The sequence below is a fragment of the Streptomyces sp. NPDC091412 genome (genome assembly GCF_044756885.1).
Classification (GTDB): domain Bacteria; phylum Actinomycetota; class Actinomycetes; order Streptomycetales; family Streptomycetaceae; genus Streptomyces.
On the sequence record NZ_JBIVTV010000004.1, the window covers coordinates 604803 to 719333 of the forward strand.

Sequence of the window (114531 nt, forward strand, 5' to 3'; positions counted from 1 at the left end):
TCAGCGCGTCCCCGAGGACGAGACGGGCGTAGGTGCGGCCGATCGCGCGCGGGCTCGTGGTGTCCGTGAGCCGCCAGGGCTCGGCGGTGTTGAGGTCCGGCTCCCAGCGGTCCAGGCGGGTCACCGGGTCGCCGAGCGAGCGGGCGAAGCGGGTGACGGCGGTGGGGCCGCCGAGCTCGCGCAGGAGCAGGTTGCCGGCGGTGTTGTCGCTGAAGCGGATGGCGACGTCGGCGAGTTCGGCGATGGTCATGCCCGTGGCCAGGTGCGCACGGGTCTGGTCGGAGCCTTCCAGCACCAGGTCGGCCTCGGTGTAGTGGACGCGACGCGAGAGGACCTCGCCGTGGCGGTCCAGGTCCCGCAGGACCGCTGCCGCCGCCAGGGTCTTGAACACCGAGCACATCGGGAAGCGTTCGTCGGCCCGGTACCGGACAGTCCGGCCGGTGGCGGGGTTGTGGGCGAACACGCCCAGCCGGGCGCCGTGCCCCTGCTCCAGGGCGCGCAGGCGCGCGGTGGTGCCGTCGTCCGGCAGGGCGTGCGCGGGCGTGGCCGTGGCGGCGGCCGTCGCCGCGGCGAGAGCGGCGGTGGTCAGCAGGGCACGTCGGGTCGGCGCGGACTTCCTCGGGGCTCGGATGGCGCTCTCCTCCGGTCGGTGCGGACGGAACGATCCGTCGGTGCGGACAGGACGATCTCCACAGTGACCGACGCCGCCGGGGACATCGCGGTTGCGCCGCGCCGGGAGCCCGACGGGGGCGCGGGCGCGGCCACGCCCACATCCGCCGTGAGCGACAATGGACCCCATGAGTCTGTTCCGCGACGACGGCATCGTGCTGCGCACCCAGAAGCTGGGTGAGGCGGACCGGATCATCACGTTGCTCACCCGCGGGCACGGACGGGTGCGGGCCGTGGCACGGGGGGTGCGGCGGACGAAGTCGAAGTTCGGGGCCCGGCTCGAGCCGTTCTCGCACGTGGACGTGCAGTTCTTCGCTCGGGGCAGTGAGCTGGTGGGGCGGGGGCTGCCGCTGTGCACGCAGAGCGAGACCATCGCCCCCTACGGCGGCGGGATCGTGACCGACTACGCCCGCTACACCGCCGGGACGGCCATGCTGGAGACCGCCGAGCGGTTCACCGACCACGAGGGCGAGCCGGCCGTCCAGCAGTACCTGCTGCTGGTGGGCGCCCTGCGCACCCTCGCCCGGGGCGAGCACGCCCCGCACCTCGTGCTCGACGCCTTCCTGCTGCGGTCGCTGGCCGTCAACGGCTACGCGCCCACCTTCGGCGACTGCGCCAGGTGCGGGATGCCCGGTCCGAACCGCTTCTTCTCGGTGGCCTCCGGCGGCTCGGTCTGCGCCGACTGCCGGGTGCCCGGCAGCGTCGTACCCTCGCCGCAGACGCTCGCGCTGCTCGGCGCGCTGCTCACGGGGGACTGGGAGACCGCGGACGCGTGCGAGCCGCGGTACGTCAGGGAGGGCGGCGGGCTGGTCTCCGCCTACCTGCACTGGCACCTGGAGCGCGGGCTGCGCTCACTCCGGTACGTGGAAAAGTAGTACGCCCACCAAGCAGTACGTCAGTACGCCCGAAAACAAGGGAGACGAGAAGCACATGGCCGTACGCGGGATCCTGGGGCGCCGGCGCCCGGAGTACAGGGCGCCCGAGCCGCATCCGTCCGGCGCCCGCGCGCCGAAGCTCCCCGGAGAGCTGGTCCCCGAGCATGTGGCGATCGTCATGGACGGGAACGGGCGCTGGGCCAAGGAGCGCGGGCTGCCCCGCACCGAGGGGCACAAGGTCGGTGCCGAGCGGGTGCTGGACGTGTTGCAGGGCGCGATCGAGATCGGCGTCGGCAACATCTCCCTGTACGCCTTCTCCACCGAGAACTGGAAGCGCTCGCCCGACGAGGTGCGCTTCCTGATGAACTTCAACCGCGACTTCATCCGCAAGACCCGCGACCAGCTCGACGAACTCGGCATCCGGGTGCGCTGGGTGGGCCGTATGCCCAAGCTGTGGAAGTCGGTCGCCAAGGAGCTCCAGGTCGCCCAGGAGCAGACCAAGGACAACGACCGGCTCACGCTGTACTTCTGCATGAACTACGGCGGCCGGGCCGAACTCGCGGACGCGGCCAAGGCGCTCGCGGAGGACGTCAGGGCGGGCCGGCTCGACCCGTCCAAGGTCACCGAGAAGACCATCCAGAAGTACCTGTACTACCCGGACATGCCGGACGTCGACCTGTTCCTGCGCCCGAGCGGTGAGCAGCGCACGTCCAACTACCTGCTCTGGCAGAGCGCGTACGCGGAGATGGTCTTCCAGGACGTCCTGTGGCCCGACTTCGACCGCCGCGACCTGTGGCGGGCCTGCATCGAGTTCGCCTCCCGCGACCGCCGCTTCGGCGGCGCGATCCCGAACGAGGAACTCCTCGCCATGAAGGGCGACGACGAGTAGATCAGCCCCGCTCGGGGTGCCCCCTGCTCGTAGAGCTCGGGGGAGATCGTGGACGAGGCCGTCAGGCCGAAGCGGGGGTCCGGGGGTGGCAGCCCTCCAGGGCCGGCCACCCCGGACCACCCGCACAGAACAGGCTCACCCCGCGGAGCAGTCCGCGCAGGTGCCGAAGATCTCCACCGTGTGGGCGACGTTGACGTAGCCGTGCTCCGCGGCGACCGCCTCCGCCCACTTCTCCACCATCGGTCCCTCCACCTCGACCGCCTTGCCGCAGACGCGGCAGACGAGGTGGTGGTGGTGTTCGCCGGTGGAGCAGCGGCGGTAGACCGACTCGCCGTCGGAGGTGCGCAGGACGTCGACCTCGCCCGCGTCGGCGAGGGACTGAAGGGTGCGGTAGACCGTCGTCAGGCCCACCGAGTCGCCCCTGTGCTTGAGCATGTCGTGGAGCTCCTGCGCGCTGCGGAACTCGTCGACCTCGTCGAGGGCCGCCGCGACAGCGGCACGCTGCCGGGTGGCGCGGCCCTTCACGGGCGGTCCAGCGGTGGTCACCGGTCGGCCTCCTCACGTCTCGCCTGCGGGCCATTGTGCCAGCCCGGGCCGTGCGCGGTCAGGCGCCGGCCCCGTCGCCGGCGGCCCGGGTGGCCGGAATCGCGCACTCCGCGGGGTCCCCGGCGGGCCGCGCGGCGGCGAGTGCCCGCGCGCGTCGCCGGGCCAGCGGCGTGGCCAGTACGGTGAGCGCGATGAACGCGGCGATGGTGAGCAGCACGATCGTCGCGCCGGGCGGCACGTCCTGGTAGTACGACGTGACCGTGCCGCCGATCGTCACGCTCACCCCGATGGCGACGGCGATGGCGAAGGTCGCGGCGAAGCTGCGGCTGAGCTGCTGGGCCGCGGCCACCGGGACCACCATCAGCGCGCTGACCAGCAGCAGCCCGACCACGCGCATCGCGACCGTCACCGTCACCGCCGCCGTGACCGCCGTCAGCAGGTTCAGGGCGCGCACCGGCAGCCCGGTCACCCGGGCGAACTCCTCGTCCTGGCTGACCGCGAACAGCTGGCGGCGCAGGCCCAGGGTGACCAGTACGACGAAGGCGGCCAGCAGGCAGATCGCGGTGACGTCGGACTGCGAGACCGTGGAGAGCGAGCCGAACAGGTACGACGTCAGGTTCGCGTTGGAGCCGCCGGGGGCGAGGTTGATGAACATGACGCCGCCCGCCATGCCGCCGTAGAAGAGCATCGCGAGGGCGATGTCGCCGCGGGTGCGGCCGTACCAGCGGATCAGCTCCATGAGGACCGCGCCCAGGACGGAGACCGCCGTCGCCATCCACACCGGGGAGGTGGACAGCAGGAAGCCCAGGCCGACGCCGGTCATGGCGACGTGGCCGATGCCGTCGCCCATCAGGGCCTGGCGGCGCTGGACGAGGTAGATGCCGACGGCGGGGGCGGTGATGCCGACCAGGACGGCGGCGAGCAGGGCCCGCTGCATGAAGGCGTAGTTCAACAGGTCCATCAGCTCAGCAGTCCCGTGCGGATCGGATCGGCGCCCGAGGCGTCGTGGGGGTGTACGTGGTCGTGGCCGGGCAGGGCATGCTGGCCCACGGCCTTCGGGGGCGGCCCGTCGTGCAGGACGCAGCCGTCGCGCAGCACCACCGCCCGGTCGATCAGGGGCTCCAGGGGGCCCAGCTCGTGCAGCACGAGCAGCACCGTCGCCCCGGCCGCCACCTGCTCCTTCAGCGTGCGGGCCAGCACCTCCTGGCTGGCCAGGTCGACGCCTGCCATCGGCTCGTCCATGATCAGCAGCTCGGGTGCGGCGGCGAGGGCGCGGGCGATCAGCACGCGCTGGTGCTGACCGCCGGAGAGGGCGTCCACTGAGTCCTTCGCGCGGTCCGCCATGCCGACGAGCTCCAGGGCGTGCCGTACGGCCGCGTGGTCGGCCTTGCGGAAGACCCCGAAGCGGGTACGGGAGAGCCGGCCCGAGGAGACGATCTCGGTGACGGTCGCCGGGACGCCGCCCGCGGCGGTCGTGCGCTGCGGTACGTAGCCGACGCGCGCCCAGTCGCGGAAGCGGCGGTGCGGGGTGCCGAACAGTTCGATCTCACCGGCGCTCACCGGCACCTGGCCGATGACGCTGCGCACGGCCGTCGACTTGCCGGAGCCGTTGGCGCCGAGCAGCGCGACGACCTCGCCCCGGCGCACGGTGAGGTCGATGCCGCGCAGGACGGGACGCGAGCCCAGGTCGGCGCGCACACCGCGCAGGGAGATGACGGGTTCGGCGGGTTCGCTCCCGGCGTCCATGACGCCCTCCGTCGCGCTCACTTGGCGCCCAGGGCTTTCTGCAGCGCCTCGAGGTTGGCGTCCATGACCTGGAAGTAGTCGGTGCCCCGGGACTTGTCGGTGATGCCCTCGAGGGGATCGAGGACGTCGGTCTTCAGATGCGCGTCCCTGGCGAGGGTCTTCGCGGTCTTGTCGCTGACCAGCGTCTCGTAGAAGACGGTCGTGACCCCGTCGGACTTCGCGGTCTCCTGGAGGTCCTTCACCCGGGCGGCGCTGGGCTCGGACTCGGGGTCGAGGCCGTTGATGGCCTCCTGGGTCAGGCCGTAGCGCTCGGCGAGGTAGCCGAAGGCGGCGTGGGTGGTGATGAAGACCGTGCTCTTGGTGTCCTTCAGTCCGGTCTCGTACCGGGTGTTGAGCTCGCCGAGCTCCTTGACCAGGGCCGCGGTGTTCTTGCGGTAGTCGGCCGCGTGGTCCGGGTCGCCCTTCTCGAAGGCCTTGCCGACGCCCTCGGCGATCTGCGCGTAGCGCACCGGGTCGAGCCAGACGTGCGGGTCCTTGCCGCCGTGCTCCTCGTCGTGGTGGGCGTCGTGCTGGTCGGCGTGGCCGCCGACGTCGGTGCCGTGCTCCTCCAGCGTGGTCAGGGACGCGGCGTCGACCTTCGTCGCGATCCCGGACTGGGCGACGGCCTTGTCGACGTTGGGCTGGAGGCCCTTGAGGTAGAGCACCGCGTCGGACTTCTCGAGCTGCACGGTCTGCTGGGCGCTGATCTCCAGCTCGTGCGGCTCCTGGCCGGGCTGGGTGAGACTGGTGACGTGCACGTGGCTCCCGCCGATCCGCTCGGCGAGGAAGGCCATCGGGTAGAAGGACGCGACGACGTCGTACTTCCCGCCGCTGCCGCCGGCCGCGCCGGCGGAGGAACAGGCGGAGAGCGCTCCGAGGCCGAGAGCGGTGACCGTCAGGGCCGTGGAACCGGATATGAGGCGTCGTCGTACGTTCATGACAGTCATTTTCAACGAAGATGGAAACCGTTGTCAACAAGGCTCGCGGCAAGCCCGAAAAGGGCCCTTACCCGGCACCGATTTGGTCGAGGGGGAGCCACCGCCGGTACCCTGAAGCATTCGCTCGTGAAGCGTCTCGCTTCGTCGCCCGTCGTCGTAATGAAGAGAGCACCGTGGCCGCCGACAAGATCGACACCATCGTCAGCCTGAGCAAGCGCCGTGGCTTCGTATTCCCCTGCAGTGAGATCTACGGCGGTCAGCGTGCCGCCTGGGACTACGGGCCTCTGGGTGTCGAGCTCAAGGAGAACCTCAAGCGTCAGTGGTGGCGCTACATGGTGACGTCCCGCGAGGACGTGGTCGGCATCGACTCGTCCGTGATCCTGGCGCCCGAGGTCTGGGTCGCCTCCGGTCACGTCGCCACCTTCACGGACCCGCTGACGGAGTGCACCTCCTGCCACAAGCGGTTCCGCGCCGACCACCTGGAAGAGGCCTACGAGGAGAAGAAGGGCCGCGCCCCGGAGAACGGTCTCGCGGACATCAACTGCCCCAACTGCGGCAACAAGGGCCAGTTCACCGAGCCCAAGCAGTTCTCGGGGCTGCTCTCCACCCACCTCGGCCCCACCCAGGACTCCGGCTCCGTCGCCTACCTGCGTCCGGAGACCGCCCAGGGCATCTTCACCAACTTCGCCCAGGTGCAGACCACCTCGCGCCGCAAGCCGCCGTTCGGCATCGCCCAGATGGGCAAGTCGTTCCGCAACGAGATCACGCCGGGCAACTTCATCTTCCGCACCCGCGAGTTCGAGCAGATGGAGATGGAGTTCTTCGTCAAGCCGGGCGAGGACGAGAAGTGGCAGGAGTACTGGATGGAGCAGCGCTGGAACTGGTACACCGGCCTGGGTCTCCGTGAGGAGAACATGCGCTGGTACGAGCACCCGCAGGAGAAGCTCTCCCACTACTCCAAGCGCACCGCCGACATCGAGTACCGCTTCCAGTTCGGCGGCAGCGAGTGGGGCGAGCTGGAGGGTGTCGCCAACCGCACCGACTACGACCTCTCCTCCCACGCCAAGTCCTCCGGCCAGGACCTCTCCTACTTCGACCAGGAGGCCGGCGAGCGCTGGACGCCGTACGTCATCGAGCCGGCGGCCGGTGTCGGCCGGGCGATGCTCGCCTTCCTGCTCGACGCCTACGTCGAGGACGAGGCGCCCAACGCCAAGGGCAAGATGGAGAAGCGCACGGTGCTGCGCCTGGACCACCGCCTGGCCCCGGTGAAGGTCGCGGTGCTGCCCTTGTCGCGCAACCCGGAGCTGTCGCCCAAGGCCAAGGGCCTGGCCCAGGCCCTGCGCCAGAACTGGAACATCGAGTTCGACGACGCCGGCGCCATCGGCCGCCGTTACCGCCGCCAGGACGAGATCGGCACGCCGTACTGCGTCACGGTCGACTTCGACACCCTCGAGGACAACGCGGTCACCGTCCGCGAGCGCGACACCATGAAGCAGGAGCGCGTCTCCCTCGACCAGATCGAGGGCTACCTGGCCGGCCGCCTCGTCGGCTGTTGACCCGGTAACCCGGCAGTCCCTCAGCGCCGGCCGGCCGCCGAGACCTCACTCGGCGGCCGTCCGGCGTTCGCCGTTGCTCAACGGCCTTGCAGGGCCTTCACGTTGTCGCCGAAGGTCCAGTTCTTCGACCCGTCCCAGTTGATCGACCAGGTCATCAGGCCCTTCAGGCTGGTGCCGTAGTGGCGCCAGGCCTCGGAGACCAGCGCGGGCGCCATGTGCCCGCCGCCCGCGCCGGGCTGGGCGGGCAGGCCCGGGACCTGCTTGTCGTAGGGGACCTTGATCGTCGTGCCCTGGATCACCAGGCCCTTGGCGAGGCAGTCGGTCTGGGCGGTGAAGCCGGCCACGGTGCCGGCCTGGTAGGAGTCGCCGGAGCAGCCGTACATGCTGCCGTTGTAGTACTGCATGTTCAGCCACCACAGGCGGCCGTTGTCGGCGTACTTCTTGATGATCGGCAGGTACGCGCCCCAGATCGAGCCGTAGGCGACGCTGCCGCCGGTGACGTAGGCGGTCTCCGGGGCCATCGTCAGGCCGAAGTTCGACGGCATCTGCGCGAGGACTCCGTCGATGATCCGGATCAGGTTGGCCTGGGACGCGGACGGCCGACCGATGTTCCCGCTGCCGGTCAGGCCCGTCTCGATGTCGATGTCGATGCCGTCGAAGTTGTACTTCTTCAGGATCGGGACGATCGTCGCGACGAACCGGTCCGCCACGGCCGTCGAGTTGAGGTCGATACCGGCCGTCGCGCCGCCGATGGACAGCAGGATCGTCTGCCCGGACGCCTTGGCCGCGCACATCTCCGCGGGCGTCGCCACCTTCACGCCCGCGTCCATGCCGTCCTCCCACAGGGTCGTTCCGTCGGAGCGGATGACCGGGAAGGCCGCGTTGATCACGTTGTAACCGTGTGCGGCGATGCGCGAGTCGGTGATCGGTGTCCAGCCGAAGGGCGGATGGACACCGTTGGCGGAGCCGTCCCAGTTCTCCCAGTAACCCTGGAGCACCTTGCCGGCGGGTCGGGACTTGACGGCGCACGTGTCGGCCGCGGATGCGGTGGGGGCCAGGGCGATGGAGAGCTGGGTGAGGCAGGCGGTCGCCAGGGCGGCGGCGAGCAGACGCAGTCTGCGGCGGATCATGCGGAGCCTCCCGGTGGGGGTGCGGTGAGGTGTCGTAGGCATGACAGTGCTCGTGGTCCAGACCTCTCGTCAATAGGTCTGGACCAAATCCGCGGGCCGCTGGGCATCGCTCGTCGTGACAGATGACAGCTGACAGATATTGATATCTGTCAGCTGTCATGTCAGGCTGTTTCGGGGTACCCGTCCCACCCGCACTCCGAGCCCCCAAGGAGCCCTCTCTCATGGACACCCGCCACCTCGGAACCACCGGCCCCCAGGTCTCCGCCCTCGGCCTCGGCTGCATGGGCATGTCCGCGCTCTACGGCGAGGCGGACCGGACCGAGTCCATCGCCACCGTGCACGCCGCTCTCGAAGCGGGCGTGACCCTGCTCGACACCGGCGACTTCTACGCCATGGGCCACAACGAGATGCTGGTCGGCGAGGCACTGCGTACCGCCCCCGCGGCCCGCCGCGAACAGGCCCTGCTCAGCGTGAAGTTCGGCGCCCTGCGCGATCCGGACGGCAACTGGGCCGGCTACGACGGCCGTCCGGCCGCCGTGAAGAACTTCGCCGCCTACTCCCTCCAGCGCCTCGGCGTCGACCACATCGACGTCTACCGGATCGCCCGGGTCGACCCGGACGTGCCGATCGAGGAGACCGTCGGCGCCATCGCGGAGCTCGTCGAGAAGGGACACGTTCGGCACATCGGCCTCAGCGAGGTCGGAGCCGACACGATCCGCCGGGCCGCCGCCACCGCGCCGATCTCGGACGTCCAGATCGAATACTCGCTCGTCTCCCGTGGCGTCGAGGACCGGATCCTGCCCACCACCCGCGAACTCGGCATCGCCATCACGGCGTACGGGGTGCTCTCGCGCGGTCTGATCTCCGGGCACTTCGCCCGCGACCGGAAGCTCGCGGCGAACGACTTCCGGGCCCATTCGCCCCGCTTCCAGGGCGAGAACCTCCAGCACAACCTGGACCTCGTCGAGGCCCTGCGCAAGGTCGCCGAGGGCAAGGGCGTCACGGTCGCGCAGATCGCCATCGCCTGGGCGCTCTCCCGGGGCCCGCGGCACGACACGGTCGTCGTCCCGCTGATCGGCGCCCGCACCCGGGAGCGGCTGGCGGAGGCACTGGGCGCCACGGCCGTCACGCTGGAGGAGGCCGACCTGGCGGCCATCGAGGAGGCCGTCCCGGCGGACGCGGCCGCGGGCGCGCGCTACCCCGAGGCGCAGATGGCCCACCTGGACAGCGAAGGCTGACCCGGCCGCCGGGTACGGTCTAGGGCATGCCACCCACCACCGAGACCCTGACCGCCGAGCGCATCCTCGAGGCGACCGAGGAGGTGCTGCGCCGCCACGGGCCGGCCAAGGCCACCGTGGTGGACGTGGCCCGCGCGCTCGGTGTCAGTCACGGCAGCGTCTACCGGCACTTCCGTACCAAGGCGGCGCTGCGCGAGGCGGTGACCAAGCGGTGGCTGGACCGCACGTCCGACGCCCTCGCCGGCATCGCCGCCGAGCACCGTGACCCGGAGGCGCGGCTTCGTAACTGGCTGCGCGGGCTGTTCGAGGCCAAGCGCCGCAAGGCGGGCGACGACCCCGAGCTGTTCGCCACGTACTCGGTGCTCACCGGGGAGAACGGCGTGGCGGTCGGCGAGCACATCGCCGACCTGACCGGCCAGCTGACCCGGATCGTCCGGGACGGCGTCGCGGCCGGTGTCTTCACGGCCGCCGACCCGGCCGTCGCGGCCCGGGCCCTGTTTCATGCCACCGGCCGCTTCCACGACCCGGGTCATGCCCGGGAGTGGAAGCGGCCGGCGGTCGAGGAGGAGTTCGAGGCGGTGCTCGAACTGGTGCTGGGCGGGCTACGAGCCCGTTAGCACCGTGTCACCTGGGTCAGGTCACGTCGACGGTGATCGTCTTGGAGCGCGTCGGACCGGACACCACACGCAGGTCGTTCTTGCCCTTGGCCAGGAGCTTCGTGGACACCGTGAAGGTGTCGCCCTTCCTGACCACGGTGGTCGCTCGCAGCGTGGTCCACTTGCCGTGGTCCAGGTGCTGGACGGTCAGCCTGGCGCCGGCCGCCATGTTCGCGGTGCGCCCGGTGAGCGTCACGCTCTCCCCGTGCCTGATCGAGGAGTGGTTGACCCTGGCCGTGATCTCCTCGGCCTTTTTGGTCGGCATGGGGCTGTGTGTGCGGGTCGCCATCGGGTTCGGGTCGCTCGCGGCGAAGGCTCCGGCAGAACCGGCCGACACCAGCGCGGCGGACAGGGCGCCCGCGGCGACTCCACAGGCACAGCGGCGGAGGGTGAGATGCATGGTGGTCTCCCGTTGGTGGTTCCCCCCTGTGTCACGCGTGCCCCGCAGGGGGCTCATCGCGCTCATCCAGATTTGCCTCTGATCGCCCGCGCGGCGACTCGGGAGGAGTAACGCGGGGCTGTGAGTGAGCGGAGCTTTGATGAGAATCCGCAGCTCAGCGGCCATGATCGCGCTTACTTCTTTCTTACCAAGCTCTCCTGTCGCGCCCCGCCCCAAACCGGCTCTCACGCCCCGCAAACATCCGTGTGCGATACGTGAGCAGTCCCCGGGGCCCTTTTCGGCGCGACCGCCGGCCTCTCTTTCGCGCGTCCGGGGAGCTCAGGCGCCGACGCCCGCCGCCTGCCGTACCTCGTGCTCCTGGAGCCGTTCGGCCGTGCGCTCGGCGGTCCGCCGGGCCCACCGGCCGCTGGTGACCGCGCCCAGTGCCAGCACCGCGGCGCCGCACACCACCAGCACCCACCATCCGTACCGGGCCGCCGGGACGAACGCGTCCCGGTAGGACGAGGAGCCGACGCCCGCGGCCAGCAGCGCGCCGACCACCGCGACCCCGAGGGTCTGCCCGAGCTGGCGGCTGGTGGAGGCGACCGCGGCGGCGACCCCGGCCTGGGCGCGCGGCATCCCGGAGACGGCCGTGTTGGTGATCGGCGCGTTGACGAAGCCGAAGCCGATGCCGAACAGGACGTACCCGATGACGAGCGTGACGTCGGAGGTCTCGGCCTCGAACGCGGCGAACAGCACCGAACTCACCGTCATGGCCGTTCCGGCGATCAGCAGGGGCAGCCGCGGCCCCCGGGTGCCGACGAGCCGCCCGGACAGCGGCGCGCACAGGAAGGTCGGTGCCGCCATCGGCAGCATCCACAGACCGGCGTGCAGGGCGTCGAGGCCGCGCACGTTCTGCAGGTACAGCGTGGACAGGAACAGGAAGCCGCCGAGCGCCGCGAACGCGCTGATCGCGATGACGGTCGCCCCGCTGAACGGTGCCGAGCGGAAGAAACGCAGGTCGATGAGCGGTTCGGTGCGGCGCGGCTCGTACCACAGCAGGCCGAGCAGGGCCGCGAGCGCGACGACGGCGAAGGGCAGGACCGTGGCGAGGCCGGAGACCGGGGCCTCGATGATCGCGTAGGTCAGGGCGCCGAACAGGGCGATGACCAGGATCTGGCCGACCGGGTCGGGCCGTCGGGCCTTCGGGGCGCGGGACTCGGGGACGAAGCGCGCGGTGAGCACCAGTGCGGCCAGGGCCACCGGCAGGTTGACCCAGAAGATCGAGCGCCAGCCGACCGACTCCACCAGCAGGCCGCCGACGAGCGGGCCGGCGGCCATGGATATGCCGACCACCGCGCCCCAGGCCCCGATGGCGCGGGCGCGTTCGCGCGGGTCGGTGAAGGTGTTGGTGATGATCGACATGGCGACCGGGTTGAGCATCGACCCGCCGACCGCCTGCACCATGCGGAACACGACCAGCAGTTCCAGGTCGGGGGCGAGGGAGCACAGCAGGGAGCCGATGCCGAAGACGACCAGACCCGCCATGAACACGCGTTTGCGGCCGATCCGGTCGGCGGTGGAACCGGCGAGCATCAGCAGCGCGGCGAGCACCAGCGTGTACGCGTCGATTGTCCACTGAAGGCCGGAGGTACTCGCGTGCAGCTCGCGTTGCATCGAGGGCAGAGCGACGTTCAGAACGGTGTTGTCGAGGCTCACGATCAGCAGGCTCATGCAGCAGATCGCGAGAACCAGGAGCCGTCGTCGGTGGCTGAGCTCGGGCATGCGTTCCATGGTACGGGATTTCAATAGTGCGGTTAACTAATGATTGATACATGGTCTGTGCCGATACGCGACAATGAGGGAATGCCCAAGCCCGAGTCCCCCCTCCAGATCGGCCCGCACACCGTCCGGCCGCCCGTGGTGCTGGCCCCCATGGCCGGTATCACCAACGCGCCCTTCCGCACCCTGTGCCGGGAGTTCAGCCAGGGCAAGGGCCTGTACGTCAGCGAGATGATCACGACCCGGGCGCTGGTCGAGCGCAACGACAAGACCATGCAGCTCATCAGGTTCGACGCGAGCGAGCGCCCGCGCTCCATCCAGCTGTACGGCGTGGACCCGGCCACGGTCGGCAAGGCCGTCCGCATGATCGCGGAGGAGGACCTCGCCGACCACATCGACCTCAACTTCGGCTGCCCGGTGCCCAAGGTGACCCGCAAGGGCGGCGGTTCGGCCCTCCCCTACAAGCGCAACCTGCTGCGGGCGATCCTGCGCGAGGCGGTCAGCGGGGCCGGCGACCTGCCGGTCACGATGAAGATGCGCAAGGGTATCGACGACGACCACATCACCTACCTCGACGCCGGAAGGATCGCGGTCGAGGAGGGCGTGACGGCGATCGCGCTGCACGGCCGCACGGCCGCCCAGCACTACGGCGGCACGGCGGACTGGGACGCCATCGCGCGTCTCAAGGAGCACGTGCCCGAGATCCCGGTGCTCGGCAACGGCGACATCTGGTCGGCCGAGGACGCGCTGCGGATGGTGCGGGAGACCGGCTGCGACGGTGTGGTCGTGGGCCGCGGCTGCCTGGGCCGGCCGTGGCTGTTCGCCGACCTGGTGGCGGCGTTCGAGGGGCGGGTCCAGGACCTGGCCCGCCCGTCCCTGCGCGAGGTCGCGGACGTCATGGTCCGGCACGCCACGCTGCTCGGCGAGTGGATCGGCGACGAGTCGCGCGGTGTCGTCGACTTCCGCAAGCACGTCGCCTGGTACCTGAAGGGCTTCGCGGTCGGCTCCGAGATGCGCAGGCGGCTCGCGGTCACCTCCTCGCTGGAGGAGCTGCGCGCCGGCCTGGACGAGCTGGACCTCGACCAGCCCTGGCCCGCCGGCGCCGACGGGCCCCGCGGCCGCACCTCCGGCAACAACCGGGTGGTACTGCCGGACGGCTGGCTGAAGGACCCCTACGACTGCGCGGGCGTCGGCGAGGACGCCGAACTGGACACCTCCGGCGGCTGACGGTCTCGACAGCCGCGACGGTGCGAACGTCGCCGTTGGGGCACCAGGACCGAGCCCGGCCCGCGCCGCCGCGCCTCCCGCCCGCCGTCAGCCCTTCGACGGGTGCGGGGTGGAGCCGTACGCCGTCAGGAAGCGGTCGCGGAAGGCGCTCATCTTCCACACCGGCGCGTCGTGGTCGGGGCGCAGGCCCTCGGTCCAGCCCCAGTCGTCGATCTTGTCCAGGACCTCGGGGTCCTTGGCGAGGATCGCGCAGGGCACGTCACGGCTGGCGTGGTCGCCGCTGACCCGGGCGTTGGGCTGGTGGTCGCCGAGGACCACGAGCACGGTGTCGTCCTTGCCGTAGCGCTCCATCCACTGGGTCAGGGCGGTCACCGAGTACTCGATCGACTTGCCGTACTCCTCGCGGGAGCGGGTGGAACTGGTGAGGATGTCCGCCGGCCTGGTGCCTGCCGCCTCGATGCCCCTGAAGACCGAGCCGTCACCGAGCTGGTCCCAGCCGACCATCTCCGGCACCGGCGCCCAGGGCTGGTGGCTGGAGGTCAGGATGACGAACGAGGTCAGCGGCTTGTCGCGCTTCCTGCCGTGCTCCAGACGCTGGAAGGCCTCCAGCGCGTACTGGTCGGGCATGGTCGACCAGCTGAACTTCGGCCCCTCGTAACCCATCCCGAAGGCGTTGTAGACCTTGTCCAGGCCGTACCACTTCGCCTCCGGCCAGCCCTTCTGCACACCCGGCATGACGCCGACCGTGTCCCAGGCCCCGGTCTTCCTGAACGCCTCGGTCAGGGTGAGGTGGTCGCCGGAGGTCACCGTGCGGTAGCGGTTCTGGTTGTCGACCCACAGGCCAGACATGAACGTGGAGTGGCCGAGCCAGCTGCCGCCGCCGTACGTCGCCGACGTCAGCCAGCCGCTCCTGGCGTGGAAGCCCGCTTCGGCCAGGGCCCGCGTACTGGCGTCGAGGGTCTTGCTGACGCCCGGCGCGGTGATCGGGTCCTCGATCGCGGTGCGGCCGTAGCTCTCGATGAACGTGAAGATCATGTCCTTCCCGCGCAGGTCCGGCACCAGCTCGCTGCCGGGGGTGTCGCGGAACGGGTCGGCCTCCGCCGTCCTCGCGAACTCCCGCTCGTCCCGGATCGTGGAGCGCAGCGCCTCCTCGTGGTACTTGACCATGACGACCGTGTGCTCGGAGGCCACCGGGACACCGGAGACCTGGACGCCCAGAGCCGAGCACGTCATCCACACCACGCTGGCGAGCAGCAGTCCGCGCGTCGAGCGGGCCTTGTCGCGGCCCAGGAAGTCGCCGACGCGCACGACCGCGAGGGCCATCACGGCGAGCACCGCCAGTACGAGGAGAGCGACACCGACGGCGGCGAGCAGCGCCGTCGTTCTGCCGAGGGTGTCCGCGAGGTACGACTGGGCGTCGTCCAGCAGCTCCCAGTCGAGGACCACGTTGAAGCTGCGGCCCAGGTACTGGTTGAACTCGATGTCCGTCAGGTTCAGCACGGTCAGCCCGCCGAGCCCCAGCCCGCCGAGCACCGCCACGGCCACCCGCGGCCGGCGCGGCAGCACCAGCAGCACGGCCGCCAGGAGCAGCCCCTCCACCGGCAGCCGCGTGAACGCCGCGACCTGGAACTGCGCCTCCTTGTTCGGCAGCAGAAGCGCGACGGCGACGAGCAGGAACGCGAGAAGGGTGCCCCCGTGGGACACCCTTCTCGCGGCCACGGGATGCGCCTCCTTCCAGCCACGCCAGACCTGGCCAACGGCCCGGGGCCGTATCGCCCGCAGGACACGGAGGGGGAGGGACGGAGAGGCGGGGGCCCCTGCCGGGGTTGCGCGGGATGCGGCGGCCCCTGCCGGGGGTGCGCCGGATGCGGAGGCCTCGGTGGGTTCGGTGGCGTGGGTCGGTTCGGTGGGTTCGGTGGGTTCGGTGGCGTCGGTCGGCTCGGCGGGTTCTGCGGGTTCGGTGGCCTGGGCGGATTCGGCGGGTTCGGTGGGTTCGGCGCGCTGGGCTGGTCCGGCGGCCTGGGCGGGCTCGGGGGTCTTGGTGGTCCGGGCGGATTCGCGGGCCTGCGCGGACATGGCGGCCGGGGCGGGTTCGTCGGTCCCGGATGCCGCTGGGGATTCGTCGTCCCCGGGAGTCCCGGTGCCGCCGGAGGTGCCCTCGGCCGTCGCCGCCACCGCCTGCGGGGCGTCGTCCACCTCGGGAGTGGTCGGGGCGGGCGTGTCCCCGGCGCGGGAGGTGGTTTTCGCTTCCCTGGACTTGCGCGCGGCGGGGACGGGGAGGGACCTGGCGGTCCGGGCCGGTGCGGCAGCGGGCGCCTCGGACCCCGGCTCGACGCGGGCGTCCACCCCCGAGTCGGTGCCGGCCTCCGCCTCCGTGCCCGTCTCAGTGCCCGCGTCCGCCTGCGCGCCCCCCGCCTCGGCGCCCGCCCCCGCCTCCGCCGGGTGCAGAGCGGCCGCCTCGGTCCCGCCCCCGCGCGACGCCGGTTCTCCGGCCGAGTCCGATGGTGCACCCGATGACTGGCGTGTATCCGTGTGCTGAGGCACCCGAAGGTCCTTCCGTGCGCGGCGTCGCTGAGGAGGTGGGCCACGCTGGGGCCCACCGCACTCCCGTACGGCCGGGCCCTCACCCGTGTTCACCGGTGCCGGGCAAACACCCGGCAAACGGAGCCCCGACCGAGGGGCCGGGAGCCGTCCGCATGGTGAAATCCGAGCGCCTGTGGCAGCGTGATTCTCGCCACCCTTGATAAGGGTTGCGCTCAGATGAGCGGATCATGAGCGGCTGCACTTCTCCAAGGTGTGGCACTCAGTGCCAGACCTTGATCGTTCATCGATCGAAAACAGACGTGCTGAGGGCCGCTCGTTTGAGCGACTGGGCGCGTCTACGGGCGTCGATTCGTTCAAGAAGTGAAAACATCTGCACCCGACGGCTTGCCAAGCCTTGACTTTCAATCCGCTGGCGGACGACTGGTTACGGGCGCATGACCCACAAGTGGACGTACCCATCGGCCTTTGATCTGGGTATGTTCCTCGCCGTCAGGGCAGCCACCGCGTCCTCGAGGAGTCGAGACCCGTGTCGGAAAACAAAGATCTCCAGGTAGCCGATCGCGGCAACAGTGTTGAGGGCGTGAAGTTCGTCTACGACTTCACCGAGGGCAACAAGGACCTCAAGGACCTCCTCGGCGGCAAGGGCGCGAACCTGGCCGAGATGACAAACCTGGGCCTTCCGGTCCCGCCGGGCTTCACGATCACCACCGAGGCCTGCAAGGTCTACCTCGACAGCGGCGAGGAGCCCGCGGCACTCCGTGACGAGGTGAGCGCGCACCTCGACGCGCTCGAGCAGAAGATGGGCAAGAAGCTCGGCCAGCCCGACGACCCCCTGCTGGTCTCCGTCCGCTCCGGCGCGAAGTTCTCCATGCCCGGCATGATGGACACCGTCCTGAACATCGGCCTGTCCGACAAGTCCGTCCAGGGCCTGGCCAAGCAGGCGGGCGACGACCGGTTCGCCTGGGACTCCTACCGCCGCCTCATCCAGATGTTCGGCAAGACCGTCCTCGGCGTCGACGGCGAGCTGTTCGAGGACGCCCTCGACAAGGCCAAGGAGACCAAGAAGGTCACCGTCGACACCGAGCTCGAGGCCGCCGACCTGAAGAAGCTGGTCACCACCTTCAAGAAGATCGTCAAGAAGGAGGCCGGCCGGGACTTCCCGCAGGACCCGCGCGAGCAGATGGACCTCGCCATCAAGGCGGTCTTCGACTCCTGGAACGGCGAGCGCGCCAAGCTCTACCGCCGTCAGGAGCGCATCCCGCACGACCTCGGCACGGCCGTCAACATCTGCTCGATGGTGTTCGGCAACCTCGGCCCCGACTCCGGCACCGGCGTCGCCTTCACCCGCGACCCCGCCTCCGGCCAGCAGGGCGTCTACGGCGACTACCTTCAGAACGCGCAGGGCGAGGACGTGGTCGCGGGCATCCGCAACACCGTCCCGCTGGCGGAGCTGGAGCGGATCGACGGCAAGTCGTACGACCGGCTGATGCAGATCATGGAGACGCTGGAGAACCACTACAAGGATCTCTGCGACATCGAGTTCACCATCGAGCGCGGCCAGCTGTGGATGCTGCAGACCCGGGTCGGCAAGCGGACCGCCGGCGCCGCGTTCCGCATCGCCACCCAGCTCGTCGACCAGGGCCTGATCGACGAGGCCGAGGCCCTGAAGCGGGTCACCGGGGCCCAGCTCGCGCAGCTGATGTTCCCGCGGTTCGACGAGCAGGCCAAGGTCGAGCAGGTCGCCCGCGGCATCGCCGCCTCCCCGGGCGCGGCGGTCGGCAAGGCGGTCTTCGACTCGTACACCGCCGTCAAGTGGTCCCGCTCGGGCGAGAAGGTCATCCTGGTCCGCCGGGAGACCAACCCCGACGACCTGGACGGCATGATCGCGGCCGAGGGCATCCTGACCTCCCGCGGCGGCAAGACCTCCCACGCGGCCGTGGTCGCCCGTGGCATGGGCAAGACGTGCGTCTGCGGCGCGGAGGACCTGGAGGTCGACACCAAGCGCCGCCGGATGACCGTCCCCGGCGGGCACGTCGTCGAGGAGGGCGACGTGATCTCCATCGACGGCTCCTCGGGCAAGGTGTACCTGGGCGAGGTCCCGGTCGTCCCGTCCCCGGTCGTCGAGTACTTCGAGGGCCGGATGCACCCGGGCGCCGACGACGCGGACGAACTCGTCGAGGCGGTCCACCGGATGATGGCCTTCGCCGACCGCAAGCGCCGCCTGCGGGTGCGCGCCAACGCCGACAACGCCGAGGACGCGCTGCGCGCCCGCCGCTTCGGCGCCCAGGGCATCGGCCTGTGCCGTACCGAGCACATGTTCCTCGGTGACCGCCGCGAGCTGGTGGAGCGGCTGATCCTGGCCGACACCCAGGCCGAGCGCGAGGAGTCCCTCAAGCAGCTCCTGCCGCTCCAGAAGAAGGACTTCGTGGAGCTGTTCGAGGCCATGGACGGCCTGCCGGTCACGGTCCGCCTGCTCGACCCGCCGCTGCACGAGTTCCTGCCCGACATCACCGAGCTGTCGGTGCGCGTGGCCCTCGCCGAGTCCCGCCAGGAGCCGCACGAGAACGAGCTGCGCCTGCTCCAGGCCGTGCACCGCCTGCACGAGCAGAACCCGATGCTCGGACTGCGCGGTGTACGCCTCGGACTGGTCGTCCCCGGCCTGTTCACCATGCAGGTGCGCGCCATCGCCGAGGCGGCCGCCGAGCGCAGGGCCGCCAAGGGCGACCCGCGCGCCGAGATCATGATCCCGCTGGTCGGCACCGTCCAGGAGCTGGAGATCGTCCGCGAGGAGGCCGACCAGGTCATCGCCGAGGTCGAGGCGGCGACCGGCACGCAGCTCAAGCTGGCGATCGGCACGATGATCGAGCTGCCGCGCGCCGCGCTGACCGCGGGCCAGATCGCCGAGGCGGCGGAGTTCTTCTCCTTCGGCACGAACGACCTGACCCAGACGGTGTGGGGCTTCAGCCGCGACGACGTCGAGGCGTCGTTCTTCACCGCCTACCTGGAGAAGGGCATCTTCGGGGTGTCGCCGTTCGAGACCATCGACAAGGACGGTGTCGGCTCCCTGGTGAAGTCCGCCGTCCAGGCCGGCCGGGCCACCCGCCCGGACCTCAAGCTCGGCGTCTGCGGCGAGCACGGCGGCGACCCCGAGTCCGTCCACTTCTTCCACGAGGTGGGCCTGGACTACGTCTCCTGCTCCCCCTTCCGTATCCCGGTGGCACGCCTGGAGGCCGGCCGGGCCTCGGTCGAGGCGGAGGGCAGCGACCACCGGTAAAGACCCCGGAGTCCTCGTCGTGGTCCCCGACCCTCACCACCGATTACGACGAGGACTCCGGTCCGCGAAAGAAGAGGGGCGGCACCCCGTGCGGGGGTGCCGCCCCCTCCATGCATCATCTGCGGAGCCTGCCAAGCCAATTCGCTGAGCAGGCAAAACGGCGTTTGGTGGCGTTGGTTGCCGTTGAACTCGCGCGAAGCCGTGTGCCCTCGTTGTGCCCTCCCGTGTCGTCGTTGCCGTCAACGTTGCTGTCATCTCATCGGGTCCTCGTCGCCCCGCGATCGGTACGCTTCCCGCGGAGGTGAGGATGTTCGATGCGGTGATCATCAGCGTCGGTAGTGTCATCTGCATGGCGTTTGGCGTGTGGTTCGTCGGGCGGCAGCACCACCGGCGCGCGGGCACCCGTGCGGGCTGGGGCGCCATAGCGATCGGACTGGGGCAGTTGTTTCACGCAGCCGGCTCCTTGGCCGGAAGTCGCCAGCCCCTCGGCTTCATCCTGGCTGCCTGTTGTGCAGCATTCAGCATTACTGGCTTCATTCTGGTGGTGCGCGACCGCGACATCCTCCGAAACGGCCGCGGCGGCCGGAAGCGCCGGAAGCTGCCTCCACTGCACCCGTGATGGGCAGGACTGGGCCTGCGCCACGCGCATCCACACGATCAGCGTCGTCTTGATCGAGGAGACGCCTGCCTGGCATGTACCGCGCGCTGCCCACGCTCGTCGTCCTGCGAGACATTGAGCCCTGTTCAGATTCAGGACGTCGGCATCGCCCTGTGGTGTCACTCCGCGTGCGTGCCCCCGTGCCCTCCCCGGCCCGGCGTGCCGAGTTCTGAAACCGTGCAGACCGACACTATTGCCTCGGTGCAGCCGCGCCGACTACCTTCTGAACATGTTCACTGAACGCGTTCAGGCAACTCGCGCCGAACGAAAACGGAGGACCACCACCCACATCATCGAAGCCGCCGAAAGACTCTTCCAGGAGCGTGGCTTCCAGGGCACAACGGTGCGGCAGATCGCGGCGGAGGCGGGTGTTTCCGTGGGTGCCGTCATGGCAGTGGGGGACAAGGAGTCTCTGTTGAGCCTTGTCTACGACCAAGCCATCGCCGCCCGCATCCCCGCGCCACCGGCGGCGGAGTCCGCAGTCTCCGCAGTCGACTACCTGGCCCATTACTTCGACCCGTTCCTCGATTTGTTCGCCGAGAACGACGAACTCGCGCGCTCGTACTTCCGGACCCTGGCCCGAGGTCAACCCGAGAACGCGGCCCTCGGCGCGCTGCGCACGCTGACCGAGGACAATCTCACCGCCGCGATGGTGAAGGCGGGAATACCCAACCCCCGCGCCCGGCACGGTGCGCAGGTGATGTTCACCAGCTACCTGGGGGAGCTGATGCTGCTTGCCGCGGGATCCACCGACCGGCAGCAGACGGCAACCGGGATCCGGCGCACCGCCGAATTCGTCACCGCACACGAAGAGGATGACCGATGACCCTCTCTGAACTCCCGTCTCCCGTCTGGCCAATCCTGATCCTGCTCGGGATACAGGCGAGCGACGCCGCAATGATGCTCCGTCCACCGAGATTCATCGTCGACTGCCTGGACGGCGTACGGTTCCCGCGCGACTGGTGGTGGGCGCTGATCACCCTCAAGGCGGCCTCCGTAGTGGGGCTCATCGTCGGGCTCTGGGTGCCCGGCGTCGCCATGACGACCACTGCTGCGATCGTTGTCTACTTCCTGGCGGCCGCCGCATCCCACATTCGCGCGCGAGCCTTGAACTCCGCGTTCTGGGTCAACTGCCTGGGCATGCTGCTGCTGTCCCTGGCTGTGCTCATGGTGAGCTTCGTGCGGCTGTAACGGGCGGCCCTCGCGGACCCAGGAGGTCGCCTTCAGGTCGGCGACGACCTCGGCCAGGACATAGTCAAGGTTTTGCGCATCTGTTCACACTCGAACACATGGGGGCGACTCGGGGCAGCGAGTGGGCTTTATGTCGGATGTGCGGTAAGCGCGATCTCGCCGTACGAGGACGCGGCTTGCCGCGATCGACCGGGTTCGGCCCGGTCAGCGATCCCTCCTTTTGGCGCGAACGGAGGCCGCGTCGACGATCGCCGAGGTCCAGTCCACCTCGCCCCGGGCCCCGAGTTCGTCCAGCACCGCCCGGTGCAGCCGACGCCACAGGCCGGCCTCGGTCCATACCGTGAAGCGGCGATGCGCGGTGGCGGGCGACGTGCCGAACGTCGGCGGCAGATGCCGCCAGGCACAGCCACTGGTCAGCATGTACTCCACTGCCGTGAACACGGCCCGCTCGTCACACGGAGCGGTCCCACCACCTTGCGGACGAGCAGCGAACGACGGCAGCAACGGGGCGGCCAGCTCCCAGAGTTCATCAGGAACCAGACGCTTCGACAGATCAGCACCCACGACCGGCATCATGCTGCACGAACATCAAGTCACGTGAGACAACCTCTATGCCTTGATTGGTGCGGCCGACCTGGCGGCCTGCTCGATCTTCGCGCAGTAGGCTGCACGGGCTTCCTCGTCGATCTGCTTCTCGTGTTCGGCGCGCAACCCGGTCCGGCCGTCGAGGCCCTCGCGCAGGATATCGGCGTGCCCGGCATGCCGGATGGACTCGCCGAGGACATGGACCATGACGGCGAACAGGTTCGTGTCGGCATAAGGCTCCGGCCACCACGGCACGTGGCCGGGGGCGTCGAGGGGAAGCTCGTTGATCGTGGCGTCCGAGTGTTCCCACGTGCGCCGGTAGAACCCGATGATCTGATCGTGGGTCTCGTCCTCGGTCGCCCACAGATCGCTGCCGTTGGAGTCCTGCCACCGGGGCAGCGGTTCCGGGGAAGGGCGGTCGAAGACCTCGCCGAAGTACCTGGCCTCGACGCTGGCCACGTGTTTGACCAGGCCGAGGAGGTTGGTCCCGGTCGCTGTCAAAGGCCGGCGGGCGTCGTATTCGGACAAGCCGTCGAGTTTCCAGAGCAGCGCCTTGCGGTCCCGCCGCAGTCTCCCGTGCAGGTTGCCTTTCGCGAATTCAGCGATCATGCGGCACGAGCTTGCCATGGGCTGCTCGTGGTCTCAAGATCCCGTACATGGTCCGCAACGACTGGCAGAGCCGAGGCCTGGCCATGGCCGCCGCCCTGACCTGCTACAAGAAGCTCGCGAAACGTGCCACGTGAGACAACCTCTGAGCCGTCGATCACGCTGAACGTCCACACGCATTTGTGGGAGGCGGAGGAAGACCGGACTGCCGACATGGTGGAGGCCGCGCTGAGCGATGTGCCCCTGAGAGTGCCCTGTGAGGGACGGCAGACCCCGAATCCCCTGTTCAGGCGATTGGTCTTGCACCCCGTGCGGGGGTGCCACCCCTCTCCTACGTTGGCTCTCAGGTGTCCGCCGTCCCACCGTCACCAGGGAGCCGTCCATGCCGGGCTGGAACACGCACGACATACCTGACCAGAGCCGCCGTACGGCCGTCGTCACCGGGGCCAACAGCGGGCTCGGTCTCGTCACCGCGCGGGAACTGGCGCGCAGGGGCGCCCGGGTGGTGCTGGCGTGCCGGAGCGAGGCGCGGGGGAGTGCGGCGGCCGATCGGCTGACGCGTGAAGTGCCGGGCGCAGAGATCGAGTTCGCGCGACTGGATCTCGGAGACCTGTTATCCGTAAGGGAGTTCGCGGACGCGTACCCGTACGAGCGGCTCGATCTGCTCGTCGACAACGCCGGGGTGATGGCGCCGCCGTACGGGACGACGGCGGACGGGTTCGAGACCCAGTTCGGGGTCAACCACCTGGGGCACTTCGCCCTCACCGGGCTGCTGCTGCCCAGGCTCCTCGACACGCCGGGCGCCCGCGTCGTGACCGTCTCCAGCATGATGCACGTGCTGGCCAACGTCGATCTGCACGACCTCAACAGCGAGCGCCGCTACCGGCGTTGGATCGCCTACGCCCGTTCCAAGACCGCGAACCTGCTCTTCACGCACGAGTTGGCGCGCAGGCTCGCGGCCACCGGGTCCGACGTGGTCGCGGCCGCCGCCCACCCCGGCTACGCCGCCACCAACCTCCAGACCGCGGGACCCCGGGCGGAGGGCCGCCGGACGGCCGAACGGCTCATGGAGGCCGGCAACCGGGTCCTCGCCCAGCGGGCCGAGGCGGGCGCCCTGCCCACGCTGTACGCGGCCACCGCACCCGGAGTGCGTCCCGACTCCTTCCACGGCCCGTCCTTCGCCCTGTGGCGCGGTGCCCCGGCCCCGTCCTGGCGGGCGCCCTGGACCCTCGACGACAGGGGCGGCCGGCTGCTCTGGGAGGCGTCCGAGCGGCTCACCGGGGTGTCGTACGGCGCGCTGAAGGGCTGAGGCGTCCTGAGGGACTGGGACGTCCTGAGGTACTGGGGCGTCCTGAAGGACTGAGGCGTCCCGAGGGGCTGAAGCGCCCTGAAGGACTGACCCGGCCGCACCTCACATGCCCCTCGGACCTCAAAAGTCCCTCAGATACGTGGACCGGGCACGGATCCCTGCCTAGGGTCGCGATCATGCCCGACATATCGCTGACCGTGGTCGTCCTCCTGTGCCTCGCCGCGTTCGCGGCCGGGTGGATCGACGCCGTGGTCGGCGGGGGCGGACTCCTGCTGCTGCCGGCGCTGCTGCTGGGACTGCCCGGCGGCACCTCGGCCGCGGCCGCGCTCGGCACCAACAAGGCGGTCGCCATCGTCGGCACCACCGGCGCGGCCGTGACCTACGTCCGCCGGGCCCCCGTGGACGTCCGCACCGCCGTCCGCATCGGGCTGGCCGCGCTCGCCGGCTCTTCCGCCGGGGCGTTCTTCGCGGCCGGGATGAGCACCGAGGTGCTCAAGCCGGTGATCATGGTGGTGCTGCTCGGGGTGGGAACCTTCGTGATCCTGCGTCCCTCGTTCGGCACCGCCCCGGCGCCCGGCCCGGCCACCCGCCGCCGGATCCTCGCGGCGATCGGCCTCGCGGGCCTCGGCATCGGCTTCTACGACGGCCTCATCGGCCCCGGCACCGGCACGTTCCTCGTCCTGGCGCTGACCGCCGTACTCCACCTGGACCTGGTGACCGCCTCCGCCACCGCCAAGATCGTCAACTGCTGCACCAACGCGGGCGCCCTGGCCACCTTCGCCTGGCAGGGCGCGATCCTGTGGCAACTGGCGGCCGTCCTGGCGGTGTTCAACCTGGGGGGCGGCGCCCTGGGCGCGCACACCGCGCTGAAGAAGGGCAGCGGCTTTGTCCGGATCGTGCTGCTGACGGTGGTGTTCGCGCTGGTGGCGAACATGGCCTACCAGCAGTGGGTGGCCTAGGGTCTGGTCGGCGCCTGGTGCCGGGTTCAGCGGTTGCCGGTCAGGTGGGCGAAGACGACCACGTTGCCCTGGTAGCCGGTGGTCCTCGAGTAGCCGCCGCCGCAGGTGATGACGCGCAGTTCCGGGCGCTTGGCGGCGCCGTAGACCTTCTCGTCGGGGAAGTCCTTGGTCTCGTAGACCTCGATGGCGTCCACGGTGAAGACGGCGACCCCGCCGTCCCGGCGGTCCACCTCGATGGTGCTGCCCTTCTTCAGGGCGCCGAGGTTGTAGAAGACGGCCGGTCCCCGGGCGTTGTCGACATGGCCGGCGACGATCGCGGTGCCCCGCTCGCCGGGGGTGGTGCCGGCCTCGTACCAGCCGGCCAGGTTCTTGTTGTCGGCGGGAGGGGCTTCGAGGCTGCCGGACTTCGTCAGGGCGAGGCCGGTCAGGGGGGCGTCGATCCGGATGGAGGGGATGCGGATGCGCAGGGGCGGGGACGGCGGCAGCGCGGGGGCGGCGCGGGCTTCCTCACCGGGGTCGAGCACGCCCTCCGCCGCACCGGGCTGGGGCGGGGCCTGCGACTCGGCGCCGCTGTGCAGCAGCCAGGCGCCGGAGCAGAAGGCGACCACGGTGACGGTCGCTATCGCGGTGTTGCCTATGCGCATACGGACGACCCCTCTCGGAACCCCGCGGGATTCCTTCCGGCCCCCCTTTCGGCCCCTCAGGACCCCTCCCGGACTCGGTGCCCCGCACCCCCCTCCGGGCCGCGAGGGGCGTCGCACCCGGAAGGGGGCGGGGGTATGCGGTACCGGCGGACGGACAGCGGAGGGTGTCCGTCAGATCCCGTCGCCTCTCGCCCGGCGATGCAGGAGCCAGGTACCGCCCGCGGCGGCGACGGCGAGAGCCGCCACACCGGCCGCGGTCTTCACGGGGTCGCGGTCCTGCGCGCCGCCGACCCCTGTCTTCATGCTTCCCCGGGGTTCCACCTGCTCCTGCGCGGCCATCAGCGTGACGACCAGGTCGCCCCTGACCTCCTGGTCGCCCTCGGCGCACTGCGCGACGATCTCGTACGTCCCCGGCTGCGCGCTGTCCGGAACCCGGAACCGCCCGACCGCCTCGCCCTCGCGCGTGCTGGGCGCCAGCATGAAGGGACCCGCGCCGACCGCGCTGGCGTCACCCGCCGCGGACGCCTTCTTGCCGCACCCCGTGGTGTTCACCGTGACCTGACCGCCCGGCTGGACCGCGTACGGATTCACCTCCAGGCGGCCACCGGCCGCGGCGTACGCGGGCGCGGCCAGACCGCCCACGGCGGCCGCGGTGAGCACGGCCCCGGCCATGGCCCTGGCCGGCCGGCGGGCGATACGTCGCATCGGTGCTCCTCCGGGCTCTGCGGTGGGGCCGCGGCCCGCGACACCCGGGTGTGCCGCCGTCGGCCGTGCCCCTGCCCTGACGAGGTAAGTGGCCCGGCGCCGCTCCCGCTTGCTGAAGGTCCGTCAGAAATACGGCGAACGGGTGGCCGGACCACCCGCCCCGGACCGCCCCGCGGTCAACGTTTCCGCAGGTCAGGGCCGATCTCCTGACGGCATGTCGGAGACCACCCGGAAGGGCGCGGCGCGTGGGGGTGAACGGGTGCCGACCACGGGCGTCGTGACCCCTGGCTCCCAGCGCCACGCGCAGGGTCCCCGAGTCGCCGCGTCGGGCGGTCTACGCTGCCACCGTTGCCCATGACGTTCGACGGCCGAGCGCCCTGGGAGTACGCCTCGAAGCGTTCCCGGGTACCCGGTTCGCTCCGGCCGCCCGAGGAAGGGACGATGCGATGGCTCCTGACATCTGGACCAGGGCCGCGATCGAGGAACACTGGCTGGCGTCGGAACGTGGGGACACCGAAGCCGAGCACGCCATCTACGCCGCGGACGCGATCCTCGACTACCCCCAGTCGGGTGAACGGTTCCGGGGCCGCGCGACGATCTCGGCGCAACGCGGCGGGCACCCCGCCAGTCGGCACTTCACCGTCCAGCGGATCACCGGCGGCGGGGCTCTGTGGGTGAGCGAGTGTGTCATCACCTACGACGGGGTGCCCACCTACTCGGTGAGCATCATGGAGTTCGCCCACGGACAAGTGGTGCACGAGACGCAGTACTTCGCGGACGCCTTCGGCGCACCCGAATGGCGCACGGCACTCGCGGAGCCGATGCCGGGCAGGAACATCACCAGGGCCTGACCCGTTGCCGGACCTGCATGGCAAGGTCCGCCATTGACGTGCTGCCCGGAGGTGCCTCAGCGTTCACGTCGTCGGACGGCAAGCGCGGTCGACGGAATTTTCAGCGCGTTCAACCGGACCAGAAGCTCTTCCTCTTGTTCCCGTGTGACGGTGATCCACAGGGACGTTCCCGAGTCACCGGCGCTGAAGACACTCACACGGCCGGCCGGAAGGCCGTTCAGGCGGTTGTCCGGTGGAGCCGGGCGTACTGCGGCCGCCCCGGCCGGGAAGGCGAGGGCGGCCGTAGTGCTTGGGGACGGGGCGGTCAGTTCACGTTGGTCGCGCTCCAGGCCGCTGCCACCGCGTTGTACTCCGTGCTGCCGGCGCCGTAGAGGTCCTTGGCGGCGTTCAGGGTCGCCGTCCTCGCGCCCGCGTACTTCGTGGAGGACGTCATGTAGACCGTCAGGGCCCGGTACCAGATCTTGCCGAGCTTGTCGCGGCCGATGCCCGTCACCGAGGAGTTGTTGCAGGTGGGGGAGTCGTAGGCGACGCCGTTGACGGTCCTGACGCCGCTGCCCTCGGCGAGCAGGTAGGCGAAGTGGTTGGCGACGCCGGAGGAGTAGTGGACGTCGAGGTTGCCCACCGAACTGCTCCAGCAGTCGGCCGAACTGCCGTCCTTGGACGGCTTGTCCATGTAGCGCAGGGCCGACTTGCCGAAGCCGGAGCGGACGATCTTCTCGCCGATCAGGTAGTCCCCGGGGTCCGAGGGGTTGTCGGCGTACCACTCCACCAGCGTGCCCAGGATGTCCGAGGTGGCCTCGTTCAGACCGCCGGACTCGCCCGAGTACGTCAGTGCCGCCGTCTTCGACGTCACGCCGTGGCTCATCTCGTGGCCGGCCACGTCGAGGGCGACCAGCGGGCCGAACGTGGTGCCGTCACCGTCGCCGTACGTCATGCAGAAGCAACTGTCGTCCCAGAAGGCGTTGTTGTAGTTGCTGCCGTAGTGGACGCGGTTGTACGAGCCCTTGCCGTCGCCCGCGATGCCGTTGCGGCCGTGGACGTTCTTGTAGTAGTCCCAGGTCTCGTTGGTGCCGTACTGCGCGTCGACCGCCGCCGTCGCGCGGTCCGCGGTCGTGCCCGTGCCCCAGTGGTTGTCGGCGTCCGTGAACAGCGTGGCGGGGGCGCGCTGGAAGCAGATGCCGAAGATGCACAGGTCGGTCTTGTTCTCCGCGTCGCCCGTGTACGTGTTGCCCCGCGTCGGGTCCTTGAGCTGGTACGTCGAGCCCGAGAGCGTGGTCTCCAGGGGCACCGTTCCGCTGTAGAGCGACTGGCCGTCGCCCGTCGCCGTCTCGACGCTGTCCCAGGCGTCGATCTGCGCGCCCGTGCGGGCGTCGGTCAGCACCGTACGGGCCACCGGGTTGCCGAGCGAGTCCAGCCCGACCGCGTTGGTGCGCCAGGCCAGGCGCGGGGCGCCGTGCAGGGCGTCGACGATCAACTCCGGCTTGGCCTTGACCTGTTGCAGCTTCGTGTCCTGGTTCTCCGCGCGCAGCGCGTTCACCGCGAGGTCGGCCGCCTTCGGGGCGGGGAGCCCGGGCGTGGTGCTCGCGAGGGAGACCGTGCCCTTCGAGGCCCGGTTGGCGCCGCGGTAGCTGCCGTCCGCAGCTAGATGGACGATGAAGTCACCTCCCAGCACGGGCAGTTGGTGGTACGTGCGGTCGTAGCGGACGTGCTGCGCGCCGTCCTTGTCGACGATCACGTCCCGTACGGTGGTGGCCTCGGCTGAGGTGAGGCCCAGGGCGGTGGAGTGGTTCACGAGCGCCGACGCGGCGTTGTGGATCGCGGCGGCCCGGTCGGGTCTGCCCTCCGCGTGCGCGGCGGGGGAGAGGGCGGCGGCCAGCAGGGTGGCGGTGGTGGCGGCCACACCGGCCGTGGCAAGGCGGGAAGCTCGGATGTGCCGTGTCCGACTCATCGGTCTCCTTGAGCGCGGGCGCCCAGCGGGCGCTTGGGGGTTGCGCTGGCGTTGACAGAAGATTTAAGTGCTCATGACATGTCATGTCCATAGCGTCCACAGGATGGGTGTGTGGGGGGAGAGAATCGTTTCCGTGACGACTTCGACTGCTCCGACGCCGCCGCCCGCACCGCTTCCGTTCTTCGTCTACGGCACCCTGCGCCCCGGCGAGGGCAACCACGGCCTGTTCCTGCGCGGCCGCACCCGCTCCGAGGAGCCCGCCCGGCTGTCCGGCGTGGTGCTCTACGACGGGCCCGGCTATCCCTACGCCGTGGAGGAACCCGGCGGGCTGGTGCGGGGCGACCTCGTCGCCGCCCGGCCGGACGAGTACGGCGAGGTGCTCACCGCCCTGGACCGGCTGGAGGGATACGTGGCCGGCGACCCGCGCAGCCTCTACGAACGCATCGAGCGCGAGGTGGTCCGCGAGACCGACGGAGCGACCGTACGCGCCTGGGTCTACGTCGCCGGACCGTCCGTCACCCGCCAACTGCGCACCGAGGGCGTGCGCATCGAGGGCGGGGACTGGCGAACGCGGCACGCGCGGCACCGGGTCTGACGGGCGGCGTCGCGGCCGGGGGCCGGGTCGGCGGCCTTCCGGGTGCGAAGACCGCCTGCCGTGGGCACGAGCATGGCGTGCGGGAAGTCCGTCTCGGCGCCGGCCGGTTCACCGCCGGCCGACACGCGCTCGGCCCTGCGGCGTCCGCCCTGCCCTGCGGCGTCCGCCCCGCCCTGCCGCGTTAGCCCGCCCTGCGGCGGGCCCTACCCGGCGTCGGCCAGGGCCCTGGCCACCCCGTGCTCCGTGCGGCCCAGGAACTTCGGGTCGGGCTGGAACACCGCCTCCAGGGCCGCCTTGCCGGCCGCGAACACCTCGCGGGTGCCGCCGTAGTACCAGGTGACGTCGTGCTTGGCGTCGACGCCGACACCGTAGGAGTCGATGCCCGCCGCGTCGCACAGGGCGACCGCCCGCCGGACGTGGAACCCCTGGGTGACCAGGACCGCCCGGTCCACGCCGAAGATCTTCTTCGCGCGGACGCAGGAGCTCCAGGTGTCGAAGCCGGCGTAGTCGCTCACGATCCGGACACCGGGCACGCCCCGCTTGGTCAGGTACGTGCGCATCGCGTCCGGCTCGTCGTAGTCCTCGCGGCTGTTGTCGCCGGTCACCAGGAGGACCTTGACCCGGCCCTCGTGGTACAGCTTCGCCGCCGCGTCCAGCCGGTGCGCCAGGTACGGCGACGGCTCCCCGTCCCACAGGCCCGCGCCGAAGACCACGGCCACGTCGGTGCGCGGCGCGTCCGCCGTGGTGCGCAGCCGGTCGCCGGCCACGACGTACATCCAGGTCGCAGGGAGCAGGGCCAGCACGCACCCGGCCATCACCGCCCGCACCAGCAGCCGCCGCCCGGCACGGGTGCGCGGCAGGCGCGGACGTGTCCACGACGGTCGGCGCGGCAGGCGCGGCGTATGCGTCAGGCGCATCGGTCAGTCCCCTCCCCAGGCGGCCCCACGGCCCTCGATCAGCAAGGACGCGGCGCACGCCACCCCGGTTCACCCGCCCCTGCCCCCATTCTCGTGACGGCGGGTACGGCGGGTACGGCGGGTACGGCGGGTACGGCGGGTACGGCGGGTACGGCGGGTACGGCGGGTACGGCGGTTACGGCGGGTACGGCAGACAGAGCAGACAACAGCCGGCGGAGTCCGGGCAGGGGCCCGCGCCCGCCACGGCCCGGCGGGCGGGACACGCACACCGTCGCGCACCGGAGACGGACGGTGACATCCCGATTGTCGGTACCTGCGCTTACTGTCGAATCATGGAAGGGACCGCATCCGAAGCAGCCCGGCCGCGCGAGCACACCCCCCGGCCGCCCGAGAACCACGTGCCGCCCGCCGGCTACGAGGCGCCGGCCGTCGAGCGGTGGGCCGCCGAGCCGGACAAGCGGCCGGGGCGTACCGCCTTCCAGCGCGACCGCGCGCGCGTACTGCACTCCGCGGCCCTCAGACGGCTGGCCGGAAAGACCCAGGTGGTCACACCCGGCGAGTACGGTCAGGCCTGGGACGCCAGTCCCCGCACCCGGCTCACCCACTCGCTCGAATGCGCCCAGGTCGGCCGTGAGCTGGGCGCCGCCCTCGGCTGCGACCCCGACCTGGTGGAGGCGGCCTGCCTCTCCCACGACCTGGGCCACCCGCCCTTCGGGCACAACGGCGAACAGGCGCTGAACGAGTTCGCGCGGGACTGCGGCGGTTTCGAGGGCAACGCCCAGTCCCTGCGCCTGCTCACCCGCATCGAGCCCAAGCGGTTCGTCGTCGACGCCGCCACGGACGAACTCGTCAGCGTCGGCCTCAATCTCACCCGCGCCGCCCTCGACGCCGCCACCAAGTACCCCTGGCCGCGCGGCGCCCACCCCACCGACCCGGCCTCGCCCAAGTTCGGTGTCTACGAGGACGACAGACCGGTCTTCGACTGGGTGCGCAAGGACGCGCCCGGCACCCGCACCTGCTTCGAGGCCCAGGTCATGGACTGGGCGGACGACGTGGCGTACTCGGTGCACGACGTGGAGGACGGGCTGCACGCCGGCCACATCGACCCGGGCTGCCTGCACGCCGAACCCGAGCGGCAGGAGGTGTTCGCGGTCGCCGTCGGCCGCTACGTCCCGGCCGGCACCGACCCCGAGGAACTTGCCGAGGCCCTCGACCGCCTCCTGGACCAGGAGTGGTGGCCGCACGGATACGACGGATCGGCCGTCGCCCAGGCCCGCCTGAAGGACGCCACCAGCCAGCTCATCGGCCGCTTCTGCCTGGCCGCCGAGGGCGCCACCCGGCAGGCGTACGGCAGCGGCGGTCTCACGCGCTACGGCGCGGAGCTCGTCGTCCCCCGGACCACCCGAATGGAGTGCGCGGTCCTCAAGGCCGTCGCCGACCGGTACGTCATGCAGCGCGCCGAGCAGGAGCGGCTGCGCGCCGACCAGCGGATCGTGGTGGCCGAGCTGGCCGAGGCACTGACCGCCCGCGCCCCCCACGGCCTCGACCCCCAGTTCCGCGCCCTGTTCGACCAGGCCGCCGACGACCGTGCGCGCAAGCGCGTGCTCGTCGACCAGATCGCCTCCCTCACCGACGCCTCGGCCCGTTCGCTCCACGCGCGCCTGAGAGGGCACGCATGACTTCGGGAGAGCGCGCATGACATTGACAGCAGGTTTACGGACACCCGTGGTACGGGTGGGACCCGAGTGAACCCAGTGACCCCGACCGGGTCCCCAGGTGACCCTCCGTGGCCTGATCGGGCCACTCCCCCTTCCCGCACCACGCTCCGTGCGGGACGCTCCCATGTGGCGGCACCCTTACGAGGAGGCATCAAGTGGTCGACGCGGATCAGACATTCGTCATCGTCGGAGGAGGTCTCGCCGGCGCCAAGGCGGCCGAGACCCTGCGCGCGGAGGGCTTCAGCGGCCGCGTGATCCTCGTGTGCGACGAGCGCGACCACCCCTACGAGCGGCCGCCGCTGTCCAAGGGCTACCTGCTCGGCAAGGAGGAGCGCGACAGCGTCTTCGTGCACGAGCCCGCCTGGTACGCGCAGAACGACATCGAGCTGCACCTCGGCCAGACGGTCGTCGCGATCGACCGCGCCGCCAGGACCGTCCACTACGGCGACGACGGCACCCATGTGCGCTACGACAAGCTGCTGCTGGCCACCGGCGCCGAACCGCGCCGCCTGGACATCCCCGGCACCGACCTCGCCGGCGTCCACCACCTGCGCCGCCTCGCCCACGCCGAGCGCCTCAAGCACGTCCTGACCCATCTCGGCCGGAACAACGGCCACCTCGTCATCGCGGGCGCCGGCTGGATCGGCCTGGAGGTCGCGGCGGCGGCCCGCGAGTACGGAGCCGAGGTCACCGTCGTCGAGCCGGCCGCCACCCCGCTGCACGGCGCGCTCGGCCCCGAGCTGGGCCAGCTCTTCGCCGACCTGCACCGCGAGCACGGCGTCCGCTTCCACTTCGGCGCCCGGCTGACCGAGATCGTCGGGCAGGACGGCATGGTGCTCGCCGTCCGGACCGACGACGGCGAGGAGCACCCCTGCCACGACGTGCTCGCCGCGATCGGCGCCGCGCCGCGCCTCGCCCTGGCGGAGTCGGCGGGCCTGGAACTGGCCGACCGGGCCCACGGCGGCGGCATCAAGGTGGACGAGCGGCTGCGCACGTCCGACCCGGACATCTACGCGGCCGGCGACGTGGCCTCCTTCCCGCACGGACTGTTCGGCACCCGGCTGCGGGTGGAGCACTGGGCCAACGCGCTCAACGGCGGCCCGGCCGCGGCCCGCGCGATGCTCGGCCAGGAGGCCGTGTACGACCGCGTGCCCTACTTCTTCACCGACCAGTACGACCTGGGCATGGAGTACAGCGGCTGGGCACCCCCCGGCTCGTACGACGAGGTGGTGATCCGCGGGGACGCCGGAAAACGCGAGTTCATCGCGTTCTGGGTGAAGGAGGGCCGCGTCCTGGCCGGGATGAACGTGAACGTGTGGGACGTCACGGACCCGATCCAGCGCCTGATCCGCACGAAGGCACACGTGGACACGGAGGCGCTCGCGGACCCGCACGTGCCGCTGGACAGCCTGGTCCCGTAGCCGGACGGGAGCCTGGGCGGACCACCGTAGACTTCTGGCGTGGCAGGACGGATCAACGACGAGGACGTGAAGGCGGTACGGGACGCGGTCCCGATCGACGCCGTGGTGTCCGAGTACCTCCAGCTGCGGAACGCGGGCGGGGGCAACCTCAAGGGCCTGTGCCCGTTCCACGACGAGAAGTCTCCGTCCTTCCAGGTCAGTCCGAGCAAGGGGCTCTTCCACTGCTTCGGCTGCCAGGAGGGCGGCGACACCATCACGTTCGTGATGAAGATCGACCACCTCTCCTTCTCGGAGGTGGTCGAGCGGCTGGCCGCCCAGGCCGGCATCACCCTGCGCTACGAGGAGGGCGGGTACAACCCCGCCCACCAGCGTGGCGAGCGCATCCGCCTGGTGGAGGCGCACAAGCTGGCCGCCGACTGGTACGCCGAACAGCTCGCGACCTCCGCCGAGGCCGAGACCGGCCGGGTCTTCCTCGCCGAGCGCGGCTTCGACCAGGGCGCCGCCGTCCACTTCGGCGTCGGCTACAGCCCCCAGGGCTGGGACCACCTCACCCGCTTTCTGCGCGGCAAGGGCTTCACCGACAAGGAGCTGATCCTCTCCGGCCTCGCCCAGGAGGGCCGCCGCGGGCCCATCGACCGCTTCCGGGGCCGGCTGATGTGGCCGATCCGCGACATCGGCGGCGACGTGGTGGGCTTCGGCGCGCGCAAGCTGTACGAGGCGGACAACGGGCCGAAGTACCTCAACACCCCCGACACGGCGATCTACAAGAAGTCCCAGGTGCTGTACGGGATCGACCTGGCGAAGAAGGAGATCGCGAAGACCTCCCGCGCGGTGGTGGTCGAGGGCTACACCGACGTCATGGCCTGCCACCTGGCCGGCGTGCCGATCGCCATCGCCACCTGCGGCACGGCGTTCGGCGGCGACCACATCAAGATCCTGCGCCGGCTGCTGATGGACAACGGCTCGGCGCGTGTGATCTTCACCTTCGACGGCGACGCGGCGGGGCAGAAGGCGGCCCTGCGGGCCTTCGAGGACGACCAGAAGTTCGCCGCCGAGACCTACATCGCCATCGCGCCGGACGGCATGGACCCCTGCGACCTGCGCCTGGCCAAGGGCGACGAGGCGGTCTCCGACCTGGTCGAACCGCGCACCCCGCTCTTCGAGTTCGCGCTGCGCCAGATCGTGGCCCGCTACGACCTCGACACCCCGGCCGGCCGCGCCGCCGCCCTGGACGAGGCCGCGCCGGTCGTCGCCCGGATCAAGAACAGCGGCGCCCAGCACGAGGTCGCGGTGCAGCTCGCCGGACTGCTCGGCATCCTCGACACCCAGTTCGTGGTCAAGCGGGTGGCCCAGCTGGCCCGCTGGGCACGCGAGCGCGGCGGCCGCGGCCCGGCGCCGGACCAGCGGCAGCGGGGCCCGCAGCAGGAGTACGCCCCGACGCGTCCCGCGTCCCGTGGCCCGGCGCTCAACCTGCGCAACCCGGTCTTCGCCACCGAGCGCGAACTGCTCAAACTCGCCCTGCAGCGCCCGGAGCTGGTCTCACCGGCCTTCGATGCCTACGGCGTGGACGAGTTCACCGCCCCGTCCTACGCCGCCGTACGCCAGGCGGTCCTGGACGCGGGCGGCGCCGAGTACGGCGTGGGCGACCCCCAGGAGTACCTGGCCCGCGTCCGCGAGGCCGCCCCGGACGACACGGTCCGCGCGATGGTCACCGAGCTGGCGGTGGAGGCGATCCTGCTCCGCCGGGAGGTCGACGACGCCTACGCGGGTGCCCAGCTGGTGACGGTCCGCCGCCGTGCGGTCGAACGCCGCATCCGCGATCTCCAGAGCACGGTCGCCCGCCTCGGCACCGGCGGCGACCTCGCCCAACTGGCCTCCGCTCAGAATGAGTTGTGGATCCTCCAGCAGTACGACCAGGCTCTGCGGGAGCGCGGCACGGCGGCGCTGTGAGCATCGGCCCGACCGTCGGAGGGTCTGAGTGACCGGCCGGTCACGGACCGGACGCAAAAAGTCATCGCACGCCCCTCGTGGCGGCGATGTGTCGTACCCCACACTGGGTCCGGTTGCCTGAGTCCTCGGAGCGCTGAGTCCCCCACGGGTCCCACACCTGAGCGGCTGTGCTCCTCGCGTACGGGACGGACGGCGGCGAGGCCGCCGACTCCGCCCCCCTAGTACCGCTGCCGCACACCTCAGCAGCGATCATCCTGGAGGTCGCCCCCGTGCAGACCCAGACCCTCACCCAGACCGACATCGCCACCGGCCCGGGCCTCACCGGACCGGACCCGGACATGGGGGAGGCCGACGCCGTCCCGGCCGTACCCCCGCAGGGCCGGGGCGCGCACCGCCCCGAGGCGGAGCCGGAGGCCCCGTCCGAGGTCCCCGAGCCGGTTCCCGCCCGCACCGAGAGCGGCGGCCCCTCCTCCGACCTGTTCCGCCAGTACCTGCGGGAGATCGGCCGGATCCCGCTGCTCACCGCGGCCGAGGAGGTCGAACTGGCCCGGCGTGTGGAGGCCGGCCTGTTCGCGGAGGAGAAGCTGACCACCACTCCGGACCTGGACAGCCGGCTCGCTCTGGACCTGGACCGGATCGTCGTCCTCGGCCGGATGGCCAAGCGCCGGCTCATCGAGGCCAACCTGCGGCTCGTGGTGTCCGTGGCGAAGCGGTACGTCGGCCGGGGGCTCACCATGCTCGACCTCGTGCAGGAGGGCAACCTCGGGCTCATCCGGGCCGTGGAGAAGTTCGACTACGCCCGCGGCTACAAGTTCTCCACCTACGCCACCTGGTGGATCCGCCAGGCCATGTCCCGCGCCCTGGCCGACCAGGCCCGCACCATCCGTGTGCCCGTGCACGTCGTCGAACTCATCAACCGGGTCGTACGGGTGCAGCGGCGGATGCTCCAGGAGCGGGGCTACGAACCGGCCCCCGAGGAGGTCGCCGCCCACCTCGACCTGCCGCCCGAGCGGGTGAGCGAGGTCCTGCGGCTCGCCCAGGAGCCGGTCTCCCTGCACGCCCCGGTCGGCGAGGAGGACGAGGTCGCCCTCGGCGACCTGATCGAGGACGGAGACGCCGCCTCGCCCGTGGAGTCGGCGGCGTTCCTGCTGCTGCGCGAGCATCTGGAGGCCGTGCTGTCCACGCTGGGGGAGCGCGAGCGCAAGGTCGTGCAGCTGCGGTACGGGCTCGTCGACGGGCGCCCGCGCACGCTGGAGGAGATAGGGCGCCTCTTCGGCGTGACGCGGGAGCGGATCCGCCAGATCGAGTCCAAGACCCTCAACAAGCTGCGCGACCACGCCTTCGCCGACCAGCTCCGCGGCTACCTGGACTGACCCCAGGGGCCGCTCACCCCGGGCGAGCGGCCCCTGGCAGAAGCACCGACGGTCAGTCCACCTCGGCGACCGCCTGCGCGAACTGCGCCTTGTACAGGCGCGCGTACGCCCCGTCGGCCGTCAGCAGCTCGTCGTGGGCGCCCTGCTCGACGATGGAGCCGTTCTCCATGACGAGGATGGTGTCCGCGTCCCGGATCGTGGAGAGCCGGTGCGCGATGACGAACGACGTCCTGCCGTGCTGGAGTTTGGCCATCGCCTTCTGGATCAGCACCTCGGTACGGGTGTCGACCGAGCTGGTCGCCTCGTCCAGGACGAGGATCACCGGGTCGGACAGGAACGCCCGCGCGATGGTGATGAGCTGCTTCTCACCGGCGCTCACCCCGGAGCCCTCGTCGTCGATCACGGTGTCGTAGCCGTCGGGCAGCGTACGGACGAACCGGTCGGCGTGCGCGGCCCGCGCCGCCTCCTCGATCTCGCCGCGGGTGACCTCGCGGGAGGCGCCGTAGGCGATGTTCTCCGCGATGGTGCCGCCGAACAGCCAGGTGTCCTGGAGCACCATGCCGATCCCGGACCGCAGTTCGTCACGCGACATCTTCCCGATGTCGATGCCGTCGAGCGTGATGCGCCCGCCGGTGACGTCGTAGAACCGCATGAGCAGGTTGACCAGCGTGGTCTTGCCCGCGCCGGTCGGGCCGACGATCGCGACCGTGTGGCCCGGCTCCACCGTCAGCGAGAGGTCCTCGATGAGCGGCTTGTCGGGGTCGTAGCGGAACGACACGTGCTCCAGCGCGACCCGTCCGCGCAGCTCCTCCGGCCGCACGCCCGGCACCGGATCCGCCGTCTGCTCCTCGGCGTCCAGCAGTTCGAAGACGCGCTCGGCCGAGGCGACCCCGGACTGCACCAGGTTCGCCATCGACGCCACCTGGGTCAGCGGCATCGAGAACTGCCGCGAGTACTGGATGAAGGCCTGCACGTCGCCGATGGACAGCGTGCCCGACGCGACCCGGAGACCGCCGACGACGGCCACCAGCACGTAGTTGATGTTCGAGACGAACATCATCAGCGGCTGCATGACGCCGCTGTTGAACTGCGCCTTGAACCCGGCCTCGTACAGCGCCTCGTTCTGCTCGGCGAACTGCTTCGCCGACTCCTCCTGCCGCCCGAACACCTTCACCAGGGTGTGCCCGGTGTACATCTCCTCGATGTGCGCGTTGAGCCGGCCCGTCGAGCGCCACTGCTGCACGAAGTGCGGCTGCGACCGCTTGCCCACGCGCGTGGCGACGACGAACGACAGCGGCACGGTCACCAGCGCGACCAGCGCCAGGATCCAGGAGACGTAGAACATCATGACGAGCACGCCGATGATGGTCAGCATCGAGTTGATCAGCTGGCCCATCGACTGGTTCAGGGTCTGCCCGATGTTGTCGATGTCGTTGGTGGCGCGGGAGAGCACCTCGCCGCGCTGGCGCTTGTCGAAGTACGACAGCGGCAGCCGCGACAGCTTCGTCTGCACGTCCTCGCGCATCCGGAACATGGTCCGGTTCACCGAACGGTTCACCAGCCGCGTCGCCACCGCCATCAGCAGGCCGGCCACCAGGAACGTACCCAGCGCGAACAGCAGGACCTCGCCGACGGCACCGAAGTCGATGCCCTTGCCGGGCGTGAAGTCGGCGCTCTTCAGCATGTCGGCGATCGAGCCCTCGCCGCGCTCCCGCATGGAGGCGAGGACCTCGTCCTTGGTCGCCCCGGCCGGCATCTGCCGGCCGACGATCCCCGCGAAGACCAGGTCGGTGGCCTTGCCGAGGATCTTCGGCCCGATCACGCTGAGCGTGACGCTCACGACCACGCACAGCACCAGTGCGGCGATCGTGATCCGTTCGGGTCTGAACTGGGTGATGAGCCGCTTGCCCGACGTCTTGAAATCCATCGAGCGGTTGTCGGGCCCGGCCCCGGACATCATCCGCCCCATCGGCCCGGCCATCAGGCAGCCTCCGCTTCCGTCAGCTGGGAGAGCACGATCTCCCGGTAGGTCTCGTTGTCCGCCATCAGTTCGCGGTGGCGGCCGGTGCCGACGACCCGTCCCTCGTCCAGGACGACGATCCGGTCGGCATCGCGGATGGTCGCGACGCGCTGGGCGACGATGACGACGGTCGCCTCGGAGGTCTCGTGCCCCAGCGCCGCCCGCAGGGCCGCGTCGGTGGCGTAGTCGAGGGCCGAGAAGGAGTCGTCGAAGAGGTAGATCTCCGGGCGCTGCACCAGGGTGCGGGCGATGGCCAGGCGCTGGCGCTGGCCGCCGGAGACGTTGGTGCCGCCCTGGGCGATCGGCGCGTCCAGGCCGCTCTCCAGCTTGCTGACGAAGTCCTTGGCCTGTGCCACCTCCAGCGCGTGCCACAGCTCCTCGTCGGTGGCGTCCGGGTTGCCGTAGCGCAGGTTGGTCGCCACCGTGCCCGCGAACAGGTACGGCTTCTGCGGCACCAGGCCGACCGTCCTGGCGAGCAGCTCCGGCTCCACGGTGCGTACGTCCACGCCGTCGACGAGGACCTCCCCGTCGGTCGCGTCGAACAGCCGGGGCACCAGGCCGAGCAGGGTGGACTTGCCGCTGCCGGTCGAGCCGATGACGGCGGTCACCTCGCCGGGGCGGGCGAGCAGGTCGATGGCCCTCAGGACGGGCTCCTCGGCGCCCGGGTAGCGGAAGCCGGCGCCGCGGATCTCCAGATGGCCGTGGCGGCGCAGCTCGGTCACGGGCGCGACGGGCGGCACGACGCTGGACTCGGTGTCCAGCACCTCCTGGATGCGCTCGGCGCACACCTCCGCGCGCGGCACCATCATGAACATGAAGGTGGCCATCATGACCGACATCACGATCTGCATCAGATAGGCGAGGAACGCGGTCAGGTCGCCGATCTGCATCCCGCCGCTGTCGATGCGGTGGGCGCCGAACCACACCACGGCGATGGACGACAGGTTCACCACCGTCATCACGATCGGGAACATCAGCGCGAGCAGCCGGCCGGTGGCCAGCGACATCTCCGTCAGGTCCCCGTTGGCCCCGCGGAAGCGGTCCTTCTCGTACTCGTCGCGGACGAAGGCGCGGATCACGCGGTTGCCGGTGATCTGCTCGCGCAGCACCCGGTTGACGGTGTCCAGGCGGGTCTGCATGGACCGGAACAGCGGACGCAGCCGGCGCACGATCAGGGTCACGCTGATGCCGAGCACGGGGACGACGGCGACGAGCACCGCGGACAGCGGCACGTCCAGGCCGAGGGCCAGGACGACACCGCCCACACACATGATGGGCGCCGACACCATCAGGGTGAACGTCATCAGGGCCAGCATCTGGACCTGCTGCACGTCGTTCGTCGTGCGGGTGATGAGGGAGGGCGCCCCGAAGCCGCCGACCTCGCGGGCGGAGAAGGACTGCACACGGTCGAACACCGCCGCCCGTACGTCCCGGCCGAGTGCCGAGGCGGTGCGGGCACCGTAGTAGACGGCGCCGATGTTGCACACGACCTGCGCGAGCGACATGCCGATCATCACGGCGCCGAACGTCAGGATGTAACCGGTGTCACCCTTCACCACACCGTTGTCGATGATGTGGGCGTTCAGGGTGGGCAGGTAGAGCGTGGCGCAGGTCTGCAGGAACTGCAGCAGCACCAGGAGGGCTATGGGTTTCTTGTAGGGCCTGAGATAGGTCCGCAGGAGTCGTAGGAGCACGCTGGGTCTCTCGGAGTCGGCGGTGGGGGCGGTCGATGTCCCCTGGCACCCATCGTCGAACACTCCACCCGTGTTACCTCAACCGATTAACCCGACCGCAGGTCAACGGCCGAGGCCGGGTCGTCCCTCGGCCTCACGTCGTCGGGCCCACCGCACGAGTGAACCGTTATGTCCCAAACGCCCGCGTAAGGATGCCTTTTGTGGGCAACGTGACCGACCCTTATGTCCGATAAGTCGAAAAGGCTTGCGTGGACAAAAAGGCTCGTGAGGGTGGTCGTCACCCCAGGAAGGCCCCGGGGTGAACCTGCTCACGCACCGACACGTACTGCTGGCGCACCGCCTGGCCCACCGCCAGATCCTCGCCGGGCTCCAGGATCTGGGCCACCGCGCCCTGCCAGGCCGGCGGGGTGCGCGGGTTCAGGGTGCCCTGGGAGGTGCCGAGCGCCCAGGCGGCCTGCCGGGCGGCGCCGATCGCGGCGTAGTCGGCCGGCTGCGGTACGACGACCTGTGCGCCGAACACCGAGGGCGCGACGGCCTGTACGGCGGGCAGTTCCGCGGCGGGACCGAGCAGGAAGACGCGGCGCACCTCCACGCCCCGGCCGCGCAGCACGTCGAGCGCGTCCGCGAGCCCGCACAGCATGCCCTCGAACGCGGCCCGTGCCACATGCTCCGGCTTCATCGACTCGCGCCGGAGCCCGGCGAGCATCCCGGCGGTGTGCGGCAGGCTGGGCGTCCGCTCGCCCTCCAGGTAGGGCAGCAGCACGAGTCCGTGCGAGCCCGGCGTCGACTTCATCGCCAGGTCCGACAGACCCTCCAGGTCGGGCATGCCCAGCAGTTCGGCGGTGCCGCGCAGCGCCCGCACCGCGTTCAGCGTGGTCACGACCGGCAGGTGCATGCCGGTGGCGTCGGCGAGCGAGGTGATCATCCCCGTCTGGTCGACGAGCGCCTCGGGGTGAACGGCCATCACCGAACCGGAGGCGCCGAGGGAGACGACCGCGTCGCCCAGGCCCAGCCCCAACCCGAAGGCGGCGGCCATGGTCTCCCCGGTCCCGGCCGAGATCAGCAGCCCCTCCGGGGTGGTGCCGGCCGCCTCGGCCGGGCCGATCACCTCGGGCAGCGCGGCCTGCCGGCCGAGCGCCAGCTCGACCAGGTCGGGCCGGTAGGCGCCGGTGGCGGCGGACCAGTAGCCGGTGCCGGAGGCGCCGCCGCGGTCGGTGGTGCGGCGCATCGGCCGCCCCAGCAGCTGCCACACCAGCCAGTCGTGCGCCTGGAGCAGGAGGGACGTGCGCCCGGCGGCCTCGGGCTCGTTCTTGGCGAACCAGCGCAGCTTGGTCACCGGCAGCGGGGCCTGCGGCACACAGCCGACCGCCTGCGCCCAGGCCTCCCGGCCGCCGAGCGCGTCGATCAGGTCGGCCGCGGCGACCTGCGCCCGCCGGTCGCCGCCGACCAGTGCGGGCCGCACGGTGGCGCCCTGGGCGTCGATCGGGATCAGCGCGTTCTGCTGCGCCGAGACGCCGATCGCCTGCACGCCCTCCAGGAGCCCGCCACCCGCGGCCTCCCCGAGGGACAGCAGCCAGGCCTGCGGATCGACGTCGGCGGAGCGCCCCCCGCCCTCCGGGGTCTCCACCGGATGTGGCGCAAATCCCTGCCTGAGTACGGACCCCGTGTCCGCGTCACAAACGACGATACGAGTGAAATCGGGCGAACTGTCCAACCCGGCGACTATCCCCATGGCGAAAATTCTGCCGTACCGCCGTGCTTGCTCGGGCCGCGGTCGCCCCGGCGTCGCGGTGGGTGCGCGCGGTCCCGTCGGCGCGGGCCGCTCACGTGTTGCTGGTGCCCCAGTCGTCCTCGCCGCTGCCGTTGGCGTGGGCGCGCAGGGAGCGCACCCGCTGGGCGACCGATTCGGGAACGCGGTCGCCGACCTTCTCGCTGACCGTGTGGTAAGCCTTGCCCGCGAACTGCCGGCCCTGCTGCGCCGCGGTCTCGGCGGTGTTGCGCACGGCGGGGTTCTGGGCGATCTGAAGGGCGGACTTCTTCAGTTGCTCGTAGCGCTCACGTCCGGCCCTCGTGCCCAGCACGTAACCCACGGCGATCCCTGCGATGAACGTGAGCCGGTAACGCATGACGGCCACCCTTCCCTTGCCTCGAGGTCACAGCCGGGGAGAACCGATTGGCGGAGCACCCCCCTGCTTGCGCTAATGTATGTGTCGCAGCGAGCGCGCGCCCCCTGGCGGATACCCAGGTAGGTGCGTTCGATGCAACGAGGCATTCCTCCGTAGCTCAATTGGCAGAGCAGCCGGCTGTTAACCGGCAGGTTACTGGTTCGAGTCCAGTCGGGGGAGCTCGGTCCTCCGTAGCTCAATTGGCAGAGCAGCCGGCTGTTAACCGGCAGGTTACTGGTTCGAGTCCAGTCGGGGGAGCATGCTGAACGAGGACCCTCCGGGGTCCTTTTTCATGTCCGGTTTCATGTCCCCGGGGAACCGCCGCGGCCGCGGTGAAGTCCTCAAGGTCGTGAACAGCCGCGGAAGACGACCATCCGAAGCAGGAGATCGTATGAGCGGCTATGCTGCGGCAGACGGCGCGCACACTTGTACGCGACGCGCCGCAACGGGGCGGTAGCTCAGCCGGTTAGAGCAGCGGACTCATAATCCGTCGGCCGTGGGTTCGAGTCCCACCCGCCCCACCAGGCGCTACCCGCGCAGAATCGATGTGACCAGCGGTTTCGCGGGTCACTCCCAGCAAGTCTGTGGCCCCCGGATGTGGATCCGGGGGCCATCGGCGCATGTTGGCCCGTTTTGCACTCGGCCGGAGCAACGGCAGGCGCGGACGGGCTACTGACGGGCCGCTCAGGAACGGTCGTCGGCGGGGTCGGCGGTCTCCGGCAGATCGTCGCGGTCGCCCTCGGCCTGGGAAGGGGTCGGGTACGGCGTGTCCGGCGGTCCTGCGGCGCGCTGCGTGTCCTCGTCGTCGCGTTCGCCCTCTGCCTGGGATGGGGTGTGCTCTCTCATGGTGGTGACTCCTGCGGACGGGACTGGTCACTCGTCCGCACATCGGGTACCCCGGTAGCCGGACCGTCACCGTGTCCGTGCTGCTCCGTGCCGTCCGCGGGCCGCGGTGTGTCGGGGCCGGGGGCCCGTGTGACGCGCGAGCGCGGTGCGCAGCGCGGAACGGATCTTCCCCGGCGGTGCGGGGCCGTCGTCGCGCGCGCCCGCGGTGATCGAGGCGCTCACCGCGTGCAGCTTGGTGTTGGAGCGCTGGGAGGCCTCCCGGAGGACGTTCCAGGCCTGTTCCGCGGTGCACGCGTGGGTGGCCATCAGGACGCCGCGGGCCTGGTCGATCACCGGGCGGGAGGAGATGGCCCGGCGGAGCTGTTCGACCTCCGTCCGGAGCTGGAGCAGCCGTTCCGCCCGCTCCAGGGCCACCGCGGAGGTGACCGGCGGCCGGGGCCGCTCCGGTCCCGCGATGTCGGCCTACGGGTGCGGCGGGTCCGTGGTGTCCAGGCCGGTCAGCTCCAGGACGCGGCGCGGCCGGCCCGTCCAGCCGGTCGCGGTCACCCGGACCGGGGGACGGCGGCCGTGGTCGTCGAGACTGTCCAGGAGTTCCAGTCCGGCGGTGCCCATGAACGTCACCCCGGACACGTCCAGATCGACCCGGCCGACGTCGGGCGGCAGCTCGGCCGGCGCACGGGCCAGGGCCTCCGCGCAGCCGTGCACCAGCTCCCCGCGTGCGGTGAGCGACGTCCGGTCGGCCACCGGGTCCGTGCGGACGTCGACGCGGAGCGTGCCGGCCGGGGTGTTCCGCCGTCGTGAGTGAGATCGTGATGCCGCCGCGGCCATGTCCCCGCCCCGTCCGTCCTCGGCGGCCCTCGCGCGTCTTCGCGACGTCGCCTTCCTCCTCGCCCCGGCCGGCCCGCGCCCCCGGGCACACCGCGGCGCTGCGGAGCCACGGAACCCCGGCGGTGCTGCCATTGCGCCTGCCCGCTCCCCGTACGACTGCACACGCACGGGAACGAGCCTTGTCGTGGATGCGGTGGGGTACGCGTAAGGCGTAGGTGCCGGACGGCGCGGGACAGGGGGCGTCGCGTCCGGGGCAACGGAGATGTTCTGGCCCGAGCTGCCGGGGATGGAGGTGTCGACGTCATGACCGCGACCGCGGAACCCTTCGTCCACCCCGCCCTGTTCTACCGGGACGAGCGGGAGTACCTCGCGGGCACCGTGCCCTTCGTGCGCGACGGACTGGCGTCGGGCGAGCCGGTCGCGGTGGCCGTCCCCGGCGACAACCTCCGTCTGATCGAGACCGGTCTGGGTGCCGACGCCCGGTCCGTACGGCTGCTCGACATGCGCGAGGTCGGGCGCAACCCCGGCCGGATCATCCCCGCGGTGCTGCGGGCCTTCGCCGACGCCCAGCCGCCCGGCCGCCGGGTGCGGATCATCGGCGAGCCGGTCTGGGCCGGCCGTACGTCCGTCGAATACCCGGCCTGCGCCCAGCACGAGGCACTGATCAACCCGGCCTTCCAGGGCCGCGAGGTCACCATCCTGTGCCCCTACGACGCCACCCGCCTCGACGGGCGGGCCCTCGCCGACGCGCACGCCACCCACCCCGTGGTCATCCCCTCCGGCGGCACCGGGCACCGGGAGAGCGCCGCCTACGCCCCCGAGCAGGTCGTCGACCGGTACAACAAGCCGCTGCCGCCGGTGCCGGACGCGCTGTCCTTCTCCTTCACGGAGCAGACGCTGTCGCAGGCCCGGCACGTCGCCGTCGCCGAGGGCGCGCGGCTCGGGCCCGCGGCCACCCGGCTGGAGGACCTGGCCCTGTCCGTGGCCGAGCTGACCACCAACAGCGTGGTTCACGGCGGCGGTTCGGGCGAGCTGCGGGTGTGGGCGCAGGACGGCTGCGTGCTGTGCGAGGTGCGGGACAAGGGCCGCCTGGACGATCCGCTGGCCGGTCGCCGGCCCGTCCCCCGCGAGCAGCGCGGCGGACGCGGTCTGCTGCTGGTCAACCTCGTCGCCGACCTGGTCCGCGTGCACTCGGGCGCGGAGGGCACCACCGTCCGCTGCTGGTTCGCCGACCGACCGCCACCGGGGCCCGGGTGACCCGACCGGTCAACGCGCCTACGCGCCCAGCGGGTTCAGCACCAGCGGCTCGACCTCGCCCTCCAGCATCGCGCCCAGCCCCTGGATCGCGCACACGTCGGGGCGCTCGGCGATGTGCACCGGCATGCCGGTCGCCTCGCGCAGCATCTGGTCCAGGCCCGGCAGCAGCGCGGAACCGCCGACCATCATGATCCCGCGGTCGGCGAGGTCGGCCACCAGATCGGGCGGGCACACGCGCAGCACCTTGTAGATGCCGTCGAGCACGGCGGTCAGCGGCGTCTGGATGGCCACCCGTACGGCGGCGGTGTCGATCCGCACGGACCGGGCCAGTCCGGTGGCCACGTCCCGCCCGTGGATCTCGGTGGACGCCGGGCCGTACGGGGTGAGCCCGTTCCCGGACAGGGCGATCTGGAGCGGCCGCAGGGACTGGCTGGGCAGCATCAACGCGTGTGCGAGGCGCAGGTGTTGCACGATGGCGTGGTCGACGGCCTCCCCGCCGACGGGAATGCGCTCGGCGGTGACGATCGAGCCGAGCGAGAGGACGGCCACCTGGGTGGCCGCGGCCCCGCACACCATGATCATGGTGGCCTCGGCCCGCTCCACGGGCAGCCCGCAGCCGACGGCGGCGGCGATCAGCGTGTCGACGAGTTCCACGCGGCGCGCGCCGAGCCCGACGAGCGTCTCGATCGTGGCCCGTTGGGCGAGCGGATCGGCGTCGTGCGGGGTGCAGGCGGCGGCCCGCAGCCGGGGCGCCTTGCGGCGCAGGGAGCGGCGCATCCCGTCGCCGAGCAGGTGCCGCAGCATGCGCTGCGCCATCTCGATGTCGACGACCGTGCCGCCGGAGACCGGGCGGACGACCCGGATGTAGGCGGGGGTGCGGCCCGTCATCCTCTCCGCGAACTCGCCGACCGCGATCAGGGCTCCGTTACGGGTGTTCACGGCCGCGACGGAGGGCTGGTCGACGACGAGCCCCGGGCCCTTCACGTAGACACGGGTCCGGGCCGCTCCCAGGTCGACGGCGAAGTGGCAGCGGCGCAACTGCTCCAGACTGGCGGACATGGCGGAGCCTCCTGAGAGCGCGGACCGTGGCGGCCACCGTGCGGCGGCCTCCCTGGCATCGTGCGGTCGCGCCGGTACGGGCGCCTGTTCAAGGGGGCCGGGCGGGGCGCCGCTGGACGGGTGGATTCCGGCGCTCCGTGCGTAACAAGTGAGAGTCAGGGACACAGGGACGGCTTCCGCCGCCGGCCGTCCGGGGCCTGTCCCACTGGCGGGAACCCGCCAGGCGCCGACTCGCTGTCGTCTTCCAACTCCCCTACCACACAAGGGTTCTGCCACTCTTCGCAGCACCGAGGACGTGTGGCGCGGAGAGGAGAGGCAGGATGCGCGCAGGATCCCCCGGACGGAGAGCGGCCCTGGTGTCGGCCGGGCTCGTGATCGCCCTGCTGCCGGCCGGACCGGCGGCGGCGCGGCAGCCCGCGGGGCCGCCCGGTTCCCCGGCGGCCACCCCGGGCGGCGCCCGCACCGTCACCCTCGTCACCGGAGACAAGGTCACCGTCACCGACCTCGCTGGCGGGAAGAGGACCGTCACGGTGCGCCGGCCCCCGGGCGCCACGGGTGCCGTGCGCACGCAGATGGCGGGCGGCGCCCTGAGCGTCGTACCGGACGAGGCCCTGCCGTATCTGCGGGGGGGCCGGCTGGACCGGCGACTGTTCGACGTGGACACGCTGTTACGGCAGGGGCTCGCGGACGCCCGCACCGGCGAGCTGCCGCTGATCGTGACCTACGGCAAGGGCGTCCGGGCGGCGACTTTGCGCGGGACGGAGCGGACCCGGAGTCTCACCAGTGTGCGCGGGACCGCCGTGGAGGCCGCCAAGGGGCGGGTGTTCTGGCGGGAGTTCACCGGGCGCGGCACCCCGTCCGGCGGTATCGACAAGGTGTGGCTCGACGGGCGGGTCACCGCAGACATGGCCGAGAGCAACGCGCAGATCGGCACCCGCGAGGCCTGGGCGTCCGGCCTGACCGGCCAGGGCGTCACCGTCGCCGTCCTCGACACCGGCGTCGACACCTCCCACCCCGACCTCGCCGGACGGGTCGCCGTCACCAGGAACTTCGTCGACGGCGAGGGCGACGCCGACCGCAACGGCCACGGCACCCATGTGACGTCCACCGTCGGCGGCAGCGGCGCGGCCTCCGGCGGTGCGGAGAAGGGGGTCGCCCCGGACGCCACCCTCGCCGTCGGCAAGGTGCTCGGCGACCAGGGGTCGGGCAGCGAGTCGCAGATCATCGCCGGGATGGAGTGGGCCGCCCGGGACGTGCGCGCGCGGATCGTCTCCATGAGTCTCGGCTCCAGCGAGCCCAGCGACGGCACCGATCCCATGGCGCGGGCCGTCGACACCCTCTCCCGGGAGACCGGCGCCCTCTTCGTGGTCGCCGCGGGCAACACCGGCGCCCCCTCCTCCATCGACTCGCCCGGCTCCGCCGACGCCGCCCTCACCGTCGGCGCGGTCGACCCCTCCGACCGGGCCGCCCACTTCACCAGCGCCGGGCCCCGCACCGGCGACAACGCCCTCAAACCCGACCTCGCGGCACCCGGCGTCGACATCCTCGCCGCCCGCTCCCGGCTCGCGCCCGGCAACGGCGCCTACACCTCCATGAGCGGCACCTCCATGGCGACGCCCCATGTCGCCGGTGCCGCCGCGCTGCTCGCCCAGCAGCACCCCGACTGGAGCGGCGAACGGATCAAGGACGCGCTGATGTCGACGTCGAGGCAACTCGACGCGTCCGCCTACCTGCTGGGGGCGGGCCGGGTGAGCGTCCCGGACGCCGTGCACGCGCGGATCACCGCCACCGGAAGCGCCGACCTCGGGTTCCACCGTTGGCCCCCCGACACGGACAAGCCGGTGACCAGGACGCTCACCTACGCCAACTCCTCCGACACCGACGTCGACTTGAGTCTCGCCGTCCAGGGCGCCCCGGACAGCGTGGCCACCCTCGCCGCCTCCGCGCTCACCGTGCCCGCCCACGGCACCGCCACCACCACCGTGACCGGAGACGCGGCCGAGGCGCCGGTGGGCGGGACCACCGGGCGGATCGTGGCCTCCGCGTCCGGCACCCCGGTCGCGCACACCGTGTTCGGGCTGGTCAAGGAGGACGAGCGGTACACGCTCACCGTGCGGGTCACGGACCGCGACGGCGCACCCGTGCCCGCCGACCTCACCGTGCAGCGGCTCGCCGCGGGCGCCGATCCGTACCCCGCGCACGTCGGCGACTCGGGCACCCTCCGCCTGCGCCTCGAGCCGGGCACGTACAGCCTGACCTCCTTCCTCGACGTACGCGGCGGCCACGGTGCCGACTCCCTCGGCCTGGGTTTCCTCGCGGCCCCCGAGATCACGCTGGACCGGGACCGCGACGTCACCCTGGACGGGCGCCGCCTTCGGGAGATCAGGGCCGAGACCGGACGGCGCACGGAGACCCGGCAACTGCTCATGGAGTACGACCGGACGGCGGACGGCTCCGACCTGTTCGGCGCCGTCCAGGTGCCCGTGGCGTACGACAGCGTCTTCGCCGCGCCGACCGAGCCGGTCACGCGGGGCACCTTCGAGTACCGGACCGTGTGGCGGCTCGGCAAGCCGCCGCTGGAGGTCAAGGGCGTCGGCGAGGCGCTCGTCCAGCCCGGCGGCACGCTGATCGAGGGCCGCAGCAGGCTGCCGCTCGTCGACGTCGGCGACGGGGACTTCACCGGCGGGGACGTACGCGGCAAGGCGGTCCTGGCCCGGCTCACCGATTCCGCCGAACCGGCCGCACTGGCCCAGGCGGCCCAGGAGGCGGGCGTGAAGGCCCTGTTCGTGACGGACGACCTGCCCGGCCGGCTGAGCGCCTGGTGGGGCACCGACGACAACGCCGACCGCCCCCTCCAGATCGCCACGGTCGACGCCGCCGACGCGGCACGGCTGCGGACCGCGGGTCGCGTCGACATGACGGGGACACGGAACACCCCGTACGTGTACGACCTTTCGCGGGGGCATCGCGGGGCGATCCCCGACACGGAGCTGACGTACGCGCCCGGCCCTCGCCAACTGGCCGCGATCCGGACCAGGTTCCACGCGGCGCGGCCGACGGGCGGCAGCGAGTTCCGGTACGCGGTCACCGACACCTTCCCCGTCGGCATCGGCTTCCAGGAGCGGATCGACCTTCCGGCCGAGCGCACCGACTACGTCTCCACCGGGCCCGGCGAGCGCTGGCAGGAGTCGGTGACGGTCGGCGACGGCACGCTGGAGCAGCGCGGTGGCCGGGTCCGCTACGAGGGCGGAACGCACCCCGTGCTCGACTGGTTCAAGCCGGTCTGGCACCCGTGGCTCGGCACCGGAATCGACTGGGGGCAGCAACGGGCGGGCGACCGGCTCCAGTTCAACGTGCCCGGCTGGGGCGACTCCGGGCCCGACCACACCGGCTCCGGGGACGTGTGGAGCGCGGACAGCGGCATGTCCCAGACGACGGCGGTCCATCTGGACGGGCAGTTGGCCGACCGGCGCACGGGCGCGGCCGTGTTCGTGACGGACGCGCCCCCGGCCGAGCACACGTACCGGCTCGTCACGGACACCGCGCTGGACGCCGGCAGGTGGCGGCTCGCCACGAGGGGGCACGCCGAGTGGACGTTCCGCTCGTCTGCCACCCCCGAGGACCGCTGGACCACCCTGCCCCTGATCAACCTCGCCTTCGACATCGGCACCGACCTCGCGGGCGACCTGCGGGGCGGCGGCCGGGTGCCGGTCGGCGTCCGCGCCCGGTACGTGGCGGGCGCGACCGGCACCGGCACCATCGGTGACGGCAGCCTCGAAGTGTCCTACGACGAGGGCGCGACCTGGCGGCCGGTCCCGCTCACCGGCGGCCACGCCTCCTGGCGCGGCACCCTGTCGGTGCCGCGCGGCGCCTCGTCCGTCTCGCTGCGGGCCACCGCGGGCGACGACCGGGGCGGTTCGGTACGGCAGGAGGTCGTCCGGGCGGTGGGGATCGGGCAGGAGGACCGTCCCCCGTCCTGACCGGGTCCGGGGACGGGGGCGGGAGAAGAGCCCGGAGGGCACGTAAGGGACTCCTTGCGACTCTGCGACTCTCGTACGGGCCGACTGGCCGGGACCGGTGACTCCGTTCCTGCACCAGGGGCGACCGCACGCGCCGACAGGGGAGGTTGTTAGCCTGCGGGCCCGTCACTGTTCGACGCCTCGTACCAGGATCCGCGTGGATCTGCACGGATCCAACGCGCATCCACGAGGGACTACGAGGATGGAGCCCCACCGTGCCCCGCATCGCGCTCGTCACCTGCCGGCCCGCGCCCGGTATCAGCGACGACCCGGACCTTCCGGTGCTGGTGGAGGCGCTGGAGGCGGCCGGGGCCGAGGCACGGGCCGTGGCGTGGGACGACCCCGGGGCCGACTGGGGCGGGTTCGATCTCGCCGTGATCCGGTCGACGTGGGACTACAGCTGGCGGGTGGGGGAGTTCACGGAGTGGGCCGAGCGGTGCGCGAAGGCGACGCGGCTGGCCAATCCCGTCGAGGTCGTGCGGTGGAACGTCGACAAGCGGTACCTCGGTCAGCTCGGGGCGGCCGGTGTGCCCGTCGTGCCGACCCGGTACCTGGCTCCCGGAGACCCGGCCGACCTGCCCGACGACCACGAGTACGTGATCAAACCGGCGTCCGGGGCCGGAGCGCGTTTCGCCGCCCGGTACACGCCCGACGAGCGTGACACCGCCGTACGACAGCTCGCGCGGATGCACGCCGAAGGGCTCACGGCCCTGGTGCAGCCGTACATGCGGCGCATCGACGCGGGCGGGGAGCGGGCGCTCCAGTTCTTCGGCGGACGCCTGCTGTACGCCGGCCGCAAGGGCGCCGTCCTCGCCCCCGGCATCGCCTACGACGAGCGCAAGGCGGCCCACCCGGGCATCGCGCCGTGGACCCCGACCCCGGCTGAACTCTCCGTCGCCGAGCGCGCGTTGGGCGCCGTGCCCGGCGCCCCCGAACTGCTCTGCGCCCGGGTCGACCTGGTGGACGGGGAGGACGGCGAACCCCGTCTCATGGAGCTGGAGCTGGTGGAGCCGAACCTGTTCCTGTGGCTGCATCCGGAGTCGGTGGCGGCGGTGACGGAGGCGATCCTGGCCGCCGCGGACTGAGCCGCTGCCGGGCGACCGCCCCCGGCAGGGTCACCCGCCGCCGATCCGCGTCCGTTGCAGCAGGCCCCAGGTGAACTCGGCCACGACCTCCCGGCGGACGCCCTGCCCGTCCGGGGCCTGGAAGGACAGACCCCAGCGGGTCGGGGCGGTGCCCTCCAGGGGGCGGGCCGGGGCGAAGGCGCGGGCGGCCTCGTCGACCGTGCAGGACCAGGGGGTCAGGTCGGCCACGGTCCTCAGGTCGGGTCCCGCGGCCCCCGGGGCGCGCACCAGCCACTCGTTCCAGACCCGGCCGTCCGGGGCGGCCAGCACCTCCAGGCGCAGATCGGGCCAGAGCGGGACGGGCCAGCTGCGGGCCTCGCAGTCCAGGTCGCCGATGCGTCGGGCGGTCGTCGACTCGGGCTCGCCGAGGATCGAGCGGTACCGGGAGGCCGCCGAGCGGGACCGTGGTGAGCGGGCCATCGCCTGCCAGCGCTTGTTGGCCTCGCGCATCTGCGCCCGGGAGGCGCCCAGCGTGCGGCGGGCGTCCTCCACCAGGTCCGGGTTGTGGTCGGCCATGCGGCGCAGCAGCACCAACTGGAAGTCCAGCGGGGTGAAGGGGCCGGCGGGGCGCTTTCCGGAGGGCGTGGTCATGGGATCCATCGTCGCCCACCCCGTTCCGCCCGGCCCTTTGCCACCCGATGCCCGCGCGCCCGCCCAATGTCCGCGCGCCCACCCATTGCTCACGCGCCCGCCCGATGCCCGCGCGCCCGCCCATTGCCCGCGCATTCCGCGGTGACTAGCCTGTGTTCGTCATGCCGACCGCCTTTTGATATTTCGAACACAGGCTTGGATCAATCGGATCACTCGGATCACTCGGAATCACTTGGATCAAGGGAGGGGGCCGGTCGTGGGACGTCTCGTACCTGCCGTGACCCGGGCTCTGGACATCCTCGAGCTCTTCCTCGACGGGGACGGGACGCTCTCCGCCCCCGACATCGTGCGCAGGCTGCGACTGCCGCGCACCACGGTGCACGAGCTGGTCACCACGCTCGCCGCCCGCCAGTACATCGTGCCCGTGACCGGGCAGCCCGGACGCTACCGGCTGGGTGTACGCCCCTACCAGCTCGGCAGCCGCTACGCCGAGCAGCTGGACCTCGCCGCCGAGGGCCAGCAGGTCGCCCGCTCGGTCGCGGAGACCTGCGACGAGACCGTGCACGTGGCGATCCTGGAGGACACCGACGTCATCTACATCGCCAAGGTGGACTCCACGCACGCGGTGCGCATGGTCTCCGCGGCCGGTCGCCGCCTCCCGGCGCACTGCACCTCGGTCGGCAAGATGCTGCTCGCCTCCCTGCCCGAGAAGGAGCTGGGCGCGCGCGTCCCGGACGACGCCGAACTGGTCGCGATGACGCCGAACAGCATCACCGACCCGGCCGCGCTGCGCGAGGCCCTGCGCGAGATCCGGCGGCGGGGCATGGCGGTGGAGAGCCGTGAATCCAACCCGGACGTCAGTTGTGTGGCCGCGCCGGTGCGCGACCGCACCGGGCAGGTGGTCGCGGCCCTGTCCATCTCGGTGCCCATGATCCGCTGGAGCGAGGAGCGGCGGGCGGAGCTGGAGCGGCTCGCCGCGAAGGGCGCCGCCGAGCTGTCGGAGCGGCTCGGCCACCGGGGCACGGCATGACGGGGTACGAGGTCGCCGTCCGCGCGCGGGCGGAACTGGGCGAGGGCCCGACCTGGGACCCGGAGGCCGGGCGGCTGATCTGGGTCGACATCCTCTCCTCCCGGGTGCACGGCTACGACCCCTCCTCGGGCCGGTGCACGGTCCGTACGACCGGGCAGCACGTGGGCGCGGCGAAGCCCCGCGCGGGCGGCGGGCTCGTCCTCAACCTCCGGGACGGGGTGGGCCTGGTGGACCCCGACGGCGCCTTCCGCTGGCTGCACCGCGACCCGGTTCCCGGCCGGCGCGGCAACGACGCCGCCGTGGCACCCGACGGCTCCCTGTGGGCCGGCACCATGCGCTACGACGAGGCACCGGGCGGCGGCACCCTGACCCGCCTGACCGGCGACGGCGCGGCCGAGGTGGTGCTGCCCGCCGTGGCGGTGAGCAACGGCACCGGCTGGAGCCCCGACGGCCGCCTGATGTACTACGTCGACTCACCGACCCGCCGTGTCGACGTCTTCGACTTCGACGGGCAACGGATCACGGGCAGACGACAGTTGGCCCAGGTGGAGGAGGGAGCCGGCTTCCCGGACGGCCTCACGGTCGACGCCGACGGCTGTGTCTGGGTGGCCCTGTGGGACGGCGCCGCGATCCGCCGCTACACCCCCGCCGGGACCCTGGACCGCGTGCTCGACCTCCCGGTCTCCCGCCCGACGGCCTGTGCCTTCGCCGGCCCTGGCCTGACCGACCTCTACGTCACCACGGCCCGTACGGGCCTGGCCGCCCCCCATTCCCTGGCGGGCTCACTCCTCGTCGTCCCCGACGCGGGCCAGGGCCTGGCCCAACCCGCCTTCGCGGGCTGACACCGCCGGCCCGCTTCGGCGGTCGGGCCCGGTCAGGTGTTCGCCCGGTCCAGTCCCTCCAGGATCTTGCGCTCGGCCGGGGTCAGCGGGGGACCCGCCAGCGGGGGGAGCAGAGGGCCGTTCAGTACGTCGAGGAGGGTGTCGGGGCGGAGGAGGCGCTGCGGCCCGGTGCGCAGGCTGGTGACCTCCCAGAGGGCGGCCGCGGCCCGGTAGGAGCCGGCGGCCGCCCGTGTCAGACGGCGGCTGTAGGCGGTGACCAGGCGGTCGGCGGCTCCGGGCGAGGCGCCGCGGCTGTTCGGGTACCAGACGTCCTGGCCGACCGCGGCCGCCCAGGCCGCGTCGACCGGACGGGCGGCGCCGCGCTGCACACGGCGGGCGAGACCGGGCGCGTCCGGGCCGGAGCGGCGCAGTTCGTCGCGCAGCAGCCGCGCACCGAGCGCGGCCACCGACATGCCCTGCCCGTAGGCCGGGTTGTAGGTGGCCACCGCGTCGCCGAGTGCCACGAAGCCCTCCGGCCAGCGCGGCAGCTTCTCCAGGTAACGGCGGGCGTTGCTGGTGCTGCGGCTGATGTACACGTCGGTGAGGGGTTCGGCGCCGGAGACGAGCCGGCCGACGATGGGGGACGGCAGATCGAGGGCGTAGCGCAGGAACCCGTCGGGGTCCGCCGGCGGCTCACCGCCCCGCGAGCCGGCGAGGCTGACCATCCAGCGGTCGCCCTCTATCGGCAGCACCATGCCGCTGCGGCCCGGCCGGCCCACGTACGGGTCCGCCTGCACCATCGTCAGCGGGAACTGCTCGGCCCCGGCGGGCGTGCGGTACACGCGTGTGGCGTTGACCAGCCCGGCGTCCACGCCGCGCTCCCGCACCCCGGAGATCCCGAGCTCGCGGAGCCAGGTCACCACCCGCGATCCGCGCCCGCTCGCGTCGACCACGAAGTCCGCGGCCAGCACCTCCTCCGCGGCGGGGGTGGCGACGCGGACACCGCGTACGCGCCGCGCGTCGCCCACCAGGCCGACCGCCTGCGCCGTGCGGATCACCGCCCCGGTGTGGGCGAGGACGGCGGAGCGGACCGTGTGGTCCAGCAGGGCGCGGGTGCAGCTGAGCATCCGCGGTCCGTCGTGCCGCCAGCGCCGCAGCCAGCCCTCGGGGGTCAGGGCCACCATGCCGTGGCCCAGCGGTATCTCCCGGGCGCCCGCGGTCAGCAGCCGCTCCCGGATGCTCCCGCCCGGCATCAGCTCCTCCATGGCGGCCAGGCCACCGGCCATGAGCAGATGGGCATGGCGCCCCTGCGGCAGTCCCCGGCGGTGCTCGGGCCCCTCGGGCAGGTCGTCGCGGTCCACTACGACCACGTCGTCCACGACGTCGGAGAGCACGGCGGCGGCCAGCATGCCGGCCAGTCCGGCACCGATGACGACAGCTCTACGGGGCATGGGGCTCCTCGGAGTCGGCCATGGCCTCAGCCATGGGAGGTCCTCACCGTTCCTGCTCGTACGGCGGTTTCGGCGGGTGTGGGGACCAGCGCCTGCGCCAGTTCCACGAGACCGCTGGTTCCGGACACCTCCGTGGCGTGGAGGCGGTATCCGCTCGGCGCCGCGAGCGGCTCCTCGCGGGCGGCGGCGCGGCGCGCGGCGTCGGCGAGCATCGCCGCCTCCGCCGCGATCCGCGCCTCGTGGGCGCCGTGGCCGGCGCGCCGGGCGGCGGCCAGCGCCCGCTCGCGGACCTCGTCGTCGAAGTACGGAGCGAGGCCCAGCAGCGCGTCGTGGATGGACACCTCCCGCCACTGGAGGCGTGCGAGCGGCAGTTGCCACCACGGGCTCGGCGGCTTGGGCGCAGTGGACACGAACCGCACCCGCGACCACAGCGGGCCCAGCCGCCGGTGGTCGCGCAGGCCGCGCGCCTGGGCGAGGACCACCGGGAGCAGCCTGGGCAGCACGAAGCCGGCCGAGCACAGCAGCGCGCCGAGCGAGGCCATCGGCGGGGCGACCTTCGTGGACAGCACGTCCAGGTCGTGGCCCGTCCAACGTGCCGCGATCGCCGTGTACTTGGTCAGCTGGAAGCCCACCACGTCCAGCACCGAGCCGGCCAGGATCAGCCGCAGCCCGGCCCGCAGCAGCCCGGTGACCTCGCGGCTCCACTTGACGCACAGCGCGCACGCCGCCAGTGTCGCGGCGCTGTGCCCGAGCAGGTAGAGCAGGATCATCTCGCGCAGGTACGGCGTGTTGGCGTAGTAGGTGTCCAGGTCGGTCAGCCGCTCGGTGCGGGCGTCGCCCAGCATGAACAGCACGACGATGACGACGATCAGCGGAGCGTAGGCGGCGATGCTCCGCAGCACCGTGCGCCGCACCCGCTCACGCGGTCCGCCCCGCCAGTTGATCAGCAGGATGAGCAGCGAGCAGCTGTACGCGGAGAGCATCCCGTAGGTCAGCGGGGCACCGAAGTTGGGGATGCCCATGAGGTCGTTGACGGTGGCCAGCGTCAGCGGCGCCGAACAGACGAACACCAGCGAGCCGAGGACGATCGCCGCACACGTGGACATGGTCAGCGGATTGCGCACCGCGGTGCGCGGCCGCCGCAGCAACACGGTCGCGGACAGTCCGAAGATCCCGGCCGCCAGATAAACGACGAGACTCACGCCGACCACTTCCCCGCACGCCCGACCCGCCCCGCAGCGCTGCCACCCCGAACTCCCATGACCGCCCCGGCTTCACGGACGGCCGTCCGGGGGGCGGCGGTGGGGCGCGGGTCGGCCGCGCGCGTGCCGGGTGGCGGTGTCGCTGCTCTGTGTGTGGCGCCCCCGCGGGGGACGGCTGTCCGGGGCGCCGGGCACGGGGTGGCTCCACGCTCGCCGGGCGGCGGTGTCGCTGCTCCGTGTGCGGCGGTCCCGCGCGAGCCGGTCCGGCGGGCGGCCGACGGGTGCGCGGGTGCCGGGCGGGGGGTGATCCCACGCTTGCTGGACGGCGAGTTGGTGGCGGTCGCGTGTGGGGAGGTCGCTCGTCGGCTGGGCGATGGTGCTGTTGTGCCGTGCGTGGCGGTGCCGTGCGTGGCGGTGCCGCGCGGGTCGGTCCGGCGGGCGGCCGACGGGTGCGCGGGTGCCGGGCGGGGGGTGATCCCACGCTTGCTGGACGGCGAGTTGGTGGCGGTCGCGTGCGGGGAGGTCGCTCGTCGGCTGGGCGATGGTGCTGTTGTGCCGTGCGTGGCGATTCCGCGTGGGTCGGTCCGGTGGGCGGTCGGGGGGTGCGTGGACGGCCGGTGTGCCGCCGGGCCCCGGGTGGTGGTGGCGGGTGTGGTCGTCGTGTGGGCCGTGGGCGCGGCTTCGGGAGATTCTCGTGGCGGTCGTCGGGCCGCGTGGGAGTCGGTCATGGTGTGGTCGTGGGGGTCGGGCCGGTGGGGACGCGGGTGGCCGTAGCGGGGGTGGGGGTGGCCAGGGCGTCCGCGACGCGGACCAGGGTGGCCGGGCCCGGTACCCGGACGGTCAGCCGGTCCGCCTCGCCGGGCAGCGGCTCGCCGGGCTCGCGCACGGCGGCGGCGATGACCGCCGCCCACGCGGCGGCCTCGGCGCGCTCGGTGTCACCGGTCGACCCCAGCACCGCCTCGTGGGTGCGCTCGTACAGGCACCGGTCGAAGGACGCGTCCAGATAGCTGAGCGCGTTGTGGATGCTGGTCTGACGCCACATCAGCCGAGTGGTGGGCGTCGCCCAGCGCGGCCGCGGCAGCCGCAGACAGCGGCGGGTGAGCAGGTCGTCCAGCTCGCGCTCCAGCGGTTCCAGCCGCGCGTACGCCAGCCGGGACCGCCGCCACTCGGTGAGGCGGGGCCCGGCCAGCGGCACCAGGATGCCCGCCGACGTCAGCAGGGCGCCCATCCCGGCGGCGGCCGGCGAGACGTTCGTGCCGAGCGACGACCAGTCCCGCCCGCACCAGCGGGCGACCACGGCGACGAGCTTGGTCACGCTGTACCCGCCGGCGCACAGCGACCCCACCCCCAGCACCACCAGCCCCGCACGCAGCCAGCCGGCCACCTCGCGCGCCCAGCGCAGCGCGGACACCGTGGTGACACTGACGGCGCAGAGATGCCCCACCAGGTACAGCACGATCATCTCGGCGAGGAACGGCGTCGTCGCGTAGTAGGTGTCCAGGTCGGTACGGCGCTCCACCGGCGCCTCGCCGAGCGCGAACGTGACGGCGATGCCGACGAGCACCAGCGCGTAGGCCACGATCCAGCGCCGGGCCACCCGGTGCACGTGCTCGCCGCCCCGCCAGTGGACGACGAGGACCTGGGAGGCCGCGCTGTACGCGGTGATCGACGCGTACGTGAGCGGCGCGGCCAGATTCGGCACACCGCTGAGCCGGTTGATCGCGCCGACCGTCGGCGGAGCCCCGAGGAGGAAGCAGAAGCCGCCCAGACCCAGCACCGCGCAGATCGCGCGGAGATAGGGATCGCTCCGGTGGCGGGCCAGATCGGGGGCCTTCACCGCCAGACCCAGCCACAGCACACCGCAGCTGACGTAGTTGATCAGACCGCTCATGCTCCCCGGTTCCCCCGGTAGTTGAGCGCTGCCCCGATGCGTCCGGCGAGGTCCTGGCCGTGGTCGGGGCCGTCGCCGAACGCCGGGTCCGCCGACGCCTCCAGCCAGGTCCGCAGCCGACGGCCCATCAGCATGCCGAACCGGTCGGCCTCCTGCTCGTCGGCCAGGCTGAAGTCGGTGCGCGCCGCGACCGGCCGGGGCGGACCCGCGGCGGGCGCGGCGTCCGCGTCGGCCTCCCGCCGGTTCATGTGCCACACCTCGTGACAGAAGATCACGATCTGGTGCCACACGGCGGCCCGCTGGTCGACGACGACCACGTCCTGGGTCTCGCCCTCCAGCCACAGCCCGCTGGCGGTGTGCGGCGGGAACACCTCCCGCCGGACGACGACCCGGCGGCCCCGCCAGGCGCTGACGGAGTCGACGAGCGCGGTTAACAGCACCTCCGGGTCGGCGGGTACCGGCACCTGGATGGGGTCGATGAGCGCGTCGGCGAGCCGCCGCATCTCCCTTTTCCTACGCACCATGTTCTCCCGCGCATCTCCCAGGCCTGCCCCCATCATCCCCGCGCCGCCCGCGGTGGCGGAAGGTCTTTCCTCCCTCACTCGTGCCCCTCGTGAACGGGCACGCTCCCCGCCGGAACGGCGGCCGCGCGGCGTACCGCCGCGACGCCGTCGGGGTCGCGCGGGGCCCGGGAGGCCGCGCCGATCCGCGCGGCGTCGGGTCCTGCCACAACCGGATGGCCGTGGACGGTTTGATCACCAGGGAGGCGGTGAGCACGGCGGCCGGGATCCGGACGGAGACGGAGCACCGCCCGGCCGGTACGGCGGGGTCCGGGGCGAGGCGGACCGACCCGCCCGCTGAGTCCATCGCCACACCCCTTCCGGCCCTCCGTCATGGGAGGGCCGTCCGAGCCTACGCGGCGGGAGTTGCCCGCGCCATGCGATCCGGTGACCGTTGTACGACCGGGAACGACCGCTGTCCTTCGGCTCGTTGAGCGCTTGCTGGGTCACCGCCCCGGCGACGGCAGCGGTGTCACCGGCACCCCGCCGGCCGCCGCGCCCAGCAGTGTCAGCCGGACCCGCCCCGGGCCCGACAGCGTGGTGAACTCCGACAGCACCGCCAGGGCCAGGGTGTTGGTGCCCCGGGTGCGCAGGATCCCGTTCGGCAGGACGAACGTGTGCTGCGGACCGACATCGTTGATGTACTGGCCCATGTTCCAGCCGTTGAGGAAGATCTGCGCACGGTAGGAGCGGTACCGGTCGTCGTCCAGGGTGAGCCCGATCGAGGCGTCGACGCCCTGCTCCACGGCCAGCCGGAACGTGGTCCGGTACCAGGTCACGCCCTGCCGCCGCGCCGCGCGCGGGAACGTGACCGGCTCCCAGTCGCGGTCCGGGAAGCCCGGCAGGTGCCAGCCCTCCCGCTCCCCGTACAGCCCGCCGTTGTTCAGCGGCCCGCGCACCGGGTCGGGCGCGGCCTCGCCCTGGATCCGCCACCGCACCTTCGGCGCGGCCCCGGTGAAGGTGACCGCCGTCAGACCGCGCGCCGCCTTGTGGGTGTCGCGCGCCGCGCCGTCCTGGTCGTGCTGCATCCGCCGCACCAGGACCGACAGCACGTGCCGGCCGGGTCCGCGCTGCGGGCCGCGCACCGGGAAGACCGCCGTGTCCGTCCAACTTCCCCGCCGGATGGTGCTGTTGTCGGGCACCGGCATCCGGTGGGTGCCCAGCGGCTCGCCGTCCAGCCAGGCCATCAGCAGTCCCTGCGTGCCGGTGCTGTAGGCCAGGGAGACCGATTCGACGCTCGTGGAGTCCGTGAACGTGCCGCGGTACCAGACGTCCCCGTAGTGGAAGCCGTAGTCGTCGGCGAACAGCACCGGCTGCCCCTTCGGCACGGGGGTCGTGCTGTGCGAGGACGTCCGGTCGGCGGGCTTCCACGCCGAGTCGTCGAAGCCCGGACCGGACTCGGGGTTCTCGGTGCGCGCCCGCCAGCCGCCGAGCGCGGGCAGCGTCACCTCGGGCACGCCCGGCAGTGGCGCACCGGCCCGCACGCTCCCCGAGCCGGTGGCCGACACCGGCATCGCGCGGCCGTTCCACGTCATACCGTCGATTCCGCGCGGCCCCCACATCTCCAGCCCGGTCTCCCCGACGGTGTCGCCGGTGAGGTGCACCGTGGAGCCGCGCACGGTGGCGGTGCGCAGCAGCGCGGGGCCGTGGACCAGCAGGGAACCCGACGGGGTGTCGTACGGCCACAGACGCATCGAGGTCGCCTCGTCGGCGAAGAGCAGCAGCAGCGGGCGGTCGTTCCCGTCGCCCTCCACCCGGACCCCGATCAGCCCGCCGGCGCCGAGCGGGACGGTCAGGCGCAGCAGGCCGCGGTCGTAGGCGTACGCGGCCTCCTGGCTCATCCGGGTGACCAGCGGCTCCTCGTCGGCCTCCAGCACCACGCGGGCCAGCTCGCCCTGCCGCCCGCAGAACACGGCGACGTCCTGCTGTCCCGCGGTGAGGAACAGCATCGGCTGCGCGGTCGAGTACCGCACCGTGCGCCGCCCCAGCGACAGCCCGGTGACCATCATCCGGGCGTCCCGGGCCGGCACGGTCACCGGCAGGTCGGCGCCGGCCGCGCGCAGCGTCGAGGAGACCTCCTGGTCGCCGTCGTTGCGCAGGACGTAGACGTGGGTGCCGGTGTCCGGGTTCTTCAGGTGGTACGTCCTCAGTCCGCGTACCTTCACATCGGCCGCGCGGTCCAGCCTGGCGAAGTCCGGGATGCGCTGGAGCATGTGCCCGATCTGGTGCATCGGCACCAGCTTGTCGGTGGGCCGGCGCCCCTCGTCGAGGGCCGCCCCGTAGTCGTACGACGTGTAGACGACCGGCGCCGGCAGCCAGCCCCAGGAGGTGCCGCCGAAGGCCATGTACACGTTGTGGACGGTGATGCCGTTGGCGAGGTGGGTCAGATAGAAGCGCCGCTCGTACGCCGCGTCCCGGGTGCGCCGCGACTCCGCGTACCCCTTGCCCTTCGACCAGGCACCGCCCCACGGATCGAACCAGCCGCCGCCGGACTCCGGCATGAACCCGGGCGTGCGCGGACTGGCGCTCGCCCCGCCGGGCCTACCACCGCTTCCGAAGTACCCCCAGTCGGGCGGGGTCTGGGACGGCGACGGGTACCCGTCGAACCCGTACAGCCACCCCCGCTTCTCACCGCCGGTGTCGAACGAGCCGGGGATCCAGTGGCCGTTCCTGCCCTTGTCGTTGTGGAAGAGGGGGACGTCGATGCCGTCGGCGCGCACCTTCTTGTACAGGTGGGCCATGTAGGCGCGCCCGGTCGGCTCGTCCACGTGGGCGTCGTACTCGTTCTCGATCTGGTAGAGCAGGACCGTGCCGGTGCCCCGGGTGAACAGGTGCCGGGTGGCGATGGCGTCGACGTGCCCCAGCCACTCGTCGACGTGTGTCAGGTACGTGGGATCGGCGGTCCGCGCGGTGCCCTCGGTGGCGGTCAGCCAGCCGGGGAAGCCGCCGCCGTCGACCTCGGCGTTGATGTAGGGGCCGGGGCGCAGGATGACGTAGAGGCCGGTCTCGGCGGCCATGCGCAGGAACAGGTCCAGATCCCGCACCCCGGTGAAGTCGTACTTCCCCGGGGCGGGGGAGTGGTAGTTCCAGGCCACGTAGACGCTGACGGCGTTGTAGCCGTACGCGCGCATCTTCTGGAGCACGTCCCGCCACAGGGCGGGGCTCGGCAGCCGGAAGGGATGCATCTCGCCCGACCACAGCACCAGCCGCCGGCCGTCGACCAGCAGCGAGTAGCGGTCGAAGCCGACGCTGTGGCGCCGTCCGTCGGCGCTCGGCGGGGGCGGCGGCGGGCCGGTGGGCACGGAGCGGGCGGCGTAGGCCGACGGCGCCCCCGGTCCGCCGCTGCCGCCCAGGGCCAGTCCGAGCGCGGCGGCGCCGGCGAGGGCGCTGAATGAACGTCTGCTGAGCGCCAAGGGTGTGCCTCCGGGGCGATCTTACGGGGCGCGGGTGCCGCCATTCTGCACGGAAGCCGCCCCGCGCCCCGCACGCACACGGAACTCGCCGCGATCGCACGACGGCGTACGAACGGCGCCGGAGGCCCGTGGAGAGGCGCCCTTGGCCTCGTCGCCCAGGGTCTTTCGTTTGGATCAGGTCGGATCAGGGAGCGGGGTCCGGTGCCGTGGATCGCACGGCGGAGGAGGGCGGCAGGGCGGAGCCCTGCCGACCGACGACAACGCGGCTGGGGGTACCCCCTGCTCGAAGAGCTTGGGGGAACGGTGCCAGGGCCCGCGAGCCCGGCATGATCCAGACGAGAGGCCCTAGCCCGCCTGTCCCATGCCTGCCGCGTTCGGCCAGTTCTGGGGGCTGGGCCAGCCGGTCGCCGGGGCCGGGGTCAGGCCGGGGGCGCCGGGGGGCGGGGCGGTCATGCCGCGCACCTGGGCGGCGGTGAGGCCGCCGCGGGCGGGGACGCCCGGCGGGGTCGGCCCGGGAGCGGGCGCCGGTACCGGTGCCGGGGCGGGAGCGGCGGCGGGGGCGGGAGCCGGGACCTGTTGTGCCGCCGGTGCCAGGGGGTGTATCGGGGCCGGTGCGGGGGCCGGCGGCTGGGCGGTGGCCGCCGGCAGGGGGGTGCCGGGGGTGACCTGCTGCGGGGCGGGGGCCGCCGACGCCGTGAGCGGGAGCGGCATCGCGGTGCCGGCGGCCGGGGCGGGTATCCCCGGGGCGGCGGCTGTCCCGGGAACGGCGGCCGGCATACGCAGCCCGCCCCCGTTGGTCTCGCTCACCAGCCGGTCCACCGCGGCCGTACCCGAGCTGTAGTTGGTCCCATGACCCGGCTCGGGTACGGCCGCTCCCCTCCCGCTCCCGTAGAGCACCTGTTCCAAGGCGGAGACGAGACGACGAACGTCCACCTCGGGGCGCACCACAAGCCGCAGGAAGCGGCTGGAGGAGCCGATCTTGTTGCCGCACTCGCGGACCAGGATCCGGTGCTCGGTGAGCAGCCGGTCCCGGACCACGGTGCCCTCGGCGCCCACGGGAAGGCGGACGAAGAGGAAGTTGCCCTGGGACGGGTAGACCGTCAGGCCGGGCAGCGCCGAGAGGTGGGCGGCCATCTCCAGCCGGTCGCGGCGCACCTGCTGAAGGCTCTGCCGGTACTCCGCGCCGTGCTCCTTGAGCATGAACACCACGTGCTCGGCGAAGGAGTTGAGGTTCCACTTCGGCAGCATCGAACGGACCTTGCCCGCCAGCGCAGGATTGGCGACCAGGTACCCGAAGCGGATGCCGTGCAGGCCGAAGTTCTTGCCCAGGCTGCGCAGCACGACCACGTTCGGGCGCAGCATCGCCTCCTGCACCACGCTCGGCTCGGCCTCGGCGTCGGCGAACTCCAGGAACGACTCGTCGATCACCACCAGGTCCAGATCGGCCAGGGCGTCCATGAACTGCACCAACGCGTGCTTGGGCACGAAGCCGCCGTCGGGGTTGTTGGGGTTGCAGACCACGGCGACCCTGGTCCCCCGCGCCCGGATGAACTCGACGTACTGCGCCGGGTCCAGGGCGAAGCCGTTGGACTCCTGGAGCGGGAACATGTCGACCCGCTTGCCGGTCTCCATGGGCTGGTCGGTCCAGCGGCCGAAGGTGGGGACGGGGACGGCCAGGGACTCACGCACCAGCAGGTGGTCGATCCAGGTGATCAGCTCGGTGGAGCCGTTGCCCATCGCCACGCACTGGGGCGGCAGTTGGAGCAGGCTGCACAGCTCGGCGGTGATCGTGTCGGCGCTGGACGGGTAGTACGTGACGATCTCGCGCAGCCGTGCCGCCATGTCCTGGAACATGGCGGGCGTGGGGAAGTAGGGGTTGCACGGAATGCAGAAGTCCACCGGCCCGGCCCCGTCGCCGCCCTCCCGCGTCAGCGCCGCCATCGACGGGCTGTGCGCCGCGGTGCTGCGGAACAGCGAGGTGACGTTGTCGGCCATGGAACCTCCGTGTGTGGCGGGCCCGGCGGGGACGACCGGGCCCGTCGTCCTGGGGTGGCCCGCGCGGGGGAGCACGGGCCACCCATGGATACGGAGACGGGGGCGGCGTTGTTCAACTCATGTGTGGGAAGTGTGATTCCCGGGTAACCGCGACCCCGCGCGGGTGCGTCGAGGGCCGGTTCACGAGCCGGACCTGCGCTTGTTCCACACGTCGAACCCGACCGCCGCCAGCAGCGCCAGGCCCTTGATGACCTGCTGCCAGTCGGTGCCGACGCTGAGGAGGTTCATGCCGTTGTTCAGCACGCCGAGGACGAGGCCGCCGATGATCGCGCCGAGCACGGTGCCGACACCGCCGCTCATGGAGGCGCCGCCGATGAACGACGAGGCGATCGCCTCCAGTTCGTAGTTCACGCCCGCCTTCGGAGAGGCCGCGTTCAGGCGGGCCGCCACCACCAGACCCGCCAGGGCCGCGAGCACGCCCATGTTCAGGAACACCTGGAAGGTGACCCGCCTGTCCTTGACGCCGGACAGCTTCGCGGCCGGCAGGTTGCCGCCGATGGCGTAGATGTGGCGGCCGAAGACGGCGTTGCGCATCACGTAGCCGTAGCCGACGACCAGCACGCCGAGGACGATCAGCACGATCGGCGCGCCCTTGTAGCTGGCGAGCAGCAGCGTGACGACCAGGACCGCGGCGACGAGGGCGACGAGCTTGAGCGCGAACAGCCGAGCGGGCGGGACGTCGAGGGAGAACTCCTGCTGCCGGCGCCGGTCCCGCACCTCCTGCCACACCACGGAGGCGATCAGGACGAGGCCGAGGAGCAGGGTGAGGTTGTGGTAGTTGGTGTTCGGGCCGACCTCGGGCAGGAAGCCGTTGCCCATCTTCTGGAGCCCGCCCGGGAACGGGCCGAGGGTCTGGCCCTTGAGCAGGATCTCCGTCAGACCGCGGAAGAGCAGCATCCCGGCGAGGGTGACGATGAACGACGGTATGCCCAGATAGGCGATCATGAACCCCTGCAGCGAGCCCGCGGCCGCTCCCACCAGCAGACACAGGCCCACCGCGACCGGCCACGGCACCTGGTGACTGACCGTCAGCGCCGCCGCCACCGCGCCGACGAAGGCGGTCAGCGAGCCGACCGACAGGTCGATGTGGCCCGCGATGATCACCAGCATCATCCCGATGGCCAGGATCAGGATGTAGCTGTTCTGGAGCACCAGGTTGGAGACGTTGCGCGGCAGCAGCAGGTCCCCTCCGGTCCAGATCTCGAACAGGACGACGATCAGGCCGAGCGCGATCAGCATGCCGTACTGCCGCATGTTGCGGCGCAGGCCGTTCAGCACCAGCCGGAGCAGGCCGCGTCCGGCGGCCGCCGCGCCGCGCTCCGGTGGCGCGGGGGCCGGGGTCTGCGCGGTCACGTCCGTGCTCATCGCGTCACCTCTTCGTCCTTCGTGTTCTTCGTCATGTGGCGCATCAGCACTTCCTGGGTGGCCTCGGCCCGCGGCACCTCACCGGTCAGCCGCCCCGCGGCCATCGTGTAGATGCGGTCGCACATGCCGAGCAGCTCCGGCAGTTCGGAGGAGATGAAGACGACCGCCTTGCCCTGGGCGGCCAACCGGTCGATGACCGTGTAGATCTCGTACTTGGCGCCCACGTCGATGCCGCGCGTGGGCTCGTCCAGGATCAGCACGTCCGGACCGGCGAAGATCCACTTGCTGAGGACGACCTTCTGCTGGTTGCCGCCGGACAGCCTGCCCACCGGCTCGAAGACGGTCGGCGCCTTGATGTTCATGGACGTGCGGAAGCTCTCGGCGACCTGCCGCTCCTCGTGCTCGTCCACCACGCCCCGCCGGGCCACCTTGCGCAGCGCGGTCAGCGAGATGTTCCGGTGGACGGTGTCGATGAGGTTCAGGCCGTAGTGCTTGCGGTCCTCGGTGACGTAGGCGATGCCGTGCCCGACCGCCTCCGCGACGGTCCTGGTGTTGATCTCCCGGCCGTCCTTGAGGACCGTGCCGGCCGCGTACCGGCCGTAGGCGCGGCCGAAGACGCTCATCGCCAGTTCGGTGCGGCCGGCGCCCATCAGGCCCGCGATGCCGACGATCTCCCCGCGCCGCACCCGGACCGACACGTCGTCGACGACCCGGCGCTGCCGGTCGATCGGGTGGAACACCGTCCAGCCCCGGATCTCCAGCGCCGGGGCCGCGCCCTCCTCGGGCTGGTGCGGGGTGCGTTCGGGGAAGCGGTGGTCGAGGTCGCGGCCGACCATGCCGGCGATGATCCGTTCCTCGGTGGTGCCGGCCGCCTTCACGTCCAGGGTCTCGATGGTGCGGCCGTCGCGCAGGATCGTCACCGAGTCGGCGACCCGGCGGATCTCGTTCAGCTTGTGGGAGATGACGATCGAGGTGATGCCCTGCTTCTTCAATTCCAGGATCAGACGCAGGAGTTTGCCGCTGTCCTCGTCGTTCAGGGCGGCCGTCGGCTCGTCCAGGATGAGCAGCTTCACCGACTTCGACAGCGCCTTGGCGATCTCCACGAGCTGCTGCTTGCCGACGCCGATGTCGGCGACCCGGGTCTCGGGGTGCTCGTCGAGGCCGACGCGGCGCAGCAGTTCGGTGGCGTGCCGGAGGGTGTCGTTCCAGTTGATGAACCCGCGGGTGGCGTGTTCGTTGCCGAGGAAGATGTTCTCCGCGATGGACAGGTACGGCACCAGCGCCAGTTCCTGGTGGATGATGACGATGCCGCGCCGCTCGCTGGCCCGGATGTCCTTGAAGCGGCAGACCTCCTGCTCGAAGAGGATCTCGCCCTCGTAACTTCCGTGCGGATGGACGCCGGAGAGCACCTTCATCAGGGTGGACTTGCCGGCGCCGTTCTCCCCGCAGATGGCGTGCACCTCGCCCCGGCGAACCGTCAGCCTGACGTCCGACAGCGCCTTGACACCGGGAAAGGTCTTGCCGATCGAGCGCATTTCCAGGACGGGTCCCGCCATGGTCGTGCCTTCCAGTCGGTTGGGGTCGGTGGATGCGGCGGTCGCTTCCCGGGCTACTTGTTCAGCTCGGCGTCCGTGTAGTAGCCGCCCTTGACCAGGACCTCCTCGTAGTTGCTCTGGTCGACGCTCACCGGTTGCAGCAGGTAGGCGGGGACCACCTTCGCGCCGTTGTCGTAGGTCTTGGTGTCGTTGACCTGCGGCTTCTTGTCCTTCAGAGCGTCGTCGACCATGGCCGAGGCGACCTCGGCGAGCTTGCGGGTGTCCTTGTAGACGGTCTGCGTCTGCTCGCCCGCGATGATCGACTTCACCGAGGCCAGCTCGGCGTCCTGACCGGTGACGACGGGCAGCGGCTTGCTCCCCGAGCCGTAGCCGTCCGACTTCAGCGCGGAGAGGATGCCGATGGATATGCCGTCGTAGGGCGAGAGCACCGCGTCGACCCGGCCGCTCTTGTAGGAGGAGGTGAGGATGTCGTCCATGCGCCGCTGCGCGGTCGCGCCGTCCCAGCGCAGGGTGGTGACCTTGGTGAGCTGCGTCTGGCCGGACCTCACCACCAGCTTCTTGCTGTCCAGGTACGGCTGCAGGACGCTCATCGCGCCGTTGAAGAAGTACTTGGTGTTGTTGTCGTCGTTGGAGCCGGCGAACAGCTCGATGTTGAACGGGCCCTTGCCGTCCTTCAGGCCGAGCTTGTCGACGATGTAGCCGGCCTGGAGCCGGCCGACCTTCTCGTTGTCGAACGAGGCGTAGTAGTCGACGTGTTCCGTGCCGAGGATCAGCCGGTCGTAGGCGATGACCGGGATGCCGGCGTCGGCCGCCTCCTGGAGCACGTTGTTCAGCGACTTGTTGTCGATGGCGGCGACGATCAGGCCCTTGACGCCCTGGGTGATCAGGTTCTCGATCTGCGAGACCTGGGTGTCGGGGTTGTCCTCGCCGAAGACCAGCTTGGTCCGGTAGCCCTTGGTCTGGAGGTCCTTGACGACGTTGTCGCCGTCGGAGATCCACCGCTCGGAGGACTTCGTCGGCATCGCGATGCCGATGGTGGCGTCCTTGGTGCTGCCCGCCTTCTCCTTGCTGCCGCCCTCGCTGTTCTGCCCGCAGGCGGACAGGGTCAGGGCGAGGGACGCGGCTGCGGCCGTGGCGGCGAGGGCGGCTCTGCGGTTGCGCATGGTGATCAGTCCTTGTCCGTCTGGTCGGGGTGGGGTGTGGGGAGGTGCTCCCGGCGCCTGTCAGGCGCCGGTGGGGAAGCGGTGGAGCGGGCCCGGCAGCCGGGAGCCGAGCGGCGCCATGTCACCGGCGGCGCCGTGTCGGGCGAGCAGGTCCAGGGCGAGCCGGCCGCGCCGCACCCGTTCCCGGGCGGTGGCCAGGGTGAGCTCGCGCAGATGGTGTCCGTACGGGTAGATGCCGGGCGCCTTGGACAGGCCGAACTTCAGATAGAGCGGTGCGCCGCGCCGGATCAGCTCGGCGACCTCGTACATCCGCACATAGCCGCCGAGGTCGTCGGGTGCCTCGATGTACATGTCCATGGGGGCGCCCGACACCCGCCGTATCTCGGTGAGGTGATCGAGCATCAGATCACTGGGCACATTGACGGAGTCGGCGCCCAGCCGCTCGAAGACGGCGTATGACGCCGGGTTCACCGGGCCGATCAACGCGGACACCTTCAGGGTGGTGTCGGCCGGGATCAGCCCCGTCGTACGCGCCCGGTGCAGTGTCCACAGCACCCCCTCGTCCGCGACCAGCAGGCAGCGCACGCCCAACTCCGTGGCCCGTACGGCGTCCTCGACGCACCCGGCGACCGCGTCGTGGCCGCGGGCGCGCAGTCCCGCCCCGCGCGAGTCGGAGCGCACCGAGCCGCCGGTGTCCCAGGTGCCGCGGGGGCCGGTGAACAGGCACAGCTCGATGCCGCGTGCGGCACTCGCCCCGGCCATCTCGGTGATCTCGGCGTCGGTCAGCATCCACACGCCGCTGCCCTGGCTGATCCGGTGGATCGGCACATCGAGCCGTGCGGCCTCGTCGAGGACCACCGCCAGCGCCTCCGGGCCCTCGCACGAGGGGATCTCGGTGCGCCAGCGGCCGCCGCCCGGGAAGGCGTGGGGCGAGGCGTCGGCGGGGTCGAGGGCGCGGGCGCCCAGGCCGAGCGCGGTGAGCGCCTGCTCACCGGGCCTGCGGGCGGCCGTTGCGGAAGCGTCGGTCACAGGCAGTCCTTCGTGTTCGGTATCTCGGACAAGGTTCGCGACTCCGGGTGCGGTGGGACGTACACGGGGACCGGCGGTGAACCGGGCCCGGGGTACCGCTGCCGGCGATCCGGGCCCCGGTGCGCCGCTCACGGCGTCGTCGGGTCACGCCGTGAGCGGCGCGTGTTCACGGGCGGAGCAGTACCTTGCCCACCTTCGGATCGCCCGCCCCCACCAGATCGATGGCGTGCGAGAACTCGGCGAGCGGGAGTTCGTGGGTGACGAGCGGGAGCGGATCGAGCAGCCCGGCCGCGAACACCCGCACCGTGTGCGCCCAGGCGTGCGGCGGCGCTCCGAAGACGGTGTGCACCTCCAGCTGCCGTACGACGAGGTCGGTCGGGTCCAGTCCCTCGGCGCCCGGTGCCGGGATGCCCGTCAGGACCAGCCGCCCACCGCGTCTGAGCAGCGCGGCGGCGGTCCGTGCCGCGTCAGCGGACCCGGCGGTCTCGATCACCACGTCGAAGCCGCCGGGCAGCCGCCGGTCCTTGGTGCAGAAGCCGCTGGCGCCGAACCGCCGGGCCAGGGCCTCGCGGTCGTCGCGGGTGCCGACGACCAGCAGTTCGGCCGGGGAGAGGGCCTTGAGGAACTGCACGGCGAACATCCCGAGCGTGCCGGTGCCGACCACGGCGACCCGCTCGCCCGGCCGGGCATCGGCCTTCAGCGCGGCGGCCGCGACACAGGCGGCCGGCTCCAGCAGGGCGGCGGCGGTCAGGTCGGCGTCCTCGGGCAGCACGTGCAGCAGCCTGGCCGGCAGCGTCAGCGTGGCGGCCATCGCGCCGGGCCGGGTGAAGCCGGTCTCCTCGTAGCCCGCGGTGCACAGGGTCGTCTCGCCCGCGTGGCAGCGGTCGCACACCTGGCAGTTGCGGAAACCCTCGCCGACCACCTTGCGGCCCACGAGACCGCCGGGCACCCCGGCGCCCACCCGCCGGACCGTCCCGGACCACTCGTGGCCCGGCGTCAGCGGGTAACGGACGTACCCCTCGGGCCGGTTGCCCTGGTACACCTCGCGGTCGCTGCCACAGATCCCCACGGCGTGCACGGCGACCAGCGCCTCACCCGGACCCGGGTCGCGCGGCGTGTGCCCGGCGATCCGGTGCGCGCCCGGGGCCTCGACGACGACCTCGGCGCTCACTTCGTCCCCTTCGGCCTGCGCTGCTCCCAGCCCTCGGCCCACAGGTCGAACCGGGCCTGCTGCTGGGGGAATTCGGCCGCCGCGTCGACGTCCAGCTCGACGCCGAGACCGGGCGCGTCGGAGAGATGGAAGCAGCCGTCCTCCGGGTCCACCCGCGGCGCGCCCCTGACCACCTTCTTGATCTCCGCGTCCGCGAAGTCGTTGAAGTGCTCCAGGACCTTGAAGTTCGGTGTGGTGAAGCCGACGTGGAGCGAGGCCGCGGTGAGCACGGACCCTCCCACGTTGTGCGGGGCGACCAGCATGTAGTGCGTCTCGGCGGTCGCGGCCAGCTTCCGGGTCTCCCAGATGCCGCCGATGTGGCCGACGTCCGGCTGGATGATGTCGGCGGACTGGTCGTCGAAGAGCTCGCGGAACTCGATCCGGTCGTGGATGCGCTCTCCGGTGGCGATCGGTACGTCCACCTTGGTGGCGACCTTCCGCAGCGCCTTCAGGTTCTCCGGCGGGACCGGTTCCTCCAGCCAGGCCGGGGCGAAGGGCGCCATCTCCCCGGCCAGCCGGACGGCGGTGGCGGGGGAGAAGCGGCCGTGCATCTCCAGCATCAACTCGGCGTCCGGGCCGATGGCGTCCCGTACGGCCTCGATGAGCGAGACGGCGTACAGGGTTCCCTCGTGGTCGAGTTCGAAGTGCCCGGTGCCGAAGGGATCGATCTTGAGCGCCCGGTAACCGCGCTCCATGACCTCCCGCGCGGCCTTGTGGTACGCCTCCGGGGTGCGCTCGGTGGTGTACCAGCCGTTGGCGTACGCCTTGACCCGGTCGGTGACCTTGCCGCCGAGCAGTTGCCACACGGGGACGCCGAGCGCCTTGCCCTTGATGTCCCAGCAGGCCATCTCCACCACCGCGATGCCGGACATCACGATCTCACCCGCACGGCCGAAGTCGCCGTACTTCATCCGGCGGACGAGGTCCTCGGCGGCGAACGGGTCGGAGCCGAGGATGTGGTTGGCCTCGGCCTCCCTCAAGTAGCCGATGAGCGCGTCGGTGTGGCCCAGCATCCGGGTCTCGCCGACCCCCGTGATGCCCTCGTCGGTGTGCACCTGGACGTAGGTCAGGTTGCGCCACGGCGTCCCGACCACATGGGTGCTGATTCCGGTGATGCGCACGGTGCCCGCCTCTCGGCTGCTCGACATCGATGTCGCTGTTCGAAATTTCGTCAGACGTTCGAAATGCTGGCGTGACAGTAGGGAGAGGGTGGTGAGGGTGTCAATGGGTCCGACAGATAACGGTTTCGGCGAGACTTTCGACAACTCTTTCGATCCCGCACAGAACCTTCACAGGGGTGCCTAGGAACCGTGCCCATCCGGAACTTACTCTTCCCGCGTCATGAACTACTGCCACCCGTGCCGACGGCACCTCAACGGCGCCCTCGCCTGTCCGGGGTGCGGCACCCCAGTGGAGACCCCTCCCGCGTACGCGGGGGATCCGGGGGTGGGCGCGGAGGCGGCGAACGTTCAAGTCCCGCAGGAGAGCGGTGAGTTCCACCCCGAAGAGGGGCTGGATGGGCGTGACAGCCACGACGGGTACGGCGGGCGCGACGGGGACGACAGCCGCGACGGGGACGGCCTCGACGGCGGTCCTGCCGAGCCGGAGGGGCGGGCCGGGCGGCGCCGCCCGCGCGGCCGCGGCCGGGGCGGAGCCGTCGAGGCGGCCCGGACGGACGCCGAGGACGCAGGGGACGCGGGAGGCGCGGGAGACGCGAAGGACGCCGAGGGCACGGAGAGCGCGGAGGCCGAGGGGCGCCGGGGCGCGAGCCGGCGGGACCGCAAGGCCGCGGCCCACCGCCGGCGCCGCCGCCGGGTCCTGCTGATGGCCGTCGGCTTCGTACTGGCGGGCAGTGGCCTGAGCCTGGCCGAACTCGGCGTCGACGCACCGGGCCTGCCCGGCTTCTCCCACCCCGAACCGGCGGCGGTCGGTGACGACGCGGAGGAGGGCGACGCGTCCCCGACCGGTACCGGCGGGACGACCGCGCCGGCTGACGGCGCTCCGGGGACCGGTACGGGCACGGCGTCACCGGACGCCTCCAGGTCGGCCTCGCCCTCGGCCTCCGCGAAGGGCGGGAAACCGGAACCGGACGCGAGCGACGCGAGCAGCCCCCGGGAGTCGGCGGAGGCGACGGCGCAGAACGGCACGGGCGGGGGCTCGGACGGGCCGGGCGCGCCGGACCCGGCGACCTCGGAGGCGCCCCGGCCCGCGGACCCGCCGGCGACGGACCCCGCCCCACCAGCCCCTCAGCCGGATCCGACCCCCACGCCGACGCGCACGTGCGACCGCTTCCTGTGGTGGTGCACGTAGGGAGCGGTCCACGGGCCCGCGGGCCGCGCTGTCGGCGCCGGGCCCCACGTCGCCGTGGCGGCGGCCGCGGTCAGCCGGGTTCCCCCTGGTCCACCATCCGCCGCAGCAGGTCCCGCAGCGCCGTCCGCTCCTCCTCGGAGAGGCCCGCCAGCGGCTCCCGCGCGAAGCGCAGCCCTTCCCTCAGCTCCCGGGCCACCCGTCGTCCGTCCTCGGTCGCCGCCGCCAGCTTCACCCGCCGGTCGCCCGGATCCTGCTGCCGCTCCACCAGTCCCCGCGTCTCCAGCCGGTCCACGATCCCGGTGACGTTCGACGGCTCGCACTTCAGCTTCTGCGCCAGCTTCCGCATCGGCAGCGGTTCCAGCGACAGCAGGCTCAGCAGCCGCGCCTGCGCCCCGGTCAGCGCGTGCTCCCCGGCGGCTTCCTCGTAGTCCTCGTAGAACCGGGCCACGACGTCGCCGATCAGTTCGACGACCTCCAGGGTCAGCGCGTCGGGTCGGCGGGTGTTCGGTGCAGCGGCCATGCGTCCAGCGTACCGGCTTACTTGACTTCATGAAATATTTAGGCGCATGGTTGTTTCAGTAACTGAAGTAACTGAGGTAACCGAAAGGCGCTGTCGTGATCAACCGAGAATGGCACCTGCTCAGCCGTCCGGTCGGCTGGCCGAAGCCCGAGGATTTCGACCTGGTCGAGACCGAGATCCCGCAGTCGGGCGAGGGGCAGGTCCTCGTACGCAACGAGTACCTCTCCGTCGACCCTTATATGCGGGGCCGGATGAGTGCGGCCAAGTCGTACGCCGAGCCGTACGAACTGGGCAGGCCCATGCAGGGCGGCGCCGTCGGCGAGGTCGTCGCCTCCGAGGCCGAGGGGATCGCGGTCGGCGACCACGTCCTGCACTTCGGCGGCTGGCGCGAGTACGCCGCCGTGAACGCCCGCAGCGCGGTCAAGGTCGATCCCGCGGCCGCGCCCCTGCCGGCGTACCTCGGCGTGCTGGGCATGACCGGGCTGACCGCCTACGCCGGTCTGCTGCGCACCGCCTCCTTCAAGGAGGGCGACGCCGTCTTCGTCTCCGGCGCGGCCGGCGCGGTCGGCGGCCAGGTCGGGCAGATCGCCAGGCTCAAGGGCGCCTCGCGGGTGATCGGTTCCGCCGGCTCCGACGAGAAGGTCCGGCTGCTGACCGAGGAGTACGGCTTCGACGCCGCCTTCAACTACAAGAGCGGCCCGGTCGCCGAGCAGTTGAGGGCCGCCGCCCCGGACGGCATCGACGTCTACTTCGACAACGTCGGCGGCGAGCACCTGGAGGCCGCCATCGGCTCCCTCAAGCTGGGCGGCCGCATCGCGATCTGCGGAATGATCTCGGTCTACAACAACACCGAGCCCGCCCCGGGCCCGAGGAACCTCGCCCGCCTGATCCAGACCCGTGGCCGCATCGAGGGCTTCCTCGTCGGCGACCACTACGACCTCCAGCCCGAGTTCGTGCGGGAGGTCGGCGCCTGGGTGCGCTCGGGCGAGCTGAAGTACCGCGAGACCTTCGTCGAAGGCATCGAGAACACGCTGGAGGCGTTCCTCGGCGTGCTGCGCGGCGACAACACCGGAAAGATGATCGTCAAGCTGTGAGCCACCCGGCGGCCGTTCCCTGAAGTTTCGGTATGCGGTAACTTCTTTCCGGAACCCGAAACCGCCAGGTGCGACCGTGGGCGCGAGTCGCGGCGGACGAAGGAAGGAACGCACCCCATGCCCAGCCCTGCAATCCGACGTTCTGACGTCCTGTACACCGCCGTCGCCACCGCCGAGAACGGCCGCGACGGCCGGGTCGCCACCGACGACGGCAAGCTCGACGTCGTCGTCAACCCGCCCAAGGAGATGGGCGGCAGCGGCGCCGGCACCAACCCGGAGCAGCTGTTCGCCGCCGGCTACAGCGCCTGCTTCCAGGGCGCCCTCGGCGTCGTCGCCCGCCAGGAGGGCGCCGACATCTCCGGCTCCACCGTCACCGCGAAGGTCGGCATCGGCAAGAACGAGGACGGGTTCGGGATCATCGTGGAGATCTCGGCCGACATCCCGAACGTCGACGCCGCGACGGCCAGGAGCCTGGTGGAGAAGGCTCACCAGGTGTGCCCGTACTCGAAGGCGACCCGGGGGAACATCACGGTGACGCTGGGCTGAGCCGACGGCTCGGTCGCCTGCGGGCGCTTCCAGTCGGTGTCGAGGGCCCGATCGTGATACGCGCTTCGTGCCTTCGCGCGTTCGCTCCCTCGACACCGGCGCGCCCCCACCGCGGGTGGGGCCTGCGCAGGTCGGTCATCCTCCGCCCGAGGACGTACGCGCACAACTGCCCCTCGTGGTCCGGCCGCTGACCCGCCACGACTGCGGTGAACTCCTCCCGCACCGGTTCGCAGCCGCCGGTGTCGGTGCCGTGGATCCCCCGGGTCATCCGCGGGCGCGTACCCGGAGGACGGGCGGGCGGGGGCCCCGCATACAGTTTTTCCATGCGTGACCTCGGGGCCGGTTTCGCCCATCTCCTCAAAGGCCAGCGCTGGATGGCCCGGCACGGGCAGTCGTACCGCTTCGGACTGCTCCCGGGCCTGCTCACGCTGGTGCTGTACGCGGCGGCGCTCACCGCGCTCGCGCTGTGGGGCGGCGACGCCGTCACCTGGGCCACCCCCTTCGCCGACGACTGGCCGGGTCCCTGGACCGGTCTCTTCCGCGGCCTGCTCACCGCCGTGCTGTTCGCCCTGGGGCTGCTCCTCGCCGTGGTCACCTTCACCGCGGTCACCCTCCTGGTCGGCCAGCCCTTCTACGAGAGCCTGTCCGAGCAGGTGGACCGGGACGTGTCGCCCGACGGCACGGCGCCCGAGTCCGGCCTGCCGCTCTGGCGCGACCTGTGGATCTCGGCCCGCGACAGCCTGCGCATCGTCGTGCGGGCCGCGCTGTGGGGCGTACTGCTCTTCGCGCTGGGCTTCCTGCCGTTCGTCGGGCAGACGGTCGTGCCGGTGCTCGGCTTCTTCGTCACCGGCTTCTTCCTGACCGAGGAGCTCACCGCCGTCGCCCTCCAGCGCCGGGGCGTCGGGCTCGGCGACCGTCTGGCCCTCCTGCGCTCACGCAAGCTGCTGGTCTGGGGCTTCGGCGCCCCGCTCGGCCTGGCCTTCCTGGTGCCGTTCGTGGCGGTGTTCCTGATGCCGGGCGCGGTCGCGGGCGCCACCCTGCTCGCCCGTGAGCTGCTGGACGAGGAGACCGGAGACGCGGTCACCCCGGTACCGCGGACGACGCCGTCGTCGCAGTCGGCGGCACCCGCCTGACGCGGGGGCCGGGCACAGCCCGGCGAAGCCGCCCTCGTTTGTGAAGGGTTCGTACGAGATCGCGGCACAGGGCCCGATGACCGGCCGGCTTCTCCCCCCCGGCGGTTAACGTCGGGTCCGGGCCGAGTCCGCCCACCGGCAGCCCCGGTCCGGGACCTGACCCCTGGGCCGGGGCTGGGCCGGCGCGCTCAGCGCGCCGAGAAGCCGTACACCGTGCGCGAGCGGAAGACCTCGCCGGGCCCGAGCTGGGTGCTCGGGAAGCCGGGGCGGTTGGGGGAGTCCGGGAAGTGCTGGGTCTCCAGGGCGATCCCGTCGCCCGGGGCGAAGGGCGCGGGGAGATGGTCCCCGGTGTAGAGCTGGAGGCCCGGCTCGGTCGTCGCCACCGTCAGGACCCGGCCGGACGCCGGATCGTGCAGCTCGGCGACCTCCACCGGCTCGTCCGTGACGCCCTTGTCGAGGACCAGGTTGTGGTCGTAGCCGGAGCCCACCTTCCGCGTCTGCCGGAAGTCGAAACGGGTGCCCGCCACCTCGTCGAGGGCACCGGTCGGGATCAGATCCGCGTCCACCGGCGTGTACCGGGAGGCGGCGAGCCGCAGTTCGTGCCTGCCCGCGTCGCCGAAGCCGCCGAGGTTCCAGTACGAGTGGCTGGTGAGGTTGACGACGGTCGGCGCGTCCGTGACCGCCGTGTAGGCGATGTGCAGGGCGCCCGCCTCGTCCAGGGTGTACGTCACCGAGACCTCCAGACGGCCCGGGAAGCCCTCCTCGCCCTGCGGACTGACCCGGCTGAGCCGCACGCCGTGCTCGACCGGCGCCGCCTCCCACATCCGCTTGTCGAAGCCGCCGTCACCGCCGTGCAGCGAGTTGCCGCCCTCGTTCTGCTCCAGCGCGTACGTCCGCCCGTCCAGCGGGAAGCGGCCCCCGGCGATCCGGTTGGCGTACCGCCCGATCAGCGCGCCGAGGAACGGCTCGGGGTGGGCCAGATAGCCGTCCAGGCCGGAGAAGCCCAGCACGACGTCCGCGGTGCGCCCGTCCCGGTCCGGGACCTCCACCGACTGCACGATCCCGCCGTAGGACAGCACGCGTACCCGCACCCCGGCCCGCTCCAGCGTCCAGCGGTGCACCTCGGTGCCGTCGGCCAGAGTGCCGAAGGGTTCGCTCACGGGGTCGCTCGTGGGGTCGCTCATGGGGAAACCCTAAGTCCTGTCGTCAGGGGCCTTCCGGCGGCTCCGCAGGGGCTCCGCGGGGGCTCCGCGGAGGTCTTCAAGGGCCCTTCAGGGGGTCTTCGCGGTGACGGTCCGGTAGGCGATCTCGGCGATCCGGGCCTGGCCGTCGCGGCTCGGGTGGAACCAGTCCCAGTGGCTCAGCTGGTCGGTGCCGAAGCGGTAGTCGAAGACCGCGTTGTTGTCGAAGCGGCAGCGGTGGTCCTTCGCGCAGACCTCCTTCAGCACCTTGTTGTACGCCCGCACCCGGGCCTGCACCGTGTCGCGCCGCTTGGTGGCCGTCGCGTCCAGCGCGTCGGCGTCGCCCAGCATGGAGGGGCAGATGCCGAGCTTCCAGATCTGCTTGCCCAGCGCGTTCGTACGGCCCTCGGACCACAGCCGCTTCAGATCCGGCACGCTGGAGACGTACACCTGTGTCTTGGGCAGGGCTTGACGCAGTGTGTCCATCGCGGCCTCGAACTCGGCCCGGAAGACCGACACCGGCGTCATCGTGTCCAGGGAGTCCCGGCAGGCGTCGTTCGCGCCGGCCATGACGGTCACCAACTGCGGCTTCTTCCGCACGGCCTGTGCCATCTGGCCGTTCAGATCGGCCATCCGGGACCCGGTCACCGCGAAGTTCCAGCTGCGCTGGGCCGCCCCGGTCAACCCGAGCAACCGCACCGCCAGGCTGTTGACCGACGCGTCGCTGCCCGTCGCCCAGGACGCCTCCGGGCAGTCCGTGAGCACCATGCAGGAGTCGAAGCCGCGGGTGATGGAGTCGCCGACCGCGGCGATCGAGTCCGGGCTGGTGTTCCAGACGGGTGGCGGTGCCGCGGACGGGCGGGAGGCTCCGGTTCCGGCCTCCAGTCCGACGGCCTTGCAGCCCGCGGTGGCCAGTACGGCCGCCGCCACGACGGCGTGAGCGGCCCGGGTACGGTGAAGTTGTTTCCGCATGCCCTGGTGTTCCCCTCGGTCGTCGTGAAGTGCTTCCCTCCATGAGAACGCGTGAGGGTTCCCGCCCCCACTCGAGTGGGGGGCTCGCACCCGTACAAGCGTCCCCCTGGGTGAATGGAGGGCGTTTCCTGGCACCGGGACCGACGGTACGTCACACTCCTTGCCCCGTCTCACGGTAGCCTCGCCATCAACGTGGCCTCACACGCCACCGCTGTCCGCCCGCCCGCACCATGTCCCGCTCTGTCCGGAGGTCCCGGTGACGACACGTGGAGTTCTGTACGTGCACTCCGCGCCGCGCGCGCTGTGCCCGCACGTCGAGTGGGCCGTCGCCGGGGTGCTCGGTACGCGCGTCAGCCTGGACTGGATCCGGCAGCCCGCCGCGCCCGGCACCTGGCGCTCGGAGTTCTCCTGGCAGGGCCAGCCCGGCACCGCCTCCAAACTCGCCTCCGCGCTGCGCGGCTGGCAGTTGCTGCGCTTCGAGGTCACCGCCGAGCCCTGCCCCACCGCCGAGGGCGAGCGCTACAGCTGCACTCCCGACCTCGGTATCTTCCACGCCGTCACCGGCATCCACGGCGACATCCTCATCCCCGAGGACCGGCTGCGCGCCGCCCTGCTGCGCTCTCAGCGCGGCGAGACCGACCTGGAAGCCGAACTCGCCAAGCTCCTGGGCAAGCCCTGGGACGACGAGTTGGAGCCGTTCCGCTATGCGGGTGAAGGCGCCCCCGTGCGCTGGCTGCACCAGGTGGTCTGACGGCTTCAGGATCCGGCCGCTCCGGAGTACGACCGCTTGCGGATGTCCGAAGGGCCCCCACCGAATCGGTGGGGGCCCTTCGGACATCCGCTGCCGGGGGTTCTCAGACCGTCCGGAACGCCAGCACCACGTTGTGCCCGCCGAAGCCGAACGAGTCGTTCAGCGCGGCGATACGGCCCTCGGCGGGCAGCTTGCGCGCCTCCCCGCGGACCACGTCCGCGTTCGCCTCGGCCTCGGGGTCGATGTTCTCGACGTTGATGGTCGGCGGAGCCACCCGGTGGTACAGCGCCAGCACGGTCGCCACCGACTCCACACCGCCCGCGCCACCGAGCAGGTGACCGATCATCGACTTGGTCGCGGAGACCGCGATGTGGTCGGCGTGGTCGCCGAAGACCTTGCGCAGCGCCTTCAGCTCGGCGATGTCACCCGCCGGCGTCGAGGTGGCGTGCGCGTTCACGTGCACGATCTCCGCCGGGTCCAGGTCGGTGCTGTCGAGCAGGTGCTGCAGGGCGTGCGAGATGCCCCGGCCCTCCGGCTCGGGCTGGACGATGTCGTGGGAGTCGGCGGAGATGCCCTGGCCGACCGCCTCCGCGTAGACGCGGGCACCGCGCTTGGCGGCGTGCTCGGCGGACTCCAGGACGAGCACACCCGCGCCCTCGCCGAGGACGAAGCCGTCCCGGTCGACGTCGTAGGGGCGCGAGGCGCCCTCGGGGTCCTCGTTGTTCTTCGACATCGCCATCATGTTGCCGAACGCGGCGATGGGCAGCGGGTGGATCGCCGCCTCCGTACCGCCGGCGACGACCACGTCGGCACGGCCGGTGCGGATCATCTCGATGGCGTAGCCGATGGCCTCGGCACCCGAGGCACACGCCGAGACCGGCGTGTGCACGCCCGCGCGGGCGCCCACGAGCAGGCCCACGTTGGCCGAGGGGCCGTTCGGCATCAGCATGGGGACGGTGTGCGGGGAGACGCGGCGGACGCCCTTCTCCTTCAGCACGTCGTACTGGTCCAGCAGGGTGGTCACGCCGCCGATGCCGGAGGCGACGACCGTGCCGAGCCGGTCCGGGTCGACGGAGCCGTCCTCACCGGCCTTGCCGGTGAAACCGGCGTCCTTCCAGGCCTCCTGGGCCGCGATCAGCGCGAACTGCGCCGAGCGGTCCAGACGGCGAGCCTGCGGCCGCGGGATGACCTCGGTCGGCTCCACGGCCACCGGAGCGGCGATACGGACGGCCTGGTCGGCCGCCCACTCCTGGGTCAGGGGCTTCACGCCGGACTTGCCGGCGACCAGGCCCTCCCACGTAGAGGCTACGTCGCCACCCAGCGGTGTGGTTGCGCCGATACCGGTGACGACCACGGTGCGATTGGTCGAGCTCACGGGAATTCTTTCTCCAACGGAACGAGGATTCGTACGGCGCCACCGCCGGGTGGCGGGGCAGTCAGCCCAAGGCTGTGATCGGTCGATCAGCCCTGGTGCTTGAGGATGTAGTCGGTCGCGTCGCCGACCGTCTTGAGGTTCTTGACGTCCTCGTCGGGGATCTTGACGTCGAAGCGCTCTTCGGCGGCGACGACGACCTCGACCATGGACAGCGAGTCGACGTCCAGGTCGTCGGTGAAGGACTTGTCCAGCTGGACGTCCTCGACCGGGATCCCGGCGATCTCGTTCACGATCTCCGCGAGACCGGCGACGATCTCTTCCTGAGTGGCGGCCATGTCGGCGCTCCTTCGTAGTTTTCCAGAGGGTGTGGCGCCCACCGCGTCAGCGGCAGGGTTGTGCGGTCCCGCACCGGAAGCATGATCCGGCACGGAGTGCCTAGGGGAGGGTAACGACCGTCGCGGCGTACACGAGACCCGCCCCGAAGCCGATGACGAGCGCGGTGTCGCCGCTCTTCGCCTCGCCGGTCGCCAGGAGCCGCTCCATCGCGAGCGGGATCGAGGCGGCCGAGGTGTTGCCGGTGGTGCGGATGTCACGGGCGACCGTGACGTGCTCCGGCAGCTTGAGCGTCTTCACCATCGAGTCGATGATCCGCACGTTGGCCTGGTGCGGGATGAAGACGTCCAGTTCGTCCGGGGTGATCCCGGCCGCGTCCAGTGCCTGCTGGGCGACCTTCGCCATCTCGAACACGGCCCAGCGGAACACCGCCTGGCCCTCCTGCGTGATCGCGGGGAACTTGACGTTGCCCTCGCTGTCGACGGGGAGTTCGGACACGTCGCCGATCCGGAAGCGGTCCCACGGCACGGTCTGCTTGATGGTCTCGGCCTTGTCACCCTCCGAGCCCCACACGGTCGGGCCGATCGCGGGCTCCTGCGAGGGGCCGACCACGACCGCGCCGGCTCCGTCGCCGAAGAGGAAGGCCGTGGCCCGGTCCTCCAGGTCGGTCAGGTCGGAGAGCCGCTCCACCCCGATGACCAGCACGTACTCCGCCGAACCCTCGACGACCAGGCCCTTGGCCAGGGTGAGGCCGTAGCCGAAGCCGGCGCAGCCCGCCGAGATGTCGAAGGCGGCCGCCTTGTTCGTGCCGAGCTTGTCCGCGATCTCGGTGGCGACGGCCGGGGTCTGGCTGAAGTGCGAGACCGTCGAGACGACCACCGCGCCGATCCGGGAGGCGTCGATCCCGGCGTCCGCGATCGCCTTGCCGGAGGCCTCGATCGACATCGCCGCGACGGTCTCCTCGGGCGACGCCCAGTGCCGGGTCTCGATGCCCGAGCGCGAGCGGATCCACTCGTCGGACGAGTCGATCCGCTCAAGGATCACCTCGTTGGGCACCACGCGTGTGGGCCGGTAGCCACCCACACCGAGGATGCGCGCATACGGGGCACCCTTGCTGGGCTTGATCTTCGACATGCTCGTCGGCTCCTTAAGGCGTCAGGCGCTCGCGTGCTCGGCGATGAGCTCGCGGGCCGCGTCGAGGTCGTCGGGGGTCTTCAGCGCCAGCGTCTTCACGCCGGGCAGCGCGCGCTTGGCCAGGCCGATCAGGGTGCCGCCGGGGCACACCTCGATCAGGGCGGTGGCGCCGAGCTCCTTGAAGGTCTCCATGCACAGGTCCCAGCGGACCGGGTTGGCGACCTGCCCGACCAGCCGCTCGACGACCTCGTCGCCGCTGTGCACGGCCCGGCCGTCCTTGTTGGAGACGTAGGTGACCTTCGGGTCGACGGGCGAGAGCGACTTGGCGGCCTCCGCCAGCTTCTCGACCGCGGGGGCCATGTGGTGCGTGTGGAAGGCACCGGCCACCTTCAGCGGGACGACCTTGCGCACGCCCTCGGGCTTGTCCTCGTTCAGCGCGGCGAGCTGCTCCATGGTGCCGGCGGCCACGATCTGGCCCGCGCCGTTGACGTTCGCCGGGGTCAGGCCCAGCTTGGCCAGGTGCGCGGCGGACACCTCCGGGTCGCCGCCCAGCAGCGCGGACATGCCCGTCTCGGTGATCGCGGCGGCCTCGGCCATGGCCTGGCCCCGGCGGCGGACCAGGGTCAGCGCGGCGGTGTCCTCCAGGACGCCCGCGAAGGCGGCGGCGGTGATCTCGCCGACACTGTGGCCGGCGACCACGTCCGCGCCGGTGTCACCCAGTGCCGCGGCCGACAGGAGCCCGGCGGCGACCAGCAGCGGCTGGGCCACCGCGGTGTCGCGGATCGCGTCCGCGTCGGCCTGCGTGCCGTAGTGCACGAGGTCCAGGCCGATGACGTCGGACCAGGCGGCCACACGGTCGGCGGCGCCGGGCAGTTCGAGCCAGGGAGTCAGGAAGCCGGGCGTCTGGGCGCCTTGGCCGGGAGCGACGAGTACGAGCACTCTCACACTCTCTCTTGGGGACGGCCGCGGCCGCCCGTGGGGACAGGGACGAAGAACGGCAGGGGGTTTTGTGGGCCCCCGACAAAAGCCTAGGCCTGGGGATCTCCGTCGGCCAGACGCCCCAGGATCAGTGCGATCCGCAGGGTGAACGCGGATCGTACATCGGAGGGTGACCAACCGGTGACGTCAGTCACACGTCGGAGCCGGTAGCGCACGGTGTTCGGGTGAACGAAGAGCATTCTGGCCGCGCCTTCCAGACTGCTCGCCTGCTCCAGATAGACGCTGAGAGTTTCGAGCAGCGCGGAGCCGGCCTCCTCCAGCGGTCTGTAGATCTCCTCTACCAACTGCTCCCGCGCGCCCGGGTCACCGGCGATGGCGCGCTCCGGCAGCAGATCGTCCGCCAGCACCGGCCGCGGGGCGTCCTGCCAGGCGGAACACGCCTTGAGTCCGGCCGCGGCTGCCTGCGCGGACCGGGTCGCGGCCAGCAGATCCGGCACCACCGGGCCGGCGACGACCGGCCCGGCGGCGAAGGGCCCGATCAGCGACTTGGCCACCGCCAGCGGGTTGTCGCTCCCGCCCGCGATGACGACCAGCCGGTCCCCGAGCACGCCGGTGAGCACCTGGAGCTTGGCGTGCCGGGCGGCCCGCCGGATGGCCTCCACGGTCAGCTCGGAGTCCCCGTCGGGCGCGGTCCCGAGCACCACGCACACGTGTTCGGGGGAGTTCCAGCCCAGGGCGGCGGCCCGCGACACGGCCCCCTCGTCGGCCTCCCCGCTGAGCACCGCGTTGACGACCAGGGACTCCAGCCGGGCGTCCCAGGCACCGCGTGCCTCGGCGGCCTGCGCGTAGACCTGGGCGGTGGCGAAGGCGATCTCGCGGGCGTAGACGAGCAGCGCCTCCCGGAGCACGGCCTCGTCCCCCGGCGCCGCCACCTCGTCGATGGCCGACTCCATGACCTCGATCGTGGTGCGCACCATCTCCACGGTCTGCCGCAGCGTGATCGCCCGCGTCAGCTCGCGCGGCGCGGTCCCGAACACATCGGTGGAGATCGCCTGGGGCGCGTCCGGGTGCCGGAACCACTCGGTGAAGGCGGCGATGCCCGCCTGGGCGACCAGCCCGATCCACGAACGGTTCTCCGGGGGCATCGCCCGGTACCACGGCAGCGTCTCGTCCATCCGCGCGATCGCCTGCGCGGCCAGCGACCCGGAGGACTTCTCCAGTCTTTTCAGGGTCGCGGAATGCGGATGGACGGAGTGGGCTGCGGCTTCGGCCTGGCGGGATTCGGGTTCGGGCACGGGGACAAGACTGCCTCATCCGGACGTGCGTGCGTGTCGCCGGGTCGGGCCTGGGCTGCTCCGGCCCGTCACGGCCGGGCACTACGGTGGTCCGCGTGACGACGGAAGTACGGCGCGCGGCTGAGCGCTACGAGGGCGGCGAGCCGGCCGCCGGAATCACCTCCCGGCACGCCTTCTCCTTCGGCCCGCACTACGATCCGGACAACCTCCGCTTCGGCGTGATGATCGCCTGCAACGAGGAACACCTGGCCCCCGGTGCCGGTTTCGACGAGCACCGGCACAGCCACACCGAGATCGTCACGTGGGTCGTCGAGGGCGAGCTGACCCACCGCGACTCCACGGGCCATGAGACGGTGGTCCGCCCCGGCGACGTACAGCGCCTGAGCTCGGCGGGCGGCGTCCACCACGTGGAACGCAACGCGGGCCCCATCCCCCTGACCTTCGTCCAGACCTGGCTGGCCCCCCTGGAACCCGGCGGCACCCCCTGCTACGAGCTCGTCCACGGCATCGCCGACTCCACCCCCTACGCCGTCCCGGAGGCCGGCGCCATGCTCCACGTACGCCGCCTCGCCCCGACCGAACGAACGGCGATCCCGGACGCGCCGTATGTGTACGTCCACGTCGTACGCGGCGAAGTACGCCTGGGCGCTGCCCGGCTGGGCCCAGGAGACGCGGCCCGCATCACGTCCGCCAGGGACATGGAGACGCTGGCACTGACGAACGCGGAACTGCTGATGTGGGAGATGGCGGCCCACTGACGCCGTGAACGGCGTCGACGCCCGGCCCCGTTACCTCGTCGGCCCTCGGTCGACGGGTTCGTCGTTCCACTGGGGGAGCGTGACTCGGCCGGTCAGCCAGTCGCGGCGCAGGATCGCGTAGCCGACCGTGTCGTGGAGCGTTCCGTCCTGGGACGGCCAGGCGTCCCGGTAGTGCGCTTCCTTGGCGTAGCCGCAGCGCAGGAAGACGCGGCGCATCGGGTGGTTGTCCCGGCGTGTGGTTCCCTCGATGCGGTGCGCGTGCGGGAACTCCTCGAACAGGTACCGCGTCAGCCAGGTCACGGCTTCACGGCCGATGCCGCGACCCCGGTGCCCGGCCCGCAGGCGAAGGTCGAACAGGGGCGTGCTGTCGGCAAGGTCCATGAGCCGGACCACGCCGACGGGTTCCGCACCGATCAGGATCCAGAAGCTCCTGTTCTCCCCGCTCTCGAAGCGTCCCTCGGCGATCCACCGGCGCGCCGTGTCGCCGTCGACCTCGCCGACGCTGTGGAACGGCCAGCTCTCGCCGGTCAGGAAGCGGACCAGGGGCTCGGTGTCCGAGGGGAGCAGACGCCGGAAAGTGATGTCCATTGGTCGGCCTGTTCTCAGGCGGCGCGCAGTTCGGCCAGTACCGCGTCCGTGAACGGGGGCCAGGCCTCGATGGCCCAGGGGCCGAAGGCGCGGTCGGTCAGGGCTGCGCAGGAGACGCCGGCGGCCGGGTCGATCCACAGGAACGTGCCGGACTGGCCGAAGTGGCCGAAAGTACGGGGGGACGAGGAAGTACCCGTCCAGTGAGGGGACTTGGAGTCGCGGATCTCGAAGCCCAGGCCCCAGTCGTTGGGGTTCTGGTGGCCGTAGCCCGGCAGGACGCCCTTGGTGCCGGGGTACTGCACCGTCATCGCCTCCGCGACCGTGCGCGGGTCCAGCAGGCGCGGGGCCTGGATCTCGGCGGCGAAGCGGAGCAGGTCCTCGACCGTGGACACCCCGTCCTTCGCCGGGGAGCCCTCCAGGGTCGTCCGCGTCATGCCCAGCGGGGCCAGGACCGCCTGGCGCAGGTACTCGGCGAACGGGATGTCCGTGGCCTTGGCCACATGGTCGCCGAGCTGCTCGAAGCCGGCGTTGGAGTAGAGCCGCCGCTCGCCGGGCGGGGAGGTCACCCGGTGTTCATCGAAGGCCAGGCCCGAGGTGTGGGCGAGCAGATGGCGGACGGTCGCCCCGGGCGGACCGGCCGGCTCGTCCAGCTCGATCGCGCCCTCCTCGTAGGCGACGAGCACCGCGTACGCCGCCAGCGGCTTGGTGACCGAGGCCAGCGGGAAGGGCCGCGCGGTCGGGCCGTGCGTGCCCAGGACCGTGCCGTCCGCGCGGACCACGCCCGCCGCCGCGGTGGGGACCGGCCAGTTCTCGATCGACGCCAGGGAGTTCAACGACATGACGTCGAGCCTAAGCGCTCACAGCCACAGCTCCAGCAACGGGTCGGGCTTGGGCCGGAAGCCGAGGGAGGTGTACAGCGGTGCCCCCTCGGTGGACGTGGTGAGCTGTACCCGGCCGGCACCGCGCTCGCGGAACCAGTCCAGCAGCGTCTCCATGCACGCGCGCGCGTACCCGCGACGGCGGGCGTCCGGGTCCGTCGCGACGCTGAAGACGTAGCCGACCGAGCCTCCCGGATGGCCCGCCCGGCCGATCCGGTAGTCGATCGTGCCCGCCACCAGCGCGGCCAGCGCCCCCGGTCGTTCCGGATGGTCCACGACATACGCCGCGAAGTCCCCGTCCGGGTCCGCCAGCTTCGCGCGCAGGGTGGGCAGTGACTCCGCGTGCCAGTCGGTGGAAGGATCGGTGCCGTGGACCGAGTCGATCATCACCTGGCGCAGTCGCAGCACTTCCGCGGCGTCCCCGGGCTCAGCACGTCGTACGAGACTCATGTCCGGCACGCTAGTCACCGCGCCCGCCCCGCGTCGCGCGCATTTCTCGCCGCCCTGCCGGGTTCCGCTTGCTTGGAGTGCACTCCAAGGTCATAGCGTGGGGCCATGACGGTGACGCAGACCACGGCCGTGACCATCGAGGAGACCGAGGAAGCCCCCACCGGCGCCGACCTCTGCTCCGCCCCACCCCGGCGGCACCCGCGCCCCGACGGGCAGGACGGCTACACGATCAGCGAGGTCGTCGCCTTCACCGGGCTGACGGCCCACACCCTGCGCTGGTACGAGCGGATCGGCCTGATGCCCCACGTCGACCGCTCGCACACGGGCCAGCGCCGGTACACCAACCGCGACCTCGACTGGCTCGACCTGGTCGGCAAGCTCCGGCTGACCGGGATGCCGGTCGCCGACATGGTCCGGTACGCGGAGCTGGTGCGTGCGGGCGAGGGCACCTACGGCGACCGGCACGCGCTGCTGGAGGCGACCCGCCGGGACGTCCTGGCCCGGATCGCCGAACTGCGGGACACGCTCGCGGTACTGGACCGCAAGATCAGTTTCTACGCGGACGCCGGACGCCGTTGAACCACGGACGCCGTTGAACCACGGACGCCGTTGAACCACGGACGCCACTGAACCGCGGCGCCGCTCAGAAGCCGGACGCCACCGAAGAAGCGAACGTCCCTGAGAAGCGGAGACAACGCGATGACCGAAAGCAGGATCCCGACCGTACGGCTGGGCGAGGACGGACCGGAGGTCGGCGTACAGGGCCTCGGATGCATGGGCATGAGCTTCGCCTACGGCCCCGCGGACGCGGGGGAGTCCCGCGCCACCCTGGAGCGGGCCCTGGAACTGGGCGTGACCCTCTACGACACGGCGGACGCCTACGGGCAGGGCGAGAACGAGCGGTTCCTCGCCCCGTTCCTGAAGGCGCACCGGGACGAGGTCGTGATCGCCACCAAGTTCGCCCTGTCGATCCCGCCGGACGAGCCGGCCAAGCGGATCATCCGCAATGACCCGCCCTACATACGGCAGGCCGTCGAGGCGAGCCTGGAGCGCCTGGACGTCGACGTGATCGACCTCTACTACATGCACCGCCGTGACGTGAACGTCCCGATCGAGGAGAGCGTCGGGACCATGGCCGACCTGGTGCGCGAGGGCAAGGTGAAGCACCTGGGCCTGAGCGAAGCCACGGCCGACGAGCTGCGGGCCGCGCGGGACGTGCATCCGATCGCCGCCGTCCAGTCGGAGTGGTCGCTGTTCAGCCGTGACATCGAGACGCACGTGGTGCCCGCAGCACGCGACCTCGGCGTGGCGCTGGTGCCGTACTCGCCGCTCGGGCGGGGCTTTCTGACCGGCGGGTTCGTCGACGCCGCGAAGGAGCTGACCGACGACGACTTCCGCCGCACCATGCCCCGCTTCCAGGGGGAGAACGCGGTGGCCAACGCCGCCCTGCTGGAGCCGATCCGCACGGTCGCGAAGGCCCACGGAGCCTCGCTCGCGCAGATCGCCCTGGCCTGGGTGCAGCAGCGGTCGTCCGTGCACGGCCTCCCGGTCGTCCAGATCCCCGGCACCCGCAGGCCGAGCCGGGTGGAGGAGAACGTGGCGGCGACGCGGATCGTGCTGACCGGGGAGGAGCTGGCACTGCTGGAGCCGATCGCCGCGCAGGTGTCGGGCGCGCGGTACGCCGACATGTCGTTCACGTCGCGGGGCCGGGAACAGCGGTGACCGCCCGCCGCCGGGTGCGGCCGGACGGAAGCCCGCCCGTGCCGCGCCGGCGGCACGGGCGCTCCTGGCCGGGCCGCTACAGCTCGGCCAGGAGTTCCGCCTTCTTCAGCGAGAACTCCTCGTCGGTCACCAGCCCCGCCCGATGCAGCTCCCCGAGGTGGCGGATCCGCTCCGCGATGTCCGCGGGGTCGCGGCGCGGGGCCGGCACCGGTACCGGCACCGGCGTCGCCGGGCCCGCCGCCCGCACGGCGGCCAGTACGGCCGCGGCGAACGGCAGTGACTCGTGCACGGGCCCGTACCCGAGCCCGAACACCACCGCGGCCGGATCCTGATCCGGCTGCCGCGACTGCGCGGCGGCACCCGGATCGCGCGGCAGCAGCCGCAGATGCCCCTCGAACACCTCGGGCGAGCGCCACTCCACCCCGCCCATGTCGGCGACGGGGAAGCTCTGGTCGCCGGCCTTCCACTTGGCCGAGGAGGCTCCCGTCCACGACCACCGGAACCGCACCGCCGTACCGTCGAAGGACGCCTTCCCGTCGTAGGCCTTGAACTGCTGAGGGGCCTGCGGTGCCGCCACCAGGTGGCGGTCGGCCGGCCCGTTCGCGGAAAGGCGGGCGCGCAGTTCCTCGGCGTAGTACTCGGCCAGCGTCTCCCGCTCGGCGGGGAGCACCAGCCGATACGGGTCGCACCCCTCTTTGAGTTGCCCGTCGGCCGCCTCCATCAGCGGATCGGCGCCCGGTCTGGGCTCGGCACTCAGGACCACGGTGCCGCGTCGGCCCGCGGTGAGTGTCACACCCGCGAGTGCCGCCAGCGGGATCCGGCGGGCACCGAGGGCCTGGAAGAGCTTGGGTGTTCGAATCCCCCGTTCGTAACGGATGAGCACGGAATCGGACTCGAACTCCCAGGCAGCGTGAAATCCGGTCAGTACGTCACCCATGCGGCTCATCGTAGGGGGCGCAAAGCTCCTTCGTCCCTCCCCGGACAGACCGCAGTTCCTGCTGTCTCTACGCGCGTCCGGCCGGTGTCGCGCCGGACAAATCCGCCCGGCATCCGTCATCGTCATGTGCGCACCGCACCGACCCGTACGAGCCGACCCCGATCTCGGCGAAGTTCGCCAGGCTGTCGGTGCCCGGCTCGAAGTAACCGGCGTGACCCTTGGCGCCCCGTGCCGACAGCACCCGTGCCCCGAAGTCCGCGGAGACCGGGTCGGCGCCGTGGCCGAGGCCGCCGAGTTCGAGGTAGGGCACGTCCTGGATCCAGTCGGTGGCGTCCCGCATCGCCCACACCCGGGCGGAGGTGTGCAGTTGGGAGGCGCTCCGCACCCGCATGCCGGGGCTTGCGGCCACCGCTATGTCGGACACCCGCTGCGGCAGCTCCCGCGCGGCGACACCGCACACCACCGACCCGTAGCTGTGGCAGAACAGCGAGACGGACGAGTCGCCGGGCAGTCCCCGCAGCAGCTTGTTCAGCCGCACCGCGCCCTCCTCGGCGCGCATCGCCGTGGCCGCGTCCACGCCGAGCCCGCTGGGCGCGGTGTAGTCGGCCCAGGCGATCACGGCCGTACGGGTCGAGGGGGCCGCCCTGCGCTCGGCCGCGTACAGCGACTTCGCCATGCCGTACGGCGCCGAGTACGGGCGGTAGGTCTTCCGGAAGGTGAACAGGTCGGTGTCGACGCCGGGGACGACGACGGAGACCCGCTGGGCTCTCCCCAGGTCGCCGAAGACCTCGGCGACCCGGCCCGTCCCGTCGGGATCGAAGGCCAGGATCTGCCGGTCCTTCGCCATCAGCGAGGTGTAGCGCTGCATGCGGCGGCCCGCGTCCTGCTGCCCGACCGGTGAGAGCCGGCTGTCGTGCATACGGGCCAGCTCGACCTTGCGTGCCTGGTGGAGCGCGATCCGGTTGGCCTGGTAGCGCAGCCGGACCGGCGCGCCGTCCATGTTGCCGACCGCGAGCGGGTAGCGACGGGCGAGCCGGCCGCGGTCCTGCGCGCCGAGCGAGGCGAAGTAGCGCCGCAGCAGGGTGGGGGAGGCGTCCGCGTCCGGCAGCCGGTGCCCGTGCAGGCGGCCGTGGTCCCAGGCGGTCAGCGACGCCTGGAGGGCGGTGGTTCCGCGATGGCCGCGCACCGCGGTCCAGCCGGTGGTGGCCAGCATCACGAAGACCACGGCCAGCGCGAGCAGTGCGCGCCAGACGTTGAGTTGTGGGGAGGTGTCGAAGGAAGTCACTGGGAGGACACACTAGGAGAACGGGACGGTCTCGCGTTAACCGAGTGACAGGTATCACGTTTCGAGCAGTGTGACGGTGACCTCAGCCGGTGAGCGTTTTCAAGATCGGTCCTGCGTACGGCAGTTCAAGATCGGTTGAATGTCCGGGCTCAAGGCCGCGGGCTCGTACGCCAGTTCCCGGTGAGTGCGGGGCCCACCTGGTCGAGGTACGCGGCGGTGAGTTCCCGCATGGCCTCCTGGCCGGCGTCCTCGCGTGTGCTCCACTGACGGCTCGTCACCCGCATCACCGCGCCGAACACGGCCACCGCCAGCCGCGGCCGCGGATCGGCGTCCACGTCGAGGCCCTCACGCTCGGCGAGCAGCCGCGCGATCTGCTCCTCGGTCTCCGCCGAACGGCGCAGATGTTCGGCGAACAGGGCCGGCGTCGACTCGATCACCCGGAACATGCGCAGGTACAGCTCCACGGGCACGACGCTCCCCACGGCGTCGCTGATCGTGTCCCAGCCCTCCAGCAGGCCCCGGCGCAGCGCCTCCAGCGGAGCCTCCCCGGGCGGGCGGCCGCGCAGCGAGTCGACGAAGTGCGCCTCCACGATCTCCTGCACGGCGAAGGCGGCCTCCTCCTTGTTGGGGAAGTAGCGGAAGAAGGTGCGCTGGGAGACGTCGACGGCCTCGGCGATCTCGTCGACCGTCGTCCGTTCGTACCCCTGGGTGGTGAACAGTTCCAGCGCCGCCCGCAGCAGTGCGTCGCGGGTGCGCCGCTTCTTGCGTTCCCGCAGCCCCGGCCGTGCCGGCGTCCGCGGCACCGTCCGTGGCGCCGTCCCGGCGGTCCCCGCCGTCTCCATGGACCTCTCCGGACTTCTCTTCCGCACCGCTTCCCCGAACGCGAACAGTTTCCCCTGATCAGACTATAGGGGAGTGGCATGTCAGTTACCGACTTGTGAATTGGTTTGTCGTTTGTCAGTGACTGTCATTAGCCTCGAATGCATGACTAGTCAGACCACCATCGACACGACGGGGCCGGGGGACAAAGCCCCAGCGGGCCCATCGGACCCCACGCCCGCCAAGGGGCTGCGAGGGCACCCGTGGGTCACCCTGATCACCGTCGCCGTAGGGGTCATGATGGTGGCCCTCGACGGCACCATCGTGGCCATCGCCAACCCCGTCATCGGCAAGGAACTGCACGCGACCCTCGCCGACGTGCAGTGGATCACCAACGCCTACTTCCTCGCCCTCGCGGTCTCCCTGATCACCGCGGGCAAGCTCGGTGACCGCTTCGGACACCGGCAGACCTTCCTCATCGGCGTGACCGGCTTCGCCGCCGCCTCGGGCGCCATCGGCCTGTCGAACAGCATCGCCATGGTCATCACCTTCCGGGTCTTCCAGGGCCTGTTCGGGGCGCTGCTGATGCCGGCCGCGCTCGGCCTGCTGCGGGCCACCTTCCCGGCCGAGAAGCTGAACATGGCCATCGGCATCTGGGGCATGGTCATCGGTGCCTCCACCGCCGGCGGCCCGATCCTCGGCGGTGTGCTCGTCGAGCACGTCAACTGGCAGTCGGTGTTCTTCATCAACGTGCCCGTCGGCGTTCTCGCCCTGGTCCTGGGCCTGCTGATCCTGCTCGACCACCGCGCCGAGAACGCGCCGCGCTCCTTCGACATCCCCGGCATCGTCCTGCTCTCAGGCGCGATGTTCTGCCTGGTGTGGGCCCTGATCAAGGCTCCGGCCTGGGGCTGGGGCGACGGCACGACATGGACGTTCATCGCCGCGTCCGTGCTCGGCTTCGCCGCCTTCGCCCTCTGGGAGACGAAGGTGAAGGAGCCGCTGATCCCGCTGGCGCTGTTCCGTTCGGTCCCGCTGTCCGCCGGCGTGGTGCTCATGGTGCTGATGGCCATCGCGTTCATGGGCGGTCTGTTCTTCGTCACCTTCTACCTCCAGAACGTGCACGGGATGAGCCCGATCGAGGCGGGTACGCACCTTCTCCCGCTCACCGGCATGATGATCGTCGGCTCCCCGCTCGCGGGCTTCATGATCACCAAGGTGGGCCCGCGCATCCCGCTGGCGGGCGGCATGGCCGCCACCGCGCTCGCCATGTACGGCATGTCGACGCTCGAGACGGGCACCAGCAGCCTCACCATGTCGCTCTGGTTCGCCCTGCTCGGCCTCGGCCTCGCCCCCGTCATGGTCGGTGCCACCGAGGTCATCGTCGGCAACGCGCCCCTGGAGCTGTCCGGTGTGGCCGGCGGGCTCCAGCAGTCCGCCATGCAGATCGGCGGCAGCCTCGGTACGGCCGTGCTGGGCGCCGTGATGGCCTCCAAGGTCAACAACGACCTGGCCGGCAACTGGAAGGACGCGGGGCTCCCGCCGCTCACCCCCGCCCAGCTGGACCAGGCCTCCGAGGCGGTCCAGTTCGGCGCGGCGCCGGTGCCGCAGGGCACGCCCGAGATGATTGCCACGAAGATCACCACCGTCGCGCACGACACCTTCATCTCCGGCATGAGCCTCGCCTCCCTCGTCGCCGCCGCGATCGCGGCCGTGGCCGTCCTCGTGGCGCTGCTCACCAAGCGCGGGGAGAACGCGGAGGCGGGCGCGGGCGTCGGCCACATCTGAGGACTCCTTCGAGCGGCGGAGTTCGCCCGTCAGGGGGACTCCGCCGACGTTCCCTGGATTTCGCCCGCACCGCAGGTGACAGTGGGTCAAGTCCTCCGCAGAGGACGGGGGAGAAGCGGCCGCGGCGCGCCGCCGGAGGGGAGCGGCGCGCGGGCGGCTTCGGCGGCCGGAACCGGGGTGCGCGATCGCCGGCTTCTTCGCGCTGGGCATCGTCCTCGGCCCGGCGGCGGTCGCCTGCGGCCGGCTCGCGATGGGCCGCACCTGGACGGGCGGCCGCTCGCTCCCGGCGCTGGTCGCCGTGGTCCTGGGCGCCATCGACACGCTCCTGGCCGTCGTCCGGCTTGCCGGAGCGGCGACCCCGGGCAACGGCCTGTTCCGACACCGGAAAACCTGTTCTGACACCGGAAAAGGGAGGGCGGCGGGCCATCGGTCCGCCGCCCTCCCTTTTCGGGTTTCCGGCTCCAGACGTTTCTCCGGCTCTAGGCGTCGCCGCCCGCCGTGCCCGGGTCGGCCGCCGACACCTCCAGGATCCGGTAGCGGTCGAGGGCCTGCTTCAGCACCGACCGGTCGACCTTGCCCTCACGGGCCAGCTCCGTCAGCACCGCCAGCACGATCGACTGGGCGTCGATGTGGAAGAACCGCCGGGCCGCCCCACGGGTGTCGGCGAAGCCGAAGCCGTCGGCGCCCAGCGACTGGTACGTCCCCGGCACCCACCGCGCGATCTGGTCCGGCACCGAGCGCATCCAGTCGGAGACGGCCACGAACGGCCCCTCGGCCGCGCTCAGCCTCCGCGTCAACCACGGCACCCGCTGCTCCTCCTCCGGGTGCAGCAGGTTGTACTCCTCGCATGCCACGGCCTCGCGCCGCAGCTCGTTCCAGGAGGTCGCGGACCAGACGCCGGCCCTGACGTTCCACTCCTCGGCGAGGATCCGCTGGGCCTCGAGGGCCCACGGGACCGCCACGCCCGACGCCATGATCTGCGCCGGGATGTCGCCCGCCGTGCCCTCGCCGAGCCGGTGCAGGCCCTTGAGGATGCCCTCGACGTCGACGTCCGCCGGCTCGGCCGGCTGCTGGATCGGCTCGTTGTAGACGGTGAGGTAGTAGAAGACGTCCTCGCCGTGCGGATGCCGCTCGTCGCCGCCGTACATGCGGCGCAGGCCGTCCTGCACGATGTGCGCGATCTCGTACCCGTACGCCGGGTCGTAGGCCACGCATGCCGGGTTGGTGGAGGCCAGCAGCTGGGAGTGGCCGTCGGCGTGCTGGAGACCCTCACCGGTCAGGGTCGTGCGGCCGGCGGTCGCGCCCAGGACGAAACCGCGCGCCAGCTGGTCGGCCATCTGCCAGAACTGGTCGCCGGTGCGCTGGAAACCGAACATCGAGTAGAAGACGTACACCGGGATCAGCGGCTCGCCATGGGTGGCGTAGGCCGAGCCCGCCGCGATCAGCGAGGCCGTGCAGCCCGCCTCGGAGATGCCGTCGTGCAGCATCTGCCCGGTCGGCGACTCCTTGTAGGCGAGCAGCAGATCGCGGTCGACGGACTCGTACTGCTGGCCGAGCGGGTTGTAGATCTTCGCACTCGGGAAGAAGGAGTCCATGCCGAACGTGCGGTACTCGTCCGGCGCGATCAGCACGAACCGCCTGCCGATCTCCTTGTCCCGCATGAGGTCCTTCAGCAGCCGCACGAAGGCCATGGTGGTCGCGATGGACTGCTGGCCCGAGCCCTTCTTCACCGACGCGTACGTCCGGTCGCCCGGCAGTTCGAGCGGCTTGGAGCGCACCATCCGGGTCGGCACGTAGCCGCCGCAGCCCTTGCGGCGGTCGTGCATGTACTGGATCTCCTCGGTGTCCCGGCCCGGGTGGTAGTACGGCGGCGGGCCGGACTCCAGCTCCCGGTCGGAGATCGGCAGGTGCAGCCGGTCGCGGAAGTGCTTGAGGTCGTCGACCGTCAGCTTCTTCATCTGGTGGGTGGCGTTGCGGCCCTCGAAGTTCGGACCGAGCGTCCAGCCCTTGATCGTCTTGGCCAGGATGACCGTCGGCTGCCCCTTGTGCTCCAGGGCCGCCTTGTAGGCCGCGTAGATCTTGCGGTGGTCGTGGCCGCCGCGGCCCAGGTGCAGGATCTGCTGGTCGGTCATGTTCTCGACCATCTTGCGCAGCCGGTGGTCGTCGCCGAAGAAGTGCTCGCGGATGTAGGCGCCGGACTCGGTGGCGTAGGTCTGGAACTGGCCGTCCGGCGTGGTGTTCATCCTGTTGACCAGCACGCCGTCGCGGTCCTGGGCCAGCAGCGGGTCCCAGGTGCGGTCCCAGATCAGCTTGATGACGTTCCAGCCGGCGCCCCGGAAGACCGACTCCAGCTCCTGGATGATCTTGCCGTTGCCGCGGACCGGGCCGTCCAGGCGCTGGAGGTTGCAGTTGACCACGAAGGTCAGGTTGTCCAGGCCCTCACGGGCGGCGATGGACAACTGGCCGAGCGACTCCGGCTCGTCCATCTCGCCGTCGCCGAGGAAGGCCCACACGTGCGAGTCGGAGGTGTCCGCGATCCCGCGCGCGTGCATGTACCGGTTCATCCGGGCCTGGAAGATCGCGCCGATCGGGCCGAGGCCCATGGAGACCGTCGGGAACTCCCAGAAGTCCGGCATCGAGCGTGGATGCGGATAGCTGGACAGGCCGTACGGCGACTTGGACTTCTCCTGGCGGAAGCCGTCCAGGTGCTGTTCGGTGAGCCGGTCCAGCAGGTACGCGCGCGCGTAGATGCCCGGTGAGGCGTGCCCCTGGAAGAAGACCTGGTCGCCGCCCCGGCCGTCGTCCTTGCCGCGGAAGAAGTGGTTGAAGCCGACGTCGTAGAGGGAGGCGGAGGAGGCGAAGGTGGCGATGTGGCCGCCGACGCCGATGCCCGGCCGCTGGGCGCGGGAGACCATCACCGCGGCGTTCCAGCGCGTGGCGTTGAGGATCTTGCGCTCGATCTCCTCGTTGCCGGGGAAGAACGGCTCGCTCTTGGTGGGGATCGTGTTGACGTAGTCCGTGCTGCGCATCTCGGGCACGGCCACGCGCTTCTCGCGGGCGCGCTCGATCAGCCGGAGCATGAGGTAGCGGGCCCGCTCCCGGCCCCGCTCGTCGACCGCGGCGTCGAGCGAGTCGAGCCACTCCTGGGTCTCCTCGGGATCGAAGTCAGGAACCTGACTCGGGAGGCCGCCAATGATGATCGGGTTTCGATCGGATCCGGAAGCCACGCTGTTCCTTACCTGTCAGAGGGCTGACATGTCTGGGGCGTATCTGGGTTCGTTCTGTTGGTTTCCTGGGTTCCTGTAGGTTTGTCTGCCTGTGCCTGCACCGTTCCCCATCGTGTACCTCGCGCAAGCCGCACGTCATCTCTACCGCGAGGTAACCCTGGGGTTTCATCGGGCGTCCCCTGCCCGGACGCGTGCTCCCGAACACGCGAACCGGACAGAACGGTGTGGTGTGTGTCACCGCTGATCGCGATACCGTGTCAGGAGTTGCGGCGACACAGCCGGGATCGTCACCGTTTAGGCGGTCTGAACCGCCGGGTACTTGCGCGATCCGGCCCGCCCGTGTGGACTACGGCCAATGCTTCGCGCACGCGCGTGGCTGAAGACCTAAATCGCAACATCATCAGGAGGCAACCCGTGAGCGCGACCGCGGACCACGCGGAGGAGCGGACTAACCCGGCCGCCAGGCTGGGATTCCAGCCCGGGCAGGTGGTCCAGGAGATCGGCTACGACGACGACGTCGACCAGGACCTCCGCGAGGCCATCGAGGAAACGAGCGGCAGCGAGCTCGTGGACGAGGACTACGACGACGTGGCCGACGCCGTGGTGCTGTGGTTCCGCGACGACGACGGCGACCTGACGGATGCGCTGGTGGACGCCACCACGTACATCGAAGAGGGTGGCGCGATCCTGCTCCTGACACCGAAGACGGGCCGTTCGGGCTACGTGGAGCCGAGCGACATCTCGGAAGCCGCGACCACGGCGGGTCTGTCGGCGAGCAAGAGCGTCAGCGTCGGCAAGGACTGGAGCGGCAGCCGCCTCGCGACGCCCAAGGCAGCCAAGTCCAAGAAGTAGCTCCACCTCGTCCCAGGACCCCGGACGGGCCGACTCGTGTCGGCCCGTCCGTTGGCTTGCGGTGATCACTGCGTAGGGTGGTATCACCCGAACAGTCCCACCGAAGGGAAGCAGGACGATGGCGATCCAGGTCGGCGACAAGGCGCCCGACTTCGAACTCAAGGACAACCACGGCCAAACCGTGAAGCTGTCCGACTTCCGCGGCGAGAAGAACGTGGTGCTGCTCTTCTACCCGTTCGCCTTCACCGGTGTGTGCACCGGCGAGCTGTGCGCCCTGCGCGACAACCTGCCGAAGTTCGTCAACGACGACACCCAGCTGCTCGCCGTCTCCAACGACTCCATCCACACCCTGCGCGTCTTCGGCGAGCAGGAGGGCCTGGAGTACCCGCTGCTGAGCGATTTCTGGCCGCACGGCAACACTTCGCGCGCCTACGGCGTCTTCGACGAGGGCAAGGGCTGCGCGGTGCGCGGCACCTTCATCATCGACAAGGAGGGCGTCGTGCGCTGGACCGTGGTCAACGGCCTGCCGGACGCGCGCGACCTCAACGACTACGTGAAGGCGCTCGACACCCTGTGACCCGGTGTCCCCGACACCTGTGATTCTTCGGCTCCAGGGCCTGCGTGGCGCGGGAACCCGTCACTAGGATCGAGTCGTTGATCCCATATCCGATGCACGACGGGGCTTCCGCCCCCGGACACCAATGGAGGACTCGTGGGAGTCAGCCTCAGCAAGGGCGGCAACGTATCGCTGACGAAGGAGGCCCCGGGCCTGACCGCGGTCCTCGTCGGCCTGGGCTGGGACGCCCGCACCACGACCGGCAGCGACTTCGACCTCGACGCCAGCGCGCTGCTGCTGAACAACTCCGGCAAGGTGGTCAGCGACCAGCACTTCGTCTTCTTCAACAACCTCAAGAGCCCGGACGGCTCGGTGGAGCACACCGGTGACAACCTCACCGGTGAGGGCGAGGGCGACGACGAGACGATCAAGGTCAACCTGGCCGGCGTCCCGGCCGACGTCGACAAGATCGTCTTCCCGGTCTCGATCTACGACGCCGAGAACCGCCAGCAGTCCTTCGGACAGGTGCGCAACGCCTACATCCGCGTGGTGAACCAGGCCGGCGGCCAGGAGATCGCACGGTACGACCTCAGCGAGGACGCCTCCACCGAGACGGCCATGGTCTTCGGCGAGCTGTACCGCCACGGCGCGGAGTGGAAGTTCCGCGCCATCGGCCAGGGCTACGCGTCGGGCCTGCGCGGTATCGCGCAGGACTTCGGCGTGAACGTCTGAGTCCAGGTCTGCACGGCTTCGCACCAATCCCGACCCGTCCGGCGCCGCGCGTTTCAGCGCGGCGCCGGACGCGCAGGACAACCACACAGGCACCACCTCGGGGAGGACCAGCATCATGGGCGTCACGCTCGCCAAGGGAGGCAATGTCTCCCTCTCCAAAGCCGCACCGAACCTGACCAACGTCATGGTCGGACTCGGCTGGGAGGAGCGCTCCACCACCGGAGCCCCCTTCGACCTCGACGCCAGCGCGTTGCTGTGCAGCGGCGCCAACCGGGTGCTGGGCGACGACTGGTTCGTGTTCTACAACCAGCTCACGAGCCCGGACGGCTCGGTGGAGCACACCGGTGACAACCTCACCGGTGAGGGCGAGGGCGACGACGAGACGATCCTGGTGGACCTCACCAGGGTGCCGGCGCAGTGCGAGAAGATCGTCTTCCCGGTCTCCATCCACATGGCCGACGAGCGCGGCCAGACTTTCGGCCAGGTCTCCAACGCCTTCATCCGCGTGGTCAACCAGGCGGACGGCGCGGAACTCGCCCGCTACGACCTGAGCGAGGACGCCAGCACCGAAACCGCCATGATCTTCGGCGAGCTCTACCGCTACCACGGCGAATGGAAGTTCCGTGCCGTGGGCCAGGGGTACGCGTCGGGACTGCGCGGGATCGCTCTAGACTTCGGGGTCAACGTTTCGTAAAGGCATGTGCGGCGCGGGGGAGACCCGTACCGGATACGGATTGGGTAGCCAGTGCTTCTGAAAACATTCGGCTGGTCGTTCGCGGTCACCGCGCTCGGCCTGGCCGCGGCGGTCTTGTACGGGGGGTGGACCGCCTTCGGGATCGTGGCGATCCTGTCCATCCTCGAGATCTCGCTGTCCTTCGACAACGCGGTCGTCAACGCCGGAATCCTGAAGAAGATGAACGCCTTCTGGCAGAAGATCTTCCTCACGGTCGGTGTGCTCATCGCGGTCTTCGGCATGCGGCTGGTCTTCCCCGTCGTCATCGTCGCCATCACCGCCAAGATGGGCCCCATCGAGGCCGTCGACCTCGCGCTCAACAACAAGGACCGCTACCAGCAGCTGGTCACGGACGCCCACCCGGCGATCGCCGCGTTCGGTGGCATGTTCCTGCTGATGATCTTCCTGGACTTCATCTTCGAGGACCGGGACATCAAGTGGCTGCACTGGATCGAGCGGCCGCTCGCCAAGCTCGGCAAGATCGACATGCTGTCGGTCTGCATCGCCCTGGCCGTGCTGCTCGTCACCTCCTTCACCTTCGCCGCCAACGCCCACCAGCATGGCGGCGCGCACATCGACAAGGCGCAGACGGTGCTGATCGCCGGCATCGCCGGTCTGATCACGTACATGGTCGTCGGCGGACTGTCCGGCTACTTCGAGGACAAGCTCGAGGAAGAGGAGGAACGCGAGCACGAGGAGGAGGAAGAGGCCGCGCGCACCGGCAAGAAGCGCTCGGCGGTCGCCCTGGCCGGCAAGGCCGCGTTCTTCATGTTCCTCTACCTCGAGGTGCTCGACGCGTCCTTCTCCTTCGACGGCGTGATCGGCGCCTTCGCCATCACCAACGACATCGTCCTGATGGCCCTCGGCCTCGGCATCGGTGCCATGTACGTCCGTTCGCTCACGGTCTACCTGGTCCGCCAGGGCACCCTCGACGACTACGTCTACCTGGAGCACGGCGCGCACTACGCGATCGGCGCGCTGGCCGTGATCCTCATGGTCACCATCCAGTACGAGATCAACGAGGTGATCACCGGCCTGGTCGGCGTGGTCCTCATCGCCTGGTCCTTCTGGTCCTCGGTGCGCCGCAACCGCGCCCTGGCGGCGGCCGAGACGAGCGCCGCGGGGGCGGACGCGCAGAGCGAGGTCTCCTCAGGGGTGTGACAGCCCTCCGGGTGAGGGAACGCTCTTGTGCGGGGCGGCCGACGAGGACCGGGTCGAACCGGTCCTTCGGGGCCGCCCCGTCGCATGGGTCCGGTGTGCGGTGAACTGGGGGCGGAAAGGGACATGGGCTTCTTCGACGGTCTGCTGGGAGGACGCGCGGCCGACTTCGACTCGGGCAGCGCCTCGTCCAACGCGATCGAGCTGACCAAGCGGCACCATCAGGTGTCGCTGACCAAGCAGGGCGCGGCCACCGGGCATCTGCGCGTCAACCTGACCTGGCGGATGCGCACCTCGGACTTCGACGGTCCGGCCCGGCAGAGCCTGCTGCGGCACCCGTTCAAGGCGCTCAAGCCGCCGGAGGTGCAAGGGCACAGCCAGAGCATGGTCAACGTCGACCTCGACCTCGGCTGCATGTACGAGCTGTCCGACGGCACCAAGGGCGTCGTACAGCCCCTCGGCGGCTTCCTCGGCGACGTGAACGCACCGCCGTACGTCAAGCTCAGCGGCGACGACCGGTTCGGGTCCGCGTCCGGCGAGACCATGTACATCAACCTCGACCACCGGGACGAGATCAAACGGCTGCTGGTCTTCGTCTACATCTACGACCAGACACCCGCCTTCGACCGCACCCACGCGATCGTCACGATGTATCCGAGCAACGGCCCGCGCATCGAGATCGGCCTCGACGAACGCCACCCGCAGGCACGCTCGTGCGCGGTGGTCCTGATCGAGAACGTCAAGGGTGAACTGGTCGTCCGCCGCGAGGTCAAGTTCGTCTACGGCTTCCAGTCGGAACTGGACCGCCTGTACGGCTGGGGCCTCCAGTGGGGGCGGGGCTACAAGTCCAAGGCGGACCGGTAGCGCGAGCCGGGCGTCCCCCGGCCGTACCGCCTACCGCCCGATGAACTGCGGCCCCTGCGGCGGCAGCCGGAACTCCGGGTCGGGCGCGGCCGCCACCGGCGGGGGATACCCGTACCCGGACGGGGCCGTGGCCGCCACCGGCTGCTGCGGGTAGCCGTACACCGGCTGCGGATACCCGTAGGCCGGCTGAGCCGCCGAGGGCACCTGCACGGGCTGCTCCGGCGGCAGCGGCTGCGCGGCCGGAGCGGCGCCCGCGCCCTGCGAGCCCTGCGCCTCCTCCGACTCGTCCACCGAGATGCCGAAGTCCGTGGCGAGGCCCTTCAGGCCGTTCGAATAGCCCTCGCCGAGCGCGCGGAACTTCCAGCCGTCGCCCCGCCGGTACAGCTCACCGCAGATCAGCGCGGTCTCCTGGCCGGTCTCCGGTTTGATGTCGAAGTAGGCCAGCGGCTCCTCATCGGCGGCCGTCGCGTCGTACAGCAGGATGCGCAGCCCCTGGACGACGTCGAAGGCGACGCCGTCCGCCGAGGCGACCAGCAGGATCCGGAGCACGTCCGGGTCCAGCCCGGCGAGATCCGTCTGGACCGTGTCCGTCAGGCCGTCGGCGACCCGCTTCTTGCCCAGCCGCCAGACCTTCCCGGACGGATGCCGCGGCTGGTTGTAGAAGACGAAGTCCTCGTCGGAGCGCACACGGCCGCCGGGACCCAGGACCAGCGCGGAGGCGTCGACGTCCGGGATGCCCTGCCCGGGCGTCCAGCGCACCACGGCCCGTACCGTGGTGACGTCCAGTGGGACGTTCGACCCTTTCAGCATCGCGTGCGTCATGCGGTCATCCTGCCTTCTCCGTCCTGGTCACGACAACGCGGGGCATGGACACGGCCGGGTTACCTGAAATTCATGCCCCACGGGAACCTCGGACATGGATTCGTACGTACTATTACCGGCCACCTTTTGACAGTCTTCGCAGGCCGCTCGATGCGCCACGGGGGGAGCTTCATGCGTCATTTCGGGCACCTCGCCACCGAGGTGCGGCAGCGCCTGTTCCATCAGGAGCCGTGCGAGTTCACCGCCGGCTCCCCGGCGCGGACGCTCTCCGCGGCCCTGGGCGCCACGCTCTACAGCCCGGCCACCCGGCCGCGGCTCGCCGACGACATCGTCAAGCAGGCGGGGCGTGGTGTGGTCTCGATGGTGCTGTGCCTGGAGGACTCGATCGACGACGCCGAGGTGGAACACGGCGAGGAGAACCTGGTCCGGCAGTTCGCCGAACTGGCCGCGCTCGAGCGGGCGTCCGGCTCCGTGGAGCTCCCGCTGCTGTTCATCCGGGTCCGCGTCCCCGAGCAGATCCCCGACCTGGTGCGGCGCCTCGGGCCCGCGGTGCGGCTGCTGTCCGGGTTCGTGCTGCCGAAGTTCACCGCGGAGCGGGGCATTCCGTTCCTGGAGGCGGTGCAGGCCGCCGAGGCGGGGAGCGGACGGCGGCTGTTCGCCATGCCGGTCCTCGAATCGCCCGAGCTGCTCTACCGGGAGTCGCGGGTGGAGACCCTGGAGGGGATCTTCCGCGCGGTCGACAAGTACCGCGACCGGGTGCTCGCGCTGCGCCTCGGCGTGACGGACTTCTGCTCCTCGTACGGGCTGCGCAGGGCCCCCGACATGACCGCCTACGACCTCCAGGTCGTCGCCTCCGTGATCGCCGACGTGGTGAACATGCTGGGGCGCGCCGACGGCACCGGGTTCACGGTGACCGGGCCGGTGTGGGAGTACTTCCGGGTGCAGGAGCGCATGTTCAAGCCACAGTTGCGGCAGAGCCCCTTCATGGAGGTGCAGGCCGTCGAGCTTCGCGAGAAGCTGATCGAGCACGCGATGGACGGGCTGCTGCGGGAGATCTCCCTGGACCAGGCCAACGGGCTGCTCGGCAAGACCTGCATCCACCCCTCCCACGTCCTGCCCGTGCACGCGCTGTCGGTGGTCAGCCACGAGGAGTTCAGCGACGCGGCGGACATCCTGCGGCCCGAGCGCGGCGGCGGGGGCGTCCTGAGGTCGGCGTACACGAACAAGATGAACGAAGTGAAGCCGCACCGCGCCTGGGCCGAGCGGACCCTGCTGCGCGCCGAGGTCTTCGGTGTCGCGCGGGAGGACGTCGGCTTCGTGGAACTGCTGGCCGCCGCGGTCTCCGACTGACCGCACCGCATCACCGCCGAGGGCACACAAGGAAGGCATGAACAAGCCAGTGAACGACGGGCTCTGGTCCGGCACCTGGGTCGCCGAGCGACTCGGGGTCGAACTCGTGGGCGACGACCGGCTGACGGGCCTGCTGGGTCTCGCGCTGCGCCGCAACCCCAAGCGGGCGCACCTGCTCGTGTCCAACGTGCTCGGCAAGCACGTGCCGCAGTCGCCCTCGGTCGTGTACGGCCACGGGTTCGCCCTGGGCCGCCGGGTCCGCGACCTGCTGGGCGCCGACCAGTGCGGCCGGGCGGTCGTCCTGGGCTACGCGGAGACCGCGACGGGCCTCGGCCACGCGGTCGCGGACGGCCTCGGCACCGCGCCGTACCTGCACTCCACACGCCGCCCGGTCCCCGGCGTCGCCCCGGCCGGCGGCTTCGAGGAGTCCCACTCGCACGCCACCTCCCACCTCCTGCTGCCCGAGAACCCCGCCCTGCTGGCCTCCGACGGCCCGCTGGTCCTGGTGGACGACGAGTTCTCCACCGGCAACACGGTCCTGAACACCATCCGCGACCTGCACGCCCGCTATCCGCGCAAGCGGTACGTCGTGGTCGCGCTGGTCGACATGCGGACCCCGTCCGACGCGGACCGCCTGCGGCAGTTCGCCGACCGGATCGACGCCCAGGTGTCCCTGGTGACCACCGCCTCCGGCACGGTCCGCCTCCCCGCGGACGTCCTGGAGAGGGGCCAGGACCTCGTCGCACACCACGAGGCAGCCCAACCGGCCGCGTTCCGCACGGCGCAGGTACCACCCCCGGCCGGTGCTTCGGCGGGGGCGGAGGGCACTGCCGTGTGTGAGGCGTCCGTCGTTCCGGGGCAGCGGGGGGCCGGGCGGGTCCGGCGGGTCGAGTTGCGCTGGCCCCGGGGGGTGCCGGACGGGGGGCGGCACGGGTTCACGCCGGTGCACCGGGACCGGCTGGAGTGGGCGCTGCCCGCCATGGCCGCCCGGATCGCCGAGGCGTTGCCCCGGGACGCGCGGCAGGTGCTGGTGCTCGGCTGCGAGGAGCTGATGTACGCGCCGCTGCGGCTGGCGCGGGAGGTGGAGCAGGTCGTGGAGGCCGAGGTGCGGTACTCCACCACCACCCGCTCGCCCGTGCTGGCCGTGGACGACCCCGGTTACGCGATCCGCACCCGGCTGGTCTTCCCGGCGCACGACGACCCGGCCGACGGCCCCGGCGAGCGCTACGCCTACAACGTCGCCGGCGGCGGCTTCGACGCCGTGGTCGCCGTCGTCGACTCCGCCGCCGACACCCCCGAACTGCACGCGCCCACCGGCCTGCTGGCCCGGCTCGCCGCGCACACCCCGCACGTCCTGCTCGCGGTCGTGCCCTCGTACCACCCCGTGCCCCCGCACGCCCCCGAAAGGTCCCCGATGCTGCCCGAGCCCCTCCGCGGCCCCGCCTTCTCCTCGTACGCGCCCGACGAGGTCGGCTGGCTGCTCCAGGACCTCTCGGACGCGACGCTGGAGGCGCCGACGGAGGAGCGCGAGGAGGCGATCCAGAGCGGCGGCGCCCACTACGCCGAGTCGCTGCCGGTGGAGTACCAGCCCAGCGAGCAGTACCAGGAGCTGTTCCACACGGCCCTGACGGCCTCCGCCGCGCGGATCGCCCGGGCCGTGGGCGTGGTCACCGAGACGATCCTCGCCGAACTCCCCCTGCGCCGGAGGAACCCGGCCGGGGCGGAGGAGACCTCGGGCGCCGGCCCCGTGCTCGTCTCGCTGGCCCGCGCCGGGACACCCGTCGGCGTACTGATGCGGCGCTGGGCCCGGTTCCGGCACGGCCGGGACCTGCCGCACTACGCGGTGTCGATCGTGCGCGGCCGCGGCATCGACACCAACGCGCTGCGCTGGCTGGCCGCCCACCACGACCCCCGCGACGTCGTCTTCGTCGACGGCTGGACCGGCAAGGGCGCCATCACCCGCGAACTGACGCGGGCGATCAGGGAGTTCGAGGAGCGCGAAGGGATCACCGGGTTCGACCCGGAGATCGCGGTGCTGGCCGACCCCGGTTCGTGCGTGCGGACGTACGGCACCCGGGAGGACTTCCTCATACCCTCCGCCTGCCTCAACTCCACCGTGTCCGGCCTGATCTCGCGGACCGTGCTGCGCGCGGACCTGGTCGGCCCGCACGACTTCCACGGCGCGAAGTTCTACCGCGAACTGGCCGGCGCCGACGTGTCGAACGTCTTCCTCGGCGCCGTCTCCCAGTGCTTCCCCGAGGTCGCCGACAGCGTCGACACCGCCGCCAAGGAACTGCTGTCCACCGACCGCACCCCCACCTGGGAGGGCTGGGCGGCGGTCGAGCGCATCAGCGAGGAGTACGGCATCCACGACGTGAACCTGGTCAAGCCCGGCGTCGGCGAGACCACCCGCGTGCTGCTGCGCCGGGTGCCGTGGAAGATCCTGGCGCGGGCCGGCGCCGGCGCCGACCTGGACCACGTACGGCTGCTGGCCGCGCAGCGCGGGGTCCCGGTCGAGGAGGTGGACGAACTGCCGTACAGCTGCGTGGGGTTGATCCACCCCCGGTACACGCGCGGGGCGACCGGGGCCGACGGCAGGGCGGTGACCCTCTGATGCCGGTCCTGGTGGCGAGCGATCTCGACCGTACGCTCATCTACTCCTCCGCCGCCCTGGCGCTGACCATGCCGGACGCGCGGGCACCCAGGCTGCTGTGCGTGGAGGTGCACGAGAGCAGGCCGCTGTCGTACCTGACCGAGACGGCGGCCCAGCTGCTCACCGATCTCGCCGACGCGGCGGTGTTCGTGCCCGCCACGACCCGCACCCGCAAGCAGTACCTGCGCATCAACCTGCCGGGCCCGGCCCCGACGTACGCCGTCTGCGCCAACGGCGGCCATCTGCTGGTGGACGGCGTGTCGGACGGCGACTGGCACCGGCGGGTCCTCGCGCGGCTGGCCGACGAGTGCGCGTCGCTCGCGGAGGTCCAGGAGCACCTGCTGCGCACCGCCGACCCGGCCTGGGTGCGCAAGCACCGCGTCGCCGAGGATCTGTTCGCCTACCTCGTGGTGGAGCGCGAGCTGCTGCCCGAGGAGTGGGTGAAGGAGCTGGCCGCGTGGGCGGCCGGCCGGGGCTGGACGGTCTCGTTGCAGGGCCGCAAGCTCTACGCCGTCCCCAAGCCGCTGACCAAGAGCGCCGCCGTGCGCGAGGTGGCCCGCCGCACCGGCGCCGACCTCGTCCTCGGCGCCGGCGACTCGCTGCTGGACGCCGACCTGCTGCACGCCGTGGACCGCGGCTGGCGGCCCGGACACGGCGAACTGGCCGACACCGGCTGGACGGCACCCGGCATCGCCGCCCTGCCCGAGCGCGGGGTGCTCGCCGGCGAGCGGATCGTGCGGGAGTTCCTCAGGGCGGCCCGGGCGCCCCGGTAGGAACGTCAGCCGCGGCAGCCGGTAGGAGCGTCAGCCGCAGCAGCCTCCGCCGCAGCACCCGCCGCCGCCCGAGCCGGACCGCGGCGCGGGTGCCGGGGTGGCCGCCGAGCCGCCCACCGCGACCGTGGACAGCAGCTTGACCGTGTCGTCGTGCCCGGCGGGGCAGCTCGCCGGGGCGGACGACTCCGCCATGGGACGACTCAGTTCGAAGGTGTCGCCGCAGCTCCGGCAGCGGTACTCGTAGCGAGGCATGTGCCCAGATTAACGGGCGTGACCGGACGCACAGCCCTTCGTGTTTCTTATGTCTTGGTTTCTGTCCAGTTCTTGTGCGGAGAAATTGAAAAGACGGCTGATAATTTTGTAGCGCCGCGAGGGCCGCGTGGCGGCTGCGAACAAGGGGGAGGGCAGCCGCAGTTGCGGTGACTGTGTCGACCCGCGCGAGCAAGACGAAAGTGCGGAGGAGGACGCAGTAGTGACGGAGGCAGGGCGGGGGGACGGCCTTCCGGAGGAGGACCGCCGGACCGGCGGGAGCCGCGCCGAGGACGGACCACCGGACCCGTCGCGGACCGACCGGTCGGTGCGTGCGGAGGAAACGATCCAGCTCAAGGTCGACGCGCTGCGCCGGGCGGACGAGACCATGCAGCTGAAGGTCGACGCCCTCCGCAGCCGGCACACGAGCGCGCAGCCGCACGAGACGATGCAGTTACGCGCCTTACAGACGCAGCCCGAACCGCCCGACCCGCCCGACCCGCCCGACCCGCCCGACGGTCCGCCCCGGCGGCGCGCCGACCGCCGCAAGCCGCGCAACGGCCCCACGCTCCCCCCGGCCCTGACCCGGCGCCTCGCCCCCCTCGTCGCGGTGGCCGCGCCGTACGCACGGAAACTGAAACCGGTCTACCCGCGCCCCGGCCGCACCGGCTGGCGGCGCTGGCTGCCCTCCTGGAAGCAGTGGCTCGGCGCCACCCTCTCGGCCCTGGGCCTGAGCACCGTCCTCCTGACCATCGCCTACGCCGCGACCGACATTCCGCGGAACCTGAACACCTACGCCACCCAGCAGGACAACGTCTACTTCTGGTCCGACGGCACCCCCATGGCCCGTACCGGCTGGGTGCAGCGCCAGGCGATGCCGCTGAAGGACATACCCGAGGACGTCCGCTGGGCGGTCCTCGCGGCCGAGAACGAGAGCTTCTACAGCGACCCCGGCATCTCCTTCACGGGCATCGGCCGGGCCCTGTGGCGCACCGTCGGCAAGGGCGACACCCAGGGCGGCTCCACCATCACCCAGCAGTACGTCAAGAACGTCTACCTCTCCCAGGACCAGTCCGTCAGCCGCAAGTTCACCGAGGCGATGATCGCGCTCAAGCTGGACAACCGGATGAGCAAGGACAAGATCCTCGAGGGCTACCTCAACACCAGCTGGTTCGGCCGCGGCACCTACGGCATCCAGCGCGCCGCCCAGGCCTACTACGGCAAGGACGTCGGCGACCTCGACGCCAGCGAGGCCGCCTTCCTCGCCTCCCTGCTCAAGGGCGCCGGGCTCTACGACCCCACCCTGAGCCCGGCCAACCACAGCCGGGCCGTGGAGCGCTGGACCTGGACCCTCGACCGCATGGTCAAGATCGGCAAGCTGTCGCGGGCCGAACGCGCCAAGTTCCGCACGTTCCCCGAGCCGCTCAAGCGCAACCCGCTCTACGACACCGGTCAGCAGAGCGACTACCTGGTCGAACTGGCCTCGCAGTACGCCAGGAAGACCGCGCACATCACCGACCAGCAGTTCGACCTGGGCGGCTACCAGATCTACACCACCTTCGACCGCAAGCGGGAGAGCACACTGACCGACGAGGTCACCAAGGCCCGCAAGAAGGCGCGGAAGACCAGCCCCGGCCCGGCCGCGACCGTGCACTACGGCGCCGCCTCCGTGGCCGCCGACGGCCGCATCCTCGCCGTCTACGGCGGCCCCGACCACCGCACCCAGGGCTACAACGAGTCCAACGCCTCCACCGTCCCCGCCGGTTCGGCCTTCCTGCCGTTCGTCTACGCGGCCGGACTCGAGCACGGCGTCACCAAGCGGCGTGACGTCCCCAGGGAGCAGGTCACCCCCCAGACCCTCTACGACGGCGACGACGACGTGCCCGTCACCACCCCCGAGGGCCCCTACTGGGACCGCAGCGGAAAGAAGGTGTCCGCCCACAACGACGACAAGAAGTCCTGGGGGCGGATCAGCCTGCACCAGGCGCTCGCGAACTCCGTGAACACGCCGTTCATGCAACTCGGCATGGACACCGGGCTGGACCGGGTCAAGCAGACCGCCCAGGCGGCCGGACTGCTGCCCTCCAGCATGGGCCCGCAGGTGCCGGCGCTGTCCCTGGGCAGCTCCACCCCGAGCGCGATCCGGATGGCCAGCGGCTACGCCACCTTCGCCGCCAAGGGCACGCACACCGAGCCGTACTCGGTGCGGCGCATCACCCGCAACGGCTCCTCCGTCCGGCTGGACACCCCGGCCACACGGCGCGCGTTCGGCCGGGGCGTGGCCGAGGCGGTCACCGAGGCGCTCGGCGACTCCTTCCGCACCGCCCACCCGGGCGCGGCGTCCGGCACGGCGCCGGTCGCGGGCAAGGCCGGCACCACCGAGGACGACACCGCCGCCTGGTACGCGGGCACGGTTGAGTCGGTGTCCACGGCGGTCGTCGTCTACCGCATGGACCTGGCCAAGAGCCTCGAACCGCTGCCGCTGGAAGGAGTCGCCGGCAGCCCGGCCGACGGCGTTCCCTACGGGATCTGGGCCGGTGCCATGAACCCACTCGGCTGAACCCGGCGGCCCGGCCGCACCCACCCCCCACCACCCCCCCTCGCAGATTGAGCCCCCCATGAAGTCAACCGGCCGTCGGCGCAAGGCCCGTGCGCCCCGCCGCGCCACCCGCCCCGAGTTCCTGACCCTGGCCGCCCTGCTGGTCGTCGCCTCCGTGGTGGCGGGGTTCCTGACGCTGACCCGTGCCGACTCGACCACGCCGACCGCGTCCGCCGGATCCAAGAAAGCGGATGCCAAGGCCGGCCCCGAGGAAGGCCCCAAGGACGGCCCCAAGGACGCCGGTTCCCCGTCCGGGGCGGCCGAGGAGCCCGAGTGGGACGGGAAGGTCCGGGTGCTCGGCGACGGCTCCACCTCCTACACCGGCCCGCAGAAGGCCGAGTGGAAGCCGAAGCCGCTCAAACCCGGCGAGAAACCGCCGCAGTTCGTGGTCTTCTCCTGGGACGGCGCCCTGGAGGGCGACGACCGCCTGTTCTCGCACTACCGCGAGCTGGCCAGGGAGTACGACGCCCACATGACCTTCTTCCTCACGGGCATCTACCTGCTGCCCAAGGCCAAGAAGGACCTCTACCACCCGCCGCAGCACTCGGCGGGCGCCGCCGCCATCGACTACGCCACCGTGGACCACATCCGCACCACCCTGGAGCAGCTCGGCGCGGCGTACGAGGACGGCAATGAGATCGGCACCCACTTCAACGGCCACTTCTGCGGCGCCAAGGGCGGCGGCGACTGGAGCGTCAAGGAGTGGAAGAGCGAGATCGACCAGTTCTACTCCTTCGCGGAGAAGTGGAAGACCAACAGCGGCCTCACCGACGTCCCGCCGCTGCCCTTCGACTTCAGGAAGGAGATCACCGGCGGACGCGCGCCCTGCCTGGAGGGGCAGCCCAACCTGCTGAAGGCCATCAAGGACTACGGCTGGCGCTACGACGCCAGTTCGCCCGGCGACTTCCAGATCTGGCCGTCGAAGAAGGAGGGCATCTGGGACTTCCCGCTCCAGATGCTCCCCTACGAGGACGGCAAGTACCAGGGCCTGTCGATGGACTTCAACTTCCTCTACAACCAGTCCAACGGTGAGACCCAGGGCGATCCGGCCAACTTCCCGCAGTGGGAGCAGCAGACCGTCGACTCCTACATGGCCGGATTCAACCGCGTCTACTACGGCAGCCGGGCGCCCCTGTTCGTCGGCAACCACTTCGAGGACTGGAACGGCGGCATCTACATGAAGGCCATCGACCAGGTCGTCAAGAACATCTGCACCAAGAAGGACGTCAAGTGCGTCTCGTTCCGGGAGCTCGCCGACTGGCTGGACGTCCAGAAGCCGGAGACGCTGCAACGGCTGCGCGCCCTGGACCCGGCCCAGTCCCCCGACTGGTCGTCGGTGGTCAACTGACGTGTGGGACTGAGGAGTTCCGCTTGTGGCCCCCGCTCCACAGCAGCTCCACACCGCATGCGAAGATGCCGTCGCCCGGTAGGTCTACCGGCGTAGAGGGGAACACCATTGAAATCAAGAAAATTAAGCCGTAAACGGCGTCGCGCCACCATAGTCTCGGCGGCGGCCGCCTCGGTCGTCGCCGGCGTGGCGCTGGTGCCCAACTGGAGCGCGGGCGCGGCGGTCACCGACGACCCGACGGTGGACGCGGCCACCAGGGCCACCTTCCAGAAGCTGGCCGACGCGGTCTTCACCGACCGCACCCAGGCCCTGGTGGACGACGCCCCGGGAAGCAGGGGACGCCACCACCGGCTGACGTCCGGCTTCTCCGGCAAGGTCCGCCTGTCCGGCACGCAGTCGCGCGAGGAGACCTCCGCCCTGGACCAACTGCGCGGCCGCAAGGCGCGGCTCGCGAAGCTGGGTGAGAAGTACAGCGCCGCCAAGACCAGCGTGTCGCTGGACGCCACCCAGGTGAAGGGCCGCGACGCCAAGGTCGCCGTCACCGAGACCACGACCCTGACGTACCGGAAGGTCCGCGGCAACGAGCCGAAGACCACCGGCTTCCAGGCCCACCACGAGCTGACGTTCAGGGCCGACCAGCAGGGCAACTGGCAGCTGACGCGCATCCGCGACACGGACGACGGCGTCGCCGTCAACCAGATCGCCGCACCGCCCGTGGTCACGCCTCCGACCGCGAAGCCGTCGACCACGGCACCGACCGCGAAGGCCTCGACCAAGGCGCCCACCCCGGCTCCGACCACCCAGGCCCCGACCACCGCGGCTCCGACCACCGCGGCCCCGGCTGCCTCCAGCACGGCCCCCAGCGTCGCCGCCGACGGCAACCCGCCGTCGGCCCCCCGCGCGGCCATCACCACGAAGCCGCCCGCCGCGCCGAAGAACCTCTCCGGCGGCGCCTACGACTACAAGGCCATGGCGGCGTACGCGACGAAGTACTGGAACAACTACAACCCCGACTACCCCGACTTCAACGGGGCGGGAGCCGGTGGCGACTGCACCAACTTCGTCAGCCAGTCCCTCAAGGCGGGCGGCTGGAAGCACGAACCCGGCTACACGTACGACTTCCACAAGTGGTTCGGGAACTCCGAGATCCAGTCGGACTCGTTCGTCGGCGTCAACGAGTTCTCCTGGTTCGCCCTGTCCTCCAAGCGGGTCACCAGCCTCGCCAACGTCTACCAGATGGACATCGGCGACGTGCTCCAGGTGGACTTCAACCGGGACGGGTCCAAGGACCACTCCATGATCGTCACGTCCCGCACCGCGCAGGGCGTGCCGTACCTGTCGTACCACTCCACCAACACCTACAACAGGTCGGTGGCGAGCATCATCGCCTCCTACCCGGACGCGTACTACTACGCCTACCGGACCTGAGCGGTGCCTTCCGGGAGCGGGGGGCGGGCCGTCAGTGGCCGGCTCCCCGCTCCTCGCGGATCCGGGACACCACCGCGGCCACCGTCTGCCGGACCGCCTCGGTCTCCGTCAGGAAGTGCCAGTAGTCGGGATGGCGGCCCTCCAGCGTGGCCACCGCCCGCTCCAGCCGGCCCACCGCGTCGTCCAGCGGGCGGGCGTGCCGCGGATCCGGCGTCGTACGGCCCGACATGGCCAGCCGCTGCGCGTCCCGGATCGCGAACCGGGTCCGCTCGACCTCCGCCTGCGGGTCCTTCTGCACCGAATTCAGCCGCCGCAGCCGGTCCCCGGCGGCCGACACCGCCTCGTCGGTGGTGTTCAGCAGCGCCCGTACCGTCGACAGCAGCGCCGTCGCGTCCGGCCAGCGCTGGGCGTCCCGCGCGGACTGCGCCTCCCGCAGCTTCGCCTCCGCCTCCCGCACACTCCCGGCGGCCTGCTCCGGCACCTGTTGCAGGTCCTGCCAGCAGGCGACCGTGAACCGCCGCCGCAGCTCGCTGAGCACCGGCTCCACCTGCCCGGCGCGCGTACTCAGCGCCTGCGCCCGGGTGCGCAGCGACACCAGCCGGTGATCGATCTCGGCGGCCTGCTCCGGCAGCCGCACCGCGTCCGCCCGGATCGCCTCCGCCTCCCGCGCCACCCGCTCGGCGCGCTCCAGCGTCGGCTGCACGCCGTGCTGTCCCGCGCCCTGGTTGAGCCTGGTCAGCTCGGGGGAGAGGGCGGCGAGCCGGGCGGCCAGGTCGTCCGCCCTGAGCCCGGAGCCGCGGACGTCGTCGAGTGCGCCGGCGGCGGCGCTCAGGGCCTGCCGGGCCCGCTCCACGGAGGGCGCCACCCGCGCCAGTTGGGTCTCCGCCTTGCCGAGCAGCGGACCGAGGCCACTGCCGAAACGGTCCAGCTCCCTTTTGACGCCCAGCAGTTCGTCCTTGGCGGCGGTCAGGTCGACGCGCGCCCGGGAGGCCACGGAGGCCTCCAGGTCGTCACGGTCCAGGTCCTGGGCGTCGACGGCCTGGATGTAACGCTGACTGACCTCGTCGATGCGCCGTCCCAGCGCCTCGAAGGCGGCGACCGCGCGGCGGGCGTCC

At 71.4% G+C, this 114531-nt stretch carries 100 protein-coding genes, 3 tRNA genes and 1 pseudogene (2 of these 104 running past the window's edge); 49 read left to right on the plus strand and 55 right to left on the minus strand.

What is annotated here, in order from left to right:
• Positions 1-799: the 5' portion of a class A beta-lactamase gene (gene bla / locus ACIQMV_RS13955; RefSeq protein ID WP_402592816.1), read on the minus strand. 272 nt of this gene lie to the left of the window's left edge; the window shows 799 of its 1071 coding nt (coding positions 1-799); the start codon lies at positions 797-799; its stop codon lies beyond the left edge, outside the window.
• On the opposite strand from bla, the gene recO reads away from it, so the two are divergent.
• Together recO and ACIQMV_RS13965 are read left to right on the plus strand one after the other, a co-directional pair.
• The gene (gene recO / locus ACIQMV_RS13960) at positions 798-1544 is read left to right on the plus strand and encodes a DNA repair protein RecO (RefSeq protein ID WP_172632975.1); all 747 of its coding nucleotides are present in this window, start codon (positions 798-800) and stop codon (positions 1542-1544) included. The genes bla and recO overlap by 2 nt on opposite strands.
• Before the next feature lie 55 nt (positions 1545-1599).
• On the plus strand, positions 1600-2433 hold the full coding sequence (locus ACIQMV_RS13965) for an isoprenyl transferase (protein ID WP_141361105.1): 834 nt from the start codon (positions 1600-1602) through the stop codon (positions 2431-2433).
• Positions 2434-2568: 135 nt separating this feature from the next.
• Here ACIQMV_RS13965 and ACIQMV_RS13970 read toward each other — a convergent pair whose 3' ends face one another.
• From ACIQMV_RS13970 to ACIQMV_RS13985, 4 genes are read right to left on the minus strand one after another with little or no spacing between them, the layout of a single operon-like run.
• Positions 2569-2979, minus strand: a complete 411-nt coding sequence (locus ACIQMV_RS13970; protein WP_141361107.1) for a Fur family transcriptional regulator — start codon at positions 2977-2979, stop codon at positions 2569-2571.
• 58 nt (positions 2980-3037) lie between these two features.
• Positions 3038-3940: a metal ABC transporter permease gene (locus ACIQMV_RS13975; protein WP_141361109.1), complete on the minus strand. Its 903-nt coding sequence runs from the start codon at positions 3938-3940 to the stop codon at positions 3038-3040.
• A complete protein-coding gene (locus ACIQMV_RS13980; RefSeq protein ID WP_141361111.1) occupies positions 3940-4725 on the minus strand; it encodes a metal ABC transporter ATP-binding protein in 786 nt (261 codons plus the stop codon). Before ACIQMV_RS13980 ends, ACIQMV_RS13975 begins: the two co-directional genes overlap by 1 nt.
• Before the next feature lie 17 nt (positions 4726-4742).
• Complete coding sequence (locus ACIQMV_RS13985; protein WP_402592817.1) at positions 4743-5702, minus strand: metal ABC transporter substrate-binding protein; 960 nt, start codon at positions 5700-5702, stop codon at positions 4743-4745.
• Positions 5703-5875: 173 nt separating this feature from the next.
• On the opposite strand from ACIQMV_RS13985, the gene ACIQMV_RS13990 reads away from it, so the two are divergent.
• Positions 5876-7258 (plus strand): glycine--tRNA ligase, encoded by a 1383-nt coding sequence (locus tag ACIQMV_RS13990; protein ID WP_141361115.1) that lies wholly within the window; start codon positions 5876-5878, stop codon positions 7256-7258.
• 77 nt (positions 7259-7335) lie between these two features.
• On the opposite strand, the gene ACIQMV_RS13995 is transcribed toward ACIQMV_RS13990, so the two are convergent.
• A complete protein-coding gene (locus tag ACIQMV_RS13995; protein WP_402592818.1) occupies positions 7336-8388 on the minus strand; it encodes a chitinase in 1053 nt (350 codons plus the stop codon).
• 221 nt (positions 8389-8609) lie between these two features.
• On the opposite strand from ACIQMV_RS13995, the gene ACIQMV_RS14000 reads away from it, so the two are divergent.
• Together ACIQMV_RS14000 and ACIQMV_RS14005 are read left to right on the plus strand one after the other, a co-directional pair.
• Entirely contained in the window at positions 8610-9626 is a 1017-nt protein-coding gene (locus ACIQMV_RS14000) for an aldo/keto reductase (RefSeq protein ID WP_402592819.1), read from the plus strand.
• 26 nt (positions 9627-9652) lie between these two features.
• Positions 9653-10243, plus strand: a complete 591-nt coding sequence (locus ACIQMV_RS14005; RefSeq protein WP_402592820.1) for a TetR family transcriptional regulator — start codon at positions 9653-9655, stop codon at positions 10241-10243.
• 16 nt (positions 10244-10259) lie between these two features.
• Here ACIQMV_RS14005 and ACIQMV_RS14010 read toward each other — a convergent pair whose 3' ends face one another.
• Together ACIQMV_RS14010 and ACIQMV_RS14015 are read right to left on the minus strand one after the other, a co-directional pair.
• The gene (locus tag ACIQMV_RS14010; RefSeq protein WP_402592821.1) at positions 10260-10682 is read right to left on the minus strand and encodes a hypothetical protein; all 423 of its coding nucleotides are present in this window, start codon (positions 10680-10682) and stop codon (positions 10260-10262) included.
• A gap of 318 nt (positions 10683-11000) precedes the next feature.
• Complete coding sequence (locus ACIQMV_RS14015) at positions 11001-12446, minus strand: MFS transporter (protein WP_376500978.1); 1446 nt, start codon at positions 12444-12446, stop codon at positions 11001-11003.
• A gap of 81 nt (positions 12447-12527) precedes the next feature.
• On the opposite strand from ACIQMV_RS14015, the gene dusB reads away from it, so the two are divergent.
• Positions 12528-13670 (plus strand): tRNA dihydrouridine synthase DusB, encoded by a 1143-nt coding sequence (gene dusB / locus ACIQMV_RS14020; RefSeq protein ID WP_225075057.1) that lies wholly within the window; start codon positions 12528-12530, stop codon positions 13668-13670.
• Positions 13671-13757: 87 nt separating this feature from the next.
• Here the strand turns inward: dusB and ACIQMV_RS14025 are convergent, their stop codons facing one another.
• On the minus strand, positions 13758-15746 hold the full coding sequence (locus ACIQMV_RS14025) for a CDP-alcohol phosphatidyltransferase (protein ID WP_402592915.1): 1989 nt from the start codon (positions 15744-15746) through the stop codon (positions 13758-13760).
• 994 nt (positions 15747-16740) lie between these two features.
• Between ACIQMV_RS14025 and ppdK the strand changes: the two genes are divergently transcribed.
• The 4 genes from ppdK (at position 16741) to ACIQMV_RS14045 (ending at position 21337) form a co-directional block, all read left to right on the plus strand.
• A complete protein-coding gene (gene ppdK, locus ACIQMV_RS14030) occupies positions 16741-19488 on the plus strand; it encodes a pyruvate, phosphate dikinase (protein ID WP_401771140.1) in 2748 nt (915 codons plus the stop codon).
• Between the two features lie 307 nt (positions 19489-19795).
• Positions 19796-20107 (plus strand): hypothetical protein, encoded by a 312-nt coding sequence (locus ACIQMV_RS14035; protein ID WP_402592822.1) that lies wholly within the window; start codon positions 19796-19798, stop codon positions 20105-20107.
• Between the two features lie 268 nt (positions 20108-20375).
• Complete coding sequence (locus ACIQMV_RS14040) at positions 20376-20972, plus strand: TetR/AcrR family transcriptional regulator (RefSeq protein WP_402592823.1); 597 nt, start codon at positions 20376-20378, stop codon at positions 20970-20972.
• Entirely contained in the window at positions 20969-21337 is a 369-nt protein-coding gene (locus tag ACIQMV_RS14045; protein ID WP_402592824.1) for a DoxX family protein, read from the plus strand. The genes ACIQMV_RS14040 and ACIQMV_RS14045 overlap by 4 nt, the downstream gene beginning before the upstream one ends.
• A 204-nt stretch (positions 21338-21541) precedes the next feature.
• Here the strand turns inward: ACIQMV_RS14045 and ACIQMV_RS14050 are convergent, their stop codons facing one another.
• A complete protein-coding gene (locus ACIQMV_RS14050; RefSeq protein WP_402592825.1) occupies positions 21542-21901 on the minus strand; it encodes a transposase in 360 nt (119 codons plus the stop codon).
• Positions 21902-21946: 45 nt separating this feature from the next.
• Positions 21947-22531 carry a DinB family protein gene (locus tag ACIQMV_RS14055; protein WP_402592916.1) on the minus strand — a complete coding sequence of 195 codons (585 nt, stop codon included), beginning with the start codon at positions 22529-22531 and terminating at the stop codon, positions 21947-21949.
• Positions 22532-22542: 11 nt separating this feature from the next.
• Between ACIQMV_RS14055 and ACIQMV_RS14060 the strand changes: the two genes are divergently transcribed.
• From ACIQMV_RS14060 to ACIQMV_RS14070, 3 genes are all read left to right on the plus strand, one after another.
• The gene (locus ACIQMV_RS14060; RefSeq protein WP_402592826.1) at positions 22543-22665 is read left to right on the plus strand and encodes a hypothetical protein; all 123 of its coding nucleotides are present in this window, start codon (positions 22543-22545) and stop codon (positions 22663-22665) included.
• A 245-nt stretch (positions 22666-22910) separates the two neighbouring features.
• Positions 22911-23837 carry an oxidoreductase gene (locus ACIQMV_RS14065; RefSeq protein ID WP_402592827.1) on the plus strand — a complete coding sequence of 309 codons (927 nt, stop codon included), beginning with the start codon at positions 22911-22913 and terminating at the stop codon, positions 23835-23837.
• Positions 23838-24013: 176 nt separating this feature from the next.
• A complete protein-coding gene (locus tag ACIQMV_RS14070; RefSeq protein ID WP_141361138.1) occupies positions 24014-24796 on the plus strand; it encodes a TSUP family transporter in 783 nt (260 codons plus the stop codon).
• Between the two features lie 26 nt (positions 24797-24822).
• On the opposite strand, the gene ACIQMV_RS14075 is transcribed toward ACIQMV_RS14070, so the two are convergent.
• Together ACIQMV_RS14075 and ACIQMV_RS14080 are read right to left on the minus strand one after the other, a co-directional pair.
• Positions 24823-25440 (minus strand): class F sortase, encoded by a 618-nt coding sequence (locus ACIQMV_RS14075; RefSeq protein WP_402592828.1) that lies wholly within the window; start codon positions 25438-25440, stop codon positions 24823-24825.
• Between the two features lie 171 nt (positions 25441-25611).
• Positions 25612-26145: a hypothetical protein gene (locus ACIQMV_RS14080; RefSeq protein WP_373996195.1), complete on the minus strand. Its 534-nt coding sequence runs from the start codon at positions 26143-26145 to the stop codon at positions 25612-25614.
• A 446-nt stretch (positions 26146-26591) separates the two neighbouring features.
• On the opposite strand from ACIQMV_RS14080, the gene ACIQMV_RS14085 reads away from it, so the two are divergent.
• Complete coding sequence (locus tag ACIQMV_RS14085; RefSeq protein WP_402592829.1) at positions 26592-26996, plus strand: nuclear transport factor 2 family protein; 405 nt, start codon at positions 26592-26594, stop codon at positions 26994-26996.
• Between the two features lie 304 nt (positions 26997-27300).
• Here ACIQMV_RS14085 and ACIQMV_RS14090 read toward each other — a convergent pair whose 3' ends face one another.
• Positions 27301-28944 carry a M4 family metallopeptidase gene (locus ACIQMV_RS14090; protein WP_402592830.1) on the minus strand — a complete coding sequence of 548 codons (1644 nt, stop codon included), beginning with the start codon at positions 28942-28944 and terminating at the stop codon, positions 27301-27303.
• 133 nt (positions 28945-29077) lie between these two features.
• Between ACIQMV_RS14090 and ACIQMV_RS14095 the strand changes: the two genes are divergently transcribed.
• Complete coding sequence (locus tag ACIQMV_RS14095; protein ID WP_253266187.1) at positions 29078-29539, plus strand: gamma-glutamylcyclotransferase family protein; 462 nt, start codon at positions 29078-29080, stop codon at positions 29537-29539.
• Positions 29540-29742: 203 nt separating this feature from the next.
• Here the strand turns inward: ACIQMV_RS14095 and ACIQMV_RS14100 are convergent, their stop codons facing one another.
• Entirely contained in the window at positions 29743-30456 is a 714-nt protein-coding gene (locus ACIQMV_RS14100) for a vancomycin high temperature exclusion protein (RefSeq protein WP_141361151.1), read from the minus strand.
• Between the two features lie 332 nt (positions 30457-30788).
• Between ACIQMV_RS14100 and ACIQMV_RS14105 the strand changes: the two genes are divergently transcribed.
• From ACIQMV_RS14105 to ACIQMV_RS14120, 4 genes are all read left to right on the plus strand, one after another.
• Positions 30789-32135 (plus strand): deoxyguanosinetriphosphate triphosphohydrolase, encoded by a 1347-nt coding sequence (locus ACIQMV_RS14105; protein ID WP_402592831.1) that lies wholly within the window; start codon positions 30789-30791, stop codon positions 32133-32135.
• Between the two features lie 194 nt (positions 32136-32329).
• Positions 32330-33595 (plus strand): NAD(P)/FAD-dependent oxidoreductase, encoded by a 1266-nt coding sequence (locus tag ACIQMV_RS14110; RefSeq protein WP_402592832.1) that lies wholly within the window; start codon positions 32330-32332, stop codon positions 33593-33595.
• A gap of 39 nt (positions 33596-33634) precedes the next feature.
• Positions 33635-35545: a DNA primase gene (dnaG, locus tag ACIQMV_RS14115; protein WP_402592833.1), complete on the plus strand. Its 1911-nt coding sequence runs from the start codon at positions 33635-33637 to the stop codon at positions 35543-35545.
• Between the two features lie 167 nt (positions 35546-35712).
• On the plus strand, positions 35713-36918 hold the full coding sequence (locus tag ACIQMV_RS14120) for an RNA polymerase sigma factor (protein ID WP_402592834.1): 1206 nt from the start codon (positions 35713-35715) through the stop codon (positions 36916-36918).
• A gap of 52 nt (positions 36919-36970) precedes the next feature.
• Here ACIQMV_RS14120 and ACIQMV_RS14125 read toward each other — a convergent pair whose 3' ends face one another.
• The 4 genes from ACIQMV_RS14125 to ACIQMV_RS14140 all read right to left on the minus strand — a co-directional run bounded on the left by ACIQMV_RS14125 (position 36971) and on the right by ACIQMV_RS14140 (position 42758).
• Entirely contained in the window at positions 36971-38899 is a 1929-nt protein-coding gene (locus tag ACIQMV_RS14125) for an ABC transporter ATP-binding protein (protein ID WP_402592835.1), read from the minus strand.
• Positions 38899-40632 carry an ABC transporter ATP-binding protein gene (locus ACIQMV_RS14130; protein ID WP_141361163.1) on the minus strand — a complete coding sequence of 578 codons (1734 nt, stop codon included), beginning with the start codon at positions 40630-40632 and terminating at the stop codon, positions 38899-38901. The genes ACIQMV_RS14125 and ACIQMV_RS14130 overlap by 1 nt, the downstream gene beginning before the upstream one ends.
• A gap of 277 nt (positions 40633-40909) precedes the next feature.
• On the minus strand, positions 40910-42364 hold the full coding sequence (locus ACIQMV_RS14135) for an FGGY-family carbohydrate kinase (protein ID WP_402592836.1): 1455 nt from the start codon (positions 42362-42364) through the stop codon (positions 40910-40912).
• 91 nt (positions 42365-42455) lie between these two features.
• Positions 42456-42758 carry a YtxH domain-containing protein gene (locus ACIQMV_RS14140; protein ID WP_141361167.1) on the minus strand — a complete coding sequence of 101 codons (303 nt, stop codon included), beginning with the start codon at positions 42756-42758 and terminating at the stop codon, positions 42456-42458.
• 146 nt (positions 42759-42904) lie between these two features.
• Between ACIQMV_RS14140 and ACIQMV_RS14145 the strand changes: the two genes are divergently transcribed.
• The 3 genes from ACIQMV_RS14145 (at position 42905) to ACIQMV_RS14155 (ending at position 43321) form a co-directional block, all read left to right on the plus strand.
• A tRNA-Asn gene (locus ACIQMV_RS14145) sits at positions 42905-42977 on the plus strand.
• Between the two features lie 5 nt (positions 42978-42982).
• Positions 42983-43055 (plus strand) — tRNA-Asn (locus ACIQMV_RS14150).
• A 189-nt stretch (positions 43056-43244) separates the two neighbouring features.
• Positions 43245-43321, plus strand: a tRNA-Ile gene (locus ACIQMV_RS14155).
• Positions 43322-43481: 160 nt separating this feature from the next.
• Here the strand turns inward: ACIQMV_RS14155 and ACIQMV_RS14160 are convergent.
• From ACIQMV_RS14160 to ACIQMV_RS14170, 3 genes are all read right to left on the minus strand, one after another.
• Positions 43482-43643 carry a hypothetical protein gene (locus ACIQMV_RS14160; RefSeq protein ID WP_172632976.1) on the minus strand — a complete coding sequence of 54 codons (162 nt, stop codon included), beginning with the start codon at positions 43641-43643 and terminating at the stop codon, positions 43482-43484.
• Positions 43644-43709: 66 nt separating this feature from the next.
• The gene (locus ACIQMV_RS14165; RefSeq protein WP_402592837.1) at positions 43710-44057 is read right to left on the minus strand and encodes an ANTAR domain-containing response regulator; all 348 of its coding nucleotides are present in this window, start codon (positions 44055-44057) and stop codon (positions 43710-43712) included.
• Between the two features lie 48 nt (positions 44058-44105).
• Positions 44106-44387 carry an STAS domain-containing protein gene (locus tag ACIQMV_RS14170; RefSeq protein ID WP_402592838.1) on the minus strand — a complete coding sequence of 94 codons (282 nt, stop codon included), beginning with the start codon at positions 44385-44387 and terminating at the stop codon, positions 44106-44108.
• Between the two features lie 387 nt (positions 44388-44774).
• Between ACIQMV_RS14170 and ACIQMV_RS14175 the strand changes: the two genes are divergently transcribed.
• Positions 44775-45728, plus strand: a complete 954-nt coding sequence (locus ACIQMV_RS14175) for an anti-sigma factor RsbA family regulatory protein (RefSeq protein ID WP_402592839.1) — start codon at positions 44775-44777, stop codon at positions 45726-45728.
• An 18-nt stretch (positions 45729-45746) separates the two neighbouring features.
• Here ACIQMV_RS14175 and ACIQMV_RS14180 read toward each other — a convergent pair whose 3' ends face one another.
• Positions 45747-46787 (minus strand): rod shape-determining protein, encoded by a 1041-nt coding sequence (locus tag ACIQMV_RS14180; protein ID WP_402592840.1) that lies wholly within the window; start codon positions 46785-46787, stop codon positions 45747-45749.
• 320 nt (positions 46788-47107) lie between these two features.
• Between ACIQMV_RS14180 and ACIQMV_RS14185 the strand changes: the two genes are divergently transcribed.
• Both ACIQMV_RS14185 and ACIQMV_RS14190 read left to right on the plus strand, forming a co-directional pair.
• A complete protein-coding gene (locus ACIQMV_RS14185; protein WP_402592841.1) occupies positions 47108-50767 on the plus strand; it encodes a S8 family serine peptidase in 3660 nt (1219 codons plus the stop codon).
• Between the two features lie 254 nt (positions 50768-51021).
• Entirely contained in the window at positions 51022-51891 is an 870-nt protein-coding gene (locus ACIQMV_RS14190) for a RimK family alpha-L-glutamate ligase (RefSeq protein ID WP_402592842.1), read from the plus strand.
• Positions 51892-51921: 30 nt separating this feature from the next.
• Here the strand turns inward: ACIQMV_RS14190 and ACIQMV_RS14195 are convergent, their stop codons facing one another.
• On the minus strand, positions 51922-52530 hold the full coding sequence (locus ACIQMV_RS14195) for a hypothetical protein (protein ID WP_401771197.1): 609 nt from the start codon (positions 52528-52530) through the stop codon (positions 51922-51924).
• A gap of 247 nt (positions 52531-52777) precedes the next feature.
• Here ACIQMV_RS14195 and ACIQMV_RS14200 point away from each other — a divergent pair, with 247 nt between their 5' ends.
• Entirely contained in the window at positions 52778-53551 is a 774-nt protein-coding gene (locus tag ACIQMV_RS14200; protein WP_141361179.1) for an IclR family transcriptional regulator, read from the plus strand.
• Positions 53548-54393: an SMP-30/gluconolactonase/LRE family protein gene (locus tag ACIQMV_RS14205; RefSeq protein WP_402592843.1), complete on the plus strand. Its 846-nt coding sequence runs from the start codon at positions 53548-53550 to the stop codon at positions 54391-54393. Before ACIQMV_RS14200 ends, ACIQMV_RS14205 begins: the two co-directional genes overlap by 4 nt.
• A gap of 32 nt (positions 54394-54425) precedes the next feature.
• Here the strand turns inward: ACIQMV_RS14205 and ACIQMV_RS14210 are convergent, their stop codons facing one another.
• From ACIQMV_RS14210 to ACIQMV_RS14270, 13 genes are all read right to left on the minus strand, one after another.
• A complete protein-coding gene (locus tag ACIQMV_RS14210) occupies positions 54426-55823 on the minus strand; it encodes an FAD-dependent monooxygenase (RefSeq protein WP_402592844.1) in 1398 nt (465 codons plus the stop codon).
• A gap of 26 nt (positions 55824-55849) precedes the next feature.
• The gene (locus tag ACIQMV_RS14215; RefSeq protein WP_402592845.1) at positions 55850-57025 is read right to left on the minus strand and encodes an MAB_1171c family putative transporter; all 1176 of its coding nucleotides are present in this window, start codon (positions 57023-57025) and stop codon (positions 55850-55852) included.
• Positions 57026-57749: 724 nt separating this feature from the next.
• Complete coding sequence (locus ACIQMV_RS14220; RefSeq protein WP_402592846.1) at positions 57750-58916, minus strand: MAB_1171c family putative transporter; 1167 nt, start codon at positions 58914-58916, stop codon at positions 57750-57752.
• Positions 58913-59419: a toxin gene (locus tag ACIQMV_RS14225; protein WP_398224557.1), complete on the minus strand. Its 507-nt coding sequence runs from the start codon at positions 59417-59419 to the stop codon at positions 58913-58915. The genes ACIQMV_RS14220 and ACIQMV_RS14225 overlap by 4 nt, the downstream gene beginning before the upstream one ends.
• 95 nt (positions 59420-59514) lie before the next feature.
• Entirely contained in the window at positions 59515-59646 is a 132-nt protein-coding gene (locus ACIQMV_RS14230; protein ID WP_402592847.1) for a hypothetical protein, read from the minus strand.
• A 276-nt stretch (positions 59647-59922) separates the two neighbouring features.
• Positions 59923-62889, minus strand: coding sequence for a beta-galactosidase (locus tag ACIQMV_RS14235; RefSeq protein ID WP_402592848.1), 2967 nt, complete (start codon positions 62887-62889; stop codon positions 59923-59925).
• A 345-nt stretch (positions 62890-63234) separates the two neighbouring features.
• On the minus strand, positions 63235-64884 hold the full coding sequence (locus ACIQMV_RS14240) for a pyridoxal phosphate-dependent aminotransferase (RefSeq protein ID WP_402592849.1): 1650 nt from the start codon (positions 64882-64884) through the stop codon (positions 63235-63237).
• 180 nt (positions 64885-65064) lie between these two features.
• Positions 65065-66309 carry a multiple monosaccharide ABC transporter permease gene (gene mmsB, locus ACIQMV_RS14245; RefSeq protein WP_141361195.1) on the minus strand — a complete coding sequence of 415 codons (1245 nt, stop codon included), beginning with the start codon at positions 66307-66309 and terminating at the stop codon, positions 65065-65067.
• A complete protein-coding gene (gene mmsA / locus ACIQMV_RS14250; protein WP_402592850.1) occupies positions 66306-67865 on the minus strand; it encodes a multiple monosaccharide ABC transporter ATP-binding protein in 1560 nt (519 codons plus the stop codon). The genes mmsB and mmsA overlap by 4 nt, the downstream gene beginning before the upstream one ends.
• A 53-nt stretch (positions 67866-67918) precedes the next feature.
• On the minus strand, positions 67919-69028 hold the full coding sequence (chvE, locus tag ACIQMV_RS14255) for a multiple monosaccharide ABC transporter substrate-binding protein (RefSeq protein WP_402592851.1): 1110 nt from the start codon (positions 69026-69028) through the stop codon (positions 67919-67921).
• Between the two features lie 60 nt (positions 69029-69088).
• The gene (locus tag ACIQMV_RS14260; protein WP_402592852.1) at positions 69089-70057 is read right to left on the minus strand and encodes a hypothetical protein; all 969 of its coding nucleotides are present in this window, start codon (positions 70055-70057) and stop codon (positions 69089-69091) included.
• A gap of 166 nt (positions 70058-70223) precedes the next feature.
• Complete coding sequence (locus ACIQMV_RS14265) at positions 70224-71228, minus strand: zinc-binding dehydrogenase (protein ID WP_402592853.1); 1005 nt, start codon at positions 71226-71228, stop codon at positions 70224-70226.
• A complete protein-coding gene (locus ACIQMV_RS14270) occupies positions 71225-72388 on the minus strand; it encodes a mandelate racemase/muconate lactonizing enzyme family protein (RefSeq protein ID WP_402592918.1) in 1164 nt (387 codons plus the stop codon). The genes ACIQMV_RS14265 and ACIQMV_RS14270 overlap by 4 nt, the downstream gene beginning before the upstream one ends.
• 220 nt (positions 72389-72608) lie before the next feature.
• On the opposite strand from ACIQMV_RS14270, the gene ACIQMV_RS14275 reads away from it, so the two are divergent.
• The gene (locus ACIQMV_RS14275; protein WP_402592854.1) at positions 72609-73577 is read left to right on the plus strand and encodes a hypothetical protein; all 969 of its coding nucleotides are present in this window, start codon (positions 72609-72611) and stop codon (positions 73575-73577) included.
• A gap of 70 nt (positions 73578-73647) precedes the next feature.
• Here the strand turns inward: ACIQMV_RS14275 and ACIQMV_RS14280 are convergent, their stop codons facing one another.
• Positions 73648-74097, minus strand: a complete 450-nt coding sequence (locus tag ACIQMV_RS14280) for a MarR family winged helix-turn-helix transcriptional regulator (protein WP_402592855.1) — start codon at positions 74095-74097, stop codon at positions 73648-73650.
• A gap of 95 nt (positions 74098-74192) precedes the next feature.
• On the opposite strand from ACIQMV_RS14280, the gene ACIQMV_RS14285 reads away from it, so the two are divergent.
• From ACIQMV_RS14285 to ACIQMV_RS14295, 3 genes are all read left to right on the plus strand, one after another.
• Complete coding sequence (locus tag ACIQMV_RS14285) at positions 74193-75191, plus strand: NADP-dependent oxidoreductase (RefSeq protein WP_402592856.1); 999 nt, start codon at positions 74193-74195, stop codon at positions 75189-75191.
• Positions 75192-75308: 117 nt separating this feature from the next.
• Positions 75309-75737 (plus strand): organic hydroperoxide resistance protein, encoded by a 429-nt coding sequence (locus ACIQMV_RS14290; protein ID WP_388472229.1) that lies wholly within the window; start codon positions 75309-75311, stop codon positions 75735-75737.
• Between the two features lie 323 nt (positions 75738-76060).
• The gene (locus ACIQMV_RS14295) at positions 76061-76870 is read left to right on the plus strand and encodes an EI24 domain-containing protein (protein ID WP_401771235.1); all 810 of its coding nucleotides are present in this window, start codon (positions 76061-76063) and stop codon (positions 76868-76870) included.
• A gap of 188 nt (positions 76871-77058) precedes the next feature.
• On the opposite strand, the gene ACIQMV_RS14300 is transcribed toward ACIQMV_RS14295, so the two are convergent.
• Together ACIQMV_RS14300 and ACIQMV_RS14305 are read right to left on the minus strand one after the other, a co-directional pair.
• Positions 77059-78030 (minus strand): aldose epimerase family protein, encoded by a 972-nt coding sequence (locus ACIQMV_RS14300; protein ID WP_402592919.1) that lies wholly within the window; start codon positions 78028-78030, stop codon positions 77059-77061.
• 111 nt (positions 78031-78141) lie between these two features.
• The gene (locus ACIQMV_RS14305; RefSeq protein WP_402592857.1) at positions 78142-79023 is read right to left on the minus strand and encodes an SGNH/GDSL hydrolase family protein; all 882 of its coding nucleotides are present in this window, start codon (positions 79021-79023) and stop codon (positions 78142-78144) included.
• Positions 79024-79279: 256 nt separating this feature from the next.
• Between ACIQMV_RS14305 and ACIQMV_RS14310 the strand changes: the two genes are divergently transcribed.
• Positions 79280-79774: a DUF3145 domain-containing protein gene (locus ACIQMV_RS14310; RefSeq protein ID WP_141361221.1), complete on the plus strand. Its 495-nt coding sequence runs from the start codon at positions 79280-79282 to the stop codon at positions 79772-79774.
• Positions 79775-79877: 103 nt separating this feature from the next.
• On the opposite strand, the gene fabF is transcribed toward ACIQMV_RS14310, so the two are convergent.
• The 5 genes from fabF to fasR all read right to left on the minus strand — a co-directional run bounded on the left by fabF (position 79878) and on the right by fasR (position 84850).
• Positions 79878-81149, minus strand: a complete 1272-nt coding sequence (fabF, locus tag ACIQMV_RS14315) for a beta-ketoacyl-ACP synthase II (protein WP_141361223.1) — start codon at positions 81147-81149, stop codon at positions 79878-79880.
• A gap of 86 nt (positions 81150-81235) precedes the next feature.
• Positions 81236-81484 carry an acyl carrier protein gene (locus ACIQMV_RS14320; RefSeq protein ID WP_003989952.1) on the minus strand — a complete coding sequence of 83 codons (249 nt, stop codon included), beginning with the start codon at positions 81482-81484 and terminating at the stop codon, positions 81236-81238.
• 100 nt (positions 81485-81584) lie between these two features.
• The gene (locus ACIQMV_RS14325; RefSeq protein WP_141361227.1) at positions 81585-82616 is read right to left on the minus strand and encodes a ketoacyl-ACP synthase III; all 1032 of its coding nucleotides are present in this window, start codon (positions 82614-82616) and stop codon (positions 81585-81587) included.
• A 21-nt stretch (positions 82617-82637) separates the two neighbouring features.
• Positions 82638-83555 carry an ACP S-malonyltransferase gene (locus ACIQMV_RS14330; protein ID WP_141361229.1) on the minus strand — a complete coding sequence of 306 codons (918 nt, stop codon included), beginning with the start codon at positions 83553-83555 and terminating at the stop codon, positions 82638-82640.
• Between the two features lie 89 nt (positions 83556-83644).
• Positions 83645-84850 carry a fatty acid biosynthesis transcriptional regulator FasR gene (fasR, locus tag ACIQMV_RS14335; protein ID WP_141361231.1) on the minus strand — a complete coding sequence of 402 codons (1206 nt, stop codon included), beginning with the start codon at positions 84848-84850 and terminating at the stop codon, positions 83645-83647.
• Between the two features lie 95 nt (positions 84851-84945).
• On the opposite strand from fasR, the gene ACIQMV_RS14340 reads away from it, so the two are divergent.
• Positions 84946-85608, plus strand: a complete 663-nt coding sequence (locus tag ACIQMV_RS14340; protein WP_141361233.1) for a pirin family protein — start codon at positions 84946-84948, stop codon at positions 85606-85608.
• A 30-nt stretch (positions 85609-85638) separates the two neighbouring features.
• Here ACIQMV_RS14340 and ACIQMV_RS14345 read toward each other — a convergent pair whose 3' ends face one another.
• Genes ACIQMV_RS14345 through ACIQMV_RS14355 form a run of 3 tightly spaced genes read right to left on the minus strand, consistent with a single transcriptional unit; the run spans position 85639 to position 87524 of the window.
• Positions 85639-86196, minus strand: coding sequence for a GNAT family N-acetyltransferase (locus ACIQMV_RS14345; protein ID WP_402592858.1), 558 nt, complete (start codon positions 86194-86196; stop codon positions 85639-85641).
• A 14-nt stretch (positions 86197-86210) separates the two neighbouring features.
• Positions 86211-87035, minus strand: a complete 825-nt coding sequence (locus tag ACIQMV_RS14350) for a serine hydrolase domain-containing protein (RefSeq protein WP_401771249.1) — start codon at positions 87033-87035, stop codon at positions 86211-86213.
• An 18-nt stretch (positions 87036-87053) separates the two neighbouring features.
• Positions 87054-87524, minus strand: coding sequence for a GNAT family N-acetyltransferase (locus ACIQMV_RS14355; RefSeq protein ID WP_402592859.1), 471 nt, complete (start codon positions 87522-87524; stop codon positions 87054-87056).
• A gap of 105 nt (positions 87525-87629) precedes the next feature.
• Between ACIQMV_RS14355 and ACIQMV_RS14360 the strand changes: the two genes are divergently transcribed.
• Complete coding sequence (locus ACIQMV_RS14360) at positions 87630-88103, plus strand: MerR family transcriptional regulator (RefSeq protein ID WP_141361241.1); 474 nt, start codon at positions 87630-87632, stop codon at positions 88101-88103.
• A 120-nt stretch (positions 88104-88223) separates the two neighbouring features.
• The gene (locus ACIQMV_RS14365) at positions 88224-89246 is read left to right on the plus strand and encodes an aldo/keto reductase (protein ID WP_402592860.1); all 1023 of its coding nucleotides are present in this window, start codon (positions 88224-88226) and stop codon (positions 89244-89246) included.
• 76 nt (positions 89247-89322) lie between these two features.
• On the opposite strand, the gene ACIQMV_RS14370 is transcribed toward ACIQMV_RS14365, so the two are convergent.
• The 3 genes from ACIQMV_RS14370 to ACIQMV_RS14380 all read right to left on the minus strand — a co-directional run bounded on the left by ACIQMV_RS14370 (position 89323) and on the right by ACIQMV_RS14380 (position 92310).
• Positions 89323-90183, minus strand: a complete 861-nt coding sequence (locus ACIQMV_RS14370) for a DUF4429 domain-containing protein (protein WP_401771253.1) — start codon at positions 90181-90183, stop codon at positions 89323-89325.
• Between the two features lie 67 nt (positions 90184-90250).
• Entirely contained in the window at positions 90251-91468 is a 1218-nt protein-coding gene (locus tag ACIQMV_RS14375) for an alpha/beta hydrolase (RefSeq protein ID WP_402592861.1), read from the minus strand.
• Between the two features lie 149 nt (positions 91469-91617).
• A complete protein-coding gene (locus ACIQMV_RS14380; protein WP_402592862.1) occupies positions 91618-92310 on the minus strand; it encodes a TetR family transcriptional regulator in 693 nt (230 codons plus the stop codon).
• A gap of 142 nt (positions 92311-92452) precedes the next feature.
• Between ACIQMV_RS14380 and ACIQMV_RS14385 the strand changes: the two genes are divergently transcribed.
• On the plus strand, positions 92453-94072 hold the full coding sequence (locus tag ACIQMV_RS14385; RefSeq protein WP_402592863.1) for an MFS transporter: 1620 nt from the start codon (positions 92453-92455) through the stop codon (positions 94070-94072).
• Positions 94073-94250: 178 nt separating this feature from the next.
• A pseudogene (locus tag ACIQMV_RS14390) lies at positions 94251-94445 on the plus strand (small hydrophobic protein); the annotation flags it as partial.
• A gap of 106 nt (positions 94446-94551) precedes the next feature.
• Here the strand turns inward: ACIQMV_RS14390 and aceE are convergent.
• Positions 94552-97299 (minus strand): pyruvate dehydrogenase (acetyl-transferring), homodimeric type, encoded by a 2748-nt coding sequence (aceE, locus tag ACIQMV_RS14395; protein WP_402592864.1) that lies wholly within the window; start codon positions 97297-97299, stop codon positions 94552-94554.
• A gap of 414 nt (positions 97300-97713) precedes the next feature.
• Here aceE and ACIQMV_RS14400 point away from each other — a divergent pair, with 414 nt between their 5' ends.
• The 6 genes from ACIQMV_RS14400 to ACIQMV_RS14425 all read left to right on the plus strand — a co-directional run bounded on the left by ACIQMV_RS14400 (position 97714) and on the right by ACIQMV_RS14425 (position 102194).
• A complete protein-coding gene (locus ACIQMV_RS14400; RefSeq protein ID WP_172632979.1) occupies positions 97714-98151 on the plus strand; it encodes a DUF3052 domain-containing protein in 438 nt (145 codons plus the stop codon).
• Between the two features lie 118 nt (positions 98152-98269).
• The gene (locus ACIQMV_RS14405) at positions 98270-98728 is read left to right on the plus strand and encodes a peroxiredoxin (RefSeq protein WP_402592865.1); all 459 of its coding nucleotides are present in this window, start codon (positions 98270-98272) and stop codon (positions 98726-98728) included.
• Between the two features lie 135 nt (positions 98729-98863).
• Positions 98864-99439: a TerD family protein gene (locus tag ACIQMV_RS14410; protein ID WP_100567001.1), complete on the plus strand. Its 576-nt coding sequence runs from the start codon at positions 98864-98866 to the stop codon at positions 99437-99439.
• A gap of 115 nt (positions 99440-99554) precedes the next feature.
• On the plus strand, positions 99555-100133 hold the full coding sequence (locus ACIQMV_RS14415; protein ID WP_141361260.1) for a TerD family protein: 579 nt from the start codon (positions 99555-99557) through the stop codon (positions 100131-100133).
• A gap of 51 nt (positions 100134-100184) precedes the next feature.
• Complete coding sequence (locus ACIQMV_RS14420) at positions 100185-101333, plus strand: DUF475 domain-containing protein (protein WP_402592866.1); 1149 nt, start codon at positions 100185-100187, stop codon at positions 101331-101333.
• 123 nt (positions 101334-101456) lie between these two features.
• Positions 101457-102194 carry a Tellurium resistance gene (locus tag ACIQMV_RS14425; protein WP_141361264.1) on the plus strand — a complete coding sequence of 246 codons (738 nt, stop codon included), beginning with the start codon at positions 101457-101459 and terminating at the stop codon, positions 102192-102194.
• 30 nt (positions 102195-102224) lie between these two features.
• On the opposite strand, the gene ACIQMV_RS14430 is transcribed toward ACIQMV_RS14425, so the two are convergent.
• Complete coding sequence (locus ACIQMV_RS14430) at positions 102225-103016, minus strand: TerD family protein (RefSeq protein WP_401771268.1); 792 nt, start codon at positions 103014-103016, stop codon at positions 102225-102227.
• 171 nt (positions 103017-103187) lie between these two features.
• On the opposite strand from ACIQMV_RS14430, the gene ACIQMV_RS14435 reads away from it, so the two are divergent.
• Genes ACIQMV_RS14435 through ACIQMV_RS14445 form a run of 3 tightly spaced genes read left to right on the plus strand, consistent with a single transcriptional unit; the run spans position 103188 to position 107792 of the window.
• Positions 103188-104366 (plus strand): HpcH/HpaI aldolase/citrate lyase family protein, encoded by a 1179-nt coding sequence (locus tag ACIQMV_RS14435; protein ID WP_141361268.1) that lies wholly within the window; start codon positions 103188-103190, stop codon positions 104364-104366.
• A 37-nt stretch (positions 104367-104403) separates the two neighbouring features.
• Positions 104404-106980 carry a phosphoribosyltransferase gene (locus ACIQMV_RS14440; RefSeq protein WP_402592867.1) on the plus strand — a complete coding sequence of 859 codons (2577 nt, stop codon included), beginning with the start codon at positions 104404-104406 and terminating at the stop codon, positions 106978-106980.
• The gene (locus ACIQMV_RS14445) at positions 106980-107792 is read left to right on the plus strand and encodes an HAD family hydrolase (RefSeq protein WP_402592868.1); all 813 of its coding nucleotides are present in this window, start codon (positions 106980-106982) and stop codon (positions 107790-107792) included. The genes ACIQMV_RS14440 and ACIQMV_RS14445 overlap by 1 nt, the downstream gene beginning before the upstream one ends.
• Positions 107793-107822: 30 nt before the next feature.
• On the opposite strand, the gene ACIQMV_RS14450 is transcribed toward ACIQMV_RS14445, so the two are convergent.
• On the minus strand, positions 107823-108044 hold the full coding sequence (locus tag ACIQMV_RS14450; protein ID WP_402592869.1) for a zinc ribbon domain-containing protein: 222 nt from the start codon (positions 108042-108044) through the stop codon (positions 107823-107825).
• 385 nt (positions 108045-108429) lie between these two features.
• Here ACIQMV_RS14450 and ACIQMV_RS14455 point away from each other — a divergent pair, with 385 nt between their 5' ends.
• From ACIQMV_RS14455 to ACIQMV_RS14465, 3 genes are all read left to right on the plus strand, one after another.
• The gene (locus ACIQMV_RS14455; protein WP_402592921.1) at positions 108430-110601 is read left to right on the plus strand and encodes a transglycosylase domain-containing protein; all 2172 of its coding nucleotides are present in this window, start codon (positions 108430-108432) and stop codon (positions 110599-110601) included.
• Positions 110602-110659: 58 nt separating this feature from the next.
• Positions 110660-111988 (plus strand): hypothetical protein, encoded by a 1329-nt coding sequence (locus tag ACIQMV_RS14460; protein ID WP_402592870.1) that lies wholly within the window; start codon positions 110660-110662, stop codon positions 111986-111988.
• Positions 111989-112174: 186 nt separating this feature from the next.
• Positions 112175-113416, plus strand: coding sequence for an amidase domain-containing protein (locus tag ACIQMV_RS14465; protein WP_402592871.1), 1242 nt, complete (start codon positions 112175-112177; stop codon positions 113414-113416).
• Between the two features lie 31 nt (positions 113417-113447).
• Here ACIQMV_RS14465 and ACIQMV_RS14470 read toward each other — a convergent pair whose 3' ends face one another.
• A protein-coding gene (locus ACIQMV_RS14470) for a hypothetical protein (protein ID WP_402592872.1) crosses the window boundary here: on the minus strand, positions 113448-114531 show its 3' portion. The gene runs 344 nt beyond the window's last position; 1084 of the gene's 1428 nt are visible here — the last part of the coding sequence; its start codon lies beyond the right edge, outside the window; the stop codon is at positions 113448-113450.

Excerpts from the sequence above, each read along its gene's own strand:
- ACIQMV_RS14430 (WP_401771268.1), bottom strand. The coding sequence starts at position 103,016 with ATGACGCACGCGATGCTGAAAGGGTCGAACGTCCCACTGGACGTCACC.
- ACIQMV_RS14415 (WP_141361260.1), top strand. The coding sequence starts at position 99,555 with ATGGGCGTCACGCTCGCCAAGGGAGGCAATGTCTCCCTCTCCAAAGCC.
- ACIQMV_RS14440 (WP_402592867.1), top strand. The coding sequence starts at position 104,404 with ATGAACAAGCCAGTGAACGACGGGCTCTGGTCCGGCACCTGGGTCGCC.
- ACIQMV_RS14385 (WP_402592863.1), top strand. The coding sequence starts at position 92,453 with ATGACTAGTCAGACCACCATCGACACGACGGGGCCGGGGGACAAAGCC.
- ACIQMV_RS14210 (WP_402592844.1), bottom strand. The coding sequence starts at position 55,823 with ATGCCCCGTAGAGCTGTCGTCATCGGTGCCGGACTGGCCGGCATGCTG.
- ACIQMV_RS14320 (WP_003989952.1), bottom strand. The coding sequence starts at position 81,484 with ATGGCCGCCACTCAGGAAGAGATCGTCGCCGGTCTCGCGGAGATCGTG.
- ACIQMV_RS14185 (WP_402592841.1), top strand. The coding sequence starts at position 47,108 with ATGCGCGCAGGATCCCCCGGACGGAGAGCGGCCCTGGTGTCGGCCGGG.
- ACIQMV_RS14405 (WP_402592865.1), top strand. The coding sequence starts at position 98,270 with ATGGCGATCCAGGTCGGCGACAAGGCGCCCGACTTCGAACTCAAGGAC.
- ACIQMV_RS14025 (WP_402592915.1), bottom strand. The coding sequence starts at position 15,746 with ATGTCCGCGCAGGCCCGCGAATCCGCCCGGACCACCAAGACCCCCGAG.
- mmsB (WP_141361195.1), bottom strand. The coding sequence starts at position 66,309 with ATGAGCACGGACGTGACCGCGCAGACCCCGGCCCCCGCGCCACCGGAG.
- ACIQMV_RS14205 (WP_402592843.1), top strand. The coding sequence starts at position 53,548 with ATGACGGGGTACGAGGTCGCCGTCCGCGCGCGGGCGGAACTGGGCGAG.
- ACIQMV_RS13995 (WP_402592818.1), bottom strand. The coding sequence starts at position 8,388 with ATGATCCGCCGCAGACTGCGTCTGCTCGCCGCCGCCCTGGCGACCGCC.
- ACIQMV_RS14005 (WP_402592820.1), top strand. The coding sequence starts at position 9,653 with ATGCCACCCACCACCGAGACCCTGACCGCCGAGCGCATCCTCGAGGCG.
- ACIQMV_RS14015 (WP_376500978.1), bottom strand. The coding sequence starts at position 12,446 with ATGCCCGAGCTCAGCCACCGACGACGGCTCCTGGTTCTCGCGATCTGC.
- ACIQMV_RS14350 (WP_401771249.1), bottom strand. The coding sequence starts at position 87,035 with ATGTCGTTGAACTCCCTGGCGTCGATCGAGAACTGGCCGGTCCCCACC.
- ACIQMV_RS14090 (WP_402592830.1), bottom strand. The coding sequence starts at position 28,944 with ATGAGTCGGACACGGCACATCCGAGCTTCCCGCCTTGCCACGGCCGGT.
- ACIQMV_RS14100 (WP_141361151.1), bottom strand. The coding sequence starts at position 30,456 with ATGCGCCTGACGCATACGCCGCGCCTGCCGCGCCGACCGTCGTGGACA.
- ACIQMV_RS14180 (WP_402592840.1), bottom strand. The coding sequence starts at position 46,787 with ATGTCCGCCAGTCTGGAGCAGTTGCGCCGCTGCCACTTCGCCGTCGAC.
- mmsA (WP_402592850.1), bottom strand. The coding sequence starts at position 67,865 with ATGGCGGGACCCGTCCTGGAAATGCGCTCGATCGGCAAGACCTTTCCC.
- ACIQMV_RS13980 (WP_141361111.1), bottom strand. The coding sequence starts at position 4,725 with ATGGACGCCGGGAGCGAACCCGCCGAACCCGTCATCTCCCTGCGCGGT.
- ACIQMV_RS14065 (WP_402592827.1), top strand. The coding sequence starts at position 22,911 with ATGCCGGGCTGGAACACGCACGACATACCTGACCAGAGCCGCCGTACG.
- ACIQMV_RS14220 (WP_402592846.1), bottom strand. The coding sequence starts at position 58,916 with ATGAGCGGTCTGATCAACTACGTCAGCTGCGGTGTGCTGTGGCTGGGT.
- ACIQMV_RS14195 (WP_401771197.1), bottom strand. The coding sequence starts at position 52,530 with ATGGATCCCATGACCACGCCCTCCGGAAAGCGCCCCGCCGGCCCCTTC.
- ACIQMV_RS14000 (WP_402592819.1), top strand. The coding sequence starts at position 8,610 with ATGGACACCCGCCACCTCGGAACCACCGGCCCCCAGGTCTCCGCCCTC.
- ACIQMV_RS14240 (WP_402592849.1), bottom strand. The coding sequence starts at position 64,884 with ATGGCCGACAACGTCACCTCGCTGTTCCGCAGCACCGCGGCGCACAGC.
- ACIQMV_RS14160 (WP_172632976.1), bottom strand. The coding sequence starts at position 43,643 with ATGAGAGAGCACACCCCATCCCAGGCAGAGGGCGAACGCGACGACGAG.
- ACIQMV_RS14450 (WP_402592869.1), bottom strand. The coding sequence starts at position 108,044 with ATGCCTCGCTACGAGTACCGCTGCCGGAGCTGCGGCGACACCTTCGAA.
- ACIQMV_RS14360 (WP_141361241.1), top strand. The coding sequence starts at position 87,630 with ATGACGGTGACGCAGACCACGGCCGTGACCATCGAGGAGACCGAGGAA.
- ACIQMV_RS14135 (WP_402592836.1), bottom strand. The coding sequence starts at position 42,364 with ATGGGGATAGTCGCCGGGTTGGACAGTTCGCCCGATTTCACTCGTATC.
- ACIQMV_RS14460 (WP_402592870.1), top strand. The coding sequence starts at position 110,660 with ATGAAGTCAACCGGCCGTCGGCGCAAGGCCCGTGCGCCCCGCCGCGCC.
- ACIQMV_RS14455 (WP_402592921.1), top strand. The coding sequence starts at position 108,430 with ATGCAGCTGAAGGTCGACGCCCTCCGCAGCCGGCACACGAGCGCGCAG.
- ACIQMV_RS13965 (WP_141361105.1), top strand. The coding sequence starts at position 1,600 with ATGGCCGTACGCGGGATCCTGGGGCGCCGGCGCCCGGAGTACAGGGCG.
- ACIQMV_RS14070 (WP_141361138.1), top strand. The coding sequence starts at position 24,014 with ATGCCCGACATATCGCTGACCGTGGTCGTCCTCCTGTGCCTCGCCGCG.
- ACIQMV_RS14125 (WP_402592835.1), bottom strand. The coding sequence starts at position 38,899 with ATGGCCGGGCCGATGGGGCGGATGATGTCCGGGGCCGGGCCCGACAAC.
- ACIQMV_RS14445 (WP_402592868.1), top strand. The coding sequence starts at position 106,980 with ATGCCGGTCCTGGTGGCGAGCGATCTCGACCGTACGCTCATCTACTCC.
- ACIQMV_RS14305 (WP_402592857.1), bottom strand. The coding sequence starts at position 79,023 with ATGCGGAAACAACTTCACCGTACCCGGGCCGCTCACGCCGTCGTGGCG.
- ACIQMV_RS14040 (WP_402592823.1), top strand. The coding sequence starts at position 20,376 with ATGTTCACTGAACGCGTTCAGGCAACTCGCGCCGAACGAAAACGGAGG.
- ACIQMV_RS14225 (WP_398224557.1), bottom strand. The coding sequence starts at position 59,419 with ATGCGGCGGCTCGCCGACGCGCTCATCGACCCCATCCAGGTGCCGGTA.
- ACIQMV_RS14140 (WP_141361167.1), bottom strand. The coding sequence starts at position 42,758 with ATGCGTTACCGGCTCACGTTCATCGCAGGGATCGCCGTGGGTTACGTG.
- ACIQMV_RS14355 (WP_402592859.1), bottom strand. The coding sequence starts at position 87,524 with ATGAGTCTCGTACGACGTGCTGAGCCCGGGGACGCCGCGGAAGTGCTG.
- ACIQMV_RS14365 (WP_402592860.1), top strand. The coding sequence starts at position 88,224 with ATGACCGAAAGCAGGATCCCGACCGTACGGCTGGGCGAGGACGGACCG.
- ACIQMV_RS14075 (WP_402592828.1), bottom strand. The coding sequence starts at position 25,440 with ATGCGCATAGGCAACACCGCGATAGCGACCGTCACCGTGGTCGCCTTC.
- ACIQMV_RS14010 (WP_402592821.1), bottom strand. The coding sequence starts at position 10,682 with ATGCATCTCACCCTCCGCCGCTGTGCCTGTGGAGTCGCCGCGGGCGCC.
- ACIQMV_RS14345 (WP_402592858.1), bottom strand. The coding sequence starts at position 86,196 with ATGGACATCACTTTCCGGCGTCTGCTCCCCTCGGACACCGAGCCCCTG.
- ACIQMV_RS14175 (WP_402592839.1), top strand. The coding sequence starts at position 44,775 with ATGACCGCGACCGCGGAACCCTTCGTCCACCCCGCCCTGTTCTACCGG.
- ACIQMV_RS14425 (WP_141361264.1), top strand. The coding sequence starts at position 101,457 with ATGGGCTTCTTCGACGGTCTGCTGGGAGGACGCGCGGCCGACTTCGAC.
- ACIQMV_RS14295 (WP_401771235.1), top strand. The coding sequence starts at position 76,061 with ATGCGTGACCTCGGGGCCGGTTTCGCCCATCTCCTCAAAGGCCAGCGC.
- ACIQMV_RS14370 (WP_401771253.1), bottom strand. The coding sequence starts at position 90,183 with ATGGGTGACGTACTGACCGGATTTCACGCTGCCTGGGAGTTCGAGTCC.
- ACIQMV_RS14045 (WP_402592824.1), top strand. The coding sequence starts at position 20,969 with ATGACCCTCTCTGAACTCCCGTCTCCCGTCTGGCCAATCCTGATCCTG.
- ACIQMV_RS14105 (WP_402592831.1), top strand. The coding sequence starts at position 30,789 with ATGGAAGGGACCGCATCCGAAGCAGCCCGGCCGCGCGAGCACACCCCC.
- ACIQMV_RS14435 (WP_141361268.1), top strand. The coding sequence starts at position 103,188 with ATGCGTCATTTCGGGCACCTCGCCACCGAGGTGCGGCAGCGCCTGTTC.
- recO (WP_172632975.1), top strand. The coding sequence starts at position 798 with ATGAGTCTGTTCCGCGACGACGGCATCGTGCTGCGCACCCAGAAGCTG.
- ACIQMV_RS14035 (WP_402592822.1), top strand. The coding sequence starts at position 19,796 with ATGTTCGATGCGGTGATCATCAGCGTCGGTAGTGTCATCTGCATGGCG.
- ACIQMV_RS14290 (WP_388472229.1), top strand. The coding sequence starts at position 75,309 with ATGCCCAGCCCTGCAATCCGACGTTCTGACGTCCTGTACACCGCCGTC.
- dusB (WP_225075057.1), top strand. The coding sequence starts at position 12,528 with ATGCCCAAGCCCGAGTCCCCCCTCCAGATCGGCCCGCACACCGTCCGG.
- ACIQMV_RS14325 (WP_141361227.1), bottom strand. The coding sequence starts at position 82,616 with ATGTCGAAGATCAAGCCCAGCAAGGGTGCCCCGTATGCGCGCATCCTC.
- chvE (WP_402592851.1), bottom strand. The coding sequence starts at position 69,028 with ATGCGCAACCGCAGAGCCGCCCTCGCCGCCACGGCCGCAGCCGCGTCC.
- ACIQMV_RS14380 (WP_402592862.1), bottom strand. The coding sequence starts at position 92,310 with ATGGAGACGGCGGGGACCGCCGGGACGGCGCCACGGACGGTGCCGCGG.
- ACIQMV_RS14280 (WP_402592855.1), bottom strand. The coding sequence starts at position 74,097 with ATGGCCGCTGCACCGAACACCCGCCGACCCGACGCGCTGACCCTGGAG.
- ACIQMV_RS14085 (WP_402592829.1), top strand. The coding sequence starts at position 26,592 with ATGGCTCCTGACATCTGGACCAGGGCCGCGATCGAGGAACACTGGCTG.
- ACIQMV_RS14080 (WP_373996195.1), bottom strand. The coding sequence starts at position 26,145 with ATGCGACGTATCGCCCGCCGGCCGGCCAGGGCCATGGCCGGGGCCGTG.
- ACIQMV_RS14275 (WP_402592854.1), top strand. The coding sequence starts at position 72,609 with ATGAACTACTGCCACCCGTGCCGACGGCACCTCAACGGCGCCCTCGCC.
- ACIQMV_RS13985 (WP_402592817.1), bottom strand. The coding sequence starts at position 5,702 with ATGAACGTACGACGACGCCTCATATCCGGTTCCACGGCCCTGACGGTC.
- ACIQMV_RS14055 (WP_402592916.1), bottom strand. The coding sequence starts at position 22,531 with ATGATCGCTGAATTCGCGAAAGGCAACCTGCACGGGAGACTGCGGCGG.
- ACIQMV_RS13975 (WP_141361109.1), bottom strand. The coding sequence starts at position 3,940 with ATGGACCTGTTGAACTACGCCTTCATGCAGCGGGCCCTGCTCGCCGCC.